A 115,343-nucleotide genomic window follows, 5' to 3' on the forward strand; every position below is an offset into this window, starting at 1 on the left:
CGCTGTCGATTATGGGCCTGCAGTGGAACAAACTGGCGTGGATTGTGAGCGCCTTGTCGGTCGGTATCGGTTTCGGCTTACAGGAGATTGTGAAGAACTTTATTTCCGGCCTGATTCTGTTGACCGAGCGCCCGGTGAAAGTGGGCGATCTGGTGAGCATCAGCGGCATTGAAGGGGATATCCGTCGTATTAACGTGCGCGCCACCGAAATTCAGCTCGGCGACAAATCGACGGTGATTGTGCCGAACTCGCAGTTTATTTCGCAGAACGTGCGTAACGCCACCATGGGTAACGCGCAGGGCGTGGTCACCATCTTGCTGACGTTCCCGCTGGATATCGATCCGGTGCGGGTGCGTGAAATTCTGCTGGAAGTGTATCAGGAGAACGAACGTATTCTGGAGACGCCGGAGCCGTCCGTGTCGTTCAAAGATTTGACGCCAGCGGGCATCGTGTTGAGCGTCACCGGCAACGTTGCCGGTCAACGCCAGATTTCCGGTGCCAAGAGCGATCTGCTGTTCGATATTCTGACGCGTCTGCGCAAAGAGGGCATTATGCTATCGACGCCGCAGACCATGATCATCGAGCGCCGCGCCGTGGCCGCAGCACAAGATCAGCAAAGCGATCCGTTGCCATAATGACGTGATTGCACCACTGTAGCGGCGCGATTTATCGCGCAATTTGACTGCGATGAAAAGGTCAAAACAACGCAATTAATTGCGCCGCTACGGATCGGAAAAGATGGGGCCTAACACACGGCCACATCGTTGTTTATTTTATGACCGCCCAACCCTTCTGCTTACTGGTTTTCCCAATTCCTGGATTAAAACTGTTGGTGGGATCGAGCTGCTGATAAAACGCCTGCTGCTGCGGTTTCGCCTGATACAGATGGCCCACGTTATGCTCGGCCGGATACTCGGCGCCGCGCGCGGCTAAAATCGCCAGCATCTTCTCTTTTAACGTATGCGCATCCACGCCTTTTTTTACGATGTAATCCTGATGGAACACGTGGCAGAAGAAGTGGCCGTAGTAGAGACGGTGGATCAGATCGTTATCGAACTCGGGCGGCAGGCGTTCAAACCACGCTTCATCATTACGACGCAGCGCGATATCCAGCGCCAGAATGTCTTCCACTTCATCGGCATGCACCGCGTGATAGCGCACCGCAGCTCCGGCGGCGGCAAAGCGATGCAGGAACGCGTGCGCGCCCTCTTTGGCGTCACAGGCGAAGAACGCGCCGCCGCCTTCGCGGAAATATTCGGTCAGATAGGCCTGCGCTTCGGCAACGCCGTCGCCGGACATCTTCAGCATCAGGTGATGCTCATATTTGTCGCGATACTGCTTAAGGCGTTTAGGCAGATGCGCCGGTAGCCAGCTGCTGACGCGCTGCAATAAACGATCGGTGAGATGCGGTTTCACCCAGTTCAGCTTGCCCAGCCAGGCATCCACGCGGCCTTTCAGGGTGAAAAACAGCGGCATTTTGTCGGTGCCGAGTTTATCAATCATCACGAAAGTATCTTTGCCGTACACCTCGGCGATGTCGAAAATGTCGCGGTGCATATATTCGCCCGCCACCGGCAGATGGGTAAATTCCGCCAGTATATGGCGGCGAATATCGCCCAGTTCCGCCGGATTATTAGTGCCGATGTAGAACACCTGCTGCTGCGGTTCGGTGGGGAAAGTATCCAGACGCACGGCAAACACCGCCAGCTTACCGGCGCAGCCGGAGGCTTCAAACAGGCGACGCTCATCGGCGTTGAAGCGCGCTGGCGTCTCTGCATGGATATCGCGCACGCGTTCGGCGTATTCATGATCCGAGGCGTGGCGTTCATCCCAGCGCACATCGCTCTGCTGCCAGCGATCGTCATCCAGCCGACCCAACATCTCTTCCGGCGAATGGCCGAGATCGATGCCGAGATGGTTCACCAGCTTGAGTTTGCCGCTGGCATCAATCTGCGCAAACAGCGCCATTTCGCTGTAGGCCGGACCGCGTTTGATCAGCGATCCGCCCGAGTTATTACAAATCCCGCCCATCACCGAGGCGCCAATGCAGGAGGAACCGATCACCGAATGCGGCTCGCGGCCAAGCGGCTTCAGCGCTTTTTCCAGCTGATACAGCGTGCTGCCGGGGAAGGCGAGGATCTGTTTGCCGTTGTCGATCAGCTGCAACTTATCCAGACGCAAGGTGCTGATGACCACCACTGGACGATCGTAATCGTTGCCGTTTGGCGTGGAACCTTCGGTCAGGCCGGTGTTGGCGGCCTGCATCAAAATGATCGCATCGGCGCTCACCAGCGCCTGCAACGCACGCCACAGCTCAAGCAGCGATCCGGGGAAAATCACCGCCAGCGCTTCGCCTTCGCCCGAGCGAAAACCTTTACGGTAGCGCGCGGTCTGTTCCGCGTCGGTTAACAGGTTCGACGATCCGACCAGACGACGCAGTTCGGTGAGCAGAGTAGGGTGCGAAGTGTTGTTATTCATTGGCCTATCCTTGTCTTTAACATGGCGCTTTTACTGTAGCATGCGCCAGCGACAGGAGCGCGGTGTGACATGGCGGCTACCTGCTATCCTCATCTTGTGGCAAACTGCCCCGGTTATTTCGATATTGCGCAGTCACTTAAGAGAACCCGACCTGATGAAATGGATTTACTCTGTTAGCCTCGCTGTCTCCTTAGCCATGCAACCCGCTTTCGCGGACGATCTGTTTGGCCCACATCCGATGACTGAACAGGCGCGCGACGCCTTTGTGAATCAGCTGCTCAGCAAAATGACCCTTGATGAAAAAATCGGGCAGATGCGTTTGATCAGCGTAGGACCGGATACGCCAAAATCGGCGATTCGCGACATGATTCAGCACGGTCAGGTCGGGGCAATTTTTAACACCGTGACGCGTCAGGATATTCGCGCCATGCAGGATCAGGTGATGCAGCTCAGTCGCCTGAAAATTCCGCTGTTCTTCGCCTATGACGTGGTGCACGGTCAGCGCACCATTTTCCCGATTCCACTTGGCCTGGCGGCAAGCTGGGATCTGGATGCCATCGCCGAGGTGGGACGCGTCTCTGCTTATGAAGCCGCGGATGACGGCCTCAACATGACGTGGGCGCCGATGGTTGATGTGTCCCGCGAACCTCGTTGGGGACGCGGCTCGGAAGGCTTTGGTGAAGACACCTTCCTCAGCGCGCAAATGGGCAGCAGCATGGTGAAAGCCATGCAGGGCAAAAGCGCGGCGGATCGCTACTCGATCATGACCAGCGTGAAGCACTTCGCGGCCTACGGCGCAGTGGAAGGTGGACGAGATTACAACACCGTCGACATGAGCCCGCAGCGCCTGTTCCAGGATTATCTGCCGCCGTATAAAGCCTCATTGGATGCCGGCAGCGGTGGCGTGATGGTGGCGCTTAACTCATTGAATGGCACACCGGCCACGGCAGACAGTTGGCTGCTGAAAGACATCCTGCGCGGCGACTGGAAGTTCAAAGGCATCACCATTAGCGATCACGGTGCGATTAAAGAACTGATTAAACACGGCGTGGCCAGCGATCCACAGGATGCGGTGCGCATTGCGATGAAATCAGGCATCGACATGAGCATGAGCGACGAGTACTACAGCAAATATCTGCCGGGCCTGGTGAAGAGCGGCGCGGTAAGCATGGCGGAAGTGGACGATGCCGCGCGCCATGTGCTGAACGTCAAATATGACATGGGCTTGTTTAACGATCCTTACAGTCATTTAGGGCCGAAAGAGAGTGATCCGCAGGACACCAATGCGGAAAGCCGTTTGCATCGCGCCGAAGCGCGTGACGTGGCGCGTAAAAGCATTGTGCTGCTGAAAAACTGGCGCGAAACGCTGCCGCTGAAGAAAGACGCCACCATTGCGTTGGTGGGTCCGCTAGCGGATAGCCAGCGCGACATCATGGGCAGCTGGTCGGCCGCCGGCGTGGCGAAACAGTCGATTCCGCTGCTGCAAGGCGTACGCAATGCGATGGCGGGCAAAGGTACGGTGCTGTACGCCAAAGGCGCTAACATCACCGACAACAAAGGCATTCAGGACTTCCTCAATCTGTATGAGCAGGCGGTCAGCGTGGACAAGCGTTCACCGCAGGAGCTGATTGACGAAGCGGTAGCGCAGGCGAAAAAAGCTGATGTGGTGGTGGCTGCCGTGGGTGAAGCGCAGGGCATGGCGCATGAAGCCTCCAGCCGCAGCGATTTGGTGATCCCGGAAAGTCAGCAGAAGCTGCTGGCCGCACTGAAGGCCACCGGCAAACCGCTGGTGATCGTGCTGATGAACGGCCGTCCGCTGACGGTGGTGAAGGAAGATCAGCAAGCCGATGCGATGCTGGAAACCTGGTTTAGCGGTACTGAAGGCGGCAACGCGATCGCCGATGTGCTGTTCGGCGATTACAACCCGTCGGGCAAGCTGCCGGTCTCCTTCCCACGTTCGGTGGGCCAGATTCCGATTTACTACAACCACTTGCCAACCGGTCGTCCGTACAACTTCGCCAGGCCGAACAAGTACACTTCGCATTACTACGATGCGGTGAACGGTCCGCTTTATCCGTTTGGTTACGGCCTGAGCTACACCACCTTCACGGTGTCGCCGGTGAAGATGTCGTCACGCACTATGCCGCGTAACGGCTCGGTGGAAGCGTCAGTGACCGTGACCAATAGCGGTAAACGCGATGGTGCAACCGTGGTGCAGCTCTATCTCAACGATCCGGTCGCCAGCATTAGCCGTCCGGTGCAGGAGCTGCGCGGCTTCCAGCGCATCATGCTGAAAGCCGGTGAATCGCAGACCGTGAAGTTTAAGATCGACGTTGATGCGCTGAAATTCTGGAACCAGAAGATGCAGCAGGTTGCCGAGCCAGGCAAAATCAACGTGATGATTGGACTGGATTCGGTGCGCACGCAGGATGCACAGTTTGATTATCTGTAATCGCTGATGCCCCTCACCCTAACCCTCTCCCGCACGCGGGAGAGGGAACCGATGGGTGCGGTATTCAATCCCGGCTCGATCCTCTCCCTCTCCCGCGTGCGGGAGAGGGCCGGGGTGAGGGCAACAACCGCACAAGCACAAACCCATGAACATCCGCGAACGCATCCAACAGCAAGTCTTCCGCCTCAACGGCCTGTCACTCAACGAATTCGACATTTCGCAACCGCCTGGCGATCCCGGCTTATTTGGCCCGGACCACGTAATCTGGCGCGTCCATGGCGACTTCCCCTCGATGCTGTGCGGCGGTATCAGCGCCTTAATGCTGCAGATGCTGCATCCGGCGGCGCTGGCGGGCGTGTGGGATCACTCCAATTTCCGGCAGGACATGATGGGCCGCCTGCGGCGCACCAGCCAGTTTATCGCCGTCACCACCTTCGGTAACACCGCCGATGCCAACATCCTCATCGACCGCGTCAAACGGATTCACCTGCGCGTCACCGGTGTCGATAACGCGGGCAAGCCGTATGCCGCCAGCGATCCGCATCTGCTCACTTGGGTACACGTCGCGGAAACCAGCCGTTTTCTGGCGGCGCATCTGCGCTACAAAAATCCGCAGCTCAGCCTGGCCGATCAGGATCGTTACTATCAGGAAGCGGCATTAGTTGCCGAGGCGCTTGGCGCACAGCGGGTGCCGAAAAGCGTGCAGGCGGTTGAGGCGTATCTACAGATGATGCGGCCCGAGTTGCTCTGTGATGCGCGCACGCTGGAGGTGATGCAATTGCTGATTAACGCGCCTGCACCTAGCTGGCAGGCGAAACCGGCAATGCGCGTGATGCTGAAAGCGGGAATGGGATTGTTGCCTGACTGGGCACAACAGCAGATTCAGCAGCCAGTTGGGCCGCTAACGCAGTGGCGTGTGGATCGGGAAATGGCGGTGATTGCGGGGCTGCTGCGCTGGTCGATTCAGCGCGGCGCTTATACCCGCGCCATGCAGCGCATGGGCCGCTAAGCGTTACAAATGCAGCTCATCCTCTTTCTGCGTGTAAGTGCGCGGTGTGCGCGCTTCACGTTTTAGTGCCAGCTGACGTTGCTGATAATGGTGCAGCATCATGCCAAGTCCGAGGCCAATCAGCGCCAGCGGCAGCAGGCTGTAATAGATATCAAGCGGTAATAACACCAGCAACGCCACGCCGCTCAGCAATAGCGTCAGCGACGTCATCACCCATGTATAACGGATAAACAGCCACACCAACATCGCGAAAATAACCACGTCACGCAGGTTCAGATCGAGGTTTTGCAGCACCATGATGGCAGCTCCAAAGAGGTGAATGCGCAAACCATATCACGTGAAATGGTAAAAGAATCGCAAATTAATCTGAAGCTTGTCAGCGTGTTAAGCGGCAATTGATAAGCCGCACTCATCTTTCCCTTCTGGCACTTTGAGAGTTTTACCCTTGTGTCACATGGCACGAGTGCCGATCCTGCTCTATTCTCGGGGAAAATGGATTCCTCCAGGTAATATCGAGGCGTTATGACCCACCAACCTCTGATTGCTGAGGTGCCGAATCAGCAACACACACTAACCGCGATCGTCGAGCAGGATGCGCGTACGGCCTATTTTTATATCTGGCCGAATGACCTGTTTCGCAGCCAATACGCGGTGCGCGGCTGCTGGCTACGTAACCTGCTGCCTGCGCCCGCGCAGGAAGATCGTGAAGCGATGGAGCAGGGCATTGCGCCGCTGCTCAGTGCCGAGTATTGCCGCACGCTGGAAGCCGAGCCGATGCTCGATCCCGCCGGATTACAGGTGCTGTGGGAGCCCAGCGACGACGGCGCCGCGCTGTGGTATTACGGTCAACTGCTGGCGGTGATCCCCGGCTGGAGCCTGTATCAGGATAAGCAGGTGAGTTTTTCTGCTGCCTGCATCAAAGAGAATCGCCTGACCGCACCGCTGGGATCGGCCTCCACCAACGATTATTACGCGCGCGCTGAACAGCAGCGTCACTTCTGGCGTGACTGGCACGACGGACACTTGTGGGATGTGGTGCAGCGCGAGCTGATGCAGTGTTATCAGGCGCAGTTTGGCGAATCGGTAAAATATTACTCCATCGATCAAGGCAACTGGCCGCCAATGGCGATTTCGCAGCACTTGCACAATGGCGTTTGGTATTTCCTGACGCTTGGCATGGGGATCCGTCCGATGCCGCAGGTGGATCACCTGTTTGACGAGCTGGCGCCGCAGTATCGCCGCGTCGAGCTGGCGATGGCGGTGGACGGTGAAGTGATGACCGAAGCCAATGCGGTGCAGATGGCGAGCGCGCTGGCTGAGTTTGCCCATCTGCCGTGGGCGCGCCTGACCTGGATTGGCGAAGGGCATACGCTGGCGTCGGAAGTGGCGCCGGTTGGCTTTGAAAGCTTCCTGCTGGCCAACGATCTCGCTCCCGAAGCGGCGCAATTCCGCCTGCCGAAACGCGATGGCGACCGCGTGAATCTGCTGTGGTCCACGCCAATTACCGAAGCCGAACGCCAGTTTGCGCAGGCTGACGATCGCGGTGGGCAGCAGCTGCTGCAGCGTTTGCTGGCGGACGGCAATAATCATGTGTTCCGGCCGCGCCAGGAAGTGGTTGAAACTCCCGCTCCGTAAATCAGGTCGGCTGGAGTGACCCCGTTCCCGTAGACATTCACTGTCCTCACGACGAGGCCTTTTCGAAGGCCTCTGGACTGACGCCTCCCAGGTGGCTGTGGCGTCGTGTCCGGTTGTAGAACACTTCGATATAATCAAAGATATCAGCCCGGGCCATGTCCCGGGTTTTATAGATCCGCTTTCTGATACGCTCTTTTTTTAGCGAACTGAAGAAGGATTCTGCCACTGCATTATCCCAGCAGTTGCCGCGTCGGCTCATGCTGGGTGACAGGTTATTAGCTTGGCAGAACCGTCGCCAGTCATCGCTGCCATACTGGCTTCCCTGGTCGCTGTGTACGATAACGGTTTCCTCAGGCCTTCGTCGCCAGACGGCCATCAGGAGAGCATCTAGCGCCAGTTCGCGCGACAGTGAGGGTTTCATTGACCAACCCACCACATTGCGGGCAAACAGGTCTATCACCACGGCCAGATACAGCCAGCCCTGCCAGGTCCGTATGTAGGTAATATCCGTTACCCAGACCTGGTTCGGTTTAACGACTGTGAACTCCCGCTGTACCCGGTTAGGAGCAATGACTGACGGACGTCCCCGTGCTCCTCGCGGGATTTTATAGCCATGTACGGCCTTGATTCTGTTCTGCCGCATAATTTTCGCTACCCTGTTTTTACTGCATACCTCTCCGATTTCTCGCAGGTCACTGTGGACCCGTCGGTATCCATAAACGCCGCCACTCAGGGTATAAGAGTCGCGGATAAGCGTCAGCAGCCGCTGATTATCCTCCTCTCCGGCTGATACCGGGCAGTGGAGCCAGACGTAAAAACCGGAACGGGCAACCTTCAGAACCCGACACATTAGTGTGATCGACCAGACCTGACGGTGATCGTTAATGAAGCGGTACTTTAGTCGGGCTCCCTTGCAAAGTACCGCGCCGCCTTTTTCAGGATATCCCGCTCCTCCTCAGTTCGCTTGAGCTGCGCTTTCAACCGGAGGATCTCCGTCCGGGCATCCAGCAGATCCTGCGCCTGGTGCCCGCTAGCATCAGGTTTTATAGAGCGGATCCATTTATAAAGGCTGTGTTGCGAGACGCCCAAGCGTTCAGAAACGTCGGCGACGGAATAGCCCCGCTCGGTGATCTGGCGGACGGCTTCTTCTTTAAACTCAGGGGTAAATCGTGGTGTGCCCATAGACTCCTCCTATGCTCAAAATATAGGGCAGATTTGTCTATGGGCTCGGGGTCACTCCATCAATGTCAGATTATGGTCCAACATTTGGGGTGCAGTTCATCGATGCCGACCCTACGATTTTAAATTATCACCCAAATCAACTATTTCACTGCTTTGTGATCGTGCTCACCTCAAGTTCCCCATTAACACGCCGTTAACCTCGATCAGGCAACTCGCCAACCAGGGTAAGGGCACACATAATGTTCAAAACAACACAATCCCGTTTCACCGCGACGCTGGTCGCCTTTTTTGCCGGTCTGATGCTGGTTACCGTGCTGGTAATTAATCAGTTTATCGCTCCGCAACTCTCCGAAAATGAAAGTCGTCTGGTACGTTACGAAGTGGACGGCCTGGCCGGACGCATCGTCGAGCAGATGAACCGCGTCCAGGCACAGCAGCGCGCCATTACCGAAGCCGCAGGCGTGATGGACAGCGCAGCCATTGATACCTTGCTGCCCGCCTTAGTTAACCAATATCAGGACAGCAACGTGTTCGGCGGTGGCATCTGGCCGTTACCGAACCGTCGCGATCCGGCCAAAGAGAAAGACAGTTCGTTCTTTGCGCGCAACGCCAGTAACCAGCTGCAGGTCAACACTTACTGGAACTCGGACGCCGCCGACAAATACTGGGAGCAATCCTGGTACAAAGATGGTTTGAGCGCGCCGAAGGGCCAGTGCGCATGGGCAAAAGCCTATCAGGATGCTGCCAGCCCGCAGCCACGTACCAACTGCGCGATGGCGATCTATCGCGATGGCACCGTATGGGGCGTGGCGACCATTGACGTGACGCTCGGCTTCTTCAACCAACTGGCAAAACAGATGGGTGAGGCGATTCAGGGCCGCGTACTGATCGTTGAAGCTGACGGTAAAGTGGTGGGTAACGCCGCGCTGGTGGATGGTGCGCCGAAGCTGGAAAACCTCGCCGATACCCAGCTGCCGATGGCGTCCGCGTTAAAAGGTCTGCTGGCGCAGGCGGGCGGGCAGCCCGCGCAAACCACCTTTGCAGGTGAAGATGGCGAACACACGCTGTTTGTGCAGGCGATTGCCGGTAGCCCGTGGTATCTCGCCAGCGATGTGCCGTCGAGCTTGCTGGATGCGCAAACTCACAGCATGTTGACGCGTCTGGGTCTGGTGCAGATTCCGCTGGCGGTGATCCTGCTGTTGGTGCTGCTGGGCTTTGTGCGCGCCATGATGAAACGCCTCGCGGTGCTGAACAGCAACATCGAAGCCTTATCAACCGGCGGCGCCGATTTGACGCAGCGTCTGCCCGCCAGCAACAGCCCGGAATTCAACGCTGTGGCGCAGAGCTTCAACCAGTTCATCGCCTATCTGCAAGGCCTGATGCGTCAGGTGGGCGATAGCGCGCTGGCGATTACGGCGGCTTCGCGTGAAATCGCCAGCGGCAACGCCGATCTCTCGGCGCGTACCGAATCGCAGGCCAGTTCGATTGTTGAAACGGCGGCATCGATGGAAGAGCTGACCGGCACAGTGCGTCAGAACGCCGACAACGCCACGCATGCGAATCAGCTGGCGGATGGCGCGTCGCAGGTTGCGGCACGCGGTACCGAAGTGGTGCGTCAGGTGGTCACCACCATGGGCGCGATTAATCACTCTTCGCGCAAAGTGGTTGATATCATCAGCGTCATCGACAGCATCGCCTTCCAGACCAACATCCTGGCGCTGAACGCCGCAGTAGAGGCGGCGCGCGCCGGTGAACAGGGGCGCGGTTTTGCCGTGGTGGCATCAGAAGTGCGCAACCTGGCACAGCGCTCGGCTAACTCGGCGCGTGAAATTAAGAAGCTGATTGAGGAGTCGGTAGCGAATATCGATACCGGCAGCCAACTGGTAGAGCAGGCCGGGCAAACCATGGATGAGCTGATGCAGGGCGTCAGCAGCGTGACCACGCTGATGAGCGAAATCATGTCAGCGAGCCGCGAGCAGAGCATGGGCATCGATCAGGTTAACGTGGCGATTACCCAGCTGGACGGCAGCACTCAGCAGAACGCCGCGCTCGTCGAGCAGGTTTCAGCCGCCGCGCAGTCGATGCAGCAGCAAAGCGTGCAGCTGGAGCAGGTGGTGCAAAGCTTTAAGCTGTAAGTTTTGTGGAGAAGGTCGCCATGCATGGCGGCCTTCTCACACACCGCACACATCTTCTCTATTAACGCCATTCCCCGCTTTTTTATGCTGAATTCTCCGCAGGCTGCTACGCTTTAATGTGCCCACGTTAACGCACGGAATGTGCGCTATTTCCTCCATCAACCCTTTGGAGGTTGTGTACAATAGCTGCGAATTTTCCGAAGGAGTTGTCATGCCCGCCATTGAAGTTATTCTCGTTGACCACCTCGATCGCCCTATCGGCAAAATGGAAAAGCTGGAAGTGCATGAAAAAGGATTGCTGCATCGCGCGGTGACGGTTTACGTGTTCAATTCGCGCCATGAAGTGCTGCTGCAACGCCGTGCCAGCACTAAATATCACTGTGGTGGATTGTGGAGTAACACCTGCTGCAGTCATCCCTATCCGCAGGAATCCACGCGCGATGCCGCCGAGCGCCGTTTGCGTGAAGAGATGGGCATGAATGTTGCGTTAACGCCGGTGTTTGAGCTGAGCTACAACCTGCCGCTGAGTAACGGCTTGACCGAGCATGAATATGGCCACGTGTTCTTCGCCATCAGCGATGAGCAGCCGGTCCTCAACCCGGAAGAGGCGGATGCATGGTGCTATCGCTCGATTGCGCAGATTCAGCAGGAGATGCAGGAGAATCCGGCGCAGTTCACGCCGTGGTTTTTGCATACCTTCCCGCGCATTCCCAATACGCTGGGCGAGTTTCGCCTGACGGCTTAAAGACGAAGGTCGCCATTTATGGCGACCTCTGTTAATCCATCACTGAAAATCTTCCGCATCCACGTCGTAACCCGACGGCTCCCAGCGAATCGCCAGTAGCGCCAGTAAGCCAATCAGCGGCGCAAGGAAAATCACCCAGAACACGCCAGTACCAAACGCCGCCACCAGCAGCGGGAAGGCAAACAGCGACACGGTGGAACTGCCGCGCATCAGCGTCTGGTTGAAGCCAACGCCCACGCCGCGCAGCGAAGCCGGATAGCTCAGCGAAGCAAACGTCATGGTGTGCGAGCCGGGACCAAAGCCCTGACCAAACAGGAACAGCGCCAGCATGGCAATCGCCACCGCCGCCTGTTCGCCGCCTTCCGGACGACCAATCAACGCCAATCCCAGCAGCGCCACGCACTGACAAGCGTAACCGGCCACCGACATCTTCCACGCGCCGAGACGCGGCACCAGCCGCACCGCCAGCAAGCCGCCGACAAAGGCAAACAGCAGATTCAGCGCCAGCGATACCAGAATGGTGGTCAGCATCGATTGCGCAAAGAAGCTGGAGATAATCACCGGCAGGCCAAACGCCACCGCGTTATAGGCAAACGACGAGGCGATGGAGGTGACGGTTGCCAGAATGGTACGACGACGATAGACGCCCTGCAGCAGCGCGCCGTAGTTGCGCCAGCTGGCTTTACGTACCGCTTTCTGCGGCGTCAGATCGGCGTCATCCGCCACCTGCGCGTTGATGTTGTAAGAGTTGCGCAGAATCTCCGCCGCGCCTGTGAGGTTGCCCTGATTGGCTGCCCAAATTGGCGACTCACTCATGTAACGGCTGCGAATGGCGATGATCAGCAGCGCAGGCACCGCACCAAAACCCAGAATCAAACGCCACAGCCAATCGGTGTGGCTTTCGGGCAACACCGCATACAGCAGCAGAACCAGCAGATAGGAAATACTGATCGCCGCGTACCATGTCGGACACCACATCGCCACGCTGGCGGCCTTGTTACCTTGCCCGCGCAGCTTCGAAAACTCGGCGAGAAACGCCATCGCCACCGGTAAGTCGATCCCGACGCCCAGTCCCATCACAAAGCGCGCGCCGGCCAGCACATATTCGTTTGGCGCGAACGCACAGGCTAACGCTGCCACCACGAAGAAAAACATGTCGGCCATAAACACACGATAGCGACCGATTTTGTCGGTGAGGTAGCCGCCAATCAGCGCCCCGACAATCGCACCAAAGGTAATCGCCGATGCCACCATGCCGGTGCCTGCGGGCGTCAGCTGGAACTCGCGCGTCACGTCTTTGATGCCAAACGCCAATGCGCCGAGATCGTAGGCGTCAAGGAACACGCCGCCCAGCGCAATGGCGATCACGATGCGCGCGTTGCTGCGCGATTCGTTGCTGTTGTTCACCAGCCCGGAGACATCGGCCGCGCTGCGGACCCATTTGGTCTCACCGGTGGGGACATTCCCTGCCTGCGCGACGTGCGCCGGAGAAGCTAAGTCGGTCATGATGTTTTGTAATTTATTGTAATGAGTGGGACTGTGAGCATAAGCCGCCGTCTTAACATCGAAAATTCCAATTGGTTATATGTGCTGCGTTTTGGTTATAACCGATAGGCAATTGATAGCAAAAAAAGCACGAAGTAAGCCGCTTGACCGCGCCTATCCCCTTTCGCCAGGCTACGCTTGATAGTCACACAATGAAAACAAATGAGGGAAGCGGGATGATAAAGCAGGGTTTATTGGGAATGATGGCATTGGCAATGAGCATGGGTGCAGCGCAGGCGGCAGATCCGGTGAAAGTTGGTTCCAAAATTGATACCGAAGGCTCGCTGCTCGGCAACATTATTCTGCAGGTGCTGGACAAACATGGGGTAAAAACCGTCAATAAAATCCAGCTCGGTACCACGCAAGTGGTGCGCGGCGCGATCACCGCCGGTGAGCTGGATATCTACCCGGAATACACCGGCAACGGCGCATTTTTCTTCAACGATGAGAAAGACACGGCGTGGAAGAACGCCCAGCAGGGCTACGAGAAGGTGAAAAAACTCGACGCCGAGAAAAATCATCTGGTATGGCTGACGCCCGCGCCAGCTAACAATACCTGGACGATTGCGGTGCGCGGCGACGTGGCGCAGAAGAACAACCTCAACACGCTGGACGATCTCAGCGCTTACCTGAAAAAAGGCGGCACTTTCAAACTGGCTGCCTCGGCGGAATTTATCGAACGCAGCGATGCGTTACCGGCGTTTGAAAAAGCCTACAACTTCAAACTGGAGCAGGCGCAGCTGCTGTCGCTGGCCGGTGGCGACACCGCCGTGACCATCAAAGCGGCGGCGCAGCAAACCTCTGGCGTGAACGCGGCGATGGCCTACGGCACCGACGGTCCGGTAGCGGCGCTGGGCCTGCAAACGCTGAGCGATCCGAAAGGCGTGCAGCCGATTTATGCCCCTGCGCCGGTGATCCGCGAAAGCGTGCTCAAACAATATCCGGACATCGGCAATTGGCTGCAGCCGGTCTTCAGCAAGCTGGATGAGAAAACCCTGCAGCAGCTGAATGCGCAGATCGCGGTGGATGGTCAGGATGCCAGCCAGGTCGCGAAACAGTGGCTACAGACCAATAAGTTGCTGTAAGCAGTGTCGTCGTTGTTATTCCGACCGCGCCAGCAGCCGGTGCTGCTGGTGTTAATCGCGCTTATCACGCTGGCGCTGTTTGCCTTGCCGCTATTGAGCTTTGCCGCCAATCGGCTGGTCTCTGGCCAGCCGCTGACGTTATGGCAGGTGACCAACAGCATACTGCTGTTCATCCCGTTGCTGTGGCTGTGGCAGAGCTTGTGGTGGCCGCCGCGCCGCATTCACGCGATATCGGTGCTGCTGGCGGCGGAAGTGCTGCTGGCCTTACTCATCTGGCTGGCCGGACAACAGGCCACGCAACTGGCGAACAGCGGGAGCCCGCTGGCGCGCACCGCGTTTGGCAGCGGCTTGTGGTGTGCGGCGGCGCTGGCGCTGCTGCTGGCGGCAGAAGCGGTCCGGCAAATCACCCGCAGTACTCCGTGGCGCATCGTGCTTAACCTGCAAATCTGGCTGCTACCGCTGGCGCTGTTACTCAGCGGTCATCTTGATCGTCTCTCGCTTTTGAAAGAGTACGCCAACCGCACGGCGGTGTTTGATGCGGCCTTCACGCAGCATTTGTGGCTGCTGGGCGGCACGCTGCTGCCGACGGTAATCATCGGATTGCCGCTCGGGCTGGCGATTGCGCGGCGTCCGCGCTGGCAGAATGCCGCATTTAGCGTGCTTAACCTGATTCAAACGGTGCCGTCGGTGGCGCTGTTCGGTTTACTGATTGCGCCGCTGGCGGGATTGGTGGCGCATTTTCCGCTGCTGGCCCGTTGGGGCATCAGCGGCATCGGTATTGCGCCGGCCTTGATTGCGCTGGTGCTCTACGCGCTGCTGCCGCTGGTGCGCAGCGTGGTGGCCGGTTTGCAGCAGGTGCCGCAGGAAGTGCGTGAAACCGCGCGCGGCATGGGCATGAGCGCGTGGCAACAGTTCTGGCACGCCGAACTGCCGCTGGCGCTGCCGGTGTGGCTCTCCGGGCTACGCGTGGTGGTGGTGCAAACCGTGGGCCTGGCGGTGGTCGCGGCGCTGATTGGGGCGGGCGGATTCGGCGCCATTGTTTTTCAGGGATTGCTCAGCAGCGCGCTGGATCTGGTGCTGCTGGGCGTGATTCCGGTGGTGGCGCTGGCGGTGATTTTTGATGCGCTGCTGCGTTTACTGTCGGCACTGCTGGAGAGACGTCATGATTGAATTTCACCAGGTGAGCAAAGTGTTCGCTGGCAAAGAGGCGATACGTAACCTGTCGCTGAAGATTGAGAAGGGCAGTTTTACCGTGCTGATTGGCACCTCAGGTTCGGGCAAATCGACCACGCTGAAGATGATCAACCGGCTGGTGGAGCACGACAGCGGCGAAATCCGTTTTGCCGGAGAAGCCATCGAAACCATGGATGCGCGCGCGTTGCGCCGCCGCATCGGTTATGCCATTCAGTCGATTGGCCTGTTTCCGCACTGGAACGTGGCGAAGAACATCGGCACCGTGCCCTCGCTGCTCGGCTGGCCGCAGGCGAAGATCACTCAACGCGTCGAGGAGCTACTGGCGCTGCTCAATCTCGACAGCCATCTGGCGACGCGCATGCCGCATCAGCTGTCGGGCGGACAGCAGCAGCGCGTCGGCGTGGCGCGTGCGCTGGCGGCCGATCCCGAGTTGCTGCTGATGGATGAACCTTTCGGCGCGCTCGATCCGGTCAACCGTCTGGCGCTGCAACACGAGATGCTGCGCATTCAGAAAATGTCCGGTCGCACCGTGGTGCTGGTGACGCATGACATCGACGAAGCGCTGACGCTGGCCGATCAGCTGGTGCTGATGGACGGCGGCGAAATCGTGCAGCAGGGCAGGCCAATCGATCTGCTGACTCAGCCGGTGAACGACTTTGCCCGCGAGTTCTTTGGTCGCAGCGAGCTCGGCGTGCGTTTGCTGGCGCTGGGACGTGCGGGCAGCGCGGCGCGACGCGGTGAATGGCTGGACGCCGAACCGATTGCCGAATCGCTTACGCTACGTGAAGCGCTGTCGCAATTTATTGCGCGCCGCACCGATAAATTGCCGGTGATCGATCAGCAGCAACAGCCGCTGGGCGTGCTGCACTTCAGCGATCTGCTGCGCCAGCGGGAGGCGAGCTGATGCGGCTGTTACGCGATCCGCTCTACTGGCTGCTGGCGGCCTTTCTGCTGCTACTGTGGGGCTTGCCGCACAGCGGTCCGCTGTTTGCTCACTGGTTTCCACAGCTCGAGCGTCCGCTCTATCAGCAGGAGAGTTTCTGGCGGCTGGCGCTGGCGCATCTGGCGTTGGTGGTCAGCGGCAGCCTGCTGGCGTTGCTGGTCGGCGTTGCCTGTGCGGTGTTTGCTACGCGTCACGCCGGGCGCGCCTTTCGTCCGCTGCTGGAAACCGTGGCGGCGGCCGGGCAAACCTTTCCGCCGGTTGCGGTGTTAGCGATTGCGGTGCCAGTGATGGGGTTTGGTGCCACGCCCGCGGTAATGGCGCTGTTTCTCTACGGCTTGCTACCGATTTTGCAGGGCACGCTGGCAGGTTTAGATAGCGTACCGGCCAGCAATCGTGAAATCGCGGTCGGCCTCGGCATGGGGCCGTGGCGACGCTTGTGGCAGATTGAGCTGGCGCTGGCGGCACCGGTGATCATGGCGGGCGTGCGCACCTCGGTGATGATCAACATCGGCACGGCAACTATCGCCTCCACGGTGGGCGCGGAGAGTCTGGGATCGCCGGTGATTATCGGTCTAAGCGGCTTTAACACCGCCTATGTGATACAGGGCGCGCTGCTGGTGGCGCTGCTGGCGTTGATTTGCGATCGCCTGTTAGAGCGCGTGCAGCGCAAACTTAGTGGGTATGCACAATGAGGCTGTAGCCGACCAGCATCATGCCGCCCATGCCGCCAAGCGCCATGATGGCAAACAGGGAACCGATAAGGAGTTTATTCCAGTTCATGAGGAGACCTGAGAAAAGAAATTTAGGGCGGCATGATAACGCGCACACCACGCCAGGCAAAGGCCGTGTGTGCGATTTTACTTATGCGGGATCGTGCAGGTGAATGGCAAAACCCTGCGCCTGCCAGTGTTCAAACTGCTCGACCTGACGACGCGTCGGCTTTTTGCCGGTCCAGATAAACAGGTTTTGTCCGGGGAATAACTCAGGGCGCGGCATGTCCAGCGGCTCCGCCAGCACATCCATGCGCCAGCCTTGCTGCGACAAACGCCAGGCTTCCAGCCAGATGCGGGTACGATCTTCCACCGCCCAACCCAGCATCAAGGCATCTTTACCGGCTTTTTTACGTCCACAGGCCAGACAAAACGCCACATAATCAATCAGCGCGCCATCAAGCAGACTGCACATGGTGCGCGCGGTGTTCTGATCTAAACCAAGACGCTGGCGAACCGGCACGAACACGTGATCGATCAACGCATCCACCGGATGTTCCCGGCCAATATTGGCAATTTTAACGCGCAATTTCGCCGGGCGAACGTGGCGCAGTACGCTCATCAACTCTTCCTGCAGAGCCGACCAACCGTCATCCACATTGACCGTGGCGCCTTCCAGCAACGCTTTCACTTTGCCAACAGGCACGCCGCTCTCTATCCAGCGCTTTATCTCTTCGATACGCTGAACATCTTCATCATCAAACTGCCTATGACCACCTTCGGTACGCTGGGGTTTTAACAGACCGTAACGTCGCTGCCAGGCGCGAAGCGTTACCGGGTTGATTCCACAGCGTTCGGCCACATCCCCGATACTGTATAAGGCCATAAAGTCCTCAAAAATTCTGACCTGCATAACAACACCTTAACCCCCACGACTGGGTTGTACAATGATTTTTTAATTGTACAACTTGACCGCTTTATTTATTTAAGGTCATATCTCATATGTGAGATTTATTTCCCGTATATGAGAGGTGAAAATGTCTGCTTCGGATACCGACGATCGACTGGCGGCGCGACTGGCTGAATTACGCGTACAACGCGGTTGGTCATTAGATGAATTGGCGATGGCGACCGGCATCAGTCGGGCGTCGTTATCGCGCATTGAACGCGCCGAAACGAGCCCCACAGCCGCTTTGCTTAACCGCCTTTGCGTGGCCTACGGCTTGACCATGTCGCGCCTGCTGAGCGAGGTGGAAGAGGAGGCCGCGCTGCTGCTGAAAGCGGCGCAACAGCCGGTATGGCGCGATGACGCCAGCGGCTTCCAGCGCCGCAACGTATCACCGCCCGCCAGCCACTTTAAAGCGGAAGTGGTGGAAGGTGTGCTGCGTCCTGGCGCGCGCATTGATTACGATGCGCCGCCGATTCAGGGACTGGAGCAGCACATCTGGCTGCAATCAGGCGAGCTGACCATCAGCATGGACGATCAGCACTGGACGCTGCAGGCAGGCGACTGTCTGCGCTTTCATCTCACTGGCAAATCCGCGTTTGCCGCCCATGCCGAAGGCGGCGCGCGCTACATTTTGGTGGTATGCAAACCATGATTGACATCGAACCTCTCAGCGCCACCCAGGCGCAGCCGCTGCTGGCGGCATTGTGTGATGTGCTGCAGGGCTGCGTCGCCGATGGCGCCAGCGTGGGCTTTATTGATGCGGACGATCGCGCGGCCATTGAGCGCTTCTGGCAGGACAAAATTTACAGCCTGGCGAGCGGCGACAATCAGCTGCTGGTGGCGTATCAGCAGGGCGTGATTGTGGCGACGGTGATGGTGGGATTCAGCGCAATGCCGAACGGTCGCCATCGGGCGGAGATCAGTAAGCTGCTGGTGCATCCCCGCGCCAGACGTCAGGGCATCGCGCGCCGCCTGATGCAGCAAGCCGAACAGCTGGCGGCACAGCAGGGAAAAACCCTGCTGGTGCTGGATACGCGCAGCGGCGACGTGGCAACCACATTGTATTTGTCGATGGATTGGCAGATTGCTGGGTCGATTCCGCTGTATGCCGAGTCAACCGAAGGTGTGCTGGATGCGACTACGGTGATGTATAAGGTGTTGGGGTGATTGTGAATGTGATTGTGATTGTGCTCGCTGTCCCCCTCCTCGGTCCTCCCCCATAAATGGGGGAGGAAGATGCTGCCATATGTCAGTGTTGAAGCTGCATGTGGCAGCATCTCCTTCCCCCGCTTGCGGGGGAAGGCCGGGATGGGGGACAGCGAGCACAAAACCCAGGCACAGCGAGCACAATCTCCAAACGCACCAACTCAGTGCGGTCCTTCCGCCTCGCCAATCCCCAGCGCCTGCATAAACAGCCGGATAATCGGGTTTATTTTGCGGCCCTTCTTCATCATCAAACAAAACGGGTTTTCACGGCGAGTCGAATCATCACCTAACTCACACAGCTGCCCACGCGCAATAAACGCGGCGGCATAATGTTCCGGTAAATAACCAATAAAATGGCCGGTTAAAATCAGCATGGCGACAGATTCAACCTGAACCGCCTGCACGCCGCTGTCCTGCAAGGGAATGATGCGACGATCGTCGCGCGGCGTCACATATAAATGATTAATAATTTTCTGCTCACGTAATATGTCCAGCGATATATTTTTATCGCACGATCCAGAATATAAAGGATGTGACATGGAGCAATATAATTTTGAATATTCCTTATAAAGCGGGAAGTAATCAAAATCACTTTTCATTTCATAAACCGGTGCAATACCACAATGAAAACGGCCTTCGCTGATGCCGCGCTCAATATCATCTAATTGCGCGGTTTGCAGTCGAATTTGTACCTTTGGCGCTTTCTGGTGCAGCTGTTGCACCGCTGCGGTGACCGGAGATTGCGGGTCGGAGATGGTGTTATCCACCACGCAAATGGCAATGTCGCCCAGCAGTTCGTTGCGGCTGTTGTGCAGCCGCTCGCGAAACAGATTCAGCGAGACGAACAGCTCCAGCGTGGCCTGATAGACGTTGATGCCGTACTGCGTTAGCTCAAAACCTTCGCGTCCGCGGCTGCATAACGTCATGCCGAGACGAATTTCCAGATCGGAAACCTGTTTACTGATCGCCGCCAGACCAATATTCAATTCGTGGCTGGCAGCGGTTAATCCGCCCGCTTCTACCACGCATTTAAATACCCGCAGTAATTTTAAATCGATATTACTCAGTGCCAGAACCGCATTATCGCTGCGATTATTTGCATTGTTTCCGGACTGGGAAACTTTACTTTCCATTTTTGCTATTCAACTCCGGAATAATTGCGGTGAAAGTACAGTGAACCTGAAATAGGCCCTATTTACCAGTGTAGCCATAAAATAAGTTTTTATTATTTCAACTGGCTCATCCATATCTTTTTCATATCGCTGATGATTATCTGTAAGGGGAAATAGCATGTCTGATAATGCCGAACTGTTATGGGGCGCGCGTTTTAAAGCGGCACCGGCGGCGAGTTTAACCGCGCTGTCTCGTAGCCCGGATTATTACTTTGCATTGGCACCTTACGATCTGGCGGGCTGCCGGGCGCATGCCCGTGAACTGGCGCGCGGCGAGTTGCTGAGCGCCGAAGAGCTCGGCACCATGCTGGCGGCCATTGACGCGTTAGACGCCGATTATCGCGCCGGTCAGCTGCATCCGATTGCCGCCGACGAAGATGTGCACACCTTTATCGAACGCGCGCTGACCGAGCGTTTAGGTCCGCTGGGCGGCAAGCTGCGCGCCGGGCGTTCGCGTAACGATCAAACCGTTAACGACCTGCGTCTTTACCTGCGCGACAACGGTCGCAAGGTGGTGAGCGCGCTGCTGGCCTTGCAGCAGGCGCTGGTCGAGCAGGCGGCACAGCACACCGAAAGCGTCGCGCCCGGTTTCACGCATCTGCAGCAGGCGCAGCCGATTGTTTTTGGTCATCAACTGTTGGCTCACGCGCAATCCTTTGCCCGCGATATTGAACGTATGCAGGATTGGGATCGCCGCAGCGCACGCTGTCCGCTCGGTGCCGCTGCGATGGCCGGTTCCGCTATTGCGCGCCAGCCGGAGCAGGCCGCCGCCGATCTTTCCTATCTCGCGCCGTGCGAAAACTCCATTGATGCCGTTGCCAGCCGCGACTATGCCGCTGAATTCCTGTTTGTCACCAGCATGATCGGCATCAACCTGTCACGCCTGTGCGAAGAAGTGTGCATGTGGGCATCGCGCCAGTTCCGCTGGGTGGAGCTGCATGACAGCTACGCCACCGGCAGCTCCATCATGCCGCAGAAGAAAAACCCGGACATCGCCGAACTGACGCGCGGCCGCGCTGGCCGCCTGGTCGGCAATCTGATGGCGCTGCTCACCACTATGAAAGCGATGCCGCTCTCCTACAACCGCGATCTCAGCGACGACAAACGCAATGTGATTGATGCGGTGGATACGCTGCTGCTGGTGCTACCGGCGATGGCAGGCATGATGGCGACGCTGAAATTCAACACCGACGTGATGCGCCAGCAGGCACCGGACGGCTTCACGCTGGCGACCGAAGTGGCCGACTGGCTGGCGATGCGCGGTTTGCCGTTCCGCGAAGCACATGAGATCACCGGCCAGCTGGTGCAGCTGTGCGAGCGCGAAAACTGCGGTCTGTCGGATCTCAGCGATGCGCAATTGCAGGCGGTGGATGTCCGCTTAACGCCGGAGGTGCGCAGTGCGCTGACGCTGGAAGCCGCGCTGGCGGCTCGTAGCGGCTACGGCGGTACCGCACCGGCACGCGTACGTGAGCAGCTGGCACGTCTGCAAACCCTGATGCAGGACCAGCAGCGCTGGACCGACGATTACGCTGGCCCACGCGCCTGAGGAGAACTTATGTCGCAATCAACGCCGATTGAGCCGGGTTTGAACAACAGCCGCGAGCAGACGCATTACGATCTCGATCGTTACCAAGTGGTGCCGCGCCGTTACTACGGCCGTATCACCGCGTCGGCGGTGATTCTGCTGCTGCTGGCGCTGCTGGTAAACGCCTTTGCGCACGGCAATATCGAATGGTCGTTTGTCGGCCAGTTCTTTACCGCCCAGGCGATTCTTAATGGCGTGGTCAACACGCTGATCATGTCGGTGCTGGCGATGGGGCTCGGCGTGCTGTTTGGCGTCATCACCGCCATCATGTACATGTCGCCGAATCCGGTGCTGCATTACATCGCCGTGGGCTACGCGTGGATTTTTCGCGGCACGCCGCTGATTCTGCAGCTGCTGCTGTGGTTCAACCTCGCGCTGGTGTTTCCCACCATCAGCATTCCCGGCGTGTTCAGCGTGCAAACCGTCACCATCATGACGCCATTTCTCGCCGCGCTGCTTGGTTTGAGCATCAATCAGGGCGCGTACACCTCGGAAGTGGTGCGCGCGGGCTTGCTATCAGTGGATACCGGGCAATACGAAGCGGCGAAAGCCATTGGCATGCCGCGTTTGCAGGCGCTGCAGCGCATCATTCTGCCGCAGGCGATGCGCGTGATTCTGCCACCGGTCGGCAACGAATTTATCAGCATGATCAAAACCACCAGCCTTGCCAGCATGATTCAGTACTCGGAACTGCTCTACAACACGCAAACCATCTACTTCGCCAACGCGCGCGTCATGGAACTGCTGTTCGTGGCGGGTATCTGGTACCTGATTGTGGTCACGGTGTTGTCGTTTGGACAGAGCCGACTGGAACGTTATTTCTCACGCGGCCATCGTCAGCGTCAGTAATCAGGAGCCCAACATGAGAAACATCGTGCGCGCCGTTAAGGTGAACAAATATTTCGACCAGTTCCACGCCCTGAAGGATGTCAGCCTCGAAGTGAACTACGGCGAGGTGATGTGCATCCTCGGCCCATCCGGTTCCGGCAAAAGCACCTTTTTGCGCTGCATTAACCAGCTGGAGAAGGTCGATAAAGGCGGGATTTGGGTTGACAACGAGCTGGCGGGTTATCGCATCGCCGGTAACAAACTGCATGCGCTGAGCGACAAGCAGATTGCGCGACAGCGCCTGCAAACCGGCATGGTGTTCCAGCGCTTTAACCTGTTCCCACACAAAACCGCGCTGGAGAACATCATCGAAGGGCCGTGTCGCGTGCTGCTGCGTCCAAGGCGCGAAGCCAGCGAAGAGGCGATGGCGCTGCTCGATCGCGTTGGTCTGGCGCACAAAGCGCACGACTATCCGCAGTCGCTCTCCGGCGGTCAGCAGCAGCGCGTAGCGATTGCTCGTGCGCTGGCGATGAAACCCAAACTGATGCTGTTTGACGAGCCCACCTCGGCGCTGGATCCGGAGATGGTGGGCGAGGTGCTGGCGGTGATGCGTCAGCTGGCAAAAGAGGGCACCACCATGCTGGTGGTCACGCACGAAATGGGCTTTGCCCGTGAGGTGGCCAATCAGGTGGTGTTTATGGACGAGGGACGGATTATCGAGCAGGGCGCACCGGAAGACATTCTGCTGAACCCGCAAAATCCACGGATGAAAAACTTTATTAACGCGATTCTTCTTTAAACATTACCGGGGTGAATATGAAAAAGCTGTTATTGAGTGCCATCAGTGCCGCCGTATTGCTTCAATCCTCTGCCTGGGCAGACATCGCCGTACCCGCGGCGATCAAAGAGAAAGGGCTGACGGTGGCGATCATGCCGAACTATCCGCCAATGGATTTTAAAGATCCGGCGACCAACCAGCTGACCGGCGTGGACTACGACCTCGGCCAGGCGATTGGCGAAAAACTCGGCGTGAAGATCAACTGGCAGGAGATCGCCTTCGAACAGATGGTGAACGCGGTGGTGACCAGGCGCGTCGATCTGGTGATGTCTGGCATGACGGACACCAAAGAGCGTCAGCAGGTGGTGAACTTTATCGACTACTTCAAAACCGGCCCGCAGTTCTACACCCAATCCGCGCGCAGCGACATCAACAGCGCGATGGATCTGTGCGGTAAGAAAGTCGGTACCAGCCGTCGCACCACCTTCCCGCAGGAGATTGCCAACTGGTCAAAAGCGCACTGTGAAGCGGCCGGTAAGCCGGCGATCATTGTGGTAGGTGCTGAAGGCACCGCCGATGCGCGCACCCAGCTGCGTCAGAACCGTCTGGATGGCGTGGTGCAGGGCAGTGAAACGCTGCCGTACATCATGGATCTGGAAAAGGGCAAATATAAGGCGCTGGATAAAGCCTTCTCCTTCCAGTACACCGGCATGGCGATTGGTAAAGATGCGGGCGAGCTGACCACCGCGATTCAGGCGGCTATCGACGCGATGATTGCTGATGGCTCTTACCAGAAAATCCTCGGCAAATGGGGTCTGGCAGATAACGGCGTGGCTAAGGCGACCGTCAACCAGGGCTAAGGAGCGCGCAGATGCAACAACCGGGCGCAGTGCGCTGGCCGCAGGGTAAACGCGGCTGTATGGCGCTGGCGTTTGACCTCGACGGTCCCACCGGCGATGCCATGCTGAATGGCAGCCTGTGGTCAACGCCAGAGTATTTTACCTTTGGGGCTTACGGGCCGTACCGCGCGCTCGGGCGTCTGCTTGACCTGCTGCGCGCCTTCCACCTTCCCGCCACCTTCTTTGTGCCGGCGTGGGTGGTGGAGCAGTGGCCGCAGCAGTGTCAGGCGATTATCGAACAGGGCCACGAAGTGGCCTATCACGGCTATCGCCACGAATCCTTTTGGGCGATTTCACCGGATGAACAGCGCGCAGTCATGGCGAAATCCGCTGAAGTCTTTCACCAGCATCTGGGCATCACCGCCTGCGGTTTTCGTACGCCGTCGGGCGACTGGCATGCCGAAACGCCACAAATCCTGCGTGACGCGGGCGTTATCTACTCCAGCAGCATGCGCGGCGACGATCGCCCCTACAGCATTCCTGTGGCGGGCCATACGCCGCTGGTGGAGATCCCCGGTAAGTGGGAGATGGATGATTACGCCTCGCTGGCCTACACGCGCCAGCCCGACTTCCCCAAAGGTGGCGACCGCATCGCCAGCTATGCGCACACGCGTGATAACTGGCAGCGCGAGTTCGATGGCGCGATGGATGAAGGCTTGTGCCTCACCACGCTGTTCCACCCGAAAATCTCCGGCCAGCCGGGACGCTTGCTGCTGCTGGAACAGCTGTTTGCACATATGACGGCGCGCGATGACGTTTGGTTTGCGCGCTGCGACGCGGTGGCGCAGTGGTATTTGCAGGAGCAACAGCATGACTGAACCTTCACGCTGGCCGCTGGGTTTCCAGTCGGCGGCGATCCTCACTATCGATTTCAACGATATTCACGGCATTCTCACTCAGGCTCCGGCAGTGGCGGGGCGCGATAAAACGCTGTCGGTGTGGCGCTACGGCACGCTGCGCGGCGTCGATCGCTTGCTGGCGCTGCTGGCAGAAAAGCAGCTCAAAGCCAGCTGGTGTATGCCCGCAATTGTCGCCGAACAGCAGCCGGAACTGGTGCAGCGCATCGTGACCGGCGGCCATGAAATCGCCTGCAGTGGCGATATCCACGAAGATTTCTCGCTGCTGACGCTGGAGCAGCAGATCGCCAGCGTGACGCGCGGCTGCGACAAACTGGCGCAGATAACCGGACGCAAAATCACGGGGTTCCGCACGCCCGCCGGGCAGTGGAAACCGGGACTGGCGCAGGCGTTGATCGCACGCGGCATTCAATGGTCCTCCAGCTGGCGCGGCGACGATTTGCCGTACTTCCATCCCGGTACGCGTCTGGTGGAATTGCCGATGCACTACACGCTGGAAGATGAGCCGTACTTCGCCTTTAACCTCAGCCCGGCTATTCCGCCGGGACAATCGCGCATCGCGCCGTATGGCGAAACTTTGGCGAATATGACGCAGGATTTCCACGGCTTCCACCGCTTTGGCCTGTGCTACTTGCTGCGACTGCATCCGGAAATCATCGGCACCGCCGGACGTATTGGTTTGTTGCGGGCGCTGCTCGACATGCTGCAACAGCACAATGTGTGGATCGCCACCGCTGAGCAGGCGGCGGCACACTGGCAGACGCAGCCGGATAACGATGTCTGCCATCCGGCGGAGGTGTTTACCCGCATCACTGGAGGTGCGCATGGCGAACTCGCTTGATCAACTGGCGGCCTTTATCGCCGGGACGCGTTTTGCACAACTGCCTGAACCGCTGGTGGAGCAGGCGAAACGCCATCTGCTTGATACGCTCGGTGCTTCGCTGGCGGGCTGCGACAGCCCGATCTGGCGCGAGTGTCTGGCGCTGGTGCAGGCCGAAGGTGGCCGCGAACAGGCGCAGATTTGGGGCAGCGCGCAGCAGGCCAATCCGCGACAGGCGGCGTGGCTGAACGGCGTGGCGGCGCACATGTATGAACTCGACGATACCGGCGGCTGCGATCACTCCGGTGCGGTGGTGATCCCGGCGCTGCTGGCGGCTTTGCCGCTGGCGACGCAGCCGGTGGACGGGCAAGCGCTGCTGGTGGCGATGGTGATCGGCTATGACGTCGGCCGCCGCGTGCTAGAAGCCTGCGGCGGTTACTCGGCGCACAACGGCGCAGGCTGGCACTCTACCGCCAGCTGCGGGGTGTTTGGTGCGGCGGCGGCGGTCTGTTCGCTGCTGCAGCTCGACCGCGCGCAGTGTGCGTCTGCGCTGGGCATTGCCGCCAGCTTCAGCGGCGGTTTGTGGGGCTTTATTCACGACGGATCGCACACCAAAAAACTGCATGCCGCGCGCGCAGCAGAAGGCGGCGTGCAGGCCGCGCTGCTGGCACAACGCGGTATCAGCGGCCCTTCAGCGGTGTTTGAACCACGCTGGGGCGGCTTCCTGCAAACCTTAGCGGCGGAAACCCAGCAGCCGCAGGCCTTGACGGCCGATCTCGGCGAGGTGTGGAAACTGGCGCGCTGCTCGATCAAACCTTACGCTTCGTGCCGTGGCACCCACGCGGCTATTGATGCGCTGGGAATCCTGCTGCAACAGCATGATGTGCGGGTAGAGCAGATTGCGCGCATCGTGGTGGGCGTTAATCCGTTCCTGCTGGAGATGTGCGGCGGACGCGAGTTACACAGCCTGGCGGCGGCGCAGATGAGCCTGCCGTATGCGCTGGCGGCGCGCGCACTGTACGGCTCGGCGGATCTGGCCAGTTATGACGACGCCAAGCGCCTGCATCCCGATGTGGAAGCGTTGCTGGCACGTATTGAGCTGGTGATCGATGAGCAGCAGAGCCGCGACGACGAGCCGTGGGTGCGGCTGGAAACCGGGCAGGGCGCGCAGTGGCAGCAGCATGTGCCGGTGCCGTCAGGCGCACCGACCAATCCGCTCACGCTGGATGCCTTGCTGGCGAAATACCGCAGTTTGGCCGCGCGCGTATTGCCGCTGGAGCAGGTCGAACAGCTCGAGGCGGTGTGTCTGGAGCTGGATGAAGTGGCGGATGTGCGGGAAGTGGTGGGATTGTTGGGGATTGGGTGATTTTTTCCTTTTTGGTGTGTGCTCGCTGTCCCGTTGGTAGGTGCACGCTGTCCCCCTCCTCGGTCCTCCCCCATGAATGGGGGAGGAAGATGCTGCCATATGTTCGTTCTGAAGCTGCATGTGGCAGCATCTCCTTCCCCCATTAATGGGGGAAGGCCGGGATGGGGGACAGCGTGCACATTCAAACCACAGCGAGCACATTCAAACCACAGCGTGCACATTCAAACCACAGCGAGCACATCCAAACCACAGCGAGCACATTCAAACCACAGCGTGCACATTCAAACCACAGCGTGCACATTCAAACCACAGCGTGCACATTCAAACCACAGCGAGCACATCCAAACCACAGCGAGCACATTCAAACCACAGCGAGCACAAACTAAACCCTGCCTGCTAACCCCTCAATCCGCGCTATCGCTGCCAGCAAGCGCGCTTCGGTCACCGTTTCGGCCATGTTCTCCATATCCGGCGCATGCACTGATTCGCGCACAATCAGCGCCAGCTCACTCTCATCCAGCGCGGCAATCTCGCTCAGCGTCAGCGGCACGCCGCAATCGCGCGCCAGGCGCATCTCATCCAGCACTTCCTCATCGGTGCGGTTCTCCAGCGCCAGCAAACAGAGATTGCCAAAGCCGACCAGCAAGCCGTGCCCAAACTCGCGGGTTTTATCGCAGAAGGTAAAGCCTTCATAAATCGCGTGCGAAGCCGCCGCGTGTGCGCCGTTGCTCATCAGCGAGGTTAATCCTGCCCAGGTGAAGATCGCATCCAGCACCTGATCGAGCGACGCGCTGCTCTCACCACGCAGCACGGCGGCATAGGCTGCCGGTCCATGTTCACCAATTACGTTATAACAGATCTGGCTGTGCGCCAGTGACGAGAGCGCATTGCCCTCGCGTGCCGGATGACGTGCACTGACCGCGCGGAACTCGTACCACTTCGCCAGCGTATCGCCCAATCCGGCGGCCAGCCAGCGGGCGGGCGCTTTAGCCAGCAGCTCGCTGTCAATGATCACCGCCGCCGGTGCCTGCGGCAGCGGGAAGATGTCGAAGAAATTGCCGTTATCGTCATAGCGAATACTCAGCGGCGTCACCGCGGAACAGGTGGCGGCGATGGTTGGCAGCGTGATCACCGGCACGCCAATCTGTGCGCCTACCGCTTTCACCGTATCCAGCGATTTACCGCCGCCCACGCCAATCAGCACCTCGGCGTGCAGCTCGCTGGCCATCGCCGCCAGACGATTGATCTGATTGATCGAGGTTTCGCCGCCAAACCACTCCTGCGCCAGAAGCGTGACGTTGGCCGCCAACAGCTGCGCGCGAACCTGCGCTTCTACCGCCTGCAACGCCTGATGGCCGCCAATCAGCAGCGCACGCTGGCCCAGTCCGGCGCAGATCGCGCCTAATTGGTTGATCACGCCCGCACCGCGCAGCACGCGCGCCGGGAAAACCAGATTCTGTTGTGTCATCACTTGTTCTCTGTGTAACGGACGCCGGGCAACACGCACAGCATCTCATAAAGGATATTGGCCGCCAGCTGCGAGGTCATACCGCTGATGTCGTACGGCGGCGAGACTTCCACCAGATCGCCGCCCACCAGATTGAGTCCACGACAGCCGCGCACGATCTCCAGCCCTTGCATCGAGGTTAAACCGCCCACTTCCGGCGTGCCGGTGCCGGGTGCCCACGCGGGATCGAAACTGTCGATGTCGTAAGAGAGATACACCGGGCCGTCGCCGATACGCGCGCGCACCTCGGCCATCAGCGGCGTCATGGAGCGATACCAGCACTGTTCGGCGGGCACCAGATGGAAGCCCTGATCGACGCCCCACTGAAAATCATCGGCGGCGTAACCTTGCGCACGTTGCCCGATTTGCACTACGCGCTGGTAGTCGAGCAGGCCCTCTTCCACCGCGCGGCGGAACGTGGTGCCATGCGCGATCTTCTCGCCAAACATCTCGTCGTTGGTGTCGGTGTGGGCATCAATGTGAATCAGCCCCATCGGCCCATGCTTCTTCGCCAGCGCGCGCAAAATCGGCAGCGTCAGCGTGTGATCGCCGCCCAGCGTTAACGGGATAATCGGCCAGTTATTCAGCTCGGTAAAATAGTTTTCAATGATATCGACTGATTTCAGCAGGCTGTAAGTGTTGATCGGCACATCACCGAGATCGCCGACGCGCAGCGAATCAAAGGGCGCGGCGCCGGTGGCCATGTTGTAGGGTCGGATCATGACTGAATCGGCGCGGATGGCGCGTGGGCCATAGCGCGTACCGCTGCGCTGCGAGGTGCCGATATCCAGCGGAATGCCGACGAACGCCACATCCAAATCGGCTGGTGATTCAGCGGCGGGTAAACGCATCATGGTGCCGCGTCCGGCGAAACGGGGCATTTCGTTGCCGCCTTGCGGCTGGGGGAAATCGGTCATCACGCACTCCTTCGGTCAGGTGAAACCCATCATTACCCAGCCCGCGCGCCGGAAAAATCCTTGACAGCCGATAATCACTTCAGAGATTACTTAACTTTAGTCAGCAATCTCTGAAGGAAAATCGGTGCAGACGCTTCCCAATCTTAAACTGCTGCAGGTGTTCGCCAGCGTGGTGGAAAATCAGGGCTATTCGCGCGCGCAGCAGGCGCTGAACATGACCACGCCGGCTATCAGCGCCTACATGAGTGAGCTCGAGAGCCAGCTCGGTTTCATCCTCTGTCAGCGCGGGCGCGGCGGCTTTACCCTGACCAGCAAAGGCGAGCAGTTTTATCGCTACAGTCAGGAGATGCTGGCGACGCTGGCGGGTTGGCAGGAGCAGGTAGAGACGCTGAAAAGCGCGCAGGGCGGCACTTTCTCGCTTGGCGTGGTGGACGCCACCGTCACCGATAGCACGCTGGATCTGCCTGCCGCTATCGCCCGCTTTAACCAGCGCTTTCCGGCGGTATTCTTTAATCTGAGCGTGCGCGATCCCAATGAGTTGCAGCAGCAGTTGCTGGAGGATCGGCTCGATTTGGCGATTGGGCACTTTCCGCTGCGCGCCAGCAATCTGGTGACCATTCCGCTTTACGAAGAACAGCATTGGCTCTATTGCAGCCCGCAACATCCGCTGGCTGAGGGTCATCCGGATGTGCGCACCGTGCAGCAAACCGGCATGGTGACGCGGCGTTACTGGAATCAGCAGGAGCTGAACAAGCGCGGCTTCCGCCAGAGCAATGCGTCGGTGGAGAGCATCGAAGCGCAGCTGACGTTGATTCTCTCTGGCCGCTTCATTGGCTATTTGCCCGAACACTACGCGCGCAGCGGGGAACTGCAGGGCACGCTGCGTCGCCTGCTGCCGCACCATTTCCACTTCCGCGCGCCTTTCTCTTTTGCGTTCCGCCGTGGGCGCGCGCGTGAAACCTTAATCCGCGCGATGCGTGAAATTCTGAATCCAGCGCGAAAAAATAGCAGCGAAAGCTGACGCTGCGCCAATACTGTGTAAAAATACAGGCCAATTCAGCAAACAGTAACGAAAATGGCCCTGACAGCAGCGATAAAAAGCCAGATTGCGCAATGGTATAAGGCGCTGCAGCAGCAGGTTCCTGACTTTATCCCGCGCGCGCCGCAGCGCCAGATGATTGCCGAAGTGGCGAAAAGTCTGGCCGGTGACGAAGGTCGTCATCTGGCGATTGAAGCGCCCACCGGCGTCGGCAAAACTCTCTCTTATTTGATTCCCGGCATTGCGGTGAGCCGCGCCGAGGAGAAGCGGCTGGTGATCAGCACCGCCAACGTGGCGTTGCAGGACCAGATCTTCAGCAAGGATCTGCCGCTGCTGAAGAAAATCATCCCCGATCTCACTTTTACCGCCGCCTTTGGCCGTGGACGCTATGTTTGTCCGCGCAACCTTGCGGCGCTGGCGGCGACCGAAGATCAGCAGGGCGATTTGCTGCTCTATCTGGATGAAGAGGCGGTCACCGGCTCGAAAGAGGAGCAGAAATTCTGCGCCAAACTGGAGAAGCAGCTCAGCAGCTACCGCTGGGATGGCTTGCGCGATCACACCGATGTCAACATTGAGGACAGCTTGTGGCAACGCCTGTCCACCGACAAAGCCAACTGCCTCGGGCATCACTGTCGCTGGTATCGCGAATGCCCGTTCTTTGTCGCGCGTCGCGAAATTGAGCAGGCGGATGTGGTGGTCGCCAACCATGCGCTGGTGATGGCGGCGATGGAGAATGAATCGGTGCTGCCACCGGCGAAAAACCTGATGCTGGTGCTGGACGAAGGCCATCATCTGCCGGAAGTGGCGCGCGATGCGCTGGAGATGAGCGCGGAGATCACGCCCGGCTGGAGCAGTTTGCAGCTCGATCTGTTTGTGCGGCTGGTGGAAACCATCATGGCGCAGTTCCGCCCAAAATCGCCGCCGCCGCTCACCAACCCGGAGCGCCTGAAAGGTCACTGCGATGAAATGCGCGAGCTGCTGCAGATCCTGTGCGATGCCCTCAATCCGCTGCTGCCGGGCCATAATCAGCCGGGCGAGTTCCGCTTTGTACTGGGTGAATTGCCGGAAGAGCTGCTGAGCCTGTGCGCGCGGCTGTTCAAGCTGAGTGACGCGCTGCGCGGCTTAAGCGAAGGCCTGCTCAACGAGTTGGGCGAGCAAACCGGGAAAGCCGATATCATGCGGCTGCATAAAGCTATCATTCAGCTCAATCGCCACTTCGGCTGGTTCGAGTCGATCAGCAAACTGTGGCGGCTGGCGGCGATGGAGAAAGCTTCCAATGCGCCGGTGTCGAAGTGGATTACGCGTGAGATCCGTGAAGGCCAGGCGCATCTGCTGTTCCACTGCGCGGGCATTCGCGTGAGCGATCAGCTGGAAAAAATCCTGTGGCGCAAAATCCCGCATGTGGTGGTGACCTCGGCCACTTTGCGCTCGCTCAACAGCTTCAACCGTTTGCAGGAAATGTCCGGCCTAAGTGAGAAAGCCGGCGACCGCTTTGTGGCACTGGATTCACCGTTTAACCATATCGACCAGGGCAAGCTGGTGATTCCGCAGATGCAGTTTGAGCCGCAGATGGCGCAGGAAGCGGAGCACATCGCCGAGATGGCGCGCTTCTTCCGCCAGCAGATCGCCGAAGAGAAGCACAAAGGGGTGCTGGTGCTATTCGCCAGCGGCCGCGCGATGCAGCAGTTTGTCGCACATATTCCTGATCTGCGCCTGTCGATGCTGGTGCAGGGCGATCAGCCGCGTTCGCGCCTGGTGGCGCTGCATCGTGAACGCGTCGAAGCCGGTAAAATCAGTATTCTGGTCGGGCTGCAATCGTTCGCCGAAGGGTTGGATTTGAAAGGCGATCTGCTGTCGCAGGTGCATATCCATAAAATCGCTTTTCCACCGGTAGACAGTCCGGTAATTTTGACCGAGGGCGAATGGCTGAAGAGCCTGAAACGCTATCCGTTCGAAGTGCAGAGCTTGCCGAGCGCCTCCTTTACCTTGATTCAGCAGGTAGGACGTTTGATTCGCAGCCACAGCTGCTTTGGCGAAATCGTGATTTACGATCGCCGCCTGCTCAACAAAGCCTATGGCAGCCGACTGCTGGCCGCGCTACCGGTGTTCCCGATTGAGCAACCGCCGATGCCGGAAGCCAGCAGTGACATGACGAAAAAACGTCGCAGTAAGAAAATCTAACGATCAATTTTTGGCAGCCGCACGACGGCGCGCCCTGGAAGCGGGAATGCCTGATGGAACTGAATAAAATTATTAAAGAGATTGGGCGCGGTAAAAATCACGCGCGCGATATCGATTTCGCCACCGCGCAGGCGCTCTACAGCGCGATGCTGGCCGGTGACGTGCCGGAGCTGGAGCTGGGTGGCGTGCTGATTGCGCTGCGCATCAAGGGCGAAGGCGAAGAGGAGATGCGCGGTTTTTATCACGCGATGCAGCAGCAGATGATGCAGTTGCAGGCACCCGCTCATCGTCCCATGCCGATTGTCATTCCCAGCTACAACGGCGCGCGTCGTCAGGGCAATCTGACGCCGCTGCTGGCGCTGCTGCTGGTGAAGCTGGGCTTCCCGGTGCTGCTGCACGGCGTCAGTGACGATCCCACGCGCATCACCACCGAAGCGGTGCTGGCGGCGCTGGACATCGCGCCTGTCACCTCCGCCGCACAGGCGCAGGCGAAACTGGATAACGGCGAACTGGCGTTTATCACCATCGACCATCTGTGTGCGCCAATGGCGCAGCAGCTGTCGCTGCGCTGGCGCATGGGCGTGCGTAACAGCGCGCATACGCTGGCGAAACTGGCGACGCCGTTTGCCGAACGTGCTGCGCTGCGCCTGGCCAGCGTCTCGCATCCGGAATATGTGCCGCGCGTGGGGAAATTCTTCCAGGATATCGACGCACCGGCGATTCTGCTCAACGGTACCGAAGGCGAGGTGTATGCCAATCCGCAGCGCTGCCCGGCGATTAACTACATTCGTGGCGCGGGCGCAGAAGCGGAAGTGTGGGTTGAGCGCCAGCCGGAAGTCAGTGTGGAACTGCCGGAAAGCAAAAGCGCACAGGACACCGCCGCGTGGATCAATCAGGTATTAGCCGGGGAACGCGCGGTGCCGCAGGCGCTGCGTTTGCAGCTGGCGTGTTGTTTGATGGCGACCGGTGAATCGGCTAGCCTGGCGGATGCAGAAGTGAAGTTACAGTTGGCGGGGATGTGAAGAACAAAGCCATTGAATTAAGCGCCTCATTTACAGCGCACACAAGCTGTAGCGGCGCGATTAATCGCGCTGTTCAATGGCGGCAATGTCGCCATCCCGCGATTGCGCAATAAATTGCGCCGCGACGGCACGAGCAAACATCCGCCATTCCTGGCGACCGCCATCACGCTTTCGCCAGCACGCGCTCTACCAACTGCTGCCAGAAGGTAATACCAATCGGCAGCAGCTCATCATTAAAATCGTAATTGGCATTATGCAGCGGTGCGGACGGCGTCGCGCCATCGGCACCCAGCCAGAAATAGGCACCGGGGCAGGCTTGCAGCATGCAGGCAAAATCTTCCGAAGCCATTGAAGGGTTCACCTGCCAGTGAACCTGCGCCTCGCCAAGCAGATCAACCGCCACCGCACGCACCTGTTCGGCTTGATTTGCATGGTTGGCGGTGACCGGATAACCGGGATACCAGTGAATCTCGCCGCTGACGCCAAACGGGCGCGGCAACGTCGTGACAAAATCCTCAATCAGACCGCGCACGCGATTACGCACGTCGGTCTGCAAACATCGCACCGTGCCGCGCAACACAATCTGCTCAGGAATGACGTTAATCGCTTCGCCGCCGTGAATCTGCGTCACGCTCACCACCGCCGAAGCCAGTGGCGACAGACGACGCGACGGAATGGTTTGCAGCGCCAGAATCAGCTCGGCAGCAACCACCATGGGATCGGCCCCGCTTTCCGGCATCGCCGCATGGCAGCTTTTACCGTGCAGCGTAATTTCGAACGAGTCGAGTGACGCCATCATCGCATCCGGATTCACCGCCAGCGTGCCCACCGGCATGCCCGGCCAGTTGTGCATGGCGTAAACCGCATCCATCGGGAAGCGCTGGAACAGGCCTTCTTCCACCATCTTGCGCGCGCCACCGAGATTCTCTTCGGCGGGCTGGAAGATGAAATGAATAGTACCGCTGAAGTTACGCGTAGCCGCCAGTTGACAAGCCGCCGCCAGCAGAATCGAAGTGTGACCATCGTGACCGCAGGCATGCATAACGCCGGCTGTTTGCGACTTCCACTGCGGCGCGCCTTTTTCGGTGATCGGCAGCGCATCCATATCGGCGCGCAGACCAATAACCGGTCCGGGACCGTTCTCTAAGGTGCCGATTACGCCGGTGCCCGCTAAGCCACGAAACACCTGTAAACCGGCCTCGGTGAGGACCTGTGCGACGAGCTCGCTGGTCTGCTGCTCCTGGTAACCCAGCTCAGGATGTTGGTGTAACTGACGACGCCAGTTGAGGGCGTTTTCCAGCAGTGCAGCAGGCAGGCTCATAAGGTAAGGCTCTCCATTAGCAGCGTGAGCTGCAAAATAATGTATTTACTGTAGTGGCAAGCGTATGGCGGCGTCTATCGCGGAACGGAATAATTTGGCTATAGGGTATAGCGGAATGGAATATAGCGAACGGGCTGGTAAGCGCCTTCTCCTGCTTGCGGAAGAAGGCTGGGATCAGGGGAATGCTGCACAATATTGAAAGGTGCGCGCTGTCCCTCACCCTAACCCTCTCCCGCAGGCGGGAGAGGGGATTGATCGGCGTGCGCGGGTTGAACGTTATTTCTGCATCGGCAGGTTGAGACCGTGCTCCTGCGCGCAGCTTTGCGCTAATTCGTAACCGGCATCCGCGTGACGCATTACGCCGGTGGCCGGATCGTTCCACAGCACGCGGCCCAGACGCGCATCGGCTTCTTTACTGCCGTCACACACAATCACCACGCCGGAGTGCTGCGAGAAGCCCATGCCGACGCCGCCGCCATGGTGCAGACTCACCCAGGTCGCGCCGCCGGCGGTGTTCAGCAGGGCATTGAGCAGCGGCCAATCGGATACCGCATCCGAGCCGTCTTTCATCGCTTCGGTTTCACGGTTCGGTGACGCCACGGAACCGCAATCCAGATGGTCGCGACCGATGACGATCGGCGCTTTCAGCTCGCCGTTACGCACCATTTCGTTGAACGCCAGCGCCGCTTTGTGGCGCTCGCCGAGACCCAGCCAGCAGATACGCGCCGGTAAGCCCTGGAAGGCGATACGCTCCTGCGCCATGTCGAGCCAGCGATGCAGATTCTGGTGATCCGGGAACAGCTCTTTCAGCTTGGCATCGGTTTTGTAGATATCTTCCGCATCACCTGACAGCGCCACCCAGCGGAACGGGCCTTTGCCTTCGCAGAACAGCGGACGAATATAGGCCGGCACAAAACCCGGGAAATCGAAGGCATTTTTCACGCCCTCATCCAGCGCCACCTGACGGATGTTATTGCCGTAATCCACGGTCGGCACGCCCATGTGATGGAAATCCAGCATCGCCTGCACATGTACCGCCATTGAGGCGCGCGCGGCTTTCTCCACCGCTTTCGGGTTGCTGACACGCTCGGCTTCCCAGCGCGCCAGATCCCAGCCGACCGGCAGATAACCGTTAATCGGATCGTGTGCTGAGGTCTGATCGGTGACGATGTCCGGCTTCATGCCGCCCGCTTTGGCACGTTTCACCAGCTCCGGCACGATTTCAGCGGCGTTGCCCAGCAGACCAACAGAAATGGCACGCTTCTCTTTGTTGGCCTGATCAATCAGCGCCAGTGCTTCGTCCAGCGTATAGGCTTTGTGGTCGACGTAGCGGGTGCGGATACGGAAATCGATACGAGATTCCTGGCACTCAATCGCCAACACGCTGGCACCGGCCAACACACCCGCCAGCGGTTGTGCGCCGCCCATGCCGCCTAAACCGGCGGTGAGGATCCAGCGGCCGCTGAGATTGCTGTCGTAATGCTGACGACCCGCTTCAGCGAAGGTTTCGAAGGTACCTTGCACGATGCCCTGCGCACCGATGTAGATCCACGAACCGGCGGTCATCTGGCCGTACATCATCAGGCCTTTTTGATCCAGTTCGTGGAAGTGATCCCAGTTGGCCCAATGCGGCACCAGATTCGAGTTAGCCAGCAGCACGCGCGGCGCATCGGCATGCGTACGGAACACGCCCACCGGTTTACCGGACTGGATGAGCAGCGTCTCTTCCGGCTGCAGGGCGCGCAGCGAACGCAGGATCTGCTCAAAGCACTCCCAGTTACGCGCGGCTTTACCGATGCCGCCGTACACCACCAGATCTTCCGGGCGTTCTGCCACGTCAGGATCGAGGTTGTTCTGGATCATGCGGTAAGCCGCTTCAATCAACCAGTTGGCGCAGTGCAATTCATTACCGCGCGGCGCACGGATTTCACGGGCTACAGCTTGAGTCAAAGTTTCGCTCATCATCGATTCCTTAATTAACAGTCTTACGCTGGCTTGGCAGCAGCGCGGTAAGAGATTCAGGCCATGCAGGTGCGCTGGCCCACAGACGCATGGATTCGATATCCGGCGCCAGTAAACGGTCGTGATCGAGGAAGGCCACCTTCTCGCGAATGCGGCTCATCTCTTGCTCCAGCGTCGGCGAACTCTGCAGCGGACGATGGAAATCAATGCCTTGTGCCGCAGCCATCGCCTCAATGCCGACCACAGCGGCGGTGTTGAAGCACATGCTGCCGAGGCGGCGGGCCGCGTAGGTCGCCATCGAGACGTGATCTTCCTGGTTAGCGGAGGTTGGCAGGCTGTCAACGCTGCCCGGATGCGCCAGCGATTTGTTCTCAGACGCCAGCGCTGCAGCAGTGACCTGCGCTATCATAAAGCCGGAGTTAACGCCGCCATCATTGACGAGGAACGGCGGTAAACCGGAAAGGCCGGTATCCAGCAGCAGCGCCAGACGACGCTCGGAGATCGCGCCGATTTCGGCAATCGCCAGCGCCAGAATATCGGCGGCGAAGGCCACCGGCTCGGCGTGGAAGTTACCGCCGGAAATCACATCGCCACTGTCGCTGAACACCAGCGGATTATCGGAGGCGGCGTTGGCTTCAATCTGCAACACGCGCGCGGCGTGCGACAGGTTATCGAGGCAGGCGCCCATCACCTGTGGCACGCAGCGAATCGAGTAGGGATCCTGCACGCGGCCGCAGTGAGTGTGTGAGCCGAGGATTTCACTGCCGGCTAATAAAGAGGAGACGGCGGCGGCAACGTTGATCTGTCCCAGCTGGCCGCGCGCTTCGTGGATCCGCGCATCGTAAGGTTTCACCGAGCCTTTAATCGCTTCCAGCGACAGTGCGCCGGCCATCAGGCCCGCCGCGAACAGGTTTTCTGCTTCGAACAGCCCGCGCAGCGCCAGCGCATTCGAAACCTGCGTGCCGTTGAGCAGCGCCAGACCTTCTTTGGGGCCCAGCACAATCGGCTGCAGACCAACGCGCGCTAAGCCTTCGGTCGCGGGGATTAACTCGCCATCGACGCGTACCTGACCTTCACCCAGCAGCATCAGGGAAAGATGTGCCAGCGGGGCCAGATCGCCTGACGCGCCCACCGAACCTTTCTCCGGGATGCACGGCATCACGCCGGCGTTGAACAGCGCCAGCAGCGCTTCAATCAGTTCGATACGCACGCCAGAGTGACCGCGCGCCAGGCTGATAATTTTGGTCGCGACCACCAGACGCGCCACGTTGTCCGGCAGCAAATCGCCGAGGCCAACGCTGTGCGACAGCACCAGATTGCGCTGCAGCTCGGCCAGCCGCGCCGAAGGGATCTGCGTCTGCGCCAGCTTGCCGAAACCGGTGTTGATGCCGTACACCACGTTGCCGGATGCGACGATGGCATCGACGGTTTCATGGGCACGCGCAATCGCTGCGCGCGCATCATCGGCCAACGTGAGCGTTACCTTGCTTTGATAGATGGTGCGCAAGGTAGCGAGGTCCACTTCACCGGGAACGAGGCGAATTTCCTGAACCGAACCTGACATAGTCTACTCCTGTCTATACAAGTGATCTGGCATGAATGGGACGCCGATATTTTGCGATGTGGCTGTCCGATTTGCCGTGGATTGCGATGAGTGAAGCATAAGTGTCTAATCTTGTCTATACAAGTAGCAAGCGCTATGCCAGATTGTTCACGTTCTGTGAAATACGACGCAATGCGCGTTATGCGGTGTAAACGCAGCGGGATTGCACCGGAGCAGGGCGAAAGCTGCACCAATGCTGGGCACCTTGCACAATTAGATGTATATACATTTACGGGCTGAGACAGTAAACTTTGGGCATTATTCTTTAAAGGAACAGGAAATGGCGGAGCAAACAGCAGTAGCACAGCTGGCTGCGGCGATGGGCGATGAGCCTGCGCCGATTTACCAGCGGGTGAAGCAGGCGATCGTCAGCCAAATCCGCGAAGGTCACTGGAAAGCCAACCAGCGCGTGCCGTCTGAGAGTGAACTGGTGAACGAGCTGGGCGTCAGTCGTATGACCATTAACCGCGCGCTGCGTGAACTCACCAGCGAGGGTTTTCTGGTGCGCATGCAGGGCGTGGGCACCTTTGTCGCGGAGATGAAGGGCTACACTGCGATGCTGGAAGTGCACAACATCGCCGATGAGATCGCGCAGCGCGGACATCGTCACAGCTGCAAGATTTTGTCGATTGGGCAGATGAAGGCCGATCCAGAACAGGCGGCGGTGCTGGGATTATCCACCGGGCAAACGCTGTTCCATTCGCTGATTGTGCATTACGAAAACGATCTGCCGGTACAGCTGGAAGATCGTTTGGTCAATCCGCTGGTGGCGCCGGATTATCTCAGCCAGGATTATCATCAGCTGACGCCGTACACCTATTTGATGCGCGTTGCGCCGCTGACCGCTGGTGAGCATATTGTGGAAGCGGTGCTGCCGGATCTGCGTCAGCGTAAGCATCTGGCGCTGGATGAACATGAGCCGTGCCTGCTGATTCGTCGTCAGACGTGGAGCGACAACAAGATTGTGACCTACGCGCGCCTGTTGTATCCGGGATCGCGTTATAAGTTGCTGGGGCGCTTTAGAGGACATGGTTGAGCAAAGATTTCCCTCACCCTAACCCTCTCCCGCAGGCGGGAGAGGGGGACTAATTGCGCCTTCTCCCGCCTGCGGGAGAAGGCTGGGATGAGGGGAACGCGGCACTTATTCAACCCGACTGAGCATCACAAACAGCAGGCTGGCATCTGAGGTTAACGGTTCAAGCTGCGTAAGTTCATCCATCCACCACACACCTTGATTGACGGCTAGTTTTTTCCCCGCCGATGTTTGCCATTCTCCCGCCAACACCCACGCCACGCCGTTTTCACTGCTGGCCGTTTTTTGCTCAACGGTAACCTGAGAACGCCAGCTGTCGCGGCGCGTCATGATATTAAAATCCTCACAGCTGCCGCGAATGCGGGCCTCAATCGCCCATTCACCGGGAAACGCCCATGGTTGATGCGGCTGTAAAACGTGTTCCCCGTGATCGCCGCGCAACAGCACGCTGTCGCCGTGCAGCAGGGTAATCACGCGATCGATGCCGGGAAAAGGTGAAAACGGCCCGTCGGCGGAGATGGTAGCGATACTGGCGCGCCAGGCAAACTGCGCGTCGCCCGGCGGATAGCTGACGATTTCTCGTGTTTCACCGCCGCCGTTGCGCCAGCGGCTTACCGGAAGCTGGTCGTAGGCAAAACGGGTGCTCATTGTAATGCCCTCATCGCCCCGGCAAAGTTCGCTGCTGCACGCTCTTCTGCCGCATGATGGCCTTCGCTGATCACCTGCTTGCCCGCCACGAACACGTCGCGGATCTGTTCGCGCTGGCCGCCAAACAGCCAGCGGTTCAACAGCGCTGTGCTGCTAACGCTGCTGAGGAACGCGTCTTCAGCCAGCACCAGCCAGTCAGCACGTTTGCCTATCGCCAGTTCACCTGCCGGCAAACCACACGCCTGCGCGCCGCCCTGTGCGGCTTGTTGCCACAGCAGATCGCCTACGGAAGGTTGATTGGGCAAGGTGATGCGGTTGCGACGACGATCGCGCAGTCGCTGGCCGTACTCCAGCCAGCGCAGCTCTTCCAATGCGCTAAGCGACACGTGGCTGTCGGAGCCAATGCCCCAGCGGCCGCCGCGCGCGATGTACTCCACCGCTGGGAAAATGCCGTCGCCGAGGTTGGCTTCCGTGGTCGGACACAATCCCGCCACCGCGCCGCTTGCCGCCATGCGCTGAATTTCGTCGTCATCAAGATGAGTGGCGTGAATCAAGCACCAGCGCTGATCGACCGCGAAGCGATTGAGCAGCCACGCCACCGGACGCTCACCGCTCCACGCCAGGCTGTCGTTAACCTCTTTCTCCTGCTCGGCAACGTGAATGTGCACTGGCACATCCTGCGGGCAGGCGGCTAATACTTCGTGCATCTGCGCTTCATTCACCGCGCGCAGCGAATGGAAGCAGATGCCATGATTAAGCAGCGGCTTATCCGCGCTCCAGCTCGCCACGCGCTGCTGCTGTTGCAGATAGGCGTCGGTTTGCTGAATGAAACGGCGCTGGCCGTCGCTGGCCGGTTGCGAACCAAAACCGCTGTAGCTGTAGAGCACCGGCAGCAAGGTTTGACCGATGCCGGCGGTCTCCGCCGCCGCCATCAGTGCCAACTGCATGGCATCATCGGCGTAGGGTTTGCCGTGCGCATCGTGGTGCAAATAGTGGAATTCCGCCACCTGGCTGTAACCGCCTTTCAGCATGTCGATGTAGAGATGCGTGGCGATAGCGCCAACCTGCTCGGGCGACAGGCGCTGCACCATGCGATACATCAAATCGCGCCATGTCCAGAAGCTGTCCTGCGGATCGCCCGCCACTTCAGCCAATCCCGCCATCGCGCGCTGGAAGGCGTGTGAATGCAGATTCGCTATCGCCGGAATCACCGGTCCGGCAAGACGCGTGGCATCGCCGGGCTCGCTGTTGGGCGCGAGTTGGGTGATCTGTCCGGCTGCGTTGGTGGTAATCAGCACGCGCTCATGCCAGCCGTCGGCCAGCAGTGCGCGTGGGGCAAAATAGGTTGTCATGGTTGATCCTGCATGGCGGAAAGTTGTATATACATATACATACTTTGAAGCGCAGTGTAAATCGCCGAACGCGAAGGGGAGTGGGATGGCAGAAACAGAGCAGATCGACAGCCTGTGGCTGGGGGCCGACATCGTTACGATGCGTGACGGGCACTACAATCTGATTGCCGACGGCGTGCTGGCGGTCGATCAGGGAAAACTGATTTGGGTGGGGCCACGCAGTGAATGCCCGGCTTTTGCCGCGTGCGAACAGCACCAATTTTCCGGCGGCATCATCACGCCCGGTCTGGTGGATTGCCATACGCATCTGGTGTTTGGCGGCGATCGCAGCCAGGAGTTTGAGCAGCGTCTTAATGGTGTGAGCTATGCAGAAATCGCTGCACAGGGCGGCGGCATTCTCTCCACGGTGCGCGCCACCCGCGCGGCCTCGCAGCAAGAGCTGGTGGCAAGTGCGCGCTGGCGACTGGATCGCCTGCTGGCGGAAGGCGTCACCACGGTAGAGATTAAATCTGGTTACGGTCTCGATGAAGCCAGCGAACTGACCATGCTGCGCGCCATTCGTGAGTTGGCGGAAACGGTGCCTGCCGATGTGCAGGCCACTTGCTTAGCCGCGCACGGTTTCCCGCCGGAGTTTAAAGACAATCCGCAAGGCTGGATCGATATCATCTGCCAGCGCCTGTTACCGCAGGTGAAAGCAGAAGGGTTGGCGGATGCGGTGGATGCGTTTTGCGAGCATTTGGCCTTTTCTCCTGAGCAAGTTCGCACGGTCTTTGATGCCGCCAAAGCATTGGGCATGCCGGTGAAACTGCACGCCGAGCAGCTTTCGGCGCTGGGCGGCGCGGCGCTGGCGGCCAGTTACGGTGCGCTCTCCGCCGATCATCTGGAGTACGCCACCGCAGCGGATGCGCAAGCGATGGCGCAGCACGGCACCGTGGCGGTGTTGCTGCCGGGCGCGTTTTATCTGTTGCGTGAAACCCAGCGTCCGCCGGTAGCACTTTTCCGTGAACACGGCGTAGCGATGGCGCTGGCCAGCGATGCCAATCCGGGCACCTCACCGGCGCTTTCGCTGCGACTGATGTTGAACATGGGCTGCACGCTGTTTGGTTTGACGCCGGAAGAGGCGTTAGCGGGCGTGACCTTGTGGGGCGCCAAAGCGCTGGGATTACAGCACTCGCACGGTTCGCTGGAAGCGGGCAAGGTCGCGAATTTTGTTCACTGGCCGCTGGCGCGTCCGGCTGAGCTGGTTTACTGGCTGGGCGGCGAGTTGCCGTGCCAGGTTATTTATCGTGGAGAAGCGCAATGACACCTTTTCATTTCACCGCCGGTAAGATTCCGCTGCTGGTCAGCATTCCTCACGCCGGCACGCAGTTAACGCCGGAAGTGGACGCCGGCCTGAGCGACGCAGCGCGCGGCCTGCCGGATACCGATTGGCACTTGCCGCTGCTGTACGATTTTGTGCGCGATCTCGGCGCCAGCGTGTTAATTGGTCACTATTCACGTTTTGTTATTGACCTTAATCGCCCGGCGGATAATCAGCCGCTCTACACCACGGCGACCACCGGCTTGTATCCGGAAACCTTGTTCGACGGCAGCCCCACCTTTGCACCGGGTAAAACGCCGAGCGCCGAGGTACGCCAGGGTTATCTGGACACGATTTGGCAGCCTTATCATCAACAGCTGCAGCAGGAGCTGGCACGCCTGAAAGCTGAACATGGTTACGCGCTGCTGTTTGATGCGCACTCGATCGCCTCGGTGATCCCGCGGCTGTTTGAGGGGCGTTTACCGGATCTCAACATCGGTACCAATGATGGCGCCAGCTGTTCAACGGCGGTGATCAACGCGATCAAACAGGTGTGTCATGCGCAAAACGATTACAGTTGGATCGCGAACGGACGCTTTAAAGGCGGCTATATTACCCGCGCCTACGGCCAGCCGGAGCAAGGCGTGCAGGCGGTGCAGCTGGAGCTGGCGCAGCTCAATTATATGGATGAAACCCCGCCGTTTGCCTGGCAGCAGGATCGCGCAGCGCAGCTGCAGAAGGTGCTGAAACCGCTGATGCAGGCGTTTTTAGACGCCGGTAAACCTAAGTAAATCCCCGCACCTATTCGTAGCGGCGCAATTTATTGCACGTTATTCAGATTGGCAATGTGGTCGCCATTCATACGCGCGATTAATCGCGCCGCTACGATTCATGTTCCTGCACCACCACAATGCACACCTTGCCTCCTCGCGGTGCAATATTACGTCCATCGCGTGACCATCTCCCTGAATTTGCGGCTTTGCCGATTTGGCATAGTGCTTGCTAGGTTGTATGTACAAGTAAAGACCGCGCAGCGATTATTAATTTTTATACTGGCTGGCTCACAAAAAGCTTATGCCGACAATGATCTGCCGCACGCTAACTTGTATATACATGAAAGGTCATCTGCAAATATTGCATAAGCAGAGACTGCCAAATTCGATTAATAGCCAGGAGAAGCCGCATGACGCACCGCGCCCCGCTTCGCCGTTTTTGCCTCACGACCCTGTTTGCCAGCCTGATGATTAGCGGCATTGCCGTCCAGGCGAAAGAATGGAAATCGATCACCATCGCTACCGAAGGCAGCTACGAACCCTGGAACCTGACGCTGCCGGGCGGCAAGTTGGGCGGCTTTGAACCGGAACTGATGGAAGACCTGTGCAAGCGCATGGGCATTCAGTGCAAGCTGGTGGTGCAGAACTGGGACGGCATGATCGCCGGCCTCAACGCCGGAAAATATGACGTGATCATGGATGCGATTGTCATCACGCCAGAGCGCAAAAAAGTGGTTAACTTCACCACGCCATACGCTTCAACGCCCGCCACCTTTATTACCACTAAAGACAATCCGCTGCTGCCGGCCGATCACAACATCATCAAGCTGCATGACGACGAGAAAGCGATCAACGCGGCAATTGCCCCACTGAAAGCGGCGCTGAAGGGTAAAACCATTGGTATCGCTTCCGGCACGGTTTACACGCCCTTTATCGACAAGTACTTCAAAGGCGATACCGAGGTACGCGAATACACTTCTTCGGCGGACGCGATGCTCGATCTGCAATCCGGTCGTATCGATGCGGTGTTCGATGACGTGACCTTTGCGCAATCAATGCTGGCGCGCAAAGAGAACAACAATCTGGTCTTCAGCGGCCCACAGCTCGGCGGTCCAATTTGGGGCGAGGGCGAAGCAATGGGCGTACGCATGGCGGATAACGATCTGAAAGCCAGGCTCGATGAAGCGATCCATGCCGCGCTGGCTGACGGCACGGTGAAAAAGCTCAGTGAGAAGTGGTTTAAAACTGACGTAACTCCGTAAGTGAGGTGAAAGATGATGAGCCTGCTGAGTTTTGGTGCTGATGGTTGGGGCCGGCTGATCCTGAGCGCCGCCTGCACCACGCTGCTGCTGTCGCTGGTGGCGCTGATGATTGGTGCGGTGGTCGGTTCCGGTGTGGCGGCCGCCAAATTATCGCCTCAGCGCTGGCTGCGCTGGTTGGGTGAAGGCTATTCGGTGGTGTTTCGCGGCATCCCGGAACTGCTGGTGATCTACCTGTTCTATTTTGGTGGATCCGGCCTGATTACGCTGGTTGGGCAGATGTTCGGCGCAGATGGCTTTATCGAAGCGCCGCCGTTCCTGATTGGGGCGCTGGCCATCGGGCTCATCTCGGGTTCGTATCAGGGTGAAGTGTATCGCGCGGCGCGTCTGGCGCTGGCCAAAGGCGAAGTGGAAGCGGCGGTGGCGATTGGCATGCCGCGCTGGCGCATCGCGCAACGCATTCTGCTGCCGCAGGTGGTGCGTTACGCGCTGCCGGGCATGTCGAACGTGTGGCAGATGAGCCTGAAAGACTCGGCGCTGGTGTCGGTCACCGGCATCGTCGAGCTGATGCGCGCCAGCCAGGTTGCGGCGGGATCCACGCGCGATTACTTCACGTTTTATCTGGTTGGCGCTGCCTGTTATCTGGTGCTGACGCTGGTGTCTAATCATGCGTTTCGTCGGGCAGAGTCGCGCCTTGGTCGCGCGTGGCAAAGTCGCACTGCGGCGCAGCATTAAGGAGCAGCAGCATGATCGACTTCGCTTTTCTCTCGTATACCTTCCTCAAACTGAGCGCCGCGCTGCCGGTGACGCTTGGCCTGTTTATCAGCGCCTTTCTCTGCGGCGGCATATTGGCGATTGGCATTTTGTCACTGCGCATGAGCCGCTGGCGGGTGCTGAGCGGCTTCGCACGCGGCTACATTCTGGTGTTTCGCGGCTCGCCGCTGATGATTCAGCTGTTTCTCATCTATTACGGTCTTGGCCAGTTTGGCGTCATCCGCCACAGCTTCGTCTGGCCGTTCCTGCGCGAGCCATTTATCTGCGCGGTACTGGCGCTGTCACTCTGTACGGCAGCTTACACCGCTGAGATTTTGCGTGGAGCGCTGCTCGCCGTGCCGGCTGGACAAGTGGAAGCCGGTCTCGCCTGCGGCATGTCACGCTGGCTGCTGCTGCGCCGCATTATCGCGCCGATCATGCTGCGCTATGCGCTGCCGGCGTATTCCACCGAAGCGATTTTGCTGGTGAAGTCCACCGCACTCGCCAGCCTCGTCACCGTGTGGGACGTGACTGGCGTGGCGCAGCAGATCATTCAGCGTACCTATCGCACCATGGAGGTGTTTGTCTGTGCGGCGGCGATCTACCTGATCCTCAACTTTATTATCGTCCAGCTATACGCGCTGTTAGAGCGCCGTCTGACCCCGGCGCATCGTGTCGCAAAAAAGCCGATGCCCGCCGTTAAACCGCTTGCCGGAGAGTAATATGCATTCCACATCACCCGTTACCTTATCCGCCACTGATATCCATAAATCCTTTGGCGCGATGGAAGTTCTGAAAGGCATTTCGCTACAGGCGCATCAAGGCGATGTCATCTCGATTCTTGGTGCCAGCGGCTCGGGCAAAAGTACCTTGCTGCGCTGCATCAACCTGCTGGAAACGCCGGATGCTGGCGTGGTGAGTGTCGGCGGCGAAACCATTGAGATGAAACGCCATGCGCGCGGCCATCAGCTGGCGGCCAATCCGAAACAGATTGAGCGTTTGCGTTCACGCCTTGGCATGGTGTTCCAGAGCTTTAATCTTTGGTCGCACATGACGGTGCTGCAAAACGTCATTGAAGGGCCGCACTATGTGCTGAAGCGCGACAAGAAAAGCTGCATCGCCCAGGCAGAGCAATTGCTGGATCGCGTTGGCTTACTCAATCGCAAAGATTTCTACCCGGCGCAGCTCTCGGGCGGCCAGCAGCAGCGCGTGGCGATTGCCCGCGCGCTGGCGATGGATCCGGAAGTGATGCTGTTTGATGAACCGACTTCGGCGCTCGATCCAGAACTGGTGGGCGAAGTGCTGAAAGTGATGCGCAGCCTGGCGGAAGAGGGGCGCACCATGCTGGTGGTGACGCACGAAATGGGCTTTGCGCGCAACGTCTCCAACCGCGTGGTGTTTATGCATCAGGGCACCATTGATTGTCAGGGCGCGCCGGAAGAGATGTTTGGCGAGCAGGGATCGCAGCGCTTTAAGCAGTTTATCTCCAGCCATCACGGCGCGGAGCAGCCAGCATGACCATCGTATGGGGCGACAGCTCATTAACCTGGCAAGAGCTGGTGCAGGTGGCGCGGCACAACGCGGAACTCAGTTTGAGCGTCAGCGCCTGGCAGCGCATTGCGCAGGGGCGCGCGATTGTCGATGAGATTGTCGCCAGCGGCCAGATAGCTTACGGCATCAATACCGGCCTCGGCGCGCTGTGCAACATCACGCTGCCGGAAGATCAGCTCAGCCAGCTGTCGCGCAATACGCTGCTGAGTCACGCCTGTGGCGTGGGTCCGCTGCTGACGCGTGAGCAGGCGCGCGCCATTCTGTGCGCGGCGATTGCCAATTACAGCCACGGCAAATCGGGCGTGTCGGTGGCGCTGGTGCAGCATCTGCTGGCGCTGCTCAATCAGCAGATAACGCCGCAGGTGCCGTCGCAGGGTTCAGTCGGCTACCTCAGCCATATGGCGCATATCGGTCTGGCGCTGATTGGTGTCGGCGACGTGGAGTATCAAAACCAGATCATGCCCGCGGCGCAGGCGTTAACGCTGGCGGGATTACAGCCTTATCGTCCGGGGGCCAAAGAGGGTTTGAGCCTGGTCAACGGCACGCCGTGCATGACCGGCTTGTCCTGCCTGGCGCTGGATGATGCGGCGCGTTTGCTGGATTGGGCCGATGTCACCGGTGCGATGAGTTTTGAGGCGCTGCGTGGACAGCGGGTGGCCTTTGATGCCGAAGTGATCGCGCTGAAAGCCAGTCCGGGCATGCAGCTGAGCGGTCAGCGCTTACGCGCATTGCTGAGTGATAGCCCGCTGCTGGCGACCAGCGTTGGCATTCGCACTCAGGATGCGCTCAGCTTGCGATCCATGCCGCAGGTACATGGCGCCAGCCGCGATCAGTTCGATCACGCGGCGCGCCAGATTGAAACCGAACTCAATGCCTGCACCGATAATCCGCTGGTGCTCGGCACGGCGGATAACTGGCGCGTAGTGTCGCAGGCTAACCCGCACGGCGAATCGGTGGCGATGGCGGCGGATCTGCTGGCGATTGCCATGGCGGAAATCGGCAGCATCGCCGAGCGGCGGCTTGATCGTTTGGTTAATCCGCTGGTGAGCGGCTTGCCGGCGTTTCTGGTGGCGCAGCCGGGCGTTAACTCCGGCATGATGATTGCGCAGTATGTGGCGGCGTCACTCTGTGCGGAGAATCGCCAGCTGGCGCAGCCGGCGGTGCTGGATAACTATGTGACCTCGGGTTTGCAGGAGGATCATCTCAGCCTCGGCACCGGCGCGGCGCTGAAGCTGCTGAAGCTGGTGGGCAACGTGTGGCAGATTCTGGCGATCGAGTATCTGCTGGCGGCGCAGGCGCTGGATTTCCACGGCGAAGAGCAGCTGGCGCAGGGAACGGCGCAGGCATTGCGACGCCTGCGCGCGGTGGTTGCCAACTGGCAGGAAGACCGCTGGCTGGCACCGGAGATCGCGCGGGCGGTAGAGGTGTTGAAGAGCGGTTTGTAACATGGTCGCCATTTACGGCGACCTGACCAAGAATCAGCGGCGAGCGTCCGGCCGTACCAAATCGAAACGCAGTTCTTCGCTGATGCCGTAATAGGCCGACGGGCCTCCGGCACGCAGGATCGGCTGCGCTTTGGCCGTTTGATAAATACCCTCTTCCAGCAGGGCTTCATCAATATGAATGGCGACCGCTTCGCCCAGCACCAGCCAGCTATCAATCGGCTGGCCCTGGGCATCCTGCAACTGAATCAACTGCGTCAACTTACACTCAAAATTCACCGGGCTTTCCGCCACCATGCTGACATTGACGTGTGACGCTGCAAGCGGCGTTAATCCCGCCAGCGCAAACTCATCCTGTTCTGACGGCACCGATGCGGAGCTCTCATTCATCGCCTCGGCCAGCGGACGCGTGGCCAGATTCCAGACAAACTCTTTGGTCTCTGAGATATTTTGTACGCTGTCTTTCCAGCCGCTGCTGGCAAAACCAATAATCGGCGGATGATAGTTAAAGCAGTTAAAGAAGCTGTAGGGCGCTAAATTGCGTACGCCGCGGGCGCTTTGCGAGCTGACCCAACCGATTGGGCGAGGGCCGACGATGGCGTTCAACGGATCGTGCGGCAAACCGTGTCCCGCGCGGGGCTGATAAGAGTAACGCTGACGAGTCATAACCATCCTTATAAGAGAACCTGAGTGTGGTGCACTAATCTCATCTAATACGGTGAATTCGATTAAGCGCATTGTGCGATGCCGCTAGCCAGAGTATCTTACGCCCGCGCTATTTTCCGGAGAAACTATGAACAAGCCAGCCGCCACGTCACCTTTCCATCCGCGTAACCGCCACCAGGGCCGTTATGATTTTGCTGCTCTGACCGCAGCCCATCCGCCGCTGGCGGTGAAAGTGCGTCCCAACGGCTACGGCGAGTTGTCGGTGGATTTCGCCGATCCTGAAGCGGTGATGCTGCTGAATCAGGCGCTGCTGAAGCTGTTCTATAACCTCAACTGGCAGCTACCTGCAGGTTATCTGACGCCGCCGGTGCCGGGCCGTGCCGATTACGTGCATGCGCTGGCCGATCTGCTGGCGAGCGACAACGGCGGCGTGGTTCCACGCGATCTGGATGTAATGGATATCGGCTGCGGCGCGAACTGCATCTATCCGCTGATTGGCAACGCCGAATATGGCTGGCGCTTCACCGGCACCGATATCACCGCCGAAGCGATTACCGTGGCCGGGCAGATTGTGGCGAGTAATCCGGGCTTGCAGCGCGGCGTGCGTCTGCGTCGGCAAAAAGAGGCCTCGGCGATTTTCGCCGGCGTGGTGCATAAGAACGAACGCTATCATGCGGTGCTGTGCAATCCGCCTTTCCATTCATCTGCGGAAGAGGCGGCCAGCGTGGGTCAGCGCAAAACGCGCAACCTTGGCTTAGGCAAAAATGCGCCGCTTAATTTTGGTGGCCATCACAACGAATTGTGGTGTGACGGCGGCGAGCGCAAGTTCGTTGGTCAAATGATCGCTGAAAGCGTGACGCACTCAGACGCCATTATTTGGTTCACCTCGCTGGTCTCGCGCAAAGAGAATTTACCGGCGCTGCGCGACCAACTGCGCGATCTCGATGCTTACGAAGTGCGCATCATCGAAATGGCGCAAGGGCAGAAGCAGAGCCGCTTTATTGCCTGGACGTTCCAGCCGCCGGCGACGCGCGCCAAACGGCTGAAACGCTAACCTCATTGCGCCGGCGGCAACGCCGGTAAGCTGGCAGCGGAGGGAATATCGCTGCCGGTTTGCATCACTGCTACCGTTTGATGCGGCGCTTTAATGCCGGCCGCATCAAAATGCTTCTTCACCTTATCATCCAGCGCAAAACGTACCGTCCACTGCTTCAGCGGCTGGGTGGTGAATGACACGCGCACGGTAAAGGATTGGTTGGTTAATCCCACTAATCCGGCAAAACTCGGCTCGCCAATCACCATGCCGCGAATCTCCGGGTTCTCCAGCAGCTCTTTCACCGCGCCCTGCAGCGTTTGGTTAACGCGTTCGGTATCTTCACTGCGATCCACATCGTAGTTCGCCACGAACGAGCCGATGCCGCGCACAAAGTTGGCGAAGGTGGTGATCGATGACCACGGAATAATGTGATACGCACCGGTATCCTGACGCACGCCCACCGAGCGAATCGACATGCGCTCCACCGTACCGGTGATCGGGCCAATCGTGACTAGATCACCGGTGTTCATGCCGTTCTCAAACTGGATAAAGATGCCGGTGATGATGTCCTTCACCAGCGTTTGCGAACCGAACGACACCGCCAGACCGAGCGCACCGGCACCGGCCAGCAGCGGCGCAATATTGACGCCCACTTCCGACAGTAAAATCATAATGGTGATGGTGCTTATTACGACCGCCAGCGCGTTACGAAACAGCGTCAGCAGCGTGCGGGTGCGTGCGCTCGGCATGGGGCGGCCATGCGAATCCGAGGCGAGGCGACTTTCGATCAGGCTTGCCAGCAGCGTCCAGCCGACTGCCGACAGCAGCACAATGATCACGATACGAATCAGCACATCCACCATTTTTTGGCCGGCGCCAATAGTGAGCCAGTGCCAGAGATCAAACAGATTCCATGCGTTGAGCAGCAGCAACAGCGTGGCAAACACCGTGACCACGCGCGCCAGTTTCAGCAGCGCTTTCACCCAATCGTTAACGCGCTTTTGCAGCTCGGGATAGTTGCGGCGCATGTCGGGCGACAGCGTGACGGTTTTGCCAATCCAGCGCGTCAGCATGCCGGAAATCAGCGCAGCGATAACCACGATCGCCAGGCTGCGCACCGTGGCGGACATCATAAACTTCAGGCTGTCGCCGGGATTGAAGATCGAGAACAGGAACAGCGCGATAAAGTAGGCGCTGGCCAGCCAGTGCCACACCATGCCAAAGGCGCGGATGAACAGCGCAAAGAAGCTCAAGCTGCGATCGGCAAGACGCGACAGTTCATGATGGATGTTGCTTTTGTTGCGGAAAATCAGCCACAGCGCCCAGCCGGTCATGATCCCCATAATCAGCATGTTGACCAGCGCCGCCACCTGAATATTCACCTGATTGGAGACAATCGGCACCACCACCAGTAAACCGTAACCGATGATGCCGCTTAGCCAGCTCAGACGCGTGTTCCAGTAGCTGGCGCGCGCATCGGTTAAGTGGAAGAAGCGCAGCGTAGGGAAACGCGGGCAGAATATCAGCCGCAGCACCGCTTTAAAGAACTCAATCAGCGCGAAGGCGTTAAGGAAAAGGCCTTGCTGATAGGCGATGGTGCGGTTGTTGTTGTGATAGTTGTCGCTGATGATCTGACCGACAAACAGCGTCAGCGCTAGCAGCACAATATCGAGCACAAAGGCCATCAAGATAGTGGCGGGCAAGTGCAGCCACTTGGTGCGCTCAAGGTTTTGATCGCGTCCCCAGCGGCCCATGCGGCGCCACACCGGCCACATCAGGCGGCGTGTCAGCCAGTAAAATGCAAACACCGCGGCGGAGAGCGCAGCGAAGTATTTCAGCGCGTTGAAGAAGGTTTGCTGGTTAAAGGATTTGTGTGGCGCATTGGTGATGTTGTCATGCAGTTGCACAAACTGCGCGGCCACCGCGCCGCCATATTCACGCGTTACGCTGGTGACGCTCTCCAGTACCGTGAGATCGTCCTGATTGGCCTGCGGCGGCGCCAGCACCGGTTGGTCGCTGGTGGATTGGCTGTTGGCAGCCTGACGTAACTGATCGATCAGTTCCTGGCGCGAGGCGTTGTTATCCAGAATATTCGCCAGCGCGGCATAGGCTGCTTTTTTCTCGTCTAAGCTGGGTTCGTCTTCGGCTTTATTATCCGCTGCCGGGGTTTGCGACTGCTGTGCTGCGACGGCCGCCTGCGGCAGATTAACGGCTTGCGCCGGGGGAATGAGAAACAGAGTGAAAAAACTGAAGAGTAACCACACGGCTGAACGCCATGGTGGGCTGGCAGACGACATCGCTTTTCTCCTTTAGCTTCGCGCAGCGGCACAAGAGAGAAGTATAGTCAGTGATGGAAGGTGAAGATTTTGAAAAGGAAAATTGAATCGTGGTACCTGCCGTAGTGGCGCGATAAATCGCGCCGCTACAAATGCTGCATGTAAAAAACCGCCGCCGAAAATGGGCGACGGTTTAATGGCAGAGCTTAGGATACGTGCTGCAGGAACTCGCGCAGACGGTCGCTCGGCGGGTTGGTGATCAGATCGTCCGGGTTACCATCTTCTGCGATGGTGCCTTTATCGATAAAGATCAGACGCGAAGCCACTTTTTGGGCGAAACCGACTTCGTGCGTCACGATGACCATCGTCATGCCTTCTTCCGCCAGATCCTGCATCACTTTCAGTACTTCGTGACGCAGCTCGGGATCCAGCGCTGAGGTTGGCTCATCAAACAGCATCATCTTCGGTTTCACCGCCAGCGCACGCGCAATCGCCACGCGCTGTTGCTGACCACCGGAAAGCTCAGACGGGAAGTGGTGTGCACGCTCGGCAAGGCCCACTTTACCCAGCAGCTCACGCGCCAGCTTATGCGCTTCCTCTTTCTTCGTACCACGCACGCGAATCGGACCAAAGGCGACGTTATCCAGCGCGCTCATCTGTGGGAACAGATGGAACTGCTGGAACACCATGCCCGCTTCCTGACGAATCAGTCGCTCATCCACTTTCGGATCATTGACCTTCATGCCATCGACAACCAGCTCGCCGGTGGTGATCTCTTCCAGCTTGTTGATGCAGCGCAGCAGCGTGGATTTACCGGAACCGGACGGTCCGATAATCACCACTACTTCGCCTTGATTAATCTTCAGGTTGATGTTGTGCAGAACCTGAGTCTGGCCGAAATTCTTCGAGACGTTTTTAAATTCAATCACAGAATTTTCATCCTTTTCTCAATACGGCGCAGCACAAAGCTCAACACCAACGTAATAACCAAATAGATAATGGCAACGGCGCTCCAGATCTCCAGCGCGCGGAAGTTACCGGCAATGATCTCCTGACCCTGACGCGTCAGTTCGGCCACGCCAATCACGATAAACAGCGACGTATCTTTGATGCTGACAATCCACTGATTACCCAGCGGTGGCAGCATACGGCGCAGGGCCAGCGGCATGATCACATAACGCAGGGTCTCGCGGCGCGACAGACCCAGCGCCAGACCCGCTTCACGGAAGCCTTTATTAATCGACAGTACCGCACCGCGCGTGATTTCCGCGATATAAGCGCCGGAGTTGATCATGATGGTGACCACCGCCGCGCTGAACGGATCGATACGCAGATCCGGGAAAGCCATCGGCAGGGCGAAGTAGATAAACATCACCTGAACCACGATTGGCGTACCGCGAATCAGTTCGATGAAGACTAAGGCGATGTTGTTGGTGATCCAGCCGCCGTAGGCGCGGGCAAAACCGGCAACTAAACCGATAATTAAACCGCCGACCAGGCCGAGGACCGAGATCAGCAGGGTCATTTTGGCGCCTTCGATTAAAATCGGCAGGGCAGGCCAAATGACGCTCCAGTCAAACTCCATGGTGTGACTCCAAAATCTGTTGCGTGGAAATGTAAAAAGCAGGGAGTGTCAGGCTCCCTGCTGGAAAAATCGGCTCAGGCCGCAATTATTTTGGTTCAGTACCGAACCATTTTTTATAGATGGTGTTGTAAGTGCCGTTGTCGCGCAGAGTTTTCAGGGCGCCGTTCACTTTTTCACGCAGGTCGTCGCTGCCTTTCGGGAACGCGATGCCATACTGCTGCGCTTCAATTGACTCGCCTACCGCTTTGAAGCGGCCTTTACCGGCGGTGTTGATGAAGTACAGGATGTTCGGCGTATCGTGCAGTACGGCGTCAGCACGGTTAGTGCCTAACTCCATGTACGCGTTGTCGATGTTAGGGAACTGGCGCAGGTCTTTAGACTTGATGTGCGCTTTAGCGTAATCCACCGAACCGGTGCCGCTCTTCACCGCCACCACTTTGCCGTTCAGATCGTCAATGCTTTTAACGTCTTTTTCATTCTCGCGCACCATCACCAGCAGGCCGCTTTTGTAGTAGCCGTCAGAGAACTCGATGGCTTTTTTACGTTCTTCGGTGATGGTGATACCCGCCAGCGCCAGGTCAATATTTTTGGTTTGCAGCGCAGGAATGATGCCGCTGAAATCCATTGGCTTGAAGGCGTAATCGAGTTTCAGTTCTTTCGCGATGGCATCCCACAGATCGATGTCAAAACCGACGTATTTATCGCCTTGTTTGAACTCAAAGGGAACAAATGCGGTGTCAGTTGCGACGATCAGTTTTTTGTCTGCTGCGGTGGAGGAAAGCGAGAAGGCCAGCGCCAGCGCGGCCACGGAGACTTTAATCAATGACTTCATCATTTTTTTCCTTATTACCCCTCAGGCCTGGTGGCCCGATGTACGGCCTATCATATGAAAAAATTATGCCAACTTTTCATTTTGCTCGAAATCAGTAGTTTTAAGCACTTGCTGACACGATTTTGCGCAGAAGAAAAGTTTTGCACCTTATTGGTGCTTCATTTTGGTGCGTGGTGCTGTTGTGGTGCAGGCACAGTGTGCACCAAGGGCGGGGAGAGCGAAAGAAGGGATTAAGGAAATGTTAACAACGTCAAAAAAAGCACCACAATGTTACAGACGTAAAAAAAGGCGGGATAACCCGCCTTCGTTATAACACTGAAATTTATTCAATATTCGATTCGATAAACCACAGGAATTTATCCAGATCGCGCGATGCCGCAGTGAAGATGTCAGCGGTATCTTCATCGCTGACTTCAGTGATAGCTTTACGCGTGTCATTCGCCACAATCGCATAGCGATCGGCCAGCGCTTTCAGGTGATCCTGCACGCTATGAATGTTCAACGGATAGCTTTTCAGTGGTGTTTTATCGTTAACGATCTGAGTGGTACCCAGCGCCACGCCGCCTAACTGAACTACACGTTCAGCGATAGTGTCCTGATGATCGGTAATGGCGGTACGGAAACCATCCAGCATCTCATGTACGCCAATAAAGTTGGCGCCACGCATGTTCCAGTGCGCCTGCTTGGTGATCAGCGACAGGTCAATAAACTCCACTACCAGACGGTTGAGCACCTCGATGGTCGCTTTTTTATCGCTGTCAGCGACGTCATTACGGGTGTAAATCAGATCAGACGATTTAGTTTTAACCAGTTTTGCGGTACTCATCATTAATGTCCTCTTATTGATGGTTGTCCTAATCAAGCACGGAAATAAGTATAGCAGCAGTTTTTTAACTTGCAGGGTTGATTAAATCAATGACAGGAATAGATAAACCTTAATATTGCTCAGGGATTGTGCATCTTGATGATTATTTCAGTTAAAACAGATGCTTGTGAGGCATGTTAATTATTTATTAAACGTGTTGCAAAATAATAACGGAAAAATCTTAATACCGCGTTAAAAATGATAATGAGAATGCTTCTATATTTAGCCTGCCGCGCAGCAGGCTGAATTATTGAATATTTATTGCGGATGCGTAATGTCGACTTCGCTTATTTTTGCGCTTTTTTGTTTCATGGTGAGCGTTGAACCAGCCGAGGCGATGATGATCGCCAGCAGCGCAATCCACTGCTTCAGCGTCAATAGCTCGCCCAGGAATAATATGCCTGATAACGCCGCCATCGCCGGTTCCAGACTCATTAAGGTACCAAAAATGCGTGCTGGCAGTCGTGTCAGCGCCATCATCTCTAAAGAATAGGGAATGGCGCTGGAGAGCAGGGCGATAAGCAGTGCCAGCGGCAATACTTCCCAATGCCAGATGCCCGGCGCGGCAAAGGTCAGGCCGAGCGGCACAAAAATCACCGAGGCAATTAGCGAACCCATCGCCACCGTCGCCGGACCATGCTCCGCGCCGGCACGCTGTCCTGCAAGGATATACACCGCCCAGCAGGCACCCGCACCTACCGCCAGCAACGCACCGAGCGGATCGATATGACTCATCCCTTCACCGATGGGCAACAGGAACCACAAACCCGCCACCGCCAGCAACACCCAAAGAAAATCAAGCGGACGACGCGCGCCGATCAACGCCAAAGTCAGCGGACCCAAAAACTCCAATCCGACGGCAACGCCCAGCGGCACGGTGCGAATCGCTAAATAGAAGAGATAGTTCATGCAGCCCAGCGCTAAACCGTACATCAGCAGCGGTTTGCGCTGCTCGCGCGTGAAGCGCAAACGCCAGGGTTTAAAGATAATGCAGAGAATCAGGGTGCCAAGACCAAGACGCAGCGCGGTAATGCCGGTGGCGCCAACGGTGGAAAACATCGATTTTGCCAGTGAAGCGCCGCCCTGTAGCGAGAGCATGGCAATCAGCAGCACAGCAATAGGGAACAACACCGGGGCCATATTTTTGGTCGTCAGAGGGGCAGACATCCTGTAATCCATTCCTTTTATTTATTAACAGCAGAGTAACAAGCGCTCAGTGTAATGGAATCTCAGGCAAATAAGGAGACGCGAATCGGGGAAATAAAACGCGCTGACAGGTCAGAATTTGGCCATTTTTAGTGCCATTTCCGTAAAGAAACGTCAGGTTAGTTTAGGAATTTACTTAAAGGCATTTTTTGTGATCGAAATTTATGCTGCAGGAATATGATGCTTTTTATAAGTAAAATGAATGACATAGGAAACTTCATTAACTTTCTGTTACACCAAACAATCTGTTAGACAACAAAATGCGGGCAGAGTTTCTTGCTGTTTTTTGTTATATTTAAAGCGTTGTCAGGAGAGAAGTATATTCACATTTGAGGTGGTTATGAAAAAAATTGCATGTCTTTCAGCATTGGCTTGTGTACTTGCAGTTTCTGCAGGTTCTGCCATGGCACAAAGCACCGTTACCGGTGGTTACGCTCAGAGCGATTATCAAGGCGTTGCTAACAAAGCAAACGGCTTCAACCTGAAATATCGTTACGAAGACGGTACTAACCCACTGGGTTGGATCGGTTCTTTCACCTATACCGAAAAAGATCGTACTGATGCTGGCGCTTATAACAAAGCTCAGTACTACGGCATCACCGGTGGTCCTGCTTACCGTCTGAACGACTGGGCGAGCATCTACGGTGTTGTTGGTGTGGGTTACGGTAAATACCAGCAGAACGACAATTCAGTACGTTCTAAGTCTGATTCAAGCGACTACGGTTTCTCTTACGGTGCGGGCATGCAGTTCAACCCAATCGAAAACATCGCTGTTGACGTGGGTTACGAGCAGAGCCGTATCCGCAACGTTGACGTTGGCACCTGGATTGCTGGCGTAGGTTACAGCTTCTAAGTTCTTGCTTAGACCAGTTGCACAATAAACGGTCCTTCGGGACCGTTTTTTTATGGGCGCGATTAACGATTTACCTGCCGCCAGAAACACAAAGCCCGCTACATGAGCGGGCTTTATTGGAATTTGTATGCGTCGGGAACATTAGCCGCGCCAGATCAGTTTTGGGCACGGACGTTCAACCAGCTGTTTGCCGGTGAGCTTTTCAATCAGCATCAAGCGCAGCGCAAACGGCGAGCGGGTCAACAGGCACAGCAGCGATTTCAGCTCAAAAGCCGGTTTGCTTTGTTCAGCCTGGAAACATTTGCCACAGTCGAGGCAGTTTTTCATGGTAGTCATGTTCACCTCCCGAGTGAATGACGACATTTCTTTGTAGCCTTTGTAAGCTATTCGCTTACATTATCAACAAAGATAGCACTGGCTATACTCTTTAGCCAACACTATTTAGGAAAAATTTGTGCTTATTTGTGCCTGGTTTACAATGGGCGCAGCCAGCCCGCACCGCAGGTAAAGTGCGGCAGATAATAAAGAGGAAGTTAGATGAGTCGTCGTGCAAAAATCGCCACCAACATGCCCCAGGGCCCGCTAAAAGAGATAGAGGAGCATGTCGAAGGATTTCGTCAGGTGCGCGAGGCGCATCGTCGTGAGCTGATCGATGACTACGTTGAATTAATCTCTGATTTGATTCGTGAATTTGGCGAAGCGCGTCAGGTGGATATGGCTGCCCGTTTGGGCGTTTCCCAGCCGACCGTGGCGAAAATGTTAAAGCGTCTTGGCACCACCGGTTTGGTTGAGCAAGTGCCGTATCGCGGTGTATTCCTCACCGCCGAAGGCGAGAAGCTGGCTGAAGCGAGCCGCGTCCGCCATCATATTGTTGAAACTTTCCTGTTGGCGCTGGGCGTTAGCCCGGAAACCGCGCGCCGTGATTCAGAAGGCCTGGAGCATCACGTTAGTGATGAAACTTTGGCCGTGTTCCAGAAATTCTACGAGAATCGCTAACTACAAGGCCTTCCGCCATCATGCCCAATCTGCTTCGTTCTTTTATGCGCGATCGTATTTTGCATTTGTTGTTGCTGTTGGGTGTGATCATGTTGCCGCTGGCGAATTTCCGCTGGTCGCAACTGCCTTCCGCTGTGGACTGGCATACCATCATGACGCTCACCGGCTTACTGATGCTGACCAAAGGGCTGGAAAACAGCGGCTATTTTGATGTGCTCGGCGCACGTCTGATTCAGCGTTTCCAGCATGAACGCGCATTGGCGTTATTCATGGTGTGCGCCGCCGCGTTGCTCTCAACTTTTCTCACCAACGATGTTGCGCTGTTTATTCTGGTGCCGCTGACGCTGACGCTGCGTAAATTCTCGCGGCTGCCCATTTCGCGCCTGATCATTTTCGAAGCGTTGGCAGTGAACGCGGGTTCCTTACTGACGCCGGTTGGTAACCCGCAAAACATTCTGCTGTGGAGTCACGGCACGCTTAGCGTGCCCGGTTTCATTGCGCAGATGGCGCCGCTGGCGGCATTTTTACTGCTTTCGCTGATGGCGTTAACCTGGTGGAGTTTCCCGGCGCGCGCGATCCAAAAGCATGAGCAGAGTGAAACTCAGGCGTGGCGCAAACCGTTGTTCACGATTAGCGTGCTGCTGTATATCGTATTTATCGTCGCGCTCGAGCTGAAAATGACCGGCTGGGCGCTGCTGCTGGTGGCGGCCTGTTTCCTGATCATGGCGCGCAGCGTGTTGATCAGCATCGACTGGAGTTTGCTGCTGGTGTTCGTGGCGATGTTTATCGATGTCTTCCTGTTGATGCATTTGTCCTGGCTGCAGCCGCACTTTGCCGCTATTGGTCAGCTAGGCGAGGGCGGAATCTATTTGCTGGCGATTGGCTTGTCGCAATTCATTAGTAACGTTCCCGCCACCATTCTGCTTTTGCAGAAAGTGCCACCGTCGGAGGTGCTGGCGTGGGCAGTGAATATCGGCGGATTTGGCTTATTGCCGGGTTCGCTTGCCAACCTGATTGCCTTGCGGATGGCGCAGGACGCGCGCGTTTGGTGGCGTTTCCACTTGTTTTCCATCCCGATGCTGGCCTGGTCGATGTTAGGCGGATGGCTGCTGTTACACCTCATGCGTTAACACCGTGCCAATGTCGGCTTATGTAAAGTTGCATTGGCATTTGTCAATTTCCCATCTAAGGTTATGTTGACCGTTTTTGCCCGGGAATCGGGACAACTGCCTACGATGAAAAATTATGGAAAACCAGAATCAACCGTCTGAACGCGATCAGCAGGATCCGCAAAAAACCGCCAATACCCATCAAGATAACAACGAACCAGAACGTAAACGTCCCGGAAAGAAGCCACTGATTTTTCTCGCCATTGTGGTGGTGATTATGATCGTGGTGGGATTATGGTTTTGGCTCACCACGCGCAATATCGAAAGCACGGATGATGCCTTTACCGAAGGCAATGCGGTGACCATCGCGCCGAAAGCGGCCGGATATGTGGTCAAGCTGCTGGTGCGCGATAACCAGCGCGTGAAGCAGGGCGATTTGCTGGTGGAGATCGATGCGCGCGACAGTGAAGCGCAGCGCGATCAGGCTAAAGCCCAGCTTGGTCTGGCCCAGGCGCAGCTGCATCAGGCGCAGGCGCAGTTAGCCTTATCCCGCGTGCAGTATCCGGCACAGCGCGATCAAGCTCTCGCCGATCAGGCCAAAGCGCAGGCCAATTTGCTCAACGCCCAGGCCGATTATCGTCGCCAGCGCGGTGTTGATCCCCGTGCCACTTCACAGCGCAATATTGATACCGCCGCCGCGCAATTGCGTTCGGCTGAAGCGCAACTGCAAAGCGCTAAGGCGCAGGTTGAAGTGGCTTCTCAGGTGAAGCTGCAAATCCGCCAGCAGGAAACCAATGTGGAAGCGCGTGAGCAGCAGGTTGAGCAGGCGCAGGCGCAGCTCAACACCGCCGAATTGAATCTCTCTTATACCCAGGTTCGCGCACCTTACGATGGCTTTGTCACCAAGCGTAACGTGCAACTCGGCACACTGGTGCAGGCTGGCAGCGCGCTGTTCTCGCTGGTTTCGCCTGAAATCTGGATTAATGCCAATTTCAAAGAGTCACAGCTGGCGCGCATGAAGCCGGGTAATAAAGTGGAAATCAGTGTTGATGCCTGGCCGGATATGAAGCTGGAAGGGCATGTTGATAGCGTGCAGATGGGATCCGGTTCCCGCTTCTCCACCTTCCCGGCGGAAAACGCCACCGGCAACTACGTGAAAATCGTGCAGCGCGTGCCGGTGAAAATCGTTATCGATAAAGGATTGGATCCCAATCATCCGCTGCCGCTGGGCTTGTCGGTTGAGCCGAAGGTCACAGTGGAATGAGTGCGAGCGAAAGCTGGCGTCCGGCCAGCAATCCGTGGCTGGTCGCCATTACGGTGACGCTGGCGGTGTTTATGGAGATCCTCGACACCACCATCGTCAACGTCGCGCTGCCACACATTGCCGGTTCGCTCTCCTCCAGCTACGACGAATCGACCTGGGTTTTAACCTCTTATCTGGTGGCGAACGGCATCGTGTTGCCCATTTCGGCGTTCTTCAGCCGCCTGTTTGGCCGCAAGCAGTTCTTCCTGATTTGCATCGTGATGTTCACCATCTGCTCCTTCCTGTGCGGCATCGCGACGGAGCTGTGGCAGATCATTCTGTTCCGCATCCTGCAGGGCTTTTTTGGCGGCGGATTGCAGCCGGTACAGCAATCGGTGCTGCTCGATTACTTCAAAGCGGAAGATCGCGGCAAAGCCTTTGGTCTATCGTCGATAGCGATTATCGTCGCGCCGGTGATTGGTCCGACGCTCGGCGGCTGGATCACCGACAACTACAGCTGGCGCTGGGTGTTCTTCATTAATATTCCAGTCGGTATTTTGACGGTGATGGCAATTTATCAGCTGTTGGAAGATCCGCCGTGGGAGCGCAAGTGGGATAAAGGCCGCCTGAAGATCGACTACATTGGCATCAGCCTGATCACGCTGGGACTTGGCTGTTTGCAGGTATTCCTCGATCGTGGCGAAGATGAAGATTGGTTTGCCTCGCACTTCATTCGCCTGTTTGCCATGCTGGCGGTAATCGGCATTATCGGCGCCATTTATTGGCTGCTGTATGCACGCAAACCGGTGGTCGATCTTAGCGTAATGAAGGATCGTAACTTCTGGGTGGCGGGCTTGCTGATGGCGGGCATGGCGATGATTTTGTACGGCAGTTCGGTGGTACTTCCCCAACTGGCGCAGCAGGATCTCGGTTACACCGCAACTTGGTCGGGGCTGGTGCTGTCGCCCGGCGCAATATTGATTGTGCTAACGATACCCATCGTGCTGAAGCTGATGCCGATTGTGCAAACGCGCTACATCATCGCGTTCGGCTTCACCTGCCTTGCCAGCGCCTTCTTCTATTCCACCCGGCTTACGCCCAACGTTGACTTCACCACGCTGGTGTTAATGCGCAGCGCGCAGTCGATTGGCCTTGGCTTCCTGTTTGTGCCGCTGACCACCATTGCGTTCATCACCGTGCCGCAGCGATTAAACGCCGATGCGTCGGCGCTGTTCACCATGTTCCGTAACGTCGCGGGTTCGATCGGAATTTCGCTGTCGACGGCGGGCATTACCGAACGCATGCAGACACGATCGGCCAACATGGTGCACAACATGTCGCCGCTCAATGAGCCTTACAATCTCACGCTGCAGCATTGGGCTGATTCGATCCGTAATTTCACTACCGCAGTGGGCGATCCGCTGGTGCTGGCGAGCGGGCAGCTCTACCAGGAGATGATCGCGCAGGCCCGCATTCTGGCGTACATCGACGTATTTACGGGCCTGAGTATCGTGGCTTTGCTATTGATTCCATTTTGTTGGTTGCTTTCGCCGATCAAGAGCGAAGGCAGTGCAGGAGCACATTAAAATGAGTAAGTTTTCGCGCTCTACGCCGTCACTGACGTTGCTGGCGCTGTCACTGTTGCTGGCCGGATGCGCCGTAGGACCTGATTATCAGCCGCCGCAGGCGCACACACCTGGCGGTTACCATGATTTACCTTCACAGCAAGCGTCTAAGCCGCTGGCGGCAGCAACCAATCCGCTGTGGTGGAAAAGCTTTAACGATCCGCAGCTTGATAGCCTGATTGAGCGCGCTATTGCCGGCAACTTAACGCTGCAACAATCGGTGCTGCGTATTGCCGGGGCGCGTGAGCAGCTGGCGCAGGCGCGCGGTGGGTTATTCCCTTCGCTTAACGGCTCGGCAAAAGTGACCCGTCAGCAGCTCGGTTTAAAAGGCTTGCTGAAATCCAACGGCGTTTATGACCAGGTTGATAGCGATGTCGCCAGCCAGCTGAACGGTTTAGACCATTCTGTCACCCTTTATCAGGGCAGCTTTGACGCCAGCTGGGAGCTGGATCTGTGGGGCAAAGTACGCCGCCAGATGGAAGCTGCGGATGCGCAGCAGCAGGCGGCCATAGAACAACGCAACGATGCGCTGGTCTCGCTGGAAGCCGAAGTGGCGCGCGCCTATCTGCAATTGCGCGGTTCGCAGGCGGTGTTGGCGACCTTGCAGCAGCAAATTGAGGTCGCGCAGCAAACCTGGGAACTGACAAAAAGCCAGCAGCAAAACGGCTTAGCGCCGACCACGGATGTGGAAAATGCGCGCGCGCAATTAGCCTCGCTGAATGCGCAGCTGCCGCAATATCAGGCGCAGCAGTTACAGGCGATGAACGGTTTGGCGGTGCTGCTGGGTAAAACACCGGGCGCACTGGATAACGAACTGATGAACAAAAAACCGCTGCCTGATTTGCCGAAATTGGTGCCAGTGGGCATTCCGTCCACGCTGGCGCGGCGACGTCCGGATATTCGTCAGGCTGAAGCCACGCTGCATGCGCAGACCGCGAATATTGGCGTATCCGTTGCCGAGCTGTTCCCCAGCTTGTCGCTCACCGGGCAACTGGGCGTGCGAAATACCGATGCCAGCTATCTGGATGACTGGAGCAGCCACTTCTTTAGCGTTGGTCCGTCGCTGTCGATTCCAATTTTTCAGGGCGGCCGTTTAGTCTCCAGCGTAAAACTGGCGCGCGCGCAGCAAGCCAGCGCGGCGCTCGATTATCGGCAAACGGTATTAACTGCGCTGCAGGATGTGGAGAACGCGTTGGTCAGTTATCGCGCCGATCAGCAGCAGGTTATAGCGCTGGATGAAACCACCGGCGCACTGCAGCGTGCATTTGATTTGGCCAGCGACAGTTATCGTCAGGGTATTTCCACCTTCCTCGATGTATTAGATGCGCAGCGACAACTGGCGCAAGCTAAAGCGCAATCGACACAGGCGCGGATGCAAAGTGCACTTGATTTAGTGGCGTTATATAAAGCGCTGGGCGGTGGCTGGGAACCTTATCAAAACGTCAATTTGCCGGACTATTCTGTGTTTGGTCCCGCAACGGAAGTGCATTAATTTCCCTTAGCAGCCGGTTAAACACCGGCTTTTTTTATCGGCACGATATGAAAAAATGAGATTCTTCTCTCATCCCGGGCAATATAATAATCCGTGATGAAAACAGGTTTTACGTTACACCATTAATCCTTGCTTACCATTATGCTCACTAATGCTGCAGCGCGTAATAGCCGCTAAATGATTGTTTATTACCTGGGAATATTGCTTTGAAATCGATTCCAGTTGCTACATATGGAACACATTACGGTTGTTAATTCAGGGTTAATTAAAGCGGTTATCCGCGTTTTAAACCCTAACGTAAGAAATATGTAAGCAGCTTCAGATTAATCCGGGCAATAAAATTAATTTATTTTTTTATTTGAATTAGGTAATCTTGCCACTACAGTTTATTTAACCCCCTTAAGCAAGGACATTGTGATGAGTGACGCATTTAAAGTTCTGAACAACATTCGCACATTACGTGCACAGGCTCGTGAACTGCCATTGAGCGATCTGGAAGAAATTCTGGAAAAATTAACGGTTGTCGTGACTGAACGTCGTGACGAAGTAAACGCTGAAGAAGCGCAGAACCGCGAAAAAGAAGAGAAGCTGTCTAAATATCGCGAAATGCTGCTGGCTGATGGTATTGACCCGAACGAATTACTGGGCGCTCTGGAAGTTGGTAAAAAACGCGCTAAGCGTGCACCACGCCCGGCAAAATATTCCTACACCGACGAAAACGGTGAAGTAAAATCATGGACCGGACAGGGCCGTACACCAGCAGCGATTAAAAAAGCGCTGGATTCAGGTAAAAGCCTCGACACTTTCCTGATCAAATAATCCGCACAATCCTTGTAAGTGGGAGCCGGGGGCAAATGCCCCCGGCTTTTTTGTTGTTTTTATTTCTTTATGAGCAACAACACCTTTAGCCCAACGTAACGTCTGCCTCTGGCGCAGAGGTGGCGTCCGGGTGCCCGCTTCTGGCATAATGCCCGCTGTTTTTTCCTCCACTGCGTAACAAAGGTCAATGCCGTGTTAGTTTCCAGCAATATCACCATGCAGTTCGGCAGTAAGCCGCTGTTCGAAAATATCTCCGTTAAATTTGGCGGCGGTAATCGTTACGGTTTAATCGGTGCGAACGGCAGCGGTAAATCTACCTTTATGAAAATACTGGGCGGCGATTTGGCGCCAACGGGTGGAAATGTTCCCCTCGACCCAAATGAGCGTATCGGTAAGTTACGTCAGGACCAATTTGCCTTCGAGCAATATAGTGTGCTGGACACCGTGATCATGGGCCACAATGAATTGTGGGCAGTGAAGCAAGAGCGTGACCGTATATATGCATTGCCAGAAATGAGCGAAGAGGAAGGCTATAAAGTGGCCGACCTTGAAGTCGAATACGGCGAGATGGACGGTTACAGTTCAGAATCACGTGCCGGTGAATTATTACTGGGCGTTGGCATTCCTGTGGAGCAGCATTACGGTCCGATGAGCGAAATTGCGCCGGGCTGGAAATTGCGTGTCCTTTTAGCGCAGGCATTATTTGCCAATCCTGATATTTTGTTGCTCGATGAACCGACCAACAACCTGGATATCAATACCATTCGTTGGTTGGAGCAAGTGCTCAACGAACGTAACAGCACCATGATCATCATTTCGCATGACCGTCACTTCCTGAATATGGTGTGCACGCACATGGCGGATCTGGATTACGGTGAACTGCGCGTTTATCCGGGTAATTATGACGAATATATGACCGCGGCTACCCAGTCACGCGAACGTTTATTATCGGATAACGCCAAGAAGAAAGCGCAAATTGCCGATCTGCAATCGTTTGTTAGCCGTTTTAGCGCCAACGCCTCTAAATCGCGTCAGGCGACTTCGCGTGCCAAACAGATTGATAAAATTAAGCTGGAAGAAGTTAAAGCCTCTAGCCGTCAAAACCCGTTTATCCGTTTTGATCAGGATAAGAAGCTGTTCCGTAATGCGCTGGAAGTTGAAGCGCTGACCAAAGGTTTTGATAACGGTCCGCTGTTTAATAAACTCAACCTGATGTTAGAAGTCGGCGAGAAATTGGCGATTCTCGGTGCCAACGGTATCGGTAAAACTACGCTGCTGAAAACGCTGGTCGGTGAACATACGCCGGATAGCGGCACAGTGAAATGGTCTGAGAATGCGCGCATTGGTTATTACGGCCAGGATCACGCGGAAGACTTCGCTGACGATCTGACGGTATTCGACTGGATGAGCCAGTGGAAGCAGGAAGGCGATGACGAACAGGCGGTGCGCAGTATTCTTGGTCGTCTGCTGTTTGGTCACGACGAGATCAACAAGCCCGCTAAGGTGCTGTCCGGTGGTGAGAAGGGTCGCATGCTGTTCGGCAAGCTGATGATGCAAAAGCCAAACATCCTGATTATGGATGAACCGACTAACCACCTGGATATGGAATCGATCGAGTCGCTCAACATGGCGCTGGAGATGTACGAAGGCACCCTGATTTTCGTCTCGCACGACCGTGAGTTTGTGAGCTCGCTGGCTACCCGCGTGATGGAGATGAAAGCCGATCGTATTATCGACTTCACGGGTAATTATGAAGATTACCTGCGCAGTCAGGGCATTGTTTAAGGTTTGTTAGGTTTCGGCGCCGATCAGGCGAAAATGCCGGGTCGCTGCGTAACGACGGTGTAAATATTTCCCTGTAACCTCGGCCGCCGCATCCCTGCGGCGGAGGCTTTACTCCGGACCCGGCATACACGCCTTTATGCACGTCAGCTGCCAGCGTTATACCTCGCGTAAGGTCGTCATTCTTGGCGACCTTGTTCACCACACACTTCACAATGCGCATCCTGCGCCACCTTCATGCTGCGGAACTCCGCGCTCATCGCGTCGTACATCAATAAGCGTGCGCTAGCGGGTTGACCGAACGCCGTCAGCACTTTTAAGGTTTCCATCGCCTGCATAGCACCGACCACACCCACCAACGGCGCCATCACGCCAGCTTCCACGCAACTTAACACCTGATCGCCAAACAAACGGCTGATGCAGCGATAACACGGCTCGCCGGGCTGCCAGGTAAACACGCTGAGCTGGCCTTCCATGCGAATCGCTGCGCCGGAAATCAGCGGCACCTTGTGCTGAAAACAGAGGCGGTTGATCTGCTCGCGGGTATCGACGTTATCGGTGCAATCCACCACCGCATCATGGCGCGCAATTAATGTGCTGAGCTGCGCGTCATCCAGCTGCGCATCAATCGGCTCCAGCTGGCAATGCGGATTAATTGCCGCCAATTGCTGCTGCGCCGAGGCGACTTTCGCTACGCCAATTTTCGCATCACTGTGCAGGATCTGGCGCTGGAGATTACTGAGGCTAACGCTATCGAAATCGAGCAACGTGAGATGTCCCACACCCGCCGATGCCAGATAGGGCGCCGCCGCACAGCCGAGTCCGCCGAGGCCGATCACCAACACCTGTGCCGCCTTTAGCTTTTCCTGTCCATCAAAATCAAAACCGCGCAGGACAATCTGACGGTTATAGCGCAGCATCTCTTCATCGCTCAACTCAACGCTCATTAGCCCTCCAGCAGGCTATTAAAGGCTTCGATCTCCACCCATTCGCCCGGTTCCACATCGCCGCGATCGCGCTCCAGCACCACAAAGCAGTTGGCCAGTGCGAACGAGCTGAACACGTGCGAACCTTGCGGACCGGTGCTGCGCACTTCCAGCACGCCATCGTCACCGCGGCTGAGAATCGCACGCTGGAAGTCGAGACGACCCGGCGATTTCTTCAAACGCTGGGTGGCGCGCGCACGTTGGCGTAGCGGCATGATGCGCGTGGTTTGGCCGGTTAAGGTGGCCAGCAGCGGCTGGACCAATTGATAGAAGGTTACCGCCGCAGAAACCGGATTGCCCGGTAAACCGCAGAACCAGCTGTTGGCCAGGCGACCAAAAGCAAAGGGTTTGCCCGGTTTGATCGCCAGTTTCCAGAAGGTAATAGCGCCGAGCTCTTCCAGTATCGCACGGGTGAAATCGGCTTCGCCAACCGACACGCCGCCGGTGCTGATCACCACATCGGCCTGGCGATCGGCTTCGGTAAAGGCGGTACGCAGCGCCGCCTGATCGTCAGCAATCACACCGAGATCGATCACTTCGCAGCCCAGCTTGTTAAGCATTAACGCCACGGTAAAGCGGTTGGTATCGTAAATCTGACCTTCCGCCAGCGGCTGGCCGACCGCCTGCAGTTCATCGCCGGTGGAGAAGATTGCCACGCGCAGTTTGCGCAGCACGCTGACTTCAGCAATCCCCAGCGACGCCAGCAGCGGCAGTTCGGCCGCACCAAGGCGCACTCCGGCGTCCAGCACCTGTTTGCCCGCCTGAATGTCTTCACCGATGCGACGAATATTTTGCGCAGCCTGCACCGGCGCGGTAATGACAATGCCGCCGTCGCGTTGCTCCGTTTGCTCCTGCATCACCACGGCATCACAACCGGCGGGAATTGGCGCGCCGGTCATGATGCGGATCACGCTGCCCGCGGGCCACGCACCGTTAAACGGCGCACCGGCGAAGGCTTTACCGGCCACCGGGAACACGCGATCGGGTGCGATGTCGGCCAGACGCAGCGCGTAACCATCCATCGCCGAGTTATCAAACGAGGGCACATCGAGCGGCGAGTTGATCGGCCTGGCGGTGATACGTCCGGCGGCCTCAAACAGCGAGACGTTGATCGAATCGCTAATCGGCGTCAACTGTTGCAGCATCTTTTGCTGCGCGTCTTCGAGGGAGATTAATCCTGCGGTAAAAGGTTCCATGTCCATCTCTGTCTGGTTAATTTCAGATGCGGTCTATTATGGGTAATGCGTGGCCGTTAAGCGAGAGTGCACTTTACTCAATCAATGCACATTCCGTAGCGGCGCAATTTATTGCGCGATAAATCGCGCCGCTACGGAATGTGCGAATGGTAAAGGGGTTTTCCTGTTTTACAGGTGCGCATCCGCTAAGCACATCACAACCAAAAAAGCATAATCCACAATAAAAGGTTATGACCGCGCAGGCAGTTTCTGCTTTACAAGATGAGGGTGCCTTTCTATAGTCGAAAATTGCCAAAAAAAGATGAAAACCATTCTAAATCAGTGTTTTTGGTTCTGATTCCTTAACAGGGTACCGGTTATGGCTAAAGCAGTTATCGCAATTCACGGCGGTGCAGGCGCGATTACGCGTGCGGCAATGAGCGCCGAAAAAGAGCAGCACTATCGTCAGCAACTCACCGCAATCGTTACCGCAGGCCAGCAAATTCTTGCGGCGGGCGGCAGCGCGTTAGATGCCGTTACCGAAGCCGTACGCCTGCTGGAAGAGTGTCCGCTGTTTAACGCGGGCAAGGGCGCGGTGTTCACCCATCAGGGCACGCATGAACTCGATGCCAGCATTATGGATGGTCGCACGCTGGACGTCGGCGCGGTCGCGGGCGTCAGCCACATCCGCAATCCGATTCTGGCGGCGCGTAAGGTGCTGGAGAACAGCCCGCACGTACTGTTTATCGGTGCGGGCGCAGAAGCTTTCGCCGCTGAGCAAGGTTTAGCGCCGGTCGACGCCGATTTCTTCTCCACGCCGGAGCGCTGGGAGCAGCTGCAGCGCGCGCTGCACAGCCAGCAGATGGTGCTGGATCACGATGGCGAAGCAAACAGTCACAGCGACGATCCGCTGGACCCGGATCGCAAATTCGGCACCGTCGGTGCGGTCGCGCTCGATCTTCAGGGTAATCTGGCGGCCGCCACCTCAACCGGCGGCATGACCAACAAACAGGCCGGTCGCGTGGGCGATTCGCCTTTGGTCGGCGCAGGCTGCTACGCCAGCAACGACACCGTAGCGGTCTCCTGTACCGGTACCGGCGAAGTGTTTATCCGTACGCTCGCCGCTTACGACGTGGCGGCGCAGATGCATTACGCCGGTCGCTCGTTGCAACAGGCCACCGCCAACGTCATTCATGACAAAGTGCAGGAGCTGGAAGGCAGCGGCGGGCTGATTGCCATTGACGCCGCAGGCAATGTGGCGCTGCCGTTTAACAGCGAAGGTATGTATCGCGGATTCGCCTATGTGAATGGCGATGTTGAGGTAGCGATTTACCGCGACAGCTAAGGAGCAGGCATGACGGACCAACAGCTGCAGTTTGCGCCGGAGCAGGTTCTGGCGGTGCGCGATCTTAACGTGCGCTTTGAGCATGAAGGGCGCATTACCGAAGCGGTACGCAACCTGTCGCTCGACCTGCATCGCGGTGAAACCCTGGCGCTGGTGGGCGAATCCGGCTCGGGCAAATCCGTCACCTCGCTGGCGCTGATGCGCTTGATTCAGCAGGCCGGCGGCGAAGTGAGCGGAGATATCCAGCTGCGGCGTCGCAATGGCGAGGTGCTGGATGTGATGCGCGCGTCGAACGGTCAGATGCGCAAAGTGCGCGGCGCCGATATGGCGATGATCTTTCAGGAGCCGATGACCTCGCTCAACCCGGTGTTCACCGTCGGCGAGCAGATTGCGGAATCCATCCGTCTGCATCAGGGCAAAAGTCACCAGCAGGCGCTGGCGGAAGCGCGGCGCATGCTCGATCTGGTGCGCATTCCCGAAGCGCAAAATGTGTTATCACGCTATCCGCATCAACTTTCAGGCGGCATGCGCCAGCGCGTGATGATTGCCATGGCGCTGTCGTGCAAACCGGCGCTGCTGATTGCCGACGAACCTACCACCGCACTCGACGTCACTATTCAGGCGCAAATTCTGCAGTTGATCCGCGTGCTGCAAAAAGAGATGCAGATGGGGGTGATTTTCATCACCCATGATATGGGCGTGGTGGCGGAGATGGCCGATCGCGTGCAGGTGATGTATCGCGGCGATGTGGTAGAGCGCGCGTCGGTGCAGCAGCTGTTTGCCGACCCGCAGCAGCCCTATACCCGCGCGTTGCTGGCGGCGGTGCCCAAACTGGGGGCGATGCATGGTCAGCCGCTACCGGCTAAATTTCCCTTATTGCATAGCAACGGACGTGAAGAACAGGCCGCGCCGCAGGACACGGTACGTCACGATCGACCGCCGATTTTGCAGGTGCGCGATTTAGTCACGCGCTTTGATATTCGCGGCGGTTTGCTCAATCGCGTTAAACGCCGCGTGCACGCGGTGGAGAAAGTCAGTTTCGATCTCCATGCCGGTGAAACGCTGGCGCTGGTGGGGGAATCCGGCTGCGGAAAATCCACTACCGGGCGTTCGCTGCTGCGGCTGGTAGCCAGCCAGGGCGGCACCATTACTTTTGACGGCCAACGCATCGATGCGCTGCAGGGCAATGCGCTGGCGTCGCTGCGTCGCGATATCCAGTTTATCTTCCAGGATCCTTACGCCTCGCTCGATCCGCGTTTGACCGTGGGTTTTTCGATCATGGAACCGCTGCTGGTGCACAAAACGCTGGATCGCCGTCAGGCGGAGAAACGCGTTGCCTGGCTGCTGGAGCGTGTCGGCCTGCTGCCGGAACATGCGCAGCGCTATCCGCACGAATTTTCCGGCGGCCAGCGCCAGCGCATCTGCATTGCGCGCGCGCTGGCGCTCAATCCCAAAGTGGTGATCGCCGATGAATCGGTGTCGGCGCTGGATGTGTCGATTCAGGCGCAAATCATCAACCTGATGCTCGATTTACAGCGTGAATTTGGTATCGCTTTCTTATTTATCTCGCACGATATGGCGGTGGTGGAACGCATCAGCCATCGCGTGGCGGTGATGTATCTCGGACAAATTGTGGAGATGGGGCCGCGTCAGGCGGTATTTGAGCAGCCGCGCCATCCCTACACCAAAAAACTGATGGCCGCAGTGCCGGTGGCCGATCCGGCCCATCGGCATCGTGAGCGGGCGCTGATGGTGGATGAGATCCCCAGCCCGATTCGCCCGCTGGGCGATGAGCCAGAAGTGGCGCCTTTACTGGAAGTGGCACCGGGCCATTTTGTCGCCCGGCACGCAATTAGCGGCGCCTGAGCAGCAAATAACCGCACATCTTTGGATGTCGCGCATGACAGGGATTACAGGAGAACGATAACGATGCACCATATTATGCGAAAAGGGGTTATCACTGCCGGTTTGTTGAGTTCGGCGCTGGCGCTGCCCGCGTGGGCGGCGAAAGATGCGGTGATTGCGGTGGCCTCGACCTTTACCACGCTCGATCCGTATGACGCTAACGATACGCTGTCGCAGGCGGTGGCGAAGTCCTTCTATCAGGGCTTGTTCGGCTTCGATAAAGACATGAAGCTGACCAACGTGCTGGCGGAAAGTTATCAGGCGAGCAGCGACGGCCTGACGTACACCATCAAGCTGCGCGCCGGCGTGAAATTCCAGGACGGCACCGACTTCAATGCCGAAGCGGTGAAGGTGAACCTTGATCGCGCCAGCAATCCGGATAACCATCTCAAACGCTATAACCTGTTCAAATATATCGCCACCACCGAAGTGGTCGATCCGACCACGGTGAAAATCACCCTGAAGCAGCCGTTCTCGGCCTTCATCAACAACCTCGCGCATCCGGCGGCGGTGATGATCTCGCCGACCGCGCTGAAGAAATATGGCAAGGATATCGGCTTCCATCCGGTAGGAACCGGCCCGTTTGCCTTTGATACCTGGAACCAGACCGACTTCGTGAAAGTGAAAAAGTGGGACGGCTACTGGAAAAAAGGCTATCCGAAGCTGGATAGCATTACCTGGCGTCCGGTGGTGGATAACAACACCCGCGCGGCGATGCTGCAAACGGGCGAAGCGAGCTTTGCTTTCCCGGTGCCGTTCGAGCAGGCCAAACTGCTGGAAGGCAACAGCAAGCTCGATGTGGTCACCACGCCGTCAATCATGCAGCGCTACATCAGCCTCAACGTGACGCAAAAGCCGTTTGATAATCCGAAAGTGCGTGAAGCGCTGGAGTACGCCATCAACCGTCAGGCACTGGCAAAAGTCGCCTTTGCCGGTTACGCCACGCCAGCCACCGGCATCGTGCCGCCGAGCATCGACTTTGCGCAGAGCTATCCGGCAATCAAATATGATCCAGCCAAAGCGCGCGAACTGCTGAAAGAAGCGGGCTTCCCGAACGGTTTCGAAACCACGTTGTGGTCATCGCACAACCACAGTACCGCGCAGAAAGTGCTGCAATTCACCCAGCAGCAGCTGGCGCAGGTGGGCGTGAAGGTGAAAGTGACGGCGATGGATGCCGGTCAGCGTGCCGCTGAAGTAGAGAGCAAAGGGCAGAAAGAGAGCGGTGTACGCATGTTCTACACCGGCTGGTCCGCCTCGACCGGTGAAGCTGATTGGGCGCTGACGCCGCTGTTCGCCACCACTTCATGGCCGCCAGCCATCTTCAACACCGCCTTCTACAGCAATCCGCAGGTGGATAAAGATCTCGCCGATGCGCTGAAAACCACCGATCGCGACCAGAAAGCTAAGCTGTACAAAGACGCGCAGGATCGCATCTGGAACGATCATCCGTGGATCCCGCTGGTGGTGGAACAACTGCTGTCAGCCAACAATAAAAACCTCAGCGGTTTTTATGTCATGCCCGATACCTCATTCAATTTTGATGAGGCCGATCTGAAGTAACAGACGCGGCCAGCCTTAGCGGGCTGGCCGATGCTGCGCAGGACTTCGCATGCTCAACTATTTTCTCAAACGATTACTGGGACTGATTCCCACGCTGCTGATTGTGGCGGTGCTGGTGTTCCTGTTCGTCCATTTGCTGCCAGGCGATCCGGCGCGCCTGATTGCCGGCCCGGAAGCGGATGCCTCAGTGGTGGCGCTGGTGCGTCAGGATCTCGGCCTCGATCAGCCGCTGCTCAAGCAGTTCTGGCACTTTATGATCAATGCGGTGCAGGGCGATTTCGGCCATTCGCTGGTCTCGAAACGTCCGGTAATTGACGAAATTGCCGCGCGCTTTTTCCCGACGCTGTGGCTGACACTCAGCAGCATGGTGTGGGCGGTGATATTCGGTATGGCGATTGGCATCACCTCGGCGGTGTGGCGCAATCGCTGGCCGGATCGCATCGGCATGACGCTGGCGGTGTCAGGCATCTCGTTCCCGGCGTTTGCGCTCGGCATGCTGCTGATGCAGGTGTTTTCCGTCGAGCTCGGCTGGTTGCCGACCGTTGGCGCGGATAGCTGGAAACACTACATTTTGCCATCGATCACCTTGGGTGCTGCGGTGGCGGCGGTGATGGCACGCTTCACCCGCGCGTCGTTTGTGGAGGTGATGCAGGAAGATTACATGCGCACCGCGCGCGCCAAAGGAGTGCGCGAATCGCTGGTGGTGGTGAAACACGGCCTGCGCAACGCGATGATCCCGGTGGTCACCATGATGGGCCTGCAGTTTGGTTTCCTGCTCGGCGGCTCGATTGTGGTGGAAGTGGTGTTCAACTGGCCAGGCCTGGGCCGCTTGCTGGTGGATTCGGTCGAGATGCGCGATTACCCGGTGATTCAGGCCGAAGTGCTGCTGTTCTCGCTCGAGTTCATCCTGATTAACCTGATTGTCGATGTGCTGTACGCGGCAATCAACCCGGCAATTCGCTACAAGTAAGGAGTTGCAATTGAAGAACTGGCGACGAGCCGCGGCATTGAAAACCCTGCCGACTATCACGGAAAACCGGGTACGCACGCCGTGGCGCGAATTCTGGCGACGCTTTCGCCGTCAGCATGTGGCGCTGCTGGCCGGACTGTTTGTGCTGCTGCTGATCGTGGTGGCATTTATCGCGCCGCTGATTGCGCCGTTTGATGCGGAAAACTATTTCGATTACGACCGGCTAAACGAAGGGCCGTCGCTGATGCACTGGTTTGGCGTTGACTCGCTGGGGCGCGATATCTTCAGCCGTGTGCTGGTGGGCACGCGTATCTCGCTGATCGCCGGTTTCTTCTCGGTGGCGATCGGCGCGCTGATCGGCACCGTTTTAGGTCTGCTGGCGGGCTATTACGAAGGCTGGTGGGATCGCATCACCATGCGTATCTGCGATGTGCTGTTCGCTTTCCCCGGCATTCTGCTGGCGATTGCGGTGGTGGCGATTATGGGCAGCGGCATGAGCAACGTGATTGTCGCGGTGGCGATCTTCAGCATTCCGGCGTTTGCCCGTTTGGTGCGCGGCAATACGCTGGTGCTGAAACATCAAACCTATATTGAGTCGGCACGCAGTATTGGCGCGTCGGACTGGACCATAATTATGCGTCACATCCTGCCCGGCACGGTGTCGTCGATTGTGGTCTATTTCACCATGCGTATCGGTACCTCGATTATCACGGCGGCGAGTTTGTCCTTTCTCGGCCTCGGCGCGCAGCCGCCCACGCCGGAGTGGGGCGCGATGCTCAATGAAGCGCGCGCCGATATGGTAATTGCGCCGCATGTCGCCATCTTCCCTAGCCTGGCGATTTTCCTCACCGTGCTGGCGTTTAACCTGCTGGGTGATGGTTTGCGTGATGCGCTGGATCCCAAATTGAAGACCTGATGGTGGGTCCGGTCGCCATTTATGGCGACCTCTTCAATAACCGCACCACTCCGGTCTTAAAACGTTTCCCAATTGTCATTACTGTGCGCGGCGGCAGGCTGCGCGCGGGTTGGTGTTATCACCGGTTTCACCACTTTCGCCACCGTTGCAGTCGCCTGGCGCGTGCCGGTTTTGAAGCGGGCTACCGCAGAAGAGAGGCTGCTGGCCTGCTGCTCCAGCGACGCTGAGGCGTTAGCCGATTCCTGCACCAGCGTGGCGTTCTGCTGCGTGACGCGATCCATCTCGTTCACCGCCTGACCAATCTGGTCGATGCCGCGGCTCTGCTCATCGGACGCTGAAGCAATCTCGCCCATGATATCGGTGACGCGGGTAACAGCGCTGACGATTTCCTGCATGGTTTCACCGGCGCTGCTCACCTGCTGCGAACCGGTGTTGACACGCTGCACGGAATTCTCAATCAGCAGTTTGATCTCTTTCGCCGCCTGAGCGCTGCGCTGTGCCAGATTGCGCACTTCACCCGCTACCACGGCAAAACCACGGCCTTGTTCACCGGCGCGCGCCGCTTCAACTGCCGCGTTGAGCGCGAGGATGTTGGTCTGGAAGGCGATGCCATCAATCACGCTGGTGATATCGGCGATTTTCTTCGAGCTGTCGGCGATATCGCGCATGGTTTTCACCACACCATCCACCACATTGCCGCCTTTATCAGCGGTTTCCGAAGCGGTTTTCGCCAGCTGCGTGGCCTGACGCGCGTTATCGGCATTCTGTTTCACCGTGGCGGTAAGCTGTTCCATACTGGCGGCGGTCTCTTCCAGCGATGCCGCTTGTTGCTCGGTGCGTGAAGAGAGATCGTTATTGCCGGTGGCAATCTCGCTGGCGCTGCCAAAAATCGCATCCGCGCTATCACGCACATTGTTAATGGTGCTGAGCAGCGACTGCTGCATATGGTTGAGGCTGGCGGCAATCGATGCCATTTCACTGCGGCCTTCCACCTGCAAACGGGCGGAGAGATCGCCGTCGGCGAAGCGCTCCATCTGCTGCTGCACCTGCTTCATCGGTGCCAGCAGGATGCGACGCACCAGAATCCACACCGCAACCAGCAACAGCACCACAACTATCGCCATCACGGCGACCAACACCAGCATGTGCTGATAGTTATTATCATATTCCGCATTGCGCTCGGCCAGCAGCTGCACGTTGTGCTCGCGCCATTGCTTGTACGCGACTTCCAGATCGTCCTGCGCCTGCTGGGCGTCAAGGTTGCCATAGGCGGCGTAATCATTGGCTTTCAGGAACGCTGCCGACTGTTTCAGTAATTCTGCGAAGGCAGCAAATTTAGCGTCGACTACACTGGCTGAATCAGCGCTTTGTCCGGCAATGCGCGGCATGCTCTGGTAGAGGTCATAATGTTGCTTTGCTTCATCCAGTGACGCACCCGCGCTGATCAGCAGTTTGTTGATGGCGGCGACGGACGCTTCATCCGTTTGTTTTTTCAGGATACGAATGGCGACGCGGTTAATGATTACGCGCGTTTTCACCAGCGTTTGCCAACCGTCGGCCAGCTCACGCTGCTGATGTGACAGCTGATTACTGGTGGTGAAATTATGCTGTCCGGTAATCAGTGATGATAAAAACAGCGAGCCGGAAATCGCCTGCATCGCGGTGAAAACCACCAATATCATCATGATGGCTGTCACAATTTTCATTCGTTTAAACATAGGTGCGTCTCTGAGGAAGTAGGCTGATATCCAGGTTATCGGTATAAAAGCAAATCGCTTAAGTGCCAGCAGGAAATAATTACGTCACGGGACGATGAGAGGCGGGAAAAACAGATGAAAGCGTTTAACTACGAGCAGGATTTCAAGCACATCAATTTTCGCCAGCAGCCTGAGCTGTATCAGGTGGGGCGCGGCGAGCAGGGCGTGCTGATGGTCGAACCCTATAAAAGTGAGATTCTGCCGCACTGGCGTTTTCGCACCGTCGAGCTGGCAAAAGAATCTTCACAGCAGATTATGCAGCTATTTGAGGCATATCGCGCGCAGGACGATTTTGTCGGTATGGACATGGCGCGCAAATATATTCAGATGGGTTATACGCGTGCACGCCGCTACAGTAATCATCAGGGCGGGCGTAAATATGACGAGGCGGGCAACGAACTGCCGCGTACCACAGAAAAAGAGAAGGCCGCTGCGGCGGCCGTTTTCAAAGCGTGCTGGGATAAACTGCGCGCGGATACAGACTATCTGGCGCGCAAGCGTGCGCACCAGCAGAAGTATGGTTAAACGCGCGTGCCCCACAGATCGTATTCATCGGCGTGTTCCACTTTAACGCGGACCACGTCGCCGACTTTCACCTGACGATCGCCGTTCAGATAAACCGCGCCATCGATTTCCGGGGCGTCAGCCATGCTGCGTCCCACCGCGCCTTCTTCGTCCACTTCATCAATCAGCACCAGCACTTCGCGGCCGATTTTCTCCTGCAGCCGTTCGCTGGAGATCTTCTGCTGCAGCTGCATGAAGCGATCAAAACGATCCTGCTTCACGTCGTCCGGTACCTGATCCGGCAGCTGGTTAGCAGTTGCGCCATCTACCGGGCTGTACTGGAAGCAGCCAACGCGATCGAGGCGCGCTTCCCGCAGGAAGTCGAGCAGCATCTGGAAATCTTCTTCGGTTTCACCGGGGAAACCGACGATAAAGGTTGAACGCAGCGTCAGCTCCGGACAGATTTCACGCCAGCGCTTAATGCGCTCCAGCGTACGCTCTACCGCGCCGGGACGCTTCATCAGCTTGAGGATGCGCGGGCTGGCGTGCTGCAGCGGAATATCGAGGTACGGCAGAATCTTGCCTTCGGCCATCAGCGGGATCACATCATCCACATGCGGATAAGGATAAACATAGTGCAGACGCACCCACACGCCGAGTTTGGCTAACTGCTCGCACAGGCTCACCATGCTGGTTTTCACCGGCGATCCGTTCCAGAAACCGGTGCGATGTTTAACATCCACGCCGTAAGCGGAGGTGTCTTGTGAGATTACCAGCAGCTCTTTCACGCCCGCTTCGACCAGACGTTTAGCTTCGTCGAGCACCGAACCGATTGGGCGGCTATCAAGATCGCCACGCATTGATGGAATGATGCAGAAGGTGCAGCGATGGTTGCAGCCTTCGGAAATTTTCAGGTAAGCGTAATGACGCGGCGTCAGTTTGACACCTTGCTCTGGCACTAAACTCAGGAACGGATTGTGTTCTGGTTTCGGCACATAAGTGTGCACATGCGACAGCACCTGCTCGTAGCTGTGCGGGCCAGTGATCTCCAGCACTTTCGGATGCACTTCGCGGATCTGATCCACTTTGGCACCGAGGCAACCGGTGACGATCACTTTGCCGTTCTCGTTCAGCGCTTCACCAATCGCTTCCAGAGATTCCTGTACGGCGCTGTCAATAAATCCACAGGTGTTAACGATGACGATCTCCGCATCATCGTAGCGTGGCACCACGTCATAGCCTTCAGTACGCAGCTCCGTCAGGATGCGTTCAGAGTCGACGAGGTTTTTCGGACAGCCGAGGGAGACGAACCCCACGCGCGGTGGATTTTTGACATGGCTCATAAGGATAAAAATTCATCATAATTAGTGTGGATAGGGGGGCGATTGTACAGAGGTTGCCGGGGAAAATGTATAGGCTGTGTAAGAATCTCCTTATGGGGTAACTAATGCATGATGATTGTGCTTAACTCTGTTGGCGGTGCGGCTCACTCGCTGGCGCAATGGCCCTCTGTGGCGATCCGAGTTGTGTAAGCTGGCGCCTTTTGCTTAAATGTTGGGTCGGTGAAGGTAAGTTGTTATCTTCACTGAAAATTTCAAATCGCACTGATAGTGAATCCTCACTGCCAGGGCAGAAGTGGATAATGTGAGAGCAGACATATGCAAGAGATCGTCAAAGGTTTTCTGAATTTTCAACAGAATGTGTTCCCTGAAAGGAAGGATCTTTTCAAAAGTTTGGCATCCAACCAAAATCCCAAAGCCCTGTTTATCTCCTGCTCAGACAGCCGTCTGGTGCCAGAGCTGGTGACGCAGTCGGAGCCGGGTCAGCTGTTCGTGATCCGAAACGCCGGTAATATCGTGCCACCGTTTGGTCCAGAGCCGGGCGGCGTGTCCGCAACCATTGAGTACGCGGTTGTCGCTTTGGGCGTGACCGAAATTATTATTTGTGGTCACTCTAACTGCGGTGCCATGAACGCCATTGCTTCCAATGCCGATCTCGAAACCATGCCCGCGGTCGATCACTGGTTGCACTACGCCAACGCGGCGAAAGCGGTGGTGGAAGAGCGTAACTACGATTCCGTTGAGAAGCGTCTCAACGAAATGGTGAAAGAGAACGTGATTGCGCAGCTGAACAATATCAAAACACACCCTTCCGTAGCGGTAGCGCTGCGTAAAGGCAAAATTCGCCTGCATGGATGGGTTTATGATATTGAGAGTGGCGGAATCATTGCCCTGACCAAAGGCGGTGAATCCTTTATTTCGCTGTCGGAAAACCCGGAAACCTGCTTCGAGTAATTCCGCCTAACCACCTGCATTGCAGGTGGTTATCCTCGCAACAGTGCGCCAATCACACTCAACGATCTGCGTCCGGGCATCGACGAGATGGTACGCGATGCGCTGACCTTCCCCGCACAGTAAATTCTCGCCCGGCGGCGTGCCGGGCTTAATGTTTTGTAAATCCTGCACATCCTTTGTCACGCGCTGACTACGCTTTACGGCAGACTGCGATAAAGGAGAATGCCATGCGTTTACTGCCCGCCGCGCTGCTGTTTGGCGCTTTAAGCACGTCCTTACCGTTATTCGCTGCCGATGTGCAGGTTCAGGTGCTTCAGGACAAGCTCGACCATCCGTGGTCCGTGGCTTTTCTACCCGATAATCAAACGCTGTTAATCACTGAACGATCCGGCCAGCTGCGCAGCTGGCAGCCGGGTAAAGGCTTGTCGCCACCGATCGGCGGGGTGCCGAAGGTGTGGGCGAATCGTCAGGGTGGCTTGCTGGATGTGGTGCTGGCACCGGACTTCGCCGAAAGCCGCCGCGTGTGGCTCAGCTACACCACCGCCGATGCCAGCGGTCGGGCGGGTGGCGTGGTGGGTTATGGCCGCCTGAGCGATGACAACCGTCAGCTGAGTGACTTTAAAGTGGTGCTGGAGCAAACGCCGAAGCTGTCGGGCGGCGCCAATATCGGCACGCGACTGGCATTTGATCGCCAGGGCTTTCTCTATATCGCCTTCGGTGACAACTTTGCCAGCAGCAGCGCGCAACAGCTGGATAAGCTCTCCGGTAAAATCGTGCGTCTGACCAAAGACGGTGAAATCCCGCCGGACAATCCGTTTGTTGATCGTCAAGGCGCGCGCGCGGAAATCTGGTCCTACGGCATGCGCAATCCGCAAGGGCTGGCGCTCAATCCGTGGACGCAGCAAATGTGGGAAAGCGAACACGGCCCGCGCGGTGGTGATGAGGTCAACATCCCCGAGAAAGGCAAGAATTACGGCTGGCCGCTGGCGACGCACGGCATTGATTACAGCGGGCAGAAAGTGCCGGAAGCAAAGGGCAGTGAAGTGGAAGGCACTGAGCAACCGCTGCATTTCTGGAAAGTCTCGCCGGCCATCAGCGGCATGGCGTTCTACAACAGCGCGCGTTTCCCGCAGTGGAAAAATTCCCTGTTTATTGGTGCGCTGAAAGAGAAGAGTTTGATTCGCTTGCAGGTCAACGGCGAGAAAGTGGTGGAGGAGCAGAGATTGCTGGAAAATCGTGGCGAGCGTATTCGAGATGTGCGTCAAGGCCCGGATGGTTATCTGTACGTGCTAACCGATGAATCCAACGGCAAGCTGCTGAAAGTGGGGCTGCCAGACACAGCCAGCGCCCCACGCGGTTAAATTAGCGAGCCCAGTTACACACTTCCCATCCGCGCTGTTGTGCTTCCTGCAGCAGCAGCGGATTGGGATTGACCACCCACGCATGATCGGCATGTGCCAGCAGCGGTAAATCATTCATCGAATCGCTGTAAGCCCAGGTGCGTTCAAAGCGTTGATCTTGCTGTAACGCTTTCCAGTCACTGAGGCGTGTCACTTTACCTTCACGATAGGTCATGGTGCCGTAGGTTTGTCCGCTGTAGCGTTCATCCACCACTTCCACGCCAATCGCCAGCGCGCCGTGTACACCAAGGCGTTCGGCGATGGGCACCGCAAGATGATCGCCGCTGGCGGTGATGATCATTACCGTGTCGCCGCGCTGCTGGTGCCACTCAATACGCTCGCGGGCGGCAGGGAACACGCGCGGCATGATGTCGCGATGGATAAAGCGGCGTACCCAGCCTTCAACGGTCATCGTAGCCATGCCGGCGAGTGGCGCCAGCGTGGTGTTCATATACTCTTCAATGGATAACGTACCGGTGTGATATTGCTCCATCAGGATTTTCTCCTGCTGGATGATCTCTTCGGGGGCAAAGCCCTGTGAAACCAACCAGCGCAGCCAGAGGCTGGTGCTGTCTTCACAAATCAGGGTTTCGTCCAAATCGAAAATGGCTAAGTCCATCGCGGCTCTCCTCAGGCTGACTGAGTTCAGGTTAGCGGAAATTTGTGACTGGCTTAACCGTTCTGCGAAAAATCGGAATTACACGCAAATTTTTTCGGAAGTCAGATGGGCAAAAGTGGCGGCGCTGCGCGGTTGGTGCCAGGGTTACTCTAATAAACTCTATAAAACTTTACGATTGAGCGGTTTTTTTCGCTGGCCTGAACCGTTAGCGTGGGGCAAGACATGTCTTGCCTGCAAGAAAACCGAGATTTAACAAGGACAATCTGGTCACGCTCATGAGAAAAAACACCTTCGCTTCTGTCTGGCGGCCGTTGGCTGCGTCTTCACTTCTTTTACTCTTTATCCCCGCAGCCACCCTGGCTGAACAGGCACCTGCGGCACCGCAAATTGACGCCAAAGCCTGGATTTTAATGGACTACAACAGCGGCAAAGTGTTGGCGGAATCCAATGCCGATCAACGCCTCGATCCCGCCAGTTTGACCAAAATGATGACCAGCTATGTGGTCGGCCAGGCGCTGAAATCGGGCAAGATTCACAACGATGACATGGTTACCATCGGCCAGGATGCGTGGGCAACCGGCAATCCCAAGCTGCGCGGCTCATCGCTGATGTTCCTTAAGCCCGGCGATCGCATTCCGGTCTCTGAGCTGAATAAAGGTGTGGTGATTCAATCCGGCAACGATGCCTGTATCGCGCTGGCTGATTATGTCGCGGGCAGCCAGGATTCGTTTATCGGGTTGATGAACAACTACGTCAAAGCCTTTGGCCTGCAAAACACCCACTTTATGACGGTACACGGCCTGGACGCCGAAGGGCAGTACAGCACGGCGCGTGACATGGCGATTATCGGCCAGCGTCTGATTAGCGATGTGCCAGAAGAGTATGCGATCAACAGCGAAAAAGAGTTCACCTTCAATAAGATTAAGCAGATGAACCGCAACCGTCTGCTGTGGAGCACCAATCTCAAGGTGGATGGCATTAAAACCGGTCACACCTCCGGCGCGGGTAACAATCTGGTGGCGTCGGCAACCGAAGGCGATATGCGGCTGATTTCCGTGGTGCTCGGTGCGGCGACCGATGCCACGCGTTTCCGCGAAAGTGAGAAGTTGCTGACGTGGGGCTTCCGCTTCTATGAAACCGTGACGCCGATTAAGGCCGATAAACCGTTTGCGCAGCAGCGCGTTTGGTTTGGCGATCGCAGTCAGGTCAATCTTGGCGTCGCAAAAGACGCCGCGATCACCGTGCCAAAAGGGCAGATGAAAAACCTCAAGGCCAGCTTTACCCTGAATTCACCGCAGCTGGAAGCGCCGCTGGAGAAGAATCAGGTGGTGGGCACTATCGATTTCCAGCTGGATGGCAAAACCATTGAGCAACGTCCGCTGGTGACGATGGAAGCGGTGCCGGAAGGTGGCTTTGTTGGTCGCATTTGGGATTTCATCATGATGAAATTCCACGGCTGGTTCGGGAAGTGGTTTAGTTGAGACAAAAACGGTGCGCTTGATGCGCACCGTTTTTTACAGGCTCGTCATTAATGGCGACCCCATCGCTTACTCACGAATCCACCCTTTCTTAATCGGCATGGCGAACAGCGCGCGATACACCTGATGCGTAAACGCCAGCATGCGTTCGCCATACAGCTGCCACGCCATGTGCGACGCCAGACAACCCAGCAAGCCGACCAGGAATCCGCCCAGCATATCCAGCGGCCAGTGCACGCCAAGGTAGACGCGTGACCAGGCGATGGCGCTGCCTATCACCAGCAACACCACACCTGACCAAAGGCGATGCCAGAAGATAAATGCCAGCGCAAAGGTGAAAATGGTGGTGCCGTGATCGCTCGGATAGGAATCATCAGGTCGGTGTGACAGTAACTGATGGCCAAAACCAATAGCGAACGGACGCGGATGCGGCAGCAGCTGCCCGACGCACCACGAAATGCTCAGCGCATACAGCAGCGCCATGCCGGTTTTCAGCACCAGCTCGCGTTGAGACTGCACCTGATCGCGCGGTCCCCACAGCCACAGCGCCACAATCAGCAGCGGCACGATGGCTATCACATCTTTGGCGATAAAGGTCGCCAGAGTGATCAGCCACTGCGGTGAATCCTCTGTAGCGTTAATCCATAAAAAGAGCGTGTGGTTCAATGCTTCCATCACGATTCCTTGTCCTCGTCTTGTTTACCCGAAAAACAGCAGAGCAAAATTGTCTGCAAAATAAAGCTGATAGCCTAGAAGCGTCCGAACCAGTAATAAATAGTCGCGCTCTTAATCTTATCGCGGGTTGTTGGAGTGTTTAACTTTGATGAAAGTTGCATGAAGATTTAAAAAATCGACATCAGAGTGGCAGGATGGAATTTTTGTCTGAGAAGAACCTTAAGCGGCAGAATGGCAGCCATAAAAAAACCCGCAAGTCAGTGACCGGCGGGCTCCACAATTTGGGGATTTCAAAGAAAAGCAGTGGCACTTATTCAGACTGCGACCCCAGAAGAAAGTTCTGGACAGCGCAAAAATATTTTTATAAAGGCAAAAGCGGCCAGATTATCACGATCAGGGTACCGGCCAGCGTCAGCAAAACATTCGCGATCGCATATGTTCCTGCATAGCCCAAGGCTGGGATGCTGCTGCGCGCGGTATCGCTGATGATCTCCATCGCTGGCGCACAGGTGCGCGCGCCCATGATGGCACCAAACAGCAGCGCGCGGTTCATACGCAGCACGTAAGCGCCGAACAGATAGCAAATCACCACCGGCAGCAAACTCACCAGCAAGCCACTTAGCAGCATCAACGCGCCGGCGCTGCCGAATCCGTGCTGCAAGCCGCTGCCCGCGCTCAGACCAACGCCCGCCATAAACACCATCAGGCCAAACTCTTTCACCATCGTTAGCGCACCCTGCGGGATGTAGCCAAATGTAGGATGGTTAGCGCGCATAAAGCCCAGCATGATGCCTGCGAACAACAATCCAGCGGCGTTACCGATGCCGAAGCTGAAATTGCTGAACTGGAAGGTGATCATCCCGACCATCAAGCCGACGATAAAGAAGGCGCAGAAGGTCAGCAGATCGGTGATTTGGCTGTGAATGGCGATAAAGCCAATGCGATCGGCCAGGCTTTTCACGCGACGCGCTTCGCCGCTTACCTGCAGCACATCGCCTTTGTTCAGCATAATGCTGTCATCGATCGGCATTTCGATTTGGCTGCGAATCACCCGGTTAAGGAAGCAGCCGTGATCGGTCAGTTTGAGATGACTCAGGCGCTTGTTCACCGCATTGTGATTTTTCACCACGATCTCTTCGGTGACGATGCGCATATCCAGCAAATCACGGTCGAACACCTCTTTGCCGTTACGGAAACTGGGATCAAGACGCGCGTGCGCATCGGGATAGCCCACCAGCGAGATATCGTCGCCCAGCTGCAGCATCGCGTCACCGTCCGGGCTGGCGAGAATACCGTTACGGCGCAAACGCTCGATGTAGCAGCCGGTCTGGCGATGAATGCCCAGCTCGCGCAGGTTTTTACCGCCGCTCCACTCCACCAGTTCCGGACCCACGCGATACGCGCGGATCACCGGTAGAAACACTTTGCGCTGGCTATCAGCGTCGAGGCCGCGCTCGCGCGCGATTTGCTGCGCGCAAGTCGGCAGATCCTGATGCTGCAGGCGCGGCAGATAGCGGGCGCCAAAAATCAGGCTGACTAAACCTACCAGATAGGTGAGGGCATATCCGAGGCTGAGGTTGTCCTGCATCAAGGTGAGCTGATGGCTGTCGCTGATGCTTTGCCGCAACGTATCGCCAGCACCCACCAGCACCGGCGTTGAGGTCATTGAACCGGCCAACATGCCCGCGGTTAAACCAATATCCCAGCCGAATACTTTGCCGAGCGTCAGGGCGATTAACAGCGCGCTGACCACCATGACAATCGCCAGAAAGAAGTAGTTTTTACCGTCGCGGAAAAATATCGAGAAAAAGTTAGGCCCGGCTTCCACGCCAACACAAAAAATAAACAACATAAAGCCAAGACTTAATGCGTCAGTATTAATGGCGAAATGCTGTTGACCTAAAATCAACGAAACCACCAGGACTCCAATGGAATTACCGAGTTGGACCGAACCGAGGCGTAATTTACCTAAGCAGAGTCCGAGGGCTAAAACGACAAATAATAACAGAACGTCATTTCCGCTTAACAATTCTGCGACGTTAATGTTCACGGTTTAACTTCTTCTTAACCTGTAACCAGTTGATGAGAGGGACTTTTTTCGCTATCTTGTGCCGAACGTTAAGGTTCTTGCAACAAAAGCGTTCAAGCCGAAATCTAAAGCGGCGTCATTCTAATCATAATTAACACCCTCAGCTATCGGCAGTTTTCATTCCTTTCGCCTCCAGCTGTTTCTTTTTATTTCCAGTCGTGCGCATCAGGGCAGTAAAAGTTTCATAATTGTTAACGTCAAAGTTGAGGATAATTATGTTGCAGCGCAATAATCGCTGGCCAGCATCCATTCTGGGCGTGATGCTTTATACGCTGGTGTTTATTTATGCACATCATTTCTGGGCCGCCGCCAGTGAACAAGCCGTTCGCGGACAGCCAGAATTACTGCTGTTTTTACTGCCGGGATGTTTGATGGCGCTACTGCAGCCGGAAAGTCCGCTTATCAGCACCTTGTGGGTCGCGCTAGGCGGTACGCTGCTGGGTATGATGTGGTTGATGCTGGCGGTGCCAATGACGCAAAGCGGCTTGTTGATTGTGGCCTGGAGTTTGAGTGCGCTGTTTTGGGCAGGCTGTGGTGCGCTGCTGGTGCGCTTGCTGCGGATTATGCTGGCGATGCGAGCCGAATAGCACCTGCAAAAACGGGCCCGCAGGCCCGTTCTCTTAGGCTTCGATACCCAGGTTTTCTTTGGTCCAGGCAGCGAATTCGGTGTAACCACCGATGTGCTGATCGTCGAGGAAAATCTGCGGCACGGTTGTCACCGGCTTGCCGGCACGGGCTTCCAGATCGGCTTTAGTAATGCCGGTGGCCTGAATATCCACGTACTGATAGTTAAAATCGTCGCGCTCGCTGGTCAGCTTAGCCGCCAACTCTTTCGCACGTACGCAGTAAGGGCAGCTAGAACGGCCAAAAATCACTGCAATCATTGCTTCTCTCCTTCCGCTGCTGTTTTGTGACTAGAATCACATCACAGCGTGAATAATGCGTCACATCATGCCCGCCCATCCTGCTTAAAGGAAGAAGAATATACCTGTTACTCTAATACTTACCGCCTATACATTGGGTAAAATGCGGCTAACGCTGAAAGAACAATCAAGGAACCATCGCATGCGTAATCTCGCCACATTACCCAAACCCGTGTTGCTACTCGAAGTGCTCGGCGTGCTTGCCGTGATTGGCGCCTTGTTGCTTACCAATGATTGGGTGAGCGCACCTGATTTCATCGCCAAAAAGCCGCTGGCGACGCTGCTGTTTTTTCTAGGCATCGCGCTGATGCTGCCTGCGGCATGGATGATGATGTGGCGCACGGCGAAGGCGATGGCCCCGCAATTGTTCAATCATTCCAACAAAAAGAAGTAACCACCGGAGAGAATTTATGACGCCGACTATCGATTTACTGTGCAGCCACCGTTCCATTCGCGCTTTTACCGAACAGGGCATTGACGAGGCGCAACGCAGCGCCATCATTGCAGCGGCACAAGCGGCTTCGACCTCCAGCTTTTTACAGTGCTCCTCAATTATTCGTATCACCGATCCCGCTAAGCGCGAGCAGCTGGTCCAGCTGACCGGCGGCCAGCCTTGGGTTAGCGCAGCGGCGGAGTTTTGGGTGTTCTGTGCGGATTTCAATCGTCATCAACAGATCTGCCCGGATGCGCAACTGGGGCGTGCTGAACAGCTGCTGCTCGGCTGCGTTGATACCGCGCTGATGGCGCAAAATGCCATGGTGGCGGCGGAATCGCTGGGCCTTGGCGGCGTATTTATTGGCGGGATTCGCAACAGCATCGCTGAAGTGACCGAGCTGCTTGAACTGCCGAAGTTTGTGCTGCCGCTGTTCGGCTTCTGCATCGGTCATCCGGCTGATACACCCGATGTTAAACCCCGCATGCCGCACGCGATGCTGGTACATGAAAACCGCTATCATGCAGTCGATAAAAACCTGTTGGCGCAATACGATGAGCAAATTACCGCCTATTATCAGCAGCGTGATAGCAACCAGCGCTCCGAAACCTGGAGTCAGCTGATTCAGCGTCTGATTATTAAAGAAACGCGTCCCTTCATACTGGATTACCTGCATCAGCAGGGCTGGGCGACGCGCTAAGCACAAGGAACTCTGCAATGAAAATGGCCATTCTCACTCGCGATGGATCGATCTATTCGTGTAAGCGTCTGCGCGACGCCGCGGAGGAGCGTGGCCATCAAGTGCAGATGATCGATCCGCTCTCCTGCTACATGAACATCAATTCCGATTCGCCCGCAGTGCACTACCGCGGCGAGGCGCTGGGGCATTTTGATGCGGTGATCCCGCGCATCGGCACCGCTACCACTTTTTACGGCACCGCGGTGCTGCGTCAGTTCGAAGTGCGCGGCAGCTATCCACTCAATGAATCGGTGGCCATTACCCGCGCGCGCGACAAACTGCGTTCGCTGCAGCTGCTGGCGCGTGAGGGCATTGATATGCCGATCACCGGTTTTGCTTCTTCGCCGGATGATACTGATGATTTGATCGCGATGGTGGGCGGTGCGCCGCTGGTGGTGAAACTGGTGGAGGGCACACAGGGCATCGGTGTGGTGCTGGCGGAAACGCGGCAGGCAGCGGAGAGCGTGATTGACGCCTTTCGTGGCCTCAATGCCCATATTCTGGTGCAGGAGTTCATCAAGGAAGCGCAAGGACGCGATATTCGCTGCCTGGTGATTGGCAATGAAGTGGTGGCAGCGATTGAGCGCGAGGCGAAAGAGGGCGATTTTCGCTCCAATCTGCATCGCGGCGGCAAAGCGCGTGCGGTGGAGATCACGGAACAGGAGCGCAAAATCGCGGTGAAAGCCGCCTGCACGCTGGGGCTGGAAGTGGCCGGAGTGGATATCCTGCGCGCCCAGCGTGGTCCGCTGGTTATGGAAGTGAACGCCTCGCCGGGACTGGAAGGGATTGAGGGCATTACCGGTTTAGATATCGCCACCATGATGATCACGTGGATTGAGCAGCACGCTTGCCCCGGCTATCGTCCTAAAACCGGCGGCTAACCGGCGCTTTTCAGCGGTTTTCGTGGCATCCAGATCGGTTTTTCCGTAAGCTAAGGCGCTTATTTCTTCACCCCACAGGATATTACGATGGATTCACTGGTCGTTCCGGACATTGACGTGCTGCGTCGCTGGCTGGATCAACAAAATATCACCTGGTTCGAATGCGATGCCTGTCAGGCACTGCACCTGCCGCACATGCAGAATTTTGACGGGGTGTTTGATGCAAAAATTGACCTGGTGGATAACGTTATCCTCTTCTCCGCGCTGGCAGAAGTAAAACCTACGGCGCTGATTCCGCTGGTGGGCGATCTCTCGCAGATCAATGCCAGTTCGCTAACGATTAAAGCCTTTGTTGATATTCAGGACGACAATCTGCCGAAGCTGATTGTCTGCCAGTCGATCAGTACCAGCGCCGGATTAACCTTCGGGCAGTTCTCCCACTTTATGAAGCAGAGTGAAGAGGGCGTTTCCATGGTGATCATGGAAGCCTTTGCTAATCACCTGCTGGTAGTTGAAGAAGAAGAGGAGCGACAGCCGAGCTCCAGCAGCCACGCGATGCTGCACTGAGTTCCCCGCCTCGCTAACTGCCGCTTTTTGCGGCAGTTTTCATTTTTGCCCCACCACTTTTTATTCTGCACTTTGCCCTTTATTGCCAGATATTAGTCGTGCTTTATGCCACTAGTGCCAAACCCCATAGCAGAAACATGCATAACTCATCGCAAAAAGGCGTTTTTTAAGCTGGGATCTGGTGAAGGTGGTTCGGGGGGGCTATTCTTGCGGGTCTGCTTGAGACGTGCAACCTCAGCGCAGGTATAGGTTTTTGCTATTAAACTCCCGCTGAATATTGATTCATTGTGTGCCTGTGATTTAACAGAAAACGCAACGTCCGGATCGCCGTGTATGCAGCGTTGTGATGACCCGCTCAGGAGGAAGTAAAACATGTTCAACCAACGTCAAAAATGGTTGTCAGGTGTGGTTGCTGGTGCATTGATGGCTGCGGCCGGCGGTGTGCAGGCCGAAGGCAGTACGGTACATGTGTATAACTGGTCCGATTATATCGCGGCGGATACCGTGCCGAACTTCGAAAAGCAGACCGGCGATAAAGTGGTGTATGACGTCTTTGATTCCAACGAAGTGTTGGAAGGCAAATTAATGGCGGGCAGTACCGGCTACGACGTGGTGGTGCCGTCGTCCAGCTTCCTCGCGCGTCAGCTGCAATCCGGCGTATTCCAGGAGCTGGATAAGAGCAAGCTGCCAAACTACAAAAACCTTGATCCCGAACTGATGAAGAAACTGGAGCAGCACGATCCGGGTAATAAATTTGCGATTCCTTATCTGTGGGGCACCACCGGCATCGGCTATAACGTCGATAAAGTGAAAGCCGCACTGGGCAAAGATGTGCCGCTGGATAGCTGGGATCTGGTGCTGAAACCGGAAAACCTGGAAAAACTGAAAGGCTGCGGGGTTTCCTTCCTTGATGCGCCGGAAGAGATTTTCGCTACTGTGCTGAACTACCTTGGCAAAGATCCCAACAGCTCTGACGCGAAAGATTACTCTGGCGCAGCCACTGATTTGCTGCTGAAACTGCGTCCGAACATCCGTTACTTCCACTCGTCGCAGTACATCAACGACCTGGCGAACGGCAACATCTGCGTGGCGATTGGCTGGTCAGGCGATATTCTGCAGGCGAAAGATCGTGCGGACAAAGCCAACAACGGCGTGCATGTCGGCTATATCGTGCCGAAGCAGGGCGCACTGGCATTCTTCGACATGTTTGCGATTCCAAAAGATGCGAAAAATGTGGAAGGCGCCTACCAATTCCTTAATTACATGATGGATCCCAAAGTCATCGCTGACGTTTCCAACAACATGAACTACGCCAACGGTAACAAAGCCTCGCTGCCGCTAATCAATGCGGACGTGCGCAACAATCCGGGCATTTTCCCAACACCGGATGCCATGGCCAAACTGTTTGTGCTCAAGGTCCAGGATCCGAAACTGGATCGTGTGCGCACCCGTGCATGGACTAAAGTAAAAAGTGGTAAGTAATTCGTTCTGAACGATTATTGCCTGAAGACGACAGCAGAGGCGCAGTAATGGCCTCTGTTGTGCCATTTTTAGCGGCTGGCTGTGCCGCGCGATTTTAGCGCCGGAGAAATGTTAGTGAACGACGCGATTCCCCGCCCCCCAAATAAAACGGCTAAGGCGATGACGCCGCTGCTGGAAATTCGCAACCTGACTAAATCGTTTGACGGCCAGCACGCCGTGGATGATGTCAGTCTGACCATTTACAAAGGTGAGATTTTTGCGCTGCTGGGCGCATCCGGCTGTGGTAAATCGACCTTGCTGCGCATGCTGGCGGGATTCGAACCGCCCACCAGTGGCCAGATTGTGCTGGATGGCCAGGATCTCTCCCATGTTCCGCCGTATCAGCGCCCGATCAACATGATGTTCCAGTCCTACGCACTGTTCCCGCACATGACGGTGGAGCAGAACATCGCCTTTGGTCTGAAGCAGGACAAACTGCCGAAAGGCGAAATCAGCAGCCGCGTTGAAGAGATGCTGTCGCTGGTGCATATGCAGGAGTTCGCGAAGCGTAAGCCGCATCAGCTCTCTGGCGGTCAGCGTCAGCGTGTGGCGCTGGCGCGTAGCCTGGCGAAGCGGCCAAAACTGCTGCTGCTTGACGAGCCGATGGGCGCGCTGGATAAAAAACTGCGTGACCGCATGCAGCACGAAGTGGTCGATATTCTCGAGCGTGTCGGCGCCACCTGCGTGATGGTGACGCACGATCAGGAAGAAGCGATGACCATGGCGGGCCGCATCGCCATCATGAACCGCGGTAAATTTGTGCAGATTGGTGAGCCGGAAGAGATCTACGAGCATCCCACCAGCCGCTACAGCGCCGAGTTCATCGGTTCGGTAAACGTGTTCGAAGGCTTACTGCGCGAACGCGGTGAAGACGCGCTGATCATTGATGCGCCGGGCCTGGTGCATCCGCTGAAAGTGCAGACCGATGTTTCTGTGGTCGATAACGTGCCGGTCCATGTGGCGCTGCGTCCGGAAAAAGTGATGCTGTGCGAAGAAGTGCCTGCCGATGGCTGTAACTTTGCCGTGGGTGAAGTGGTGCACATCGCCTATCTCGGCGACCTGTCGATTTATCACGTGCGTCTGCGCAGCGGCCAGATGATCAGCGCACAGTTGCAAAACGCCCATCGCTACCGCAAAGGCGCGCCAACGTGGGGCGATGAAGTGCGTCTCTGCTGGGACGCCGACAGCTGTGTGGTTCTGACGGTTTAAGGGGGCGATATGAGCCAGATTTCTCAACGCAGCGAGCCCGAAGTGGTGGGCACGCCGCTGCAGCGCTGGGCGACGCGCATCAAGATGCAGCACGGCCGCAAGCTGGTGATTGCCTTACCGTATCTGTGGCTGATCCTGCTGTTCCTGCTGCCGTTCCTGATCGTGCTGAAGATCAGCTTTGCCGATATTGCGCGCGCCATTCCGCCGTACACAGATTTGGTCACCTGGGCCGATGGTCAGCTCAATCTGGTACTGAATCTCGGTAATTACTTCACGCTGACTGACGATCCGCTGTATGCCGATGCGTACCTGACGTCGCTGAAAGTGGCGGGCATCTCTACCATTATCTGCCTGATGATCGGATATCCGCTGGCGTGGGCGGTGGCGCACAGCAAACCGTCAATGCGCACTATTTTGCTGCTGCTGGTGATCCTGCCATCGTGGACCTCGTTCCTGGTGCGCGTTTACGCATGGATGGGCCTGCTCAACAACAACGGCATTCTCAACCGCTTCCTGATGTGGCTCGGCGTGATCGATCATCCGCTGGTGATCCTCTACACCAACACGGCGGTGTATATCGGGATCGTTTACTGCTATCTGCCGTTTATGGTGCTGCCAATTTATACCGCGCTGACGCGTATAGATTATTCGCTGGTGGAAGCCTCGCTGGATCTCGGTGCACGTCCGCTGAAGACCTTTTTCAGCGTGATTGTGCCGCTGACCAAAGGCGGGATTATTGCCGGCTCAATGCTGGTGTTTATTCCGGCGGTCGGCGAGTACGTGATCCCGGAACTGCTCGGCGGTCCGGACAGCATCATGATTGGGCGTATTTTGTGGCAGGAGTTCTTTAACAACCGTGACTGGCCGGTAGCGTCCGCGCTGGCGGTGATCATCCTCTTGATTCTGATATTGCCGATTATCTGGTTCCACAAACATCAGAACCGTGAAGTGGGAGAGAAAGAATGAGCCAGTTACCAACTATTCGCTCTCCGTGGCGCACTGTGATTCTGCTGCTGTGCTTTATGTTCCTCTACGCGCCGATGCTGCTGCTGGTGGTTTATTCCTTCAACAGTTCGCCGCTGGTCACGGTATGGGAGAGCTTCTCGTTCCACTGGTACAACGTATTGTTCCAGGATCAGGCGATGCTGGATGCGGTGGGACTCAGCCTGACCATCGCCGCGCTCTCAGCCACCATGGCGGTGGTGCTCGGCACCATGGCGGCGGTGGTGATTGTGCGCTTTGGCCGCTTCCGTGGACACAACGGCTTCGCCTTTATGCTGACGGCGCCGCTGGTGATGCCTGATGTGATCACCGGTTTGTCCTTGCTGCTGCTGTTTGTGGCGATGGGCAATACTCTTGGCTGGCCGAGCGATCGCGGCATGCTGACCATCTGGCTGGCGCACGTGACCTTCTGTACTGCTTACGTGGCGGTGGTGATCAATTCGCGTCTGCGTGAACTGGATCGCTCAATTGAAGAGGCGGCGATGGATCTCGGCGCAACGCCGGTGAAAGTGTTCTTTGTGATCACCGTACCGATGATCGCGCCGGCGATCGTTACCGGCTGGCTGCTGGCGTTTACCTTGTCGCTGGACGATTTAGTGATTGCCAGCTTCGTGACCGGCCCAGGCGCGACCACCTTGCCGATGGCGATTTTCGCCACCGTGCGTCGTGGCGTCAATCCGGAGATCAACGCTTTAGCCTCGCTGATTCTGTTTGTCGTCGGTTTAGTTGGTTTTATCGCCTGGCGCTTTATGGCGCACGAAGAAAAGCAGCGTTTACGCGATATTCAGAAAGCAAAACGTGGCTGAAAGCCGTAACATTTGTCACTATAAGAACGGGCTGATTTTATCGGCCCGTTTTATTATGGTTACGGAGCGACACCATGTCGGAAACCCTGAAACACGGTTCAATGATTAACGCTACACCGGTGCCCGTGATGGTGGCGGGCAGCGCTATCATCATTACGCGTTGCCTCAGCGTGTTGATGCTGGCCAACGAACTGGGTTACGACGAACTCGCCAACTTCGTGCATCGCAGCGCGCAAGCCTGGGATTCCACCCTGATCTTTATCGCTAGCCAGCTGATCTTCCTGTTTGAACTGCGCTGCGCCTTTATTTTGATGCGCGGTAACAATCGTGGGCGCTGGGGCTATGTCGCGACGCAAATCATTGTGCTGATCTACATGTTGATGGCATCAGTGGGCTGGATCTACCCGGAAATTTTTAGCATTCCTGGTGAAAGTAATGCGCAGATCATTCATCACACGCTGCTGCAAAAGCTCCCGGATGTGTTGGTATTAGGGCTGCTGTTTGTGCCCGCCAGCAGTCGCGCTTTTTTCCGGCGCCGGTGATACAATCGCCCCCGATTTTTTCTCCCGATTTTGAATACAGGCATTTGCATGCATTGCGCGCTTTATGATGCCGGTCGCTGTCGTTCGTGTCAGTGGCTGGAAAAACCCTATCCGCAACAGCTCAACGATAAGCAGTCGCTACTTGAACAACTGCTGGCTGAAAAGCCGGTGGGCGAATGGCTGCCGCCGGTGCAATCCGCGCAGCAAGGGTTTCGCAATAAGGCCAAAATGGTAGTCAGCGGGAGCGTAGAGCGGCCGATTTTAGGCATGGTGGCGCGCGACGGTGAACCGGTCGATCTCTGCGCTTGCCCGCTCTATCCCGACAGCTTCAGTGCGGTGTTCGCGCAGCTCAAACCTTTTATCGCCCGCGCCGGTTTAACGCCCTACAACGTGGCGCGTAAACGCGGTGAGCTGAAATTTCTGCTGCTGACGGAGAGTACGCAGGGCGGCATGATGCTGCGTTTTGTGCTGCGTTCCACCAGCAAGCTGCAGCAGCTGCGCGACGCCTTGCCGTGGCTGCAACAGCAGCTGCCGCAGCTGAAGGTGATTTCCGCCAATATTCAGCCGGTGCATATGGCGATTCTTGAAGGTGATGAAGAGATTGCGCTGACGCCGGATCAGGCGCTAGCGGAGCGCTTTAATCAGGTTCCGCTCTATATTCGCCCGCAAAGCTTCTTCCAGACCAACCCACTGGTTGCAGCCGATCTCTATGCCACCGCGCGCGATTGGGTCGCGCAGTTACCGGTGAGCAGCATGTGGGATCTGTTTTGTGGCGTCGGGGGATTTGGCCTGCACTGCGCAACGCCCGAAATGCAGCTGACCGGCATCGAAATCAATGCTGAAGCCATCACCTGTGCGCAGCAGTCGGCGCAGCAGCTGGGATTAGAAAAAGTGAGTTTTGCCGCGCTGGATTCCACGCAGTTCGCCACTTCACGGGAAGCGGTGCCGCAGCTGGTGTTGGTGAATCCGCCACGTCGCGGTATTGGCGCAGAGTTGTGTGCTTATCTCAGTGAGATGGCGCCGGATTACCTTCTCTATTCCAGCTGCAATCCCAGCAGCATGGCGCAGGATATCGCGCGTCTGGCTGATTATGACGTGAGCCGCGTGCAGCTGTTCGACATGTTCCCGCATACCGCGCATTTTGAAGCGTTGTGTTTGCTAAGGAAGAAGGGTGGGACGGCGTAACGTTCACCTGCACGGAGGACGTGCAGAACCTGGCAGGCAGCACGCTCCGCCATCCCATAATGCTTATTCCGGGAACCACTTCTGATTGATCTGCTGCCAGGTGCCGTTGGCTTTCAATGCCACTAACGCGCTGTTCAGCTCGTTCAGCAGCGGCGCATTGCCTTTGCGTACCGCGATACCTAAACCGGTGCCAAAGAAGTCGGTATCGGTGATGTGCTCGCCTACCGCGCTAAGATCGTCATTGGCCTTGAGCCACTGATTCACCACCGCCGTATCACCAAACACGCCGTTCAGGCGACCGTTTTTCAGGTCGAGAATCGCGTTCTGATAGCTGTCATACGCCACCGCAATCACCTCCGGATGTTTCTCCAGCAGGTATTTCTGATGTGTGGTGCCGTTCTCAACGCCAACACGTTTGCCTTTCAGCTGGCTGAAGTCGGTGAACTGGCCTTTATGCGCAATCACAATCGCCGAGTTAGCGTAGTAAGGTTGGGTGAAATCGACCTGCTTGCTGCGATCGGCGGTGATATCCATGCCGGAAATCACTGCGTCATAGCGACGGAATTTCAGCGACGGAATCAGGCTATCGAAGGCGTTGTTGGTGAAGGTGCAATCCGCTTTCATCTGCTGACACAGTGCTTTTGCCAGATCGATATCGAAGCCCACGATTTGGTTGTCGTGATCAAGGGATTCGAACGGGGGATAAGTGGCGGAAGAGGCGAAGCGGATTTTTTCCGCCGCATAAGCATTCATTGCCAGAGTTGCCAGCGCAGCAGCAACGATCCATTTTTTCATTATGTAACTCCTGTAAACCATGCCAGAGACGGAACGGGTTACACGATGCCAGTTAATGAATTTATATGCAATATTTTTGCTTATTAATTTAAACGAACAGCGGGCGCTTTTTTAGTGCGCCCGCAGGGAATAAATCAGTTACGACGCTCAAATGCCAGCGCACGCTTCTCGACCAGACGCATCATCAGCGTCAGCAAGCCGTTAACCACCAGATAGATCAGGCCAGCGGCAGCGTATACCGAGATATCGTAAGTGCGGCCATACAGCAGTTGTCCGTGGCCCATTACTTCCATCAACGTAATGGTGTAGGCCAGCGAGGTACTTTTAAATACCAGCACCACTTCGTTGGAGTAGGACGACAAGGCGCGCTTGAAGGCGTACGGCAGCAGAATGCGCAGCGTATCTTTGCGGTTCATGCCGAGCGCCGCGCAGGATTGCCATTGACCGGACGGAATGGCGCGCACCGCACCGTAAAACAGCTGCGTGGTATAAGCCGCACTATTGAGCGACAGCGCCAGCAGCGCACACAGCCACGGCTGCGACAGCAGATGCCACAACCAGGGAATGTTCTGGATGCTGGGGAACTGGCCGGGACCGTAATAGATCAGGAAGATCTGCACCAGCAGCGGCGTGCCGGTAAACAGCGTGATATAGCCTTTCACCAGCCAATTGAGCACCGGTACTTTGAGCGCCAGCACGATGGTGCAAAGTACAGAGAGCACCAATGCCGCAATCAGCGATGCCACGGTCAGCGTCAGGCTGGTGTGTAGCCCTTTCAGCAGCTCGGGTAAGTAATCCAGCATGCTTAAGCCCCTCGCTCGAAACGCGTGGTGCGCAATTCAATGCGGCGCAGCACGAACTGACTGAACAGCGTGATAATCAGATAGATCGCCGCCGCCACCAGATACCAGGTAAACGGCTCTTGCGTGCGCGTAGCGATACTTTTGGTTTGCAGCATCAGGTCATTCACGCTGATCAACGATACCAGCGCAGTATCCTTCAGCAGCACCAGCCATTGGTTACCCAAACCGGGCAGCGCGTGACGCCACATCTGCGGCATGATCAGGCGCAGGAAAATCGCCGACTTCTTCATCCCTAGCGCCTGGCCCGATTCCCATTGACCGACCGGCACTGCTTTCAGCGCGCCGCGCAGGGTTTGTGATGCATAGGCGGAATAGAGCATCGCCAGCGCAATCACACCACACAGGAAGGGACTGACGTCGAAGTTTTCAATTTGCACCTGCACCGGAATAGCGAACAGGCCGAGATTGATGTGGAAGCCATCGGAGAGCGTCAGCAGCAGCTGTGAGGCGCCGAAATAGATAAACAGCACCACCAGAATTTCCGGCAGGCCGCGAATCAGCGTAACCAGCGCGGTACCGAGCCACGCCAGCGGTTTCCAGCGTAGCGATTCCCAGCCAGCAAAAATCATCGCCAGCACAAGGCCGGCGATCAGTGCACAAACGGCAAGGCCGACGGTCATACCGGCGGCGCTTGCGAGTGGAATCATTTCATTCATCAGAAATTACTGCTGGAACCATTTGCTGTAGATGGTTTTGTAGGTGCCGTCAGCTTTGATCTTCTCCAGCGCCGCATTGAACTTGCCCTGCAGCTCGCTGTTGCCCTGACGCACAGCAATACCTAAACCGGTACCGAAGTAATCTTTGTCCGTCACTTTCTCACCCAGCGGCGCGAGGTTGGCGTTCTGCTTCAGCCACTCGTTGACCACGGCGGTGTCACCGAATACCGCATCGATACGACCGTTTTTCAGATCCAGCACAGCGTTCTGGTAGCTGTCGTAAGGCACAACGGTGATGTCGCTGTGTTTGTCAGAGAGGTATTTCTGGTGCGTGGTGCCGTTCTGCACGCCTACACGTTTGCCTTTCAGCGCGGCCACGTCAGCCATTTTGCCTTTCTGCGCGATGAAGATGGCAGAGTTGTCGTAGTACGGCTTGGAGAACAGCACTTGCTTCTCACGATCTGGCGTGATGTCCATGCCTGCCATCACCGCGTCAAAACGACGGAACTTCAGGCTGGGGATCAGGCTATCGAACGCCTGATTAGTGAAGGTGCAGGTCGCATCCATCTCTTTACACAGCGCGTTAGCCAGATCGACATCAAAGCCCTGAATTTTGTTATCAGAGTCGACGAATTCAAACGGAGGATAAGAAGCCTCGGTAGCAAAACGCAATGTCTGTGCCGCTGAAGCGCTCAGGCTCAGGCCAGCAAGGAGGGCAGCAATTACAACTTTTTTCATTAGAAGCATCCTGACTTAATGCGAAAGATAATTAGCAAACGCGTCGGTTTGCGGCTGTGTAAAGTGACTGGCATCGCCTTGCTCAACAATGTGACCGTTTTCCATATACACCACGCGGCTGGCGGTTTTACGCGCCACTTCCACTTCGTGCGTCACGATCACTTGTGTGATGTTGGTTTGTGCCAGCTCACGAATAATGCTGACGATCTGGGCGGTGATTTCGGGATCGAGCGCGGCAGTCGGTTCATCAAACAGCAGCACCTGCGGCTCCATCATCAGCGCACGGGCAATCGCGACGCGCTGCTGCTGGCCGCCGGAAAGATGCAGCGGGAAGCGATCGGCGTAAGGCGTCAGGCGCAGACGGTCCAGCAGCTTTTCAGCACGCACGCGCGCGGCGTCCTTGCTGAGGCCGAGCACGCGGCACGGCGCTTCAATCAGGTTTTGCAGCACGCTAAGGTGCGGCCACAGATTGTATTGCTGGAATACCATGCCCACGTTCTGCCGCAGCTCGCGAATCGCGCTGTCGGAAGGGGCTTTGGTGAAATCAAACTGGTTGCCGGCAATCTGCAGGCTGCCGGAGCGCGGTTGCTCCAGCAAGTTGAGGACGCGCAGGAGCGAACTTTTACCCGCGCCACTCGGGCCGAGCAACACCAGCGTTTCACCCTGCGGACAAGCCAGGTTGATATCGAACAGGGCCTGATGGGTACCGTAAAAACAGTTTATGGCGTTTAGTTGAATACTCATGCGCAAAAAATGAATAGTAATTAGTGTCGCGGATTTTAACGTCACCAGAATAGTTATGCAATTGTGGTGGGTTAATATTTATTAAAGAGCAGTGAAACCTCCAAAGCGTAGCACAAAATCGCGCAACTCAAGGTGGATAAGGGCTGGCGAGCCCTATTTAGTTCACAAAATATCAACAAAAAGCGCCGCAAGGATGCGGCGCGCTAATCAATGGTATTAACGGCGGAAAAAGTGAACGGTTACTTTTTCGCTTCCAGCAGCTGCGTCAGCGAACCGCCGCCAGCGTGGGGCACCTGGCCGACATAACGCACATCATCAACTACCCAGCAGGTGCCTTCGTGGATCATCAGCACTTCATCTTGCCAGGTTTTGCTGTCGCGGCTCAGCTCAACCCGCAGCGGAATATTGCGCGCGTCGCGGTTAGGAATGGTGGATGCGCTGGCCACATCCGCTGAAGTTGGGCCTTGCGCCAGGCTGGAAAAGAGATCGCCGCGGGTCCACGCCGCTGGTTTCGGATTCTGGCTGCTGGCACTCAGCAGCTTTTGATACAGGCGATCGCTCAGGTAAGGGCGATATTTCGCCAGTGTGTTGCTGTCTGGCAAACCTTGCGTCGGCTGGCTGACGCGTAAATCGTAGAACTGTTGCGCCACGCTGTCCGGACCCCCGTCAACGCAGGCAGCGGTGCGCGGGCCATTATCCTTAATCACTGGCTCAACGGTGGTACAAGCACTTAGCAGCAACGCTGCGGGAATAAGCAGCGCAAAGGCATTGTTTCTCATCTCGATTTCCTTATTGTTCACTGGCAAAGCGCCATTTTTAGCATAGAGTATAGCCTTGCTTTTAAGCGCTACGAGCTGATTCAGAAAAGGAGAACACCATGAAATTTTCTACAACGCCCACGCTGGAAGGACACAGCATCAGTGAATATTGCGGCGTGGTCGCCGGTGAAGCGATTCTCGGCGCCAATATTTTCCGCGATTTCTTCGCCGGTATCCGCGATATCGTCGGTGGCCGCTCTGGCGCCTACGAAAAAGAGTTACGCAAAGCGCGCCAGATCGCCTTTAAAGAGCTGGAAGAGCAGGCGAAAGCGCTCGGCGCCAACGCGGTGGTGGGCATCGATATCGACTACGAAACTGTCGGCAAAGAGGGCAGCATGTTGATGGTGAGCGTCACCGGCACCGCCGTGATTATTCGCTAATGCGCGTGGTTGTCCTGCTGGCGATGGCGCTGTTACTCAGCGCTTGTCAGTCATCGATTGAAGCGCGCCACGGTTACTGGGTGGATACCGCGCATCCGGCGCAGGGCGCGCGGCCGCGTATTAAGGTGGTGGTGATTCATTACACCGCTGAGGATTTCTCCAATTCGCTGGCGACGCTGACCGATCGGGAAGTTAGCGCGCACTACCTGATTCCGCAGAATCCGCCGCATAAAAACGGCAAGGGCGTGGTGTGGCAATTGGTGCCGGAAAGCCAACTCGCGTGGCACGCAGGCCCGAGTTTCTGGCGCGGCGCAACGCGTATTAATGACACTTCGATTGGTATTGAAATCGTCAACAGTGGTTATCGTCGAACCTTAACGGGTTTGCAGTGGCAGCCCTTTACGCCGCAGCAGATCAGCGCGCTGATGGCGCTGGTCAAAGATATCACTCAGCGCTACGGCATCGCGCCGGAAAATGTGGTCGGGCACAGCGATATCGCGCCGCAGCGTAAGCAGGATCCCGGTCCGCTGTTTCCCTGGCAGCAGCTGGCAGAGCACGGTTTAGGCGCTTGGCCCGAGCAGGCAACGGTGCAGCGCTATCTTAACGGACGCGCGGCGGATGAAGGCGTGGATCAGGCAGAACTGCTGGATGCGCTGCAGCGCTATGGCTACGACGTGGCGGCGGCGACCACGCCGCAGATGCAGCGCAAGCTGATTGCGGCGTTTCAAATGCATTTCCGCCCGCGTGATTATCGCGGCATCGCCGATGCAGAAACCCTGGCGATCGCCCGCGCGTTATTAGCGAAGTACGGCGCGGCGCAGTGATACGCGGCATTGGTTGCCATAAATGGCGACCGTTTGTTTACTGCTGCAGGAATGCCTGCCAGTGCGCCACCAACCGTTGCAGATCCTGACGGCTGACATCCAGATGCGTGACAATACGCGTTACGGGCCCAACGCTGATTAGCACATCGCCCGACTGCATCCAGCTTTTCAGCGCGTCAACTTTCTCTGATGGCACCTTCACAAACAGCATGTTGGTGTGCTGATTGAGCACTTCAACACCGATGGCGCTGAGCTGCTCGCCTAACCATGCCGCATTATCATGATCCTCTTTGAGACGCGCGACATTGTGCTTCAACGCATACAGCCCCGCCGCGGCCAGAATGCCCGACTGGCGCATGCCGCCGCCGGTCATTTTGCGCCAGCGACGCGCTTGCTCAATGTAGGCTTCATCGCCACACAGCAGCGAACCAATCGGCGTGCCGAGGCCTTTTGACAGGCAGATGGTTAAGGTGTCGCAGTAACGCGCAATCGCTTCCAGCTCCACATTCTGTGCCACCACGGCGTTAAAAATACGTGCGCCATCAATGTGCAGCGCCAGCTTGTGCTCGCGGGTGAAGATCCACGCTTGCTCCAGATAGCTCAGCGGCAGCACTTTACCGTGATGGGTGTTTTCCAGGCTCAACAGACGGGTGCGGGCGAAGTGGAAATCGTCGGGTTTGATGGCGGCGGCCACTTCCGCCAGCGGCAGGGAACCATCTTCCGCATGCAGAATTGGCTGTGGCTGAATGCTGCCGAGCACCGCTGCGCCGCCGGCTTCATATTTGTAGTTGTGCGCCTGCTGACCGACGATATATTCATCGCCGCGCTGGCAGTGACACAGCAGCGCTACCAGATTAGCTTGCGTGCCGGTGGGGAAGAACAGGGCGGCGGCTTTGCCGCTCAAGCGTGCGGCTTCGACTTCCAGTGCGTGTACGGTGGGGTCATCGCGGTAGACATCATCGCCGGTTTCGGCTGCCATCATGGCATCGAGCATGGCAGCACTTGGGCGGGTTACGGTATCACTGCGTAGATCGATCACGTCGCTCTCCTGAAATAAAAAAGCGGGCGAAGTGCCCGCGTTATCATCATGTCTGGCCTGAATTGTTTTACCTCAGCCAGTTGGTTTTCGCCAGCTCCACGATCTCATCACCGCGTCCATTCAGAATGGCGCGCATCATGTAGAGGCTGAAACCTTTGGCCTGCTCGGCTTTGATCTGCGGCGGCATCGACAACTCTTCTTTGGCAGTAATCACGTCAAGCAACACCGGGCCATCATGCGCAAAGGCTTCCTGCAGCGCGCCGTTAAGATCGGAGGCTTTCTCGACGCGAATGCCTTTGATGCCGCAGGCGGCGGCGATGGCGGCGAAATCCGGGTTTTCGAGGTCGGTGCCGTCGGTCAGATAGCCACCGGCTTTCATCTCCATCGCCACAAAGCCCAGCACGCTGTTATTGAAGATCACCAGTTTCACCGGCAGCTTGAGCTGCGCCACCGAAATGAAATCGCCCATCAACATGCTAAAACCGCCGTCGCCACACAGCGCCACCACCTGACGCTGCTTGTCCAGCGACTGCGCGCCCAACGCCTGCGGCATGGCGTTGGCCATCGAACCGTGATTGAACGAGCCGATCAAACGACGTTTGCCGTTCATCTTCAGATAGCGCGCTGCCCACACGGTTGGCGTGCCGACGTCGCAGGTAAAGATGGCGTCGTCATCGGCGTATTCGCTGATTTGCTGGGCCAGATATTGCGGGTGAATCGCCAGCTTATCGTTAGCGGTGGCCAGTTCGTCCAGCCCTTTGCGCGCATCGACATAATGCTCCAGCGCTTTGTCCAAATGCTGACGATCGGTTTTGCTGGTGAGCTGCGGCTGCAGCGCATGCAAGGTGGTTTTGATGTCACCCACCAGCGCCATATCCACATGGCTGTGTGAGCCAAGGCTGCCCGGATTGATGTCGATCTGAATGATTTTGGCATCGGCCGGATAGAAGGCGCGGTAGGGGAATTGCGTCCCCAGCAGCACTAAGGTATCGGCATTCATCATGGCGTGGAAACCAGAGGAGAAGCCAATCAATCCGGTCATGCCGACATCGTAAGGGTTATCATATTCGATGTGCTCTTTACCGCGCATCGCGTGCACAATCGGCGCTTTTAGCGTTTCTGCCAGCTTCACCACTTCGTCATGCGCGCCAGCGCAACCGCTGCCACACAGCAGGGTGATATTTTTCGCTGCATTCAACGTTTCAGCTAAGGCGGCCACTTCACGGGCGGTTGGCACCACGTGCGGCAACTGCGGCGGATACCATTCGCTGCGTGCGCTTTCCGGGGCCGGCTGCAATGCCACGTCGCCGGGGATCACAATCACTGATACGCCACGATTGAGAATCGCTTTACGCATCGCAATGCCTAGCACCTGCGGCAGCTGCTCCGGATTGGAAACCAGCTCGCAATAGTGGCTGCATTCGCGGAATAATTCTTGTGGGTGGGTTTCCTGAAAATAGCCGCTACCAATTTCGCTGGAAGGAATGTGGGCGGCGATGGCCAAAACCGGAACGTGATTGCGGTGGCAATCAAACAAGCCGTTGATGAGATGCAGGTTGCCCGGTCCACAGGAACCGGCGCATACCGCCAATTCACCGCTGATTTGTGCTTCAGCGCCGGCCGCGAAGGCTGCCACTTCTTCATGGCGCGTCGGCATCCATTCGATGGTGCCCATGCGATTCAGGCTGTCGCTCAGCCCGTTGAGAGAGTCACCGGTGACGCCCCAAATGCGTTTCACGCCGGCGTTTTCCAAAGTTTTTGCCAGCATTGCCGCCACAGTTTGCTTCATCGTTATGCTCCTTTCTGGTGTTGAGCCATCCATGCCGATGGCGAAAACGTGTCAGTCAGAAAGCGTAGACGATGAAGCTGGCGTGCAGGCGTGAAAAAATGCGTTATGCCGAGAACAGGGCGATAAGGATTGGCGCCAGCAAACTCATAATAAAACCGTGCACAATCGCAGCGGGCACGATCTCCATGCCGCCGGTGCGTTGCAGGATTGGCAGCGTGAAATCCATCGAGGTTGCGCCGCTCAAGCCCAGCGTCATGCTGCGTTGACGGGTGATCAGCAGCGGGATCAGCATAATGGTGATCAGCTCACGCAGCAGGTCGTTGAAGAAGGCGGCGCTGCCTATCACCGGGCCGAACGATTCGCTCATCAGAATGCCGGAGAGCGAATACCAGCCGAAACCGCTGGCTAACGCCAGGCCGGTTTTGATCGGCAGATCCAGCAGCAGCGCGGCCATTACGCCGCCCACCAGCGCACTGCACAGCGATACCAGCGCCACCAGCATGCCGCGACGGTTGATGGTGATTTGACGCAGCGTCATGCCGCTGCTGCGCAGCTGAATACCGACCAGCAATAGCATCAGCATCAAGGCGTATTCACTGATGGTCGAGGCGTGACGCAGTGGCGCCCATTGACTCAAACCGAGCAGAAAGCCTGCCAGCACCGAACCGCACAGCTTGAGCGACTCCAGCGCCATATGCAGACGCGACGGCAGCGCTTGTGGCTTGTGCTGATGACGCCACGGCCAGCGTCGCTCCAGCAGCCACAGCGCCAGCAGCGAGCAGGCAAGAATGCTTAGCATGCTCACCAGCGCGATGTGGAAAATGGCCATCAGATTGCTGCTCAGGTTATCGAGGAACGCCAGGCTGGTGCCCATAAAGAACAGAATGATGTAGACCAGCGCGCTCAGCGTGCGGGCAACCGCCTGCAACAGCGTGGTGTGGCGCAGCGGCAACAGATAGCCAAGAATTAGCGGCAAAAGGATGATAATCAATCCGTACATGTGAGGTTTCTATCCATGATTTGCGGGCTGCCACGCTAGCGAAAAACGGTTGAAGTGTAAACCTTTTCCCCTGGCGCTGACTTGACCAACGCAGCGTGGCGGACCATGCTCAGGCAAAGTAGCAGATGGAATGTATGATGATTCTGGAACATATCGATATTCACGGTTTTCGCGGTATTAATCGGCTGTCATTGCCGTTGACCAACACCAATGTATTGATTGGGGAAAATGCCTGGGGTAAATCGAGCCTGCTCGATGCATTGACGCTGTTGCTGGCGCCCGCCGCCGAGCCTTATCAGTTTACCGAACACGACTTTCACTTCCCGCCCGGCGACATTGATGCCCGCATGCGCCAGTTGCAGCTGGTATTTCGTTTTCGTGCCCAGAGCGATGATGAGAATGCGTTGTTTCAGCCTTTCTGGCAGCACGATGAGCATGGCCGCTATATCCGTTTCAGCACGCGTGCTAAACGTCAGGATCAGGGTGTAAAAACCAGCTGGCGTTTCATCGATCAGCATAACGATGTGTTGCCTACAGCAGGCACCGACGCAGCGTTGGCACATCTGCGCGCTTATTATCCGGTATTGCGTTTACGCGATGCGCGTTTTGGCCGTCGTAACCGCCATGCTGATAACGATGCGGAGCGGCGTGCGACGACGCTGACGGCATTGGCGCAGGAAGTGGAAAAGCTGACGCGCGATTTGGTGGTGCGCCCGCAAACGCTGAGTGACGATCTGCTGCGTCAGGGATTGCATACTATGCAGCAGCTGCTGGAACACTATTTTCTGGTGCAGCAGTCAGGCAGCAGCGCGCCGCGCGTGGCACCGGAAGTTCGCGATGGCAGCGAAGGCTGGCGATCGCTGGATAAACTTAATCACCTGATTGCCGGCACCGAATCACGCAGTCGTCAGGTGATTCTGCTGCGCATGTTCTCGCTGTTGATTCAGGCGCACGGCAACGAGCCGCTGCCGGCGGGTGCGCATCCGCTGCTGCTGGTGGAAGATCCGGAGACGCGGCTGCATCCCATTATGCTGTCGGTGGCGTGGAATTTACTGGAACTGATGCCGCTACAGAAAATCGCCACCACCAACTCGGGTGAACTGCTGTCGCAGGTGCCACTGGAAAATATGTGTCGGCTGGTGCGTGAACCCGCGCGGGTGGCGGCATGGCGCATTGGGCCAGAAGGTTTAAGCGCTGAAGAGAGTCGCCGTAACGGTTTCCACATCCGCGTGAATCGTCCGTCGGCGCTGTTTGCCCGCTGCTGGCTGCTGGTGGAAGGCGAGACCGAAGTGTGGATTATCAATGAACTGGCGCGGCAGCGTGGCTATCACTTCGCGGCGGAAGGAGTGAAAGTCATTGAGTTTGCGCAATCGGGCTTGAAACCGCTGCTGAAGTTCGCCCAACGCATGGGCATCGCCTGGCATGTGCTGACCGACGGCGACCAGGCGGGCAGCAAATATGCGGCGACTGCCCGCAGCCAGCTACCGTCGGCGTCACGGGAAAGCGATCATCTCACGCAGTTTCCGGCACCGGATATTGAACATTTTCTCTATAAGCAGGGTTTCAGCGATGTTTATTACCAGACGGCGCACCTGCCGTTAAACGCGCCGATGAACACGCGGCGTATTATTAGTAAAGCCATTCAGCGCAGCTCGAAACCTGAGCTGGCGATTGCCGTCGCGATGGCTGCGGCTGAACGCGGGCCACAGGCGATTCCGCCGTTGCTGGATCAGCTGTTTGCGCGCGTGATGTGGTTGGCTCGCGGCCGGGCGGATTGAGGAAAGGGTGAGATGCGCCAAATAAAAATGCCAGCGTCTGCGGCTGGCATTTTTTTTCGGGAGTGGTCAGAATACGTGAAACAGCATGCGCGTTAAGCGACCGCGGCTTGCGTGGCTTCACAGGGCACGATCAGGCTGGCATGATTGCCTTTTGGTCCTTCATGGACATCAAACTGAACCTGCTGGCCAGCTTTCAGCGTTCTGTATCCCTCCATCTGAATCGTGGAGTAGTGTGCGAAGATATCGTCGCCGCCGCTAATCGGACAGATAAACCCGAAGCCTTTGGCGTTATTGAACCATTTTACTGTACCCGTCTCCATGCTTTTACTTCCCTCGCAAGACATTTTGATAAGTAGGTGAGGTCATCGAAGCTGTGAGTCGAGTTTGTTTAAAACTCAATCAGCTTGTGTTAGTAGAATGTAGAGAAACGGACCTTACCGTCAAGCAAACGGCCCTGGCGGACGGGGATAAATTCATCAAAATTTGAGGCAGTTAACGCTATTGCAAATTTTGTGATACAGGTCGCGCATGTGCTTTTAGGGCCAGTTTTTATCAACTGAAAACCGGCTTGACAGGCATGTTAAACTTTAGGAATGGGCGCAGAGATGTGCACAACCGTAACGCAGAATTTCGACGGAACATTATGGCAAACACAAACGACTGGCTTAATTTTGAACATCTAGCCGAAGATAAAGTACGCGAAGGGTTAAAGCCGCCTTCAATGTATAAAGTCATTCTGAATAATGACGATTATACACCTATGGAATTTGTTATTGACGTTCTGCAAAAGTTCTTTTCTTATGATATTGAACGTGCAACGCAGCTGATGTTGAAAGTTCACTACCATGGAAAAGCAATCTGTGGTGTATTCACTGCAGAAGTGGCGGAGACCAAAGTAGCCCAGGTGAACAATTACGCACGAGATAATGAACATCCGTTGCTGTGTACGCTAGAAAAAGCCTGAAGCCATCTCCATATAGGAGATAGGTTGTCAGAGCGATAATTGGGGGAGGTGCCAAATGCTCAATCAAGAACTGGAACTCAGTTTAAATATGGCTTTCGCCAGAGCGCGCGAGCACCGTCATGAGTTTATGACCGTCGAGCATCTGTTGCTGGCATTGCTCAGTAACCCGTCGGCTAGAGAGGCACTGGAAGCCTGTTCGGTGGATATCGTGGCTCTGCGTCAGGAACTCGAAGCCTTCATCGAACAAACCACGCCGGTGCTGCCTGCCAGTGAAGAGGAGCGCGATACCCAACCTACGCTCAGCTTCCAGCGTGTGCTGCAGCGCGCGGTATTCCACGTCCAGTCCTCCGGTCGCAGCGAAGTCGCAGGCGCGAACGTGCTGGTCGCGATTTTCAGCGAGCAGGAGTCGCAAGCGGCTTATCTGCTGCGCAAACACGAAGTGAGCCGTCTCGATGTGGTGAACTTCATCTCCCATGGTACGCGTAAAGACGAACCCGGCCAGCCGCAGAACAATGCGGAGAATCCGGTTAACGAAGAGCAAGCAGGCGGGGAGGATCGTATGGAAAACTTCACCACCAATCTTAATCAGCTTGCTCGTGTCGGCGGAATCGATCCGCTGATCGGCCGCGATAAAGAGCTGGAACGTACTGTTCAGGTGTTATGCCGTCGTCGTAAGAATAACCCGCTGCTGGTGGGGGAATCGGGCGTGGGTAAAACCGCGATTGCCGAAGGGCTTGCCTGGCGCATTGTGCAGGGCGACGTACCGGAAGTGATGAAAGAGTGCACCATCTATTCACTCGACATCGGTTCGCTGTTGGCGGGTACCAAATACCGTGGTGATTTTGAAAAACGCTTCAAAGCGCTGCTGAAACAGCTGGAGCAGGACAGTAATAGCATCCTGTTTATTGATGAAATTCATACCATTATCGGTGCCGGTGCGGCATCGGGTGGCCAGGTGGATGCGGCGAACCTGATCAAACCGTTGCTCTCCAGCGGCAAAATTCGCGTGATGGGTTCAACGACCTATCAGGAATTCAGCAACATTTTTGAGAAAGATCGTGCGCTGGCGCGTCGTTTCCAGAAGATCGATATCACCGAGCCTTCTGTGGAAGAGACCGTGCAAATTCTTAACGGCTTGAAACCGAAGTACGAAGCGCACCATGACGTGCGTTATACCGCCAAAGCGGTGCGTGCGGCAGTGGAGCTGGCGGTGAAGTACATCAACGATCGTCATCTGCCGGATAAAGCGATTGACGTGATTGACGAAGCCGGTGCGCGTGCGCGTCTGGTGCCCGTCAGCAAGCGTAAGAAAACCGTTAACGTTTCGGATATTGAAACGGTGGTGGCACGTATTGCGCGTATTCCTGAGCAGAGCGTGTCACAAACCGATCGTGATACGCTGAAAAATCTCGGCGATCGTCTGAAGATGCTGGTGTTTGGTCAGGATAATGCGATTGAAGCACTGACTGAAGCGATCAAAATGAGCCGTGCAGGTTTGGGCCAGGATCGTAAACCGGTCGGTTCCTTCCTGTTTGCGGGCCCAACCGGTGTCGGTAAAACAGAGGTTACCGTCCAGCTGGCAAAAGCGCTGGGTATCGAGTTGCTGCGTTTTGATATGTCCGAGTATATGGAACGTCACACCGTCAGCCGTTTGATTGGTGCGCCTCCGGGCTACGTTGGCTTCGATCAGGGCGGTTTGCTGACTGATGCGGTGATCAAACATCCGCACGCTGTGGTGCTGCTGGATGAGATCGAGAAAGCGCATCCGGATGTTTTCAACCTGCTGTTGCAGGTGATGGACAACGGTATGCTGACCGATAACAACGGCCGTAAAGCAGATTTCCGCAATGTGGTGCTGGTGATGACCACCAACGCCGGTGTGCGTGAGACCGAACGTAAGTCGATTGGCCTGATTCATCAGGACAACAGCACAGACGCAATGGAGGAGATCAAAAAGATCTTCACCCCAGAGTTCCGTAACCGTCTCGACAACATTATTTGGTTCCGTCACCTGTCTCAGGAAGTGATTCATCAGGTAGTGGATAAGTTTATCGTCGAGTTGCAGGCTCAGCTGGATGCGAAGGGCGTATCGCTGGAAGTTAGCGATGATGCGCGCGATTGGCTGGCTGATAAAGGCTACGATAAAGCGATGGGTGCGCGTCCGATGGCACGTGCCGTACAGGAAAATCTGAAGAAACCATTGGCGAATGAACTGCTGTTTGGTTCGCTGGTTGATGGTGGATCGGTATCAGTAGCGCTGGATAAAGATAAAAACCAGCTGACTTACCACTTCCTGAGTGCGGAAAAACGTAAAACCGAAGGTACTGTACACTAAGCGTTATGCAGATATGAAAAAGGCCGGATGCGAATCCGGCCTTTTTTTTGCGCTAAGTTTGTGTCATCAGCGCGAGATAGAAATATCTACTTAGCGACTACGGAAGACAATGCGGCCTTTGCTCAGGTCGTACGGGGTCAACTCGACAGTCACTTTGTCGCCCGTCAGGATGCGGATATAGTTTTTGCGCATTTTACCGGAGATATGAGCGGTAACCACGTGCCCGTTTTCAAGCTCTACGCGGAACATGGTGTTCGGTAACGTATCCAGTACGGTACCTTGCATTTCAATATTGTCTTCTTTGGCCATCGAATCCTCTGGGTGTACTACCAAACTGTTGAACCGGCAAGATAATGCCGAATTCCATGATTTATGTAAAGAACCGTTGATGATTTTGCCAACGCTTCGCCGTGCGTCGCGCCGTTGCGCGTGCAGTACGGATAAATTAGGGTGTTTTTTGACGTCTGCGGGGGATTAGCGGGCTAAGAATCTGTAGCAATCGGCATCAGTTGCACAATCAAAACAGCTTCGGGAAATGTGTGAGATTCCCAACCTGGCAATTCCGGCTCGCCACAGCGAAGCGCGGACGACATACCAAACTCGCTTATTGTATCACTTTTGTCGGGAATTGTGTGCAAAACATCGGTGACCGATGTCAAAAAAGGGTTTGTGTGTGCCAGCAACTCTCGGAAACCGGTTGCCACGCCAGCGTTTGCACGTACTGCAGATAATCAACGCGAGGAATTTCCACCGCACCGAGGGAAGCGGTATGCGGATTCAGCACCTGACAATCAATCAGCCGGCCCTGATGCGCCTGAAAATGTTGTGCGAATACCCAGAGCGCGGTTTTCGAGGCATTTTCCTGACGGCTGAACATCGATTCACCGCAAAAAATTTGCCCCAGCGCCAGGCCATACATCCCGCCGACCAGTTGCTGCTCGCACCAGACTTCAATCGAATGTGCATGGCCCAGTTCGTACAACCGCAACCACGCACGTTTCACTTCGAAAGTGATCCATGTCCCTTCCTGACGGCCGCTGGCGCAGCCTTCCAGCACCTGCGGAAACGCATGATTCATGGTGACGCGATACGGTGAGCGCTTATGGAAGCGCGCCATACTGCGGCTGAGATGGAAAGATTCTGGCAGCATGACCGCGCGGGGATCCGGCGACCACCAGAGAATCGGATCGCCAGGAGAAAACCACGGAAAAATGCCTTGCTGATAAGCATTCATTAGGCGGGCAGGGGAGAGATCGCCGCCCATCGCCAATAATCCATTGGGCTCGCGCAGCGCCATTTCCGGTGGTGGGAAATTTAATGAATCTCGTGAAAGCTGTATCAGTCTCATTGCATCAATCACACTCAGGGCTGTTGGCTAAGACTATAGCGTAAAGCGCTGATGGAAACGCCAGTAGCGGCCTGCTTTTGAGATTAATTCGGCGTGCGAACCGGATTCGATAATTTGTCCCTGATCCATAACGCAAATGCGGTCCATGGCGTCTAAACCACTTAAGCGATGCGTCACCATAATCAGCGTCTTGCCGCGGGTGACGTGTTGCAATAACGCCAGAATTTGCTGCTCGGTGTTGGCATCCAAACCTTCGGTGGGTTCATCCAGCAGCCACAAATCGCCATCATGCAGCAGGGCACGCGCTATTGCCAGACGACGCAGTTCGCCGCCGGACAACGGTCGACCGCCGTCGCCCATCCACGCATTCAATCCTTCTTTGTGTTCGGCGAGATGGGCCAGACCCACCTTACTCAACGCGTCTTCCAGTTGCTCATCGCTGGCATCGGGTTTTGCCAATAGCAGATTGTCGCGCAGCGTTTGGCTGAACAGATGCACGCGCTGTGTTACCACGCTAATGCGGCTACGCAATGAAGCTTCATCCCAGGCGGCAAGATCGCTATCGTTGAGGCTAATTGAACCTTGCTGCGCTTCCCAACCGCGGGTAATCAGCGCCAGCAGACTGGATTTGCCGCAGCCGGTTGGACCGAGCAGCGCCAAATGCTCACCTGCATTTAACGATAGGGAAAAATGCTGCAACACCGGTTCGGGGCGCTGCGGATAGCTGAAGCGGATGTTTTCCATTTTCAGGCTGATACCTGATGGGCTAATGATTTTTGCGCTGGGAAAACGGATCGCGGCGGGCTGTTCAATGATTTCCTGTACCCGTTTAGCGGCGCTGGTCACCTGCGACAGCGGCAGAAACGCTCCGGCAACCGGGGCCAGCGCTTCAAACGCCGCCAGTCCGCAGAACACAAACAGCGCGATCAATGCGCCCGGCGAACTGTTTCCACCCACGCCATTCGCGGAAATCCATAGCAACAGCGTAACCGTCGCGCCGCTGATGACCAGCAACAGACTTTGCGCCAGCGCCTGCAGGCAATGTTGTCTGCGTTGCGCCTGTTGCCACTTCTGTTCATCGCTATCAAGTTGGTCGCGCCACTGTTGTGCTGCACCATAAATTTTCAGCTCAGACAGGCCAGTAATCCAGTGCGTCAACTGCATGCGCCAGTTGGCCTGATGCTGGGCGATTTGGTGTCCGGCTGAGGTGCCAAGCCGCCAAAACAGCGGCGGCATGAGCAACAGCGTCAAAAGCATCATACCGCCGAGCAGCAAAGCTAACGGTACATCCAGCAGCGCCAAACCGCAGGTGACCACCACAATTACCACCGCTGCACCGATTAACGGCGAGATCACTCGCAGGTAAAGATGATCGAGTGTATCCACGTCGCTGACAAAACGGTTGAGCAATTCGCCATGACGAAAACGAGCCAGCTGTTCCGGCGATAGGGCGATGACTTTGCTGAAGGTGAATACGCGCAAATGTTGCAGCACGCGGAAGGTGGCATCGTGGCTCACGAGGCGCTCAAAATAACGTGCAGCCGTGCGCGTGATCGCCGCGCCTCGCACGCCGGCAGCGGGCAACATATAGTTGAACGTATAAAGTCCCGCTACGCCCGCCAGCGAAGAGGCGGCAAGGAACCAGCCGGATAAAGTCAGCAATCCGATACTGGCAAGCAAAGTGATAATGGCGAGAATGATGCCAAGTCCCAAACGCCATGGATGACGGCTAAACAGACGCAGGAAAGGCAACAAATTATTCATTATGCGATCTCCTTCTGACGATGCTGCGCCATTTCACGCAAAGGTCCATCTTGTTCAATCAGCTGCTGCCAGGGACCTTGTTGCACCAGTTGCCCGGCCTGCATCACCCACACTTCATCCCAGCTAGGGAGCTCGTTGAGTTGATGCGTGATCATCAGCGTGGTCTGCTGGGTGGCCGCCTGCTGCAGTGCGCGGATAACATGTTGCTCACTTTGGCTATCCAGCCCAGAACCGGGCTCATCAAGCAATAGCAGTTGTGCCGGTTTAAGCAGCGCACGCGCCACGGCAATACGCTGCGCCTGACCGACGGAAAGCCCCACGCCGCCATCGCCTAAAAGAGTATCTAATCCGTTTGGCAGACGATCTAAAAACTCGTCAACGCCCGCGCGCTGCAGAACCGACATGA

General features: G+C 56.7%; 107 protein-coding genes (2 of these 107 running past the window's edge). 64 read left to right on the top strand and 43 right to left on the bottom strand.

Annotated features, from left to right (window positions below; translation table 11 throughout):
- Positions 1-635 carry the 3' end of a DUF3772 domain-containing protein gene (locus PO881_RS06095; RefSeq protein WP_101763157.1) on the top strand. It extends 1,807 nt beyond the left edge of the window, so 635 of the gene's 2,442 nt are visible here — the last part of the coding sequence; its start codon lies off the left edge, out of view; the stop codon is at positions 633-635.
- A 133-nt stretch (positions 636-768) separates the two neighbouring features.
- Here PO881_RS06095 and dld read toward each other — a convergent pair whose 3' ends face one another.
- Complete coding sequence (gene dld / locus PO881_RS06100) at positions 769-2,478, bottom strand: D-lactate dehydrogenase (RefSeq protein WP_280172608.1); 1,710 nt, start codon at positions 2,476-2,478, stop codon at positions 769-771.
- A 154-nt stretch (positions 2,479-2,632) separates the two neighbouring features.
- Between dld and bglX the strand changes: the two genes are divergently transcribed.
- Both bglX and PO881_RS06110 read left to right on the top strand, forming a co-directional pair.
- Complete coding sequence (gene bglX / locus PO881_RS06105) at positions 2,633-4,930, top strand: beta-glucosidase BglX (RefSeq protein WP_280172609.1); 2,298 nt, start codon at positions 2,633-2,635, stop codon at positions 4,928-4,930.
- A gap of 145 nt (positions 4,931-5,075) precedes the next feature.
- On the top strand, positions 5,076-5,939 hold the full coding sequence (locus PO881_RS06110; RefSeq protein ID WP_192414235.1) for an oxygenase MpaB family protein: 864 nt from the start codon (positions 5,076-5,078) through the stop codon (positions 5,937-5,939).
- A 3-nt stretch (positions 5,940-5,942) separates the two neighbouring features.
- On the opposite strand, the gene PO881_RS06115 is transcribed toward PO881_RS06110, so the two are convergent.
- Positions 5,943-6,236, bottom strand: a complete 294-nt coding sequence (locus tag PO881_RS06115) for a hypothetical protein (protein ID WP_271460021.1) — start codon at positions 6,234-6,236, stop codon at positions 5,943-5,945.
- A 225-nt stretch (positions 6,237-6,461) separates the two neighbouring features.
- Between PO881_RS06115 and PO881_RS06120 the strand changes: the two genes are divergently transcribed.
- The gene (locus PO881_RS06120; RefSeq protein ID WP_008102641.1) at positions 6,462-7,574 is read left to right on the top strand and encodes a suppressor of fused domain protein; all 1,113 of its coding nucleotides are present in this window, start codon (positions 6,462-6,464) and stop codon (positions 7,572-7,574) included.
- Positions 7,575-7,620: 46 nt separating this feature from the next.
- Here the strand turns inward: PO881_RS06120 and PO881_RS06125 are convergent.
- Positions 7,621-8,756, bottom strand: a protein-coding gene (locus PO881_RS06125) for an IS3 family transposase (RefSeq protein ID WP_277975161.1) whose coding sequence is annotated in 2 segments (ribosomal slippage) — positions 7,621-8,501 and positions 8,501-8,756 — 1,137 coding nt in all. Because the reading frame shifts where the segments join, the coding sequence is not laid out codon by codon here.
- Between the two features lie 239 nt (positions 8,757-8,995).
- On the opposite strand from PO881_RS06125, the gene PO881_RS06130 reads away from it, so the two are divergent.
- Together PO881_RS06130 and idi are read left to right on the top strand one after the other, a co-directional pair.
- The gene (locus tag PO881_RS06130; RefSeq protein WP_280172610.1) at positions 8,996-10,891 is read left to right on the top strand and encodes a methyl-accepting chemotaxis protein; all 1,896 of its coding nucleotides are present in this window, start codon (positions 8,996-8,998) and stop codon (positions 10,889-10,891) included.
- A 211-nt stretch (positions 10,892-11,102) separates the two neighbouring features.
- Positions 11,103-11,636, top strand: coding sequence for an isopentenyl-diphosphate Delta-isomerase (gene idi / locus PO881_RS06135; protein ID WP_101763150.1), 534 nt, complete (start codon positions 11,103-11,105; stop codon positions 11,634-11,636).
- Positions 11,637-11,675: 39 nt separating this feature from the next.
- On the opposite strand, the gene PO881_RS06140 is transcribed toward idi, so the two are convergent.
- Positions 11,676-13,142 carry an MFS transporter gene (locus PO881_RS06140; RefSeq protein ID WP_280172611.1) on the bottom strand — a complete coding sequence of 489 codons (1,467 nt, stop codon included), beginning with the start codon at positions 13,140-13,142 and terminating at the stop codon, positions 11,676-11,678.
- 215 nt (positions 13,143-13,357) lie between these two features.
- Here PO881_RS06140 and PO881_RS06145 point away from each other — a divergent pair, with 215 nt between their 5' ends.
- Genes PO881_RS06145 through PO881_RS06160 form a run of 4 tightly spaced genes read left to right on the top strand, consistent with a single transcriptional unit; the run spans position 13,358 to position 17,095 of the window.
- A complete protein-coding gene (locus PO881_RS06145) occupies positions 13,358-14,266 on the top strand; it encodes an ABC transporter substrate-binding protein (RefSeq protein WP_101763148.1) in 909 nt (302 codons plus the stop codon).
- Between the two features lie 3 nt (positions 14,267-14,269).
- Positions 14,270-15,436 (top strand): ABC transporter permease, encoded by a 1,167-nt coding sequence (locus PO881_RS06150; RefSeq protein ID WP_101763147.1) that lies wholly within the window; start codon positions 14,270-14,272, stop codon positions 15,434-15,436.
- Entirely contained in the window at positions 15,429-16,364 is a 936-nt protein-coding gene (locus PO881_RS06155) for an ABC transporter ATP-binding protein (protein WP_192413953.1), read from the top strand. Before PO881_RS06150 ends, PO881_RS06155 begins: the two co-directional genes overlap by 8 nt.
- Complete coding sequence (locus PO881_RS06160; RefSeq protein ID WP_110865787.1) at positions 16,364-17,095, top strand: ABC transporter permease; 732 nt, start codon at positions 16,364-16,366, stop codon at positions 17,093-17,095. Before PO881_RS06155 ends, PO881_RS06160 begins: the two co-directional genes overlap by 1 nt.
- Before the next feature lie 169 nt (positions 17,096-17,264).
- Here the strand turns inward: PO881_RS06160 and PO881_RS06165 are convergent, their stop codons facing one another.
- Entirely contained in the window at positions 17,265-17,999 is a 735-nt protein-coding gene (locus PO881_RS06165; RefSeq protein WP_101763312.1) for a MerR family transcriptional regulator, read from the bottom strand.
- 151 nt (positions 18,000-18,150) lie between these two features.
- Between PO881_RS06165 and PO881_RS06170 the strand changes: the two genes are divergently transcribed.
- Together PO881_RS06170 and PO881_RS06175 are read left to right on the top strand one after the other, a co-directional pair.
- Positions 18,151-18,714, top strand: a complete 564-nt coding sequence (locus PO881_RS06170) for an XRE family transcriptional regulator (protein WP_101763144.1) — start codon at positions 18,151-18,153, stop codon at positions 18,712-18,714.
- Positions 18,711-19,229 carry a GNAT family N-acetyltransferase gene (locus PO881_RS06175; protein ID WP_280172612.1) on the top strand — a complete coding sequence of 173 codons (519 nt, stop codon included), beginning with the start codon at positions 18,711-18,713 and terminating at the stop codon, positions 19,227-19,229. The genes PO881_RS06170 and PO881_RS06175 overlap by 4 nt, the downstream gene beginning before the upstream one ends.
- 200 nt (positions 19,230-19,429) lie before the next feature.
- On the opposite strand, the gene PO881_RS06180 is transcribed toward PO881_RS06175, so the two are convergent.
- Positions 19,430-20,401: a LysR family transcriptional regulator gene (locus tag PO881_RS06180; protein ID WP_192236582.1), complete on the bottom strand. Its 972-nt coding sequence runs from the start codon at positions 20,399-20,401 to the stop codon at positions 19,430-19,432.
- 157 nt (positions 20,402-20,558) lie between these two features.
- Here PO881_RS06180 and argH point away from each other — a divergent pair, with 157 nt between their 5' ends.
- From argH to PO881_RS06215, 7 genes are read left to right on the top strand one after another with little or no spacing between them, the layout of a single operon-like run.
- On the top strand, positions 20,559-21,986 hold the full coding sequence (argH, locus tag PO881_RS06185) for an argininosuccinate lyase (protein ID WP_280172613.1): 1,428 nt from the start codon (positions 20,559-20,561) through the stop codon (positions 21,984-21,986).
- Positions 21,987-21,995: 9 nt separating this feature from the next.
- Positions 21,996-22,874 (top strand): amino acid ABC transporter permease, encoded by an 879-nt coding sequence (locus PO881_RS06190; protein ID WP_101763141.1) that lies wholly within the window; start codon positions 21,996-21,998, stop codon positions 22,872-22,874.
- A gap of 13 nt (positions 22,875-22,887) precedes the next feature.
- Positions 22,888-23,652, top strand: a complete 765-nt coding sequence (locus PO881_RS06195) for an amino acid ABC transporter ATP-binding protein (RefSeq protein WP_008102604.1) — start codon at positions 22,888-22,890, stop codon at positions 23,650-23,652.
- Positions 23,653-23,669: 17 nt separating this feature from the next.
- The gene (locus PO881_RS06200) at positions 23,670-24,491 is read left to right on the top strand and encodes an ABC transporter substrate-binding protein (RefSeq protein ID WP_137385435.1); all 822 of its coding nucleotides are present in this window, start codon (positions 23,670-23,672) and stop codon (positions 24,489-24,491) included.
- Positions 24,492-24,502: 11 nt separating this feature from the next.
- Positions 24,503-25,348, top strand: coding sequence for a polysaccharide deacetylase (locus tag PO881_RS06205; protein ID WP_101763139.1), 846 nt, complete (start codon positions 24,503-24,505; stop codon positions 25,346-25,348).
- Positions 25,341-26,228, top strand: coding sequence for a polysaccharide deacetylase (locus PO881_RS06210; RefSeq protein ID WP_110865793.1), 888 nt, complete (start codon positions 25,341-25,343; stop codon positions 26,226-26,228). The genes PO881_RS06205 and PO881_RS06210 overlap by 8 nt, the downstream gene beginning before the upstream one ends.
- Positions 26,212-27,573 (top strand): MmgE/PrpD family protein, encoded by a 1,362-nt coding sequence (locus PO881_RS06215; protein ID WP_280172614.1) that lies wholly within the window; start codon positions 26,212-26,214, stop codon positions 27,571-27,573. Before PO881_RS06210 ends, PO881_RS06215 begins: the two co-directional genes overlap by 17 nt.
- 382 nt (positions 27,574-27,955) lie before the next feature.
- Here PO881_RS06215 and PO881_RS06220 read toward each other — a convergent pair whose 3' ends face one another.
- Together PO881_RS06220 and speB are read right to left on the bottom strand one after the other, a co-directional pair.
- Entirely contained in the window at positions 27,956-29,041 is a 1,086-nt protein-coding gene (locus PO881_RS06220; protein ID WP_280172615.1) for an iron-containing alcohol dehydrogenase family protein, read from the bottom strand.
- Complete coding sequence (gene speB, locus PO881_RS06225; RefSeq protein ID WP_280172616.1) at positions 29,041-30,000, bottom strand: agmatinase; 960 nt, start codon at positions 29,998-30,000, stop codon at positions 29,041-29,043. The genes PO881_RS06220 and speB overlap by 1 nt, the downstream gene beginning before the upstream one ends.
- Positions 30,001-30,121: 121 nt before the next feature.
- On the opposite strand from speB, the gene PO881_RS06230 reads away from it, so the two are divergent.
- From PO881_RS06230 to ybiB, 3 genes are read left to right on the top strand one after another with little or no spacing between them, the layout of a single operon-like run.
- Positions 30,122-31,018 (top strand): LysR family transcriptional regulator, encoded by an 897-nt coding sequence (locus tag PO881_RS06230; RefSeq protein ID WP_101763134.1) that lies wholly within the window; start codon positions 30,122-30,124, stop codon positions 31,016-31,018.
- A gap of 54 nt (positions 31,019-31,072) precedes the next feature.
- Positions 31,073-33,217, top strand: coding sequence for an ATP-dependent DNA helicase DinG (gene dinG, locus PO881_RS06235; RefSeq protein ID WP_217547160.1), 2,145 nt, complete (start codon positions 31,073-31,075; stop codon positions 33,215-33,217).
- Between the two features lie 53 nt (positions 33,218-33,270).
- A complete protein-coding gene (gene ybiB / locus PO881_RS06240; RefSeq protein ID WP_101763132.1) occupies positions 33,271-34,239 on the top strand; it encodes a DNA-binding protein YbiB in 969 nt (322 codons plus the stop codon).
- Between the two features lie 163 nt (positions 34,240-34,402).
- Here ybiB and PO881_RS06245 read toward each other — a convergent pair whose 3' ends face one another.
- From PO881_RS06245 to hutH (PO881_RS06255), 3 genes are all read right to left on the bottom strand, one after another.
- Positions 34,403-35,560, bottom strand: coding sequence for a M20 aminoacylase family protein (locus PO881_RS06245; RefSeq protein WP_280172617.1), 1,158 nt, complete (start codon positions 35,558-35,560; stop codon positions 34,403-34,405).
- 276 nt (positions 35,561-35,836) lie between these two features.
- Positions 35,837-37,522, bottom strand: a complete 1,686-nt coding sequence (gene hutU, locus PO881_RS06250) for a urocanate hydratase (protein WP_192413984.1) — start codon at positions 37,520-37,522, stop codon at positions 35,837-35,839.
- 10 nt (positions 37,523-37,532) lie between these two features.
- A complete protein-coding gene (gene hutH / locus PO881_RS06255; RefSeq protein ID WP_217547157.1) occupies positions 37,533-39,086 on the bottom strand; it encodes a histidine ammonia-lyase in 1,554 nt (517 codons plus the stop codon).
- Between the two features lie 319 nt (positions 39,087-39,405).
- Between hutH (PO881_RS06255) and hutC the strand changes: the two genes are divergently transcribed.
- Positions 39,406-40,161 (top strand): histidine utilization repressor, encoded by a 756-nt coding sequence (gene hutC / locus PO881_RS06260; protein ID WP_008102577.1) that lies wholly within the window; start codon positions 39,406-39,408, stop codon positions 40,159-40,161.
- Between the two features lie 105 nt (positions 40,162-40,266).
- Here the strand turns inward: hutC and PO881_RS06265 are convergent, their stop codons facing one another.
- On the bottom strand, positions 40,267-40,806 hold the full coding sequence (locus PO881_RS06265; protein ID WP_280172618.1) for a HutD family protein: 540 nt from the start codon (positions 40,804-40,806) through the stop codon (positions 40,267-40,269).
- Positions 40,803-42,158 (bottom strand): formimidoylglutamate deiminase, encoded by a 1,356-nt coding sequence (locus PO881_RS06270; RefSeq protein ID WP_217547152.1) that lies wholly within the window; start codon positions 42,156-42,158, stop codon positions 40,803-40,805. The genes PO881_RS06265 and PO881_RS06270 overlap by 4 nt, the downstream gene beginning before the upstream one ends.
- Positions 42,159-42,243: 85 nt before the next feature.
- On the opposite strand from PO881_RS06270, the gene hutI reads away from it, so the two are divergent.
- The 7 genes from hutI to hutH (PO881_RS06305) all read left to right on the top strand — a co-directional run bounded on the left by hutI (position 42,244) and on the right by hutH (PO881_RS06305) (position 49,239).
- Positions 42,244-43,461 carry an imidazolonepropionase gene (gene hutI / locus PO881_RS06275; protein ID WP_280172619.1) on the top strand — a complete coding sequence of 406 codons (1,218 nt, stop codon included), beginning with the start codon at positions 42,244-42,246 and terminating at the stop codon, positions 43,459-43,461.
- Positions 43,458-44,249, top strand: coding sequence for an N-formylglutamate deformylase (gene hutG / locus PO881_RS06280; RefSeq protein ID WP_280172620.1), 792 nt, complete (start codon positions 43,458-43,460; stop codon positions 44,247-44,249). The genes hutI and hutG overlap by 4 nt, the downstream gene beginning before the upstream one ends.
- A gap of 392 nt (positions 44,250-44,641) precedes the next feature.
- Positions 44,642-45,493, top strand: a complete 852-nt coding sequence (locus PO881_RS06285; protein WP_280172621.1) for a transporter substrate-binding domain-containing protein — start codon at positions 44,642-44,644, stop codon at positions 45,491-45,493.
- 12 nt (positions 45,494-45,505) lie between these two features.
- The gene (locus PO881_RS06290; RefSeq protein ID WP_101761023.1) at positions 45,506-46,225 is read left to right on the top strand and encodes an ABC transporter permease subunit; all 720 of its coding nucleotides are present in this window, start codon (positions 45,506-45,508) and stop codon (positions 46,223-46,225) included.
- Positions 46,226-46,236: 11 nt separating this feature from the next.
- Positions 46,237-46,965 (top strand): ABC transporter permease subunit, encoded by a 729-nt coding sequence (locus tag PO881_RS06295; protein WP_280172622.1) that lies wholly within the window; start codon positions 46,237-46,239, stop codon positions 46,963-46,965.
- 1 nt (position 46,966) lies between these two features.
- Positions 46,967-47,761, top strand: coding sequence for an ATP-binding cassette domain-containing protein (locus PO881_RS06300; protein ID WP_192236563.1), 795 nt, complete (start codon positions 46,967-46,969; stop codon positions 47,759-47,761).
- A complete protein-coding gene (gene hutH, locus PO881_RS06305; RefSeq protein ID WP_110865806.1) occupies positions 47,758-49,239 on the top strand; it encodes a histidine ammonia-lyase in 1,482 nt (493 codons plus the stop codon). The genes PO881_RS06300 and hutH (PO881_RS06305) overlap by 4 nt, the downstream gene beginning before the upstream one ends.
- Positions 49,240-49,272: 33 nt before the next feature.
- On the opposite strand, the gene PO881_RS06310 is transcribed toward hutH (PO881_RS06305), so the two are convergent.
- Positions 49,273-49,902 carry a flavin reductase family protein gene (locus tag PO881_RS06310; RefSeq protein WP_110865807.1) on the bottom strand — a complete coding sequence of 210 codons (630 nt, stop codon included), beginning with the start codon at positions 49,900-49,902 and terminating at the stop codon, positions 49,273-49,275.
- A gap of 127 nt (positions 49,903-50,029) precedes the next feature.
- Here PO881_RS06310 and rlmF point away from each other — a divergent pair, with 127 nt between their 5' ends.
- Positions 50,030-50,956, top strand: coding sequence for a 23S rRNA (adenine(1618)-N(6))-methyltransferase RlmF (gene rlmF, locus PO881_RS06315; protein WP_137385453.1), 927 nt, complete (start codon positions 50,030-50,032; stop codon positions 50,954-50,956).
- Between the two features lie 2 nt (positions 50,957-50,958).
- Here rlmF and ybiO read toward each other — a convergent pair whose 3' ends face one another.
- The 6 genes from ybiO to rhtA all read right to left on the bottom strand — a co-directional run bounded on the left by ybiO (position 50,959) and on the right by rhtA (position 57,663).
- Entirely contained in the window at positions 50,959-53,235 is a 2,277-nt protein-coding gene (ybiO, locus tag PO881_RS06320) for a mechanosensitive channel protein (RefSeq protein ID WP_280172624.1), read from the bottom strand.
- Between the two features lie 185 nt (positions 53,236-53,420).
- Positions 53,421-54,143, bottom strand: a complete 723-nt coding sequence (gene glnQ / locus PO881_RS06325) for a glutamine ABC transporter ATP-binding protein GlnQ (RefSeq protein WP_110865810.1) — start codon at positions 54,141-54,143, stop codon at positions 53,421-53,423.
- The gene (gene glnP / locus PO881_RS06330; protein ID WP_007887744.1) at positions 54,140-54,799 is read right to left on the bottom strand and encodes a glutamine ABC transporter permease GlnP; all 660 of its coding nucleotides are present in this window, start codon (positions 54,797-54,799) and stop codon (positions 54,140-54,142) included. Before glnP ends, glnQ begins: the two co-directional genes overlap by 4 nt.
- 85 nt (positions 54,800-54,884) lie before the next feature.
- On the bottom strand, positions 54,885-55,631 hold the full coding sequence (glnH, locus tag PO881_RS06335) for a glutamine ABC transporter substrate-binding protein GlnH (protein ID WP_036647919.1): 747 nt from the start codon (positions 55,629-55,631) through the stop codon (positions 54,885-54,887).
- 322 nt (positions 55,632-55,953) lie between these two features.
- Positions 55,954-56,457: a DNA starvation/stationary phase protection protein Dps gene (gene dps / locus PO881_RS06340; RefSeq protein WP_036620516.1), complete on the bottom strand. Its 504-nt coding sequence runs from the start codon at positions 56,455-56,457 to the stop codon at positions 55,954-55,956.
- A 297-nt stretch (positions 56,458-56,754) separates the two neighbouring features.
- Positions 56,755-57,663 (bottom strand): threonine/homoserine exporter RhtA, encoded by a 909-nt coding sequence (gene rhtA / locus PO881_RS06345; protein WP_280172625.1) that lies wholly within the window; start codon positions 57,661-57,663, stop codon positions 56,755-56,757.
- A 379-nt stretch (positions 57,664-58,042) separates the two neighbouring features.
- Between rhtA and ompX the strand changes: the two genes are divergently transcribed.
- Positions 58,043-58,555, top strand: a complete 513-nt coding sequence (gene ompX, locus PO881_RS06350) for an outer membrane protein OmpX (protein WP_101761014.1) — start codon at positions 58,043-58,045, stop codon at positions 58,553-58,555.
- Positions 58,556-58,696: 141 nt separating this feature from the next.
- Here the strand turns inward: ompX and PO881_RS06355 are convergent, their stop codons facing one another.
- Positions 58,697-58,891 (bottom strand): hypothetical protein, encoded by a 195-nt coding sequence (locus PO881_RS06355; RefSeq protein ID WP_101761013.1) that lies wholly within the window; start codon positions 58,889-58,891, stop codon positions 58,697-58,699.
- 201 nt (positions 58,892-59,092) lie between these two features.
- Here PO881_RS06355 and mntR point away from each other — a divergent pair, with 201 nt between their 5' ends.
- The 7 genes from mntR to PO881_RS06390 all read left to right on the top strand — a co-directional run bounded on the left by mntR (position 59,093) and on the right by PO881_RS06390 (position 67,624).
- Positions 59,093-59,551, top strand: coding sequence for a manganese-binding transcriptional regulator MntR (gene mntR, locus PO881_RS06360; RefSeq protein ID WP_101761012.1), 459 nt, complete (start codon positions 59,093-59,095; stop codon positions 59,549-59,551).
- A gap of 20 nt (positions 59,552-59,571) precedes the next feature.
- Positions 59,572-60,681, top strand: a complete 1,110-nt coding sequence (locus PO881_RS06365) for an SLC13 family permease (RefSeq protein ID WP_137385455.1) — start codon at positions 59,572-59,574, stop codon at positions 60,679-60,681.
- Between the two features lie 115 nt (positions 60,682-60,796).
- Positions 60,797-61,924, top strand: coding sequence for an HlyD family secretion protein (locus PO881_RS06370; protein WP_176970930.1), 1,128 nt, complete (start codon positions 60,797-60,799; stop codon positions 61,922-61,924).
- Positions 61,921-63,489, top strand: a complete 1,569-nt coding sequence (locus tag PO881_RS06375) for a DHA2 family efflux MFS transporter permease subunit (RefSeq protein WP_101761009.1) — start codon at positions 61,921-61,923, stop codon at positions 63,487-63,489. Before PO881_RS06370 ends, PO881_RS06375 begins: the two co-directional genes overlap by 4 nt.
- Position 63,490: 1 nt before the next feature.
- Complete coding sequence (locus PO881_RS06380; protein WP_101761008.1) at positions 63,491-65,020, top strand: efflux transporter outer membrane subunit; 1,530 nt, start codon at positions 63,491-63,493, stop codon at positions 65,018-65,020.
- A 417-nt stretch (positions 65,021-65,437) separates the two neighbouring features.
- A complete protein-coding gene (locus tag PO881_RS06385; RefSeq protein WP_101761007.1) occupies positions 65,438-65,839 on the top strand; it encodes an H-NS family nucleoid-associated regulatory protein in 402 nt (133 codons plus the stop codon).
- A gap of 192 nt (positions 65,840-66,031) precedes the next feature.
- A complete protein-coding gene (locus PO881_RS06390) occupies positions 66,032-67,624 on the top strand; it encodes an ABC-F family ATPase (RefSeq protein WP_280172626.1) in 1,593 nt (530 codons plus the stop codon).
- Positions 67,625-67,800: 176 nt separating this feature from the next.
- Here PO881_RS06390 and moeB read toward each other — a convergent pair whose 3' ends face one another.
- Both moeB and moeA read right to left on the bottom strand, forming a co-directional pair.
- Complete coding sequence (gene moeB / locus PO881_RS06395; RefSeq protein ID WP_280172627.1) at positions 67,801-68,568, bottom strand: molybdopterin-synthase adenylyltransferase MoeB; 768 nt, start codon at positions 68,566-68,568, stop codon at positions 67,801-67,803.
- Positions 68,568-69,803 carry a molybdopterin molybdotransferase MoeA gene (gene moeA, locus PO881_RS06400; RefSeq protein WP_280172628.1) on the bottom strand — a complete coding sequence of 412 codons (1,236 nt, stop codon included), beginning with the start codon at positions 69,801-69,803 and terminating at the stop codon, positions 68,568-68,570. The genes moeB and moeA overlap by 1 nt, the downstream gene beginning before the upstream one ends.
- Before the next feature lie 358 nt (positions 69,804-70,161).
- On the opposite strand from moeA, the gene PO881_RS06405 reads away from it, so the two are divergent.
- The 5 genes from PO881_RS06405 to gsiD all read left to right on the top strand — a co-directional run bounded on the left by PO881_RS06405 (position 70,162) and on the right by gsiD (position 76,478).
- On the top strand, positions 70,162-71,127 hold the full coding sequence (locus PO881_RS06405) for an isoaspartyl peptidase/L-asparaginase (RefSeq protein ID WP_101761004.1): 966 nt from the start codon (positions 70,162-70,164) through the stop codon (positions 71,125-71,127).
- Positions 71,128-71,136: 9 nt separating this feature from the next.
- Entirely contained in the window at positions 71,137-72,993 is a 1,857-nt protein-coding gene (gsiA, locus tag PO881_RS06410) for a glutathione ABC transporter ATP-binding protein GsiA (RefSeq protein ID WP_101761003.1), read from the top strand.
- A 63-nt stretch (positions 72,994-73,056) separates the two neighbouring features.
- Positions 73,057-74,592 carry a glutathione ABC transporter substrate-binding protein GsiB gene (gene gsiB / locus PO881_RS06415; RefSeq protein WP_110865816.1) on the top strand — a complete coding sequence of 512 codons (1,536 nt, stop codon included), beginning with the start codon at positions 73,057-73,059 and terminating at the stop codon, positions 74,590-74,592.
- 49 nt (positions 74,593-74,641) lie between these two features.
- A complete protein-coding gene (gene gsiC, locus PO881_RS06420) occupies positions 74,642-75,562 on the top strand; it encodes a glutathione ABC transporter permease GsiC (RefSeq protein ID WP_217547126.1) in 921 nt (306 codons plus the stop codon).
- A 10-nt stretch (positions 75,563-75,572) separates the two neighbouring features.
- A complete protein-coding gene (gene gsiD / locus PO881_RS06425) occupies positions 75,573-76,478 on the top strand; it encodes a glutathione ABC transporter permease GsiD (protein ID WP_101761001.1) in 906 nt (301 codons plus the stop codon).
- A 56-nt stretch (positions 76,479-76,534) separates the two neighbouring features.
- Here gsiD and PO881_RS06430 read toward each other — a convergent pair whose 3' ends face one another.
- Positions 76,535-78,196, bottom strand: a complete 1,662-nt coding sequence (locus tag PO881_RS06430) for a methyl-accepting chemotaxis protein (RefSeq protein ID WP_192236550.1) — start codon at positions 78,194-78,196, stop codon at positions 76,535-76,537.
- A 114-nt stretch (positions 78,197-78,310) separates the two neighbouring features.
- Here PO881_RS06430 and PO881_RS06435 point away from each other — a divergent pair, with 114 nt between their 5' ends.
- Complete coding sequence (locus PO881_RS06435) at positions 78,311-78,760, top strand: DUF4385 domain-containing protein (protein WP_101760999.1); 450 nt, start codon at positions 78,311-78,313, stop codon at positions 78,758-78,760.
- Here PO881_RS06435 and rimO read toward each other — a convergent pair.
- Entirely contained in the window at positions 78,757-80,082 is a 1,326-nt protein-coding gene (gene rimO, locus PO881_RS06440; RefSeq protein WP_110865820.1) for a 30S ribosomal protein S12 methylthiotransferase RimO, read from the bottom strand. The genes PO881_RS06435 and rimO overlap by 4 nt on opposite strands.
- A gap of 315 nt (positions 80,083-80,397) precedes the next feature.
- Here rimO and PO881_RS06445 point away from each other — a divergent pair, with 315 nt between their 5' ends.
- Together PO881_RS06445 and PO881_RS06450 are read left to right on the top strand one after the other, a co-directional pair.
- Complete coding sequence (locus PO881_RS06445) at positions 80,398-81,033, top strand: carbonic anhydrase (protein ID WP_101760997.1); 636 nt, start codon at positions 80,398-80,400, stop codon at positions 81,031-81,033.
- Between the two features lie 227 nt (positions 81,034-81,260).
- Positions 81,261-82,394, top strand: a complete 1,134-nt coding sequence (locus PO881_RS06450; RefSeq protein WP_280172629.1) for a PQQ-dependent sugar dehydrogenase — start codon at positions 81,261-81,263, stop codon at positions 82,392-82,394.
- A gap of 1 nt (position 82,395) precedes the next feature.
- Here the strand turns inward: PO881_RS06450 and PO881_RS06455 are convergent, their stop codons facing one another.
- Positions 82,396-83,052: an HAD family hydrolase gene (locus PO881_RS06455; RefSeq protein ID WP_110865822.1), complete on the bottom strand. Its 657-nt coding sequence runs from the start codon at positions 83,050-83,052 to the stop codon at positions 82,396-82,398.
- Positions 83,053-83,327: 275 nt separating this feature from the next.
- Between PO881_RS06455 and PO881_RS06460 the strand changes: the two genes are divergently transcribed.
- Complete coding sequence (locus tag PO881_RS06460; RefSeq protein WP_101760993.1) at positions 83,328-84,533, top strand: serine hydrolase; 1,206 nt, start codon at positions 83,328-83,330, stop codon at positions 84,531-84,533.
- A 66-nt stretch (positions 84,534-84,599) separates the two neighbouring features.
- Here the strand turns inward: PO881_RS06460 and ybjG are convergent, their stop codons facing one another.
- The gene (gene ybjG / locus PO881_RS06465; RefSeq protein ID WP_101760992.1) at positions 84,600-85,205 is read right to left on the bottom strand and encodes an undecaprenyl-diphosphate phosphatase; all 606 of its coding nucleotides are present in this window, start codon (positions 85,203-85,205) and stop codon (positions 84,600-84,602) included.
- A gap of 361 nt (positions 85,206-85,566) precedes the next feature.
- Positions 85,567-87,255, bottom strand: coding sequence for an aspartate:alanine antiporter (locus PO881_RS06470; RefSeq protein ID WP_280172630.1), 1,689 nt, complete (start codon positions 87,253-87,255; stop codon positions 85,567-85,569).
- Positions 87,256-87,509: 254 nt separating this feature from the next.
- Here PO881_RS06470 and ybjM point away from each other — a divergent pair, with 254 nt between their 5' ends.
- On the top strand, positions 87,510-87,881 hold the full coding sequence (gene ybjM, locus PO881_RS06475) for an inner membrane protein YbjM (RefSeq protein WP_280172631.1): 372 nt from the start codon (positions 87,510-87,512) through the stop codon (positions 87,879-87,881).
- A gap of 33 nt (positions 87,882-87,914) precedes the next feature.
- Here ybjM and PO881_RS06480 read toward each other — a convergent pair whose 3' ends face one another.
- The gene (locus PO881_RS06480) at positions 87,915-88,178 is read right to left on the bottom strand and encodes a GrxA family glutaredoxin (RefSeq protein ID WP_007887673.1); all 264 of its coding nucleotides are present in this window, start codon (positions 88,176-88,178) and stop codon (positions 87,915-87,917) included.
- A 181-nt stretch (positions 88,179-88,359) separates the two neighbouring features.
- Here PO881_RS06480 and PO881_RS06485 point away from each other — a divergent pair, with 181 nt between their 5' ends.
- The 10 genes from PO881_RS06485 (at position 88,360) to rlmC (ending at position 97,102) form a co-directional block, all read left to right on the top strand.
- On the top strand, positions 88,360-88,611 hold the full coding sequence (locus PO881_RS06485; RefSeq protein WP_101760989.1) for a DUF1418 family protein: 252 nt from the start codon (positions 88,360-88,362) through the stop codon (positions 88,609-88,611).
- A 16-nt stretch (positions 88,612-88,627) separates the two neighbouring features.
- Complete coding sequence (gene nfsA, locus PO881_RS06490; protein ID WP_101760988.1) at positions 88,628-89,350, top strand: oxygen-insensitive NADPH nitroreductase; 723 nt, start codon at positions 88,628-88,630, stop codon at positions 89,348-89,350.
- Positions 89,351-89,367: 17 nt separating this feature from the next.
- Positions 89,368-90,270: a 30S ribosomal protein S6--L-glutamate ligase gene (gene rimK, locus PO881_RS06495; RefSeq protein ID WP_110865824.1), complete on the top strand. Its 903-nt coding sequence runs from the start codon at positions 89,368-89,370 to the stop codon at positions 90,268-90,270.
- A gap of 87 nt (positions 90,271-90,357) precedes the next feature.
- Positions 90,358-90,837 (top strand): YbjN domain-containing protein, encoded by a 480-nt coding sequence (locus tag PO881_RS06500; RefSeq protein WP_008102469.1) that lies wholly within the window; start codon positions 90,358-90,360, stop codon positions 90,835-90,837.
- A gap of 372 nt (positions 90,838-91,209) precedes the next feature.
- The gene (gene potF, locus PO881_RS06505) at positions 91,210-92,319 is read left to right on the top strand and encodes a spermidine/putrescine ABC transporter substrate-binding protein PotF (protein WP_192413898.1); all 1,110 of its coding nucleotides are present in this window, start codon (positions 91,210-91,212) and stop codon (positions 92,317-92,319) included.
- A gap of 114 nt (positions 92,320-92,433) precedes the next feature.
- On the top strand, positions 92,434-93,567 hold the full coding sequence (gene potG / locus PO881_RS06510; RefSeq protein WP_158238594.1) for a putrescine ABC transporter ATP-binding subunit PotG: 1,134 nt from the start codon (positions 92,434-92,436) through the stop codon (positions 93,565-93,567).
- Positions 93,568-93,576: 9 nt separating this feature from the next.
- Positions 93,577-94,533, top strand: coding sequence for a putrescine ABC transporter permease PotH (potH, locus tag PO881_RS06515; protein ID WP_176970900.1), 957 nt, complete (start codon positions 93,577-93,579; stop codon positions 94,531-94,533).
- Entirely contained in the window at positions 94,530-95,375 is an 846-nt protein-coding gene (gene potI / locus PO881_RS06520) for a putrescine ABC transporter permease PotI (protein ID WP_101760983.1), read from the top strand. The genes potH and potI overlap by 4 nt, the downstream gene beginning before the upstream one ends.
- 74 nt (positions 95,376-95,449) lie before the next feature.
- On the top strand, positions 95,450-95,917 hold the full coding sequence (locus PO881_RS06525; RefSeq protein WP_101760982.1) for a YbjO family protein: 468 nt from the start codon (positions 95,450-95,452) through the stop codon (positions 95,915-95,917).
- 48 nt (positions 95,918-95,965) lie between these two features.
- On the top strand, positions 95,966-97,102 hold the full coding sequence (gene rlmC / locus PO881_RS06530; protein WP_280172632.1) for a 23S rRNA (uracil(747)-C(5))-methyltransferase RlmC: 1,137 nt from the start codon (positions 95,966-95,968) through the stop codon (positions 97,100-97,102).
- Between the two features lie 63 nt (positions 97,103-97,165).
- On the opposite strand, the gene artJ (PO881_RS06535) is transcribed toward rlmC, so the two are convergent.
- From artJ (PO881_RS06535) to PO881_RS06560, 6 genes are all read right to left on the bottom strand, one after another.
- Positions 97,166-97,897, bottom strand: a complete 732-nt coding sequence (gene artJ / locus PO881_RS06535) for an arginine ABC transporter substrate-binding protein (RefSeq protein WP_101760980.1) — start codon at positions 97,895-97,897, stop codon at positions 97,166-97,168.
- Positions 97,898-98,031: 134 nt separating this feature from the next.
- Positions 98,032-98,700, bottom strand: a complete 669-nt coding sequence (artM, locus tag PO881_RS06540) for an arginine ABC transporter permease ArtM (protein ID WP_008102451.1) — start codon at positions 98,698-98,700, stop codon at positions 98,032-98,034.
- Positions 98,701-98,702: 2 nt separating this feature from the next.
- Entirely contained in the window at positions 98,703-99,416 is a 714-nt protein-coding gene (gene artQ, locus PO881_RS06545; RefSeq protein WP_110865829.1) for an arginine ABC transporter permease ArtQ, read from the bottom strand.
- Positions 99,417-99,422: 6 nt separating this feature from the next.
- The gene (gene artJ / locus PO881_RS06550; RefSeq protein ID WP_008102446.1) at positions 99,423-100,154 is read right to left on the bottom strand and encodes an arginine ABC transporter substrate-binding protein; all 732 of its coding nucleotides are present in this window, start codon (positions 100,152-100,154) and stop codon (positions 99,423-99,425) included.
- Between the two features lie 15 nt (positions 100,155-100,169).
- Positions 100,170-100,898 carry an arginine ABC transporter ATP-binding protein ArtP gene (gene artP / locus PO881_RS06555; protein WP_192413890.1) on the bottom strand — a complete coding sequence of 243 codons (729 nt, stop codon included), beginning with the start codon at positions 100,896-100,898 and terminating at the stop codon, positions 100,170-100,172.
- 239 nt (positions 100,899-101,137) lie between these two features.
- Positions 101,138-101,677 carry a lipoprotein gene (locus tag PO881_RS06560; protein ID WP_101760977.1) on the bottom strand — a complete coding sequence of 180 codons (540 nt, stop codon included), beginning with the start codon at positions 101,675-101,677 and terminating at the stop codon, positions 101,138-101,140.
- A 98-nt stretch (positions 101,678-101,775) separates the two neighbouring features.
- Here PO881_RS06560 and PO881_RS06565 point away from each other — a divergent pair, with 98 nt between their 5' ends.
- A complete protein-coding gene (locus tag PO881_RS06565) occupies positions 101,776-102,096 on the top strand; it encodes a heavy metal-binding domain-containing protein (RefSeq protein ID WP_007887640.1) in 321 nt (106 codons plus the stop codon).
- Entirely contained in the window at positions 102,096-102,920 is an 825-nt protein-coding gene (locus PO881_RS06570; protein WP_280172633.1) for an N-acetylmuramoyl-L-alanine amidase, read from the top strand. The genes PO881_RS06565 and PO881_RS06570 overlap by 1 nt, the downstream gene beginning before the upstream one ends.
- A 37-nt stretch (positions 102,921-102,957) precedes the next feature.
- Here the strand turns inward: PO881_RS06570 and ltaE are convergent, their stop codons facing one another.
- The 3 genes from ltaE to PO881_RS06585 form a co-directional block, all read right to left on the bottom strand.
- The gene (ltaE, locus tag PO881_RS06575) at positions 102,958-103,959 is read right to left on the bottom strand and encodes a low-specificity L-threonine aldolase (protein ID WP_192413886.1); all 1,002 of its coding nucleotides are present in this window, start codon (positions 103,957-103,959) and stop codon (positions 102,958-102,960) included.
- 67 nt (positions 103,960-104,026) lie between these two features.
- A complete protein-coding gene (poxB, locus tag PO881_RS06580; protein WP_192234431.1) occupies positions 104,027-105,748 on the bottom strand; it encodes a ubiquinone-dependent pyruvate dehydrogenase in 1,722 nt (573 codons plus the stop codon).
- A 103-nt stretch (positions 105,749-105,851) separates the two neighbouring features.
- Positions 105,852-106,748, bottom strand: a complete 897-nt coding sequence (locus PO881_RS06585; RefSeq protein ID WP_280172634.1) for a lysine exporter LysO family protein — start codon at positions 106,746-106,748, stop codon at positions 105,852-105,854.
- A 137-nt stretch (positions 106,749-106,885) separates the two neighbouring features.
- On the opposite strand from PO881_RS06585, the gene PO881_RS06590 reads away from it, so the two are divergent.
- Positions 106,886-108,526, top strand: coding sequence for an ATP-dependent endonuclease (locus PO881_RS06590; RefSeq protein WP_280172882.1), 1,641 nt, complete (start codon positions 106,886-106,888; stop codon positions 108,524-108,526).
- Between the two features lie 92 nt (positions 108,527-108,618).
- Here the strand turns inward: PO881_RS06590 and cspD are convergent, their stop codons facing one another.
- Positions 108,619-108,846 (bottom strand): cold shock-like protein CspD, encoded by a 228-nt coding sequence (gene cspD, locus PO881_RS06595; protein WP_007887624.1) that lies wholly within the window; start codon positions 108,844-108,846, stop codon positions 108,619-108,621.
- A gap of 323 nt (positions 108,847-109,169) precedes the next feature.
- On the opposite strand from cspD, the gene clpS reads away from it, so the two are divergent.
- On the top strand, positions 109,170-109,490 hold the full coding sequence (gene clpS, locus PO881_RS06600; RefSeq protein WP_007887621.1) for an ATP-dependent Clp protease adapter ClpS: 321 nt from the start codon (positions 109,170-109,172) through the stop codon (positions 109,488-109,490).
- Between the two features lie 55 nt (positions 109,491-109,545).
- On the top strand, positions 109,546-111,825 hold the full coding sequence (clpA, locus tag PO881_RS06605) for an ATP-dependent Clp protease ATP-binding subunit ClpA (RefSeq protein WP_064740732.1): 2,280 nt from the start codon (positions 109,546-109,548) through the stop codon (positions 111,823-111,825).
- 90 nt (positions 111,826-111,915) lie between these two features.
- On the opposite strand, the gene infA is transcribed toward clpA, so the two are convergent.
- From infA to cydD, 4 genes are all read right to left on the bottom strand, one after another.
- Positions 111,916-112,134, bottom strand: coding sequence for a translation initiation factor IF-1 (infA, locus tag PO881_RS06610; RefSeq protein ID WP_002211347.1), 219 nt, complete (start codon positions 112,132-112,134; stop codon positions 111,916-111,918).
- A gap of 346 nt (positions 112,135-112,480) precedes the next feature.
- On the bottom strand, positions 112,481-113,173 hold the full coding sequence (gene aat / locus PO881_RS06615) for a leucyl/phenylalanyl-tRNA--protein transferase (RefSeq protein ID WP_110865834.1): 693 nt from the start codon (positions 113,171-113,173) through the stop codon (positions 112,481-112,483).
- Between the two features lie 33 nt (positions 113,174-113,206).
- Positions 113,207-114,937 (bottom strand): cysteine/glutathione ABC transporter ATP-binding protein/permease CydC, encoded by a 1,731-nt coding sequence (gene cydC, locus PO881_RS06620; RefSeq protein ID WP_280172635.1) that lies wholly within the window; start codon positions 114,935-114,937, stop codon positions 113,207-113,209.
- Positions 114,937-115,343, bottom strand: the 3' end of a protein-coding gene (gene cydD, locus PO881_RS06625; RefSeq protein WP_217547090.1) for a cysteine/glutathione ABC transporter permease/ATP-binding protein CydD. The gene runs 1,363 nt beyond the window's last position; 407 of the gene's 1,770 nt are visible here — the last part of the coding sequence; the start codon falls outside the window, past its right edge; it ends in the stop codon at positions 114,937-114,939. Before cydD ends, cydC begins: the two co-directional genes overlap by 1 nt.

The organism is Pantoea sp. SS70 (assembly GCF_029866845.1).
Lineage (GTDB): Bacteria > Pseudomonadota > Gammaproteobacteria > Enterobacterales > Enterobacteriaceae > Pantoea > Pantoea leporis.

Bases quoted from the DNA above. Each gene is read 5' to 3' on its own strand.
- dld (WP_280172608.1), bottom strand. From the start codon at position 2,478: ATGAATAACAACACTTCGCACCCTACTCTGCTCACCGAACTGCGTCGT.
- bglX (WP_280172609.1), top strand. From the start codon at position 2,633: ATGAAATGGATTTACTCTGTTAGCCTCGCTGTCTCCTTAGCCATGCAA.
- PO881_RS06110 (WP_192414235.1), top strand. From the start codon at position 5,076: ATGAACATCCGCGAACGCATCCAACAGCAAGTCTTCCGCCTCAACGGC.
- PO881_RS06115 (WP_271460021.1), bottom strand. From the start codon at position 6,236: ATGGTGCTGCAAAACCTCGATCTGAACCTGCGTGACGTGGTTATTTTC.
- PO881_RS06120 (WP_008102641.1), top strand. From the start codon at position 6,462: ATGACCCACCAACCTCTGATTGCTGAGGTGCCGAATCAGCAACACACA.
- PO881_RS06130 (WP_280172610.1), top strand. From the start codon at position 8,996: ATGTTCAAAACAACACAATCCCGTTTCACCGCGACGCTGGTCGCCTTT.
- idi (WP_101763150.1), top strand. From the start codon at position 11,103: ATGCCCGCCATTGAAGTTATTCTCGTTGACCACCTCGATCGCCCTATC.
- PO881_RS06140 (WP_280172611.1), bottom strand. From the start codon at position 13,142: ATGACCGACTTAGCTTCTCCGGCGCACGTCGCGCAGGCAGGGAATGTC.
- PO881_RS06145 (WP_101763148.1), top strand. From the start codon at position 13,358: ATGATAAAGCAGGGTTTATTGGGAATGATGGCATTGGCAATGAGCATG.
- PO881_RS06155 (WP_192413953.1), top strand. From the start codon at position 15,429: ATGATTGAATTTCACCAGGTGAGCAAAGTGTTCGCTGGCAAAGAGGCG.
- PO881_RS06160 (WP_110865787.1), top strand. From the start codon at position 16,364: ATGCGGCTGTTACGCGATCCGCTCTACTGGCTGCTGGCGGCCTTTCTG.
- PO881_RS06165 (WP_101763312.1), bottom strand. From the start codon at position 17,999: ATGGCCTTATACAGTATCGGGGATGTGGCCGAACGCTGTGGAATCAAC.
- PO881_RS06170 (WP_101763144.1), top strand. From the start codon at position 18,151: ATGTCTGCTTCGGATACCGACGATCGACTGGCGGCGCGACTGGCTGAA.
- PO881_RS06175 (WP_280172612.1), top strand. From the start codon at position 18,711: ATGATTGACATCGAACCTCTCAGCGCCACCCAGGCGCAGCCGCTGCTG.
- PO881_RS06180 (WP_192236582.1), bottom strand. From the start codon at position 20,401: ATGGAAAGTAAAGTTTCCCAGTCCGGAAACAATGCAAATAATCGCAGC.
- argH (WP_280172613.1), top strand. From the start codon at position 20,559: ATGTCTGATAATGCCGAACTGTTATGGGGCGCGCGTTTTAAAGCGGCA.
- PO881_RS06190 (WP_101763141.1), top strand. From the start codon at position 21,996: ATGTCGCAATCAACGCCGATTGAGCCGGGTTTGAACAACAGCCGCGAG.
- PO881_RS06195 (WP_008102604.1), top strand. From the start codon at position 22,888: ATGAGAAACATCGTGCGCGCCGTTAAGGTGAACAAATATTTCGACCAG.
- PO881_RS06200 (WP_137385435.1), top strand. From the start codon at position 23,670: ATGAAAAAGCTGTTATTGAGTGCCATCAGTGCCGCCGTATTGCTTCAA.
- PO881_RS06205 (WP_101763139.1), top strand. From the start codon at position 24,503: ATGCAACAACCGGGCGCAGTGCGCTGGCCGCAGGGTAAACGCGGCTGT.
- PO881_RS06210 (WP_110865793.1), top strand. From the start codon at position 25,341: ATGACTGAACCTTCACGCTGGCCGCTGGGTTTCCAGTCGGCGGCGATC.
- PO881_RS06215 (WP_280172614.1), top strand. From the start codon at position 26,212: ATGGCGAACTCGCTTGATCAACTGGCGGCCTTTATCGCCGGGACGCGT.
- PO881_RS06220 (WP_280172615.1), bottom strand. From the start codon at position 29,041: ATGACACAACAGAATCTGGTTTTCCCGGCGCGCGTGCTGCGCGGTGCG.
- dinG (WP_217547160.1), top strand. From the start codon at position 31,073: ATGGCCCTGACAGCAGCGATAAAAAGCCAGATTGCGCAATGGTATAAG.
- ybiB (WP_101763132.1), top strand. From the start codon at position 33,271: ATGGAACTGAATAAAATTATTAAAGAGATTGGGCGCGGTAAAAATCAC.
- PO881_RS06245 (WP_280172617.1), bottom strand. From the start codon at position 35,560: ATGAGCCTGCCTGCTGCACTGCTGGAAAACGCCCTCAACTGGCGTCGT.
- hutU (WP_192413984.1), bottom strand. From the start codon at position 37,522: ATGAGCGAAACTTTGACTCAAGCTGTAGCCCGTGAAATCCGTGCGCCG.
- hutH (WP_217547157.1), bottom strand. From the start codon at position 39,086: ATGTCAGGTTCGGTTCAGGAAATTCGCCTCGTTCCCGGTGAAGTGGAC.
- hutC (WP_008102577.1), top strand. From the start codon at position 39,406: ATGGCGGAGCAAACAGCAGTAGCACAGCTGGCTGCGGCGATGGGCGAT.
- PO881_RS06265 (WP_280172618.1), bottom strand. From the start codon at position 40,806: ATGAGCACCCGTTTTGCCTACGACCAGCTTCCGGTAAGCCGCTGGCGC.
- PO881_RS06270 (WP_217547152.1), bottom strand. From the start codon at position 42,158: ATGACAACCTATTTTGCCCCACGCGCACTGCTGGCCGACGGCTGGCAT.
- hutI (WP_280172619.1), top strand. From the start codon at position 42,244: ATGGCAGAAACAGAGCAGATCGACAGCCTGTGGCTGGGGGCCGACATC.
- hutG (WP_280172620.1), top strand. From the start codon at position 43,458: ATGACACCTTTTCATTTCACCGCCGGTAAGATTCCGCTGCTGGTCAGC.
- PO881_RS06285 (WP_280172621.1), top strand. From the start codon at position 44,642: ATGACGCACCGCGCCCCGCTTCGCCGTTTTTGCCTCACGACCCTGTTT.
- PO881_RS06290 (WP_101761023.1), top strand. From the start codon at position 45,506: ATGATGAGCCTGCTGAGTTTTGGTGCTGATGGTTGGGGCCGGCTGATC.
- PO881_RS06295 (WP_280172622.1), top strand. From the start codon at position 46,237: ATGATCGACTTCGCTTTTCTCTCGTATACCTTCCTCAAACTGAGCGCC.
- PO881_RS06300 (WP_192236563.1), top strand. From the start codon at position 46,967: ATGCATTCCACATCACCCGTTACCTTATCCGCCACTGATATCCATAAA.
- hutH (WP_110865806.1), top strand. From the start codon at position 47,758: ATGACCATCGTATGGGGCGACAGCTCATTAACCTGGCAAGAGCTGGTG.
- PO881_RS06310 (WP_110865807.1), bottom strand. From the start codon at position 49,902: ATGACTCGTCAGCGTTACTCTTATCAGCCCCGCGCGGGACACGGTTTG.
- rlmF (WP_137385453.1), top strand. From the start codon at position 50,030: ATGAACAAGCCAGCCGCCACGTCACCTTTCCATCCGCGTAACCGCCAC.
- ybiO (WP_280172624.1), bottom strand. From the start codon at position 53,235: ATGTCGTCTGCCAGCCCACCATGGCGTTCAGCCGTGTGGTTACTCTTC.
- glnP (WP_007887744.1), bottom strand. From the start codon at position 54,799: ATGGAGTTTGACTGGAGCGTCATTTGGCCTGCCCTGCCGATTTTAATC.
- glnH (WP_036647919.1), bottom strand. From the start codon at position 55,631: ATGAAGTCATTGATTAAAGTCTCCGTGGCCGCGCTGGCGCTGGCCTTC.
- dps (WP_036620516.1), bottom strand. From the start codon at position 56,457: ATGAGTACCGCAAAACTGGTTAAAACTAAATCGTCTGATCTGATTTAC.
- rhtA (WP_280172625.1), bottom strand. From the start codon at position 57,663: ATGTCTGCCCCTCTGACGACCAAAAATATGGCCCCGGTGTTGTTCCCT.
- ompX (WP_101761014.1), top strand. From the start codon at position 58,043: ATGAAAAAAATTGCATGTCTTTCAGCATTGGCTTGTGTACTTGCAGTT.
- PO881_RS06355 (WP_101761013.1), bottom strand. From the start codon at position 58,891: ATGACTACCATGAAAAACTGCCTCGACTGTGGCAAATGTTTCCAGGCT.
- mntR (WP_101761012.1), top strand. From the start codon at position 59,093: ATGAGTCGTCGTGCAAAAATCGCCACCAACATGCCCCAGGGCCCGCTA.
- PO881_RS06365 (WP_137385455.1), top strand. From the start codon at position 59,572: ATGCCCAATCTGCTTCGTTCTTTTATGCGCGATCGTATTTTGCATTTG.
- PO881_RS06370 (WP_176970930.1), top strand. From the start codon at position 60,797: ATGGAAAACCAGAATCAACCGTCTGAACGCGATCAGCAGGATCCGCAA.
- PO881_RS06375 (WP_101761009.1), top strand. From the start codon at position 61,921: ATGAGTGCGAGCGAAAGCTGGCGTCCGGCCAGCAATCCGTGGCTGGTC.
- PO881_RS06380 (WP_101761008.1), top strand. From the start codon at position 63,491: ATGAGTAAGTTTTCGCGCTCTACGCCGTCACTGACGTTGCTGGCGCTG.
- PO881_RS06385 (WP_101761007.1), top strand. From the start codon at position 65,438: ATGAGTGACGCATTTAAAGTTCTGAACAACATTCGCACATTACGTGCA.
- moeB (WP_280172627.1), bottom strand. From the start codon at position 68,568: ATGAGCGTTGAGTTGAGCGATGAAGAGATGCTGCGCTATAACCGTCAG.
- moeA (WP_280172628.1), bottom strand. From the start codon at position 69,803: ATGGAACCTTTTACCGCAGGATTAATCTCCCTCGAAGACGCGCAGCAA.
- PO881_RS06405 (WP_101761004.1), top strand. From the start codon at position 70,162: ATGGCTAAAGCAGTTATCGCAATTCACGGCGGTGCAGGCGCGATTACG.
- gsiA (WP_101761003.1), top strand. From the start codon at position 71,137: ATGACGGACCAACAGCTGCAGTTTGCGCCGGAGCAGGTTCTGGCGGTG.
- gsiB (WP_110865816.1), top strand. From the start codon at position 73,057: ATGCACCATATTATGCGAAAAGGGGTTATCACTGCCGGTTTGTTGAGT.
- gsiC (WP_217547126.1), top strand. From the start codon at position 74,642: ATGCTCAACTATTTTCTCAAACGATTACTGGGACTGATTCCCACGCTG.
- PO881_RS06430 (WP_192236550.1), bottom strand. From the start codon at position 78,196: ATGTTTAAACGAATGAAAATTGTGACAGCCATCATGATGATATTGGTG.
- PO881_RS06435 (WP_101760999.1), top strand. From the start codon at position 78,311: ATGAAAGCGTTTAACTACGAGCAGGATTTCAAGCACATCAATTTTCGC.
- rimO (WP_110865820.1), bottom strand. From the start codon at position 80,082: ATGAGCCATGTCAAAAATCCACCGCGCGTGGGGTTCGTCTCCCTCGGC.
- PO881_RS06445 (WP_101760997.1), top strand. From the start codon at position 80,398: ATGCAAGAGATCGTCAAAGGTTTTCTGAATTTTCAACAGAATGTGTTC.
- PO881_RS06450 (WP_280172629.1), top strand. From the start codon at position 81,261: ATGCGTTTACTGCCCGCCGCGCTGCTGTTTGGCGCTTTAAGCACGTCC.
- PO881_RS06455 (WP_110865822.1), bottom strand. From the start codon at position 83,052: ATGGACTTAGCCATTTTCGATTTGGACGAAACCCTGATTTGTGAAGAC.
- PO881_RS06460 (WP_101760993.1), top strand. From the start codon at position 83,328: ATGAGAAAAAACACCTTCGCTTCTGTCTGGCGGCCGTTGGCTGCGTCT.
- ybjG (WP_101760992.1), bottom strand. From the start codon at position 85,205: ATGGAAGCATTGAACCACACGCTCTTTTTATGGATTAACGCTACAGAG.
- ybjM (WP_280172631.1), top strand. From the start codon at position 87,510: ATGTTGCAGCGCAATAATCGCTGGCCAGCATCCATTCTGGGCGTGATG.
- PO881_RS06480 (WP_007887673.1), bottom strand. From the start codon at position 88,178: ATGATTGCAGTGATTTTTGGCCGTTCTAGCTGCCCTTACTGCGTACGT.
- PO881_RS06485 (WP_101760989.1), top strand. From the start codon at position 88,360: ATGCGTAATCTCGCCACATTACCCAAACCCGTGTTGCTACTCGAAGTG.
- nfsA (WP_101760988.1), top strand. From the start codon at position 88,628: ATGACGCCGACTATCGATTTACTGTGCAGCCACCGTTCCATTCGCGCT.
- rimK (WP_110865824.1), top strand. From the start codon at position 89,368: ATGAAAATGGCCATTCTCACTCGCGATGGATCGATCTATTCGTGTAAG.
- PO881_RS06500 (WP_008102469.1), top strand. From the start codon at position 90,358: ATGGATTCACTGGTCGTTCCGGACATTGACGTGCTGCGTCGCTGGCTG.
- potF (WP_192413898.1), top strand. From the start codon at position 91,210: ATGTTCAACCAACGTCAAAAATGGTTGTCAGGTGTGGTTGCTGGTGCA.
- potH (WP_176970900.1), top strand. From the start codon at position 93,577: ATGAGCCAGATTTCTCAACGCAGCGAGCCCGAAGTGGTGGGCACGCCG.
- potI (WP_101760983.1), top strand. From the start codon at position 94,530: ATGAGCCAGTTACCAACTATTCGCTCTCCGTGGCGCACTGTGATTCTG.
- PO881_RS06525 (WP_101760982.1), top strand. From the start codon at position 95,450: ATGTCGGAAACCCTGAAACACGGTTCAATGATTAACGCTACACCGGTG.
- rlmC (WP_280172632.1), top strand. From the start codon at position 95,966: ATGCATTGCGCGCTTTATGATGCCGGTCGCTGTCGTTCGTGTCAGTGG.
- artJ (WP_101760980.1), bottom strand. From the start codon at position 97,897: ATGAAAAAATGGATCGTTGCTGCTGCGCTGGCAACTCTGGCAATGAAT.
- artM (WP_008102451.1), bottom strand. From the start codon at position 98,700: ATGCTGGATTACTTACCCGAGCTGCTGAAAGGGCTACACACCAGCCTG.
- artQ (WP_110865829.1), bottom strand. From the start codon at position 99,416: ATGAATGAAATGATTCCACTCGCAAGCGCCGCCGGTATGACCGTCGGC.
- artJ (WP_008102446.1), bottom strand. From the start codon at position 100,154: ATGAAAAAAGTTGTAATTGCTGCCCTCCTTGCTGGCCTGAGCCTGAGC.
- artP (WP_192413890.1), bottom strand. From the start codon at position 100,898: ATGAGTATTCAACTAAACGCCATAAACTGTTTTTACGGTACCCATCAG.
- PO881_RS06560 (WP_101760977.1), bottom strand. From the start codon at position 101,677: ATGAGAAACAATGCCTTTGCGCTGCTTATTCCCGCAGCGTTGCTGCTA.
- PO881_RS06565 (WP_007887640.1), top strand. From the start codon at position 101,776: ATGAAATTTTCTACAACGCCCACGCTGGAAGGACACAGCATCAGTGAA.
- PO881_RS06570 (WP_280172633.1), top strand. From the start codon at position 102,096: ATGCGCGTGGTTGTCCTGCTGGCGATGGCGCTGTTACTCAGCGCTTGT.
- poxB (WP_192234431.1), bottom strand. From the start codon at position 105,748: ATGAAGCAAACTGTGGCGGCAATGCTGGCAAAAACTTTGGAAAACGCC.
- PO881_RS06585 (WP_280172634.1), bottom strand. From the start codon at position 106,748: ATGTACGGATTGATTATCATCCTTTTGCCGCTAATTCTTGGCTATCTG.
- PO881_RS06590 (WP_280172882.1), top strand. From the start codon at position 106,886: ATGATTCTGGAACATATCGATATTCACGGTTTTCGCGGTATTAATCGG.
- cspD (WP_007887624.1), bottom strand. From the start codon at position 108,846: ATGGAGACGGGTACAGTAAAATGGTTCAATAACGCCAAAGGCTTCGGG.
- clpS (WP_007887621.1), top strand. From the start codon at position 109,170: ATGGCAAACACAAACGACTGGCTTAATTTTGAACATCTAGCCGAAGAT.
- clpA (WP_064740732.1), top strand. From the start codon at position 109,546: ATGCTCAATCAAGAACTGGAACTCAGTTTAAATATGGCTTTCGCCAGA.
- infA (WP_002211347.1), bottom strand. From the start codon at position 112,134: ATGGCCAAAGAAGACAATATTGAAATGCAAGGTACCGTACTGGATACG.
- aat (WP_110865834.1), bottom strand. From the start codon at position 113,173: ATGAGACTGATACAGCTTTCACGAGATTCATTAAATTTCCCACCACCG.
- cydC (WP_280172635.1), bottom strand. From the start codon at position 114,937: ATGAATAATTTGTTGCCTTTCCTGCGTCTGTTTAGCCGTCATCCATGG.